This window comes from Effusibacillus sp. SKA8 (genome assembly GCF_058273125.1).
In genome coordinates this window covers 1-115343 of record NZ_JBZCSF010000009.1, presented here as the reverse complement: position 1 = coordinate 115343, position 115343 = coordinate 1, and the positions used below count along the sequence as shown (strand labels likewise).

Here is a 115343-nt window from a genome sequence, read left to right as displayed (position 1 = left end):
GCGCCGAGCGCGGTTTTTGGGCGTGATTTTCACCGCGCATGCCTTAAATTCGGCGGTGCCGGAAATCGGATCGTATTCGTTGATCGTGAGCACATTGGTCGGCACATCCGCCCAGTGGAAACTCATGAAAACAAGTCCCGGCGCCATTTTATCGGTAATTTTCGCTTTCACTTCAACCGTTCCCCGGCGGGAGCCGATTTCGACGGGATCGCCGTCCCGTATCCCCAGTGAGGTGGCGTCATCCGGATGAATATCGACCGTCTCCTCCGTTTGCTTAAGCTTCACGCCAGCGGCGTAATAGCGGGTCTGCGTATGGGTATTGTACTGTTCGTAACGCCTTCCGGTGGTTAACGTAAAAGGGTATTCCGCATCGGGAATCTCGACGGGAGGCGTGTAATCGACAGGTATAAACGGAGCCGGCGGCCCCTCGAAAACCGGCGCGTGAAATCTTTCGTGCAAACAGAATGTTCCGGGATGATCCGCCGACGGACACGGGTAATGCAGTCCGCCTTCCCGGTCGAGCCGCGAATAAGGCATGCCCCCGAACATATCCGGAGCCACCTGCCGAATCTCGTCCCAGATTTCCTCGCTTTTTCGATACTGCATCGGATAACCCAAACGGGTGGAAAGGTCGCAGAGAATGTCCCAGTCGTCCCTTGTGCCCGGGTCTGCTTCCACCGCTTTCCGGACGCGTTGAATGCGTCTCTCCGTATTGGTGTACGTTCCTTCCACCTCTCCCCAGGAGCGGGCGGGCAAAACGACATCCGCCATTTGGGCCGTTTCGGTCAGGAAGATGTCCTGAACGACCAACAAATCGAGTTTTTCCAAAAGCGTTTTGGTGTGGGTCATGTGAACGTCGGCCATCAGGGGATTCTCCCCGATGATGTAGAGAGCTTTGATCTCCCTGTTTTCCATTTTTTCAAAGGTGCGCGTTTGCGTGGCCCCAACCCGCGGATTGAGTTTTACATTCCAAGCCGTTTCAAACCGGGATCGCTGGTGTTCGTCAAGCAAACTGTAAGCGCCCGGCAGTTGATTGGGCAGACATCCCATATCCCCGGCGCCCTGCACATTGTTTTGGCCGTGCAGGGGCATGATGCCGTTGCCTTTTCTTCCTATGTGTCCCGTTAACAGCGCGAGGTTGGCGATGGCAAAGACGTTGTTGACGCCGCAATGATGTTCCGTAATTCCCAGTGTATACGCGATCATCGCGTTTTGCGCGGTTGCGTATGTCCGGGCGGCGGATACGATCTGCTCCGGCGTCAGCCCCGTTATGGAAGCCGCGTATTCCGGGGTATAGGGTTCGACCTTTTTTTGCAGGTCCTCAAATCCGGTGGCGGTCCGTGCAACGAATGCCGGATGTACAGTTTTTCCTTTATGATTACATGCAGCATCCCATTCATCAGCGCGATGTCCGTTCCCACCCGCAACTGCAGGTGGGAAGCCGCAAACTTCACCATCTCAATTTTTCTCGGGTCGACGACGATCAGTTTCAGGCCGTTTTTCACGGCGTTTTTAATCCGGTTGGCGATAATGGGATGCGCTTCCGTCGTATTCGAACCCATCAAGTGCAACACATCGGCCGCGTCAAAATCGTCCAACGTGCTGGTGGGAAACCCGCTGCCAAAAACGGTCGCCAGACCGGCGACGCTGGGAGCGTGTCAAGTGCGGTTGCAGCCGTCGATATTGTTGCTTCCGATGGCGGCCCAAACTTTTGCGTTACGTAGTTGGTTTCGTTTGTCGCGCGGGCGCAGGCAAACACGGCGATCGAATCCGGTCCCCATTTCGACTTGATGGCGCCGAGTTTGTTTGCGATGTAGTTCAGGGCTTCCTCGCACGACACGGGGAGCAATTGCCCCGCTTTGCGCAGCAGGGGATGTTTCAGGCGATCGTCTGCGTGGACATAATTGTAAGCAAAAGCCCCTTTCACACAGGTTTGCCCCTTATTTACAGGCGCATCCTTGTCCCCTCTCGCTTTCACGATCCGGTTGCCGCGGACTTCCAGGATCAGCCCGCATCCGGTGCCGCAATAACCGCAGATGGTTCTGATTTCTTTTGTTTCTTCCACGTTTTCTCACCCGGCTTTCTTATGCAAGCTTTGAAGAATCGACTCTGACTTGATTGTATCAAAAATCGGGCAAGTCAAGACACATGGATTTTGGAATTTTTAAAAATTTTCTCCCGAGTATACACATGAGCCGATCCCAAATTTATACTTGAGGGGGAAGATATGCGCCAAACGAATGGGAGGGCCATGCGTGATCAATCATATATCCGACTGCGCGGTATTGAACAACGGCGTAAAATTGCCGTGGCTGGGTCTTGGGGTCTACAAGGCAAAAGCGGGAGGGGGAGTGGAGCAAGCAGTCAAAACGGCCGTTCAGGCAGGTTACCGGAGCATTGACACGGCTGCGTTTTATGACAGCGAGATCGGGGTCGGCAAAGCCGTCCGGGAATGCGGCGTGCCGCGGGAGGAGATTTTTGTCACGACAAAGACTTGACGGATTGAACCTGAACAAAAGGATCGGCCCGGACCCAGACAATTTCAGTTTTTAGCGGGGCGGGCATGGCATAAGGAGAAAAGGGAGGTCGGCAGAAGTGTCGCAGGCGCTTGAATCGGACATTTTACGAGCGAGTTTGTCTCAGGTGTCAAATTTGCTCAAAACCAAACAAATCTCTCCCGTTGAGCTGACGAGTTTGCAGTTGGAACGAATCGAAACGGCGGATCAAAAAATAAACTCCTACATCGCTGTACTCCATGAAGCGGCGATGGAAAGCGCCTCGCGGGCGGAAAAGGAGATTTTGGCGGGAAATTGGAAAGGGCCGCTGCACGGGGTTCCCATCGGTTTGAAAGATATTATTTACACGCGGGGTGTCAGGACTACGATGGGCTCCGAAATTTTTCGCGATTACGTTCCCGATTATGACGCGGCGGTCGTTGCAAAATTAAAACGAGCCGGCGCCGTTGTCATCGGCAAGCTGAACACTCACCAGTTCGCCTACGGTCCGACCGGGGACAGGTCTTTTTTCGGTCCCGTCAAAAATCCGCACAACGAGGCGAAAATATCCGGCGGTTCCAGCAGCGGATCGGGAGCGGCGGTTGCCGCGGCTTTATGCTTTGCCGCGCTGGGGACCGATACGGGCGGTTCAATCCGAATCCCGTCTGCATGTTGCGGAATTGTCGGCATGAAACCGACTTTCGGACGGGTGAGCAAATACGGGGTGTTCCCCCTTGCCTGGACGCTGGATCATGTCGGTCCGATGACGAGAACCGTTCAAGACAACGCCATTTTGTTAAACGTTTTGTCCGGACATGACGCCAGGGACCCTTATTCCGTCAAGACGAATGCGGAAGATTTCACCCGGCTGCTGCATAAAGGGATCAAGGGCAGTGTGATCGGCGTTCCGTCGTCTTTTTATTTCGAAAATCTGGACGGTGAAGTGGAAAAACAAGTCCGGCAGGCAATCGAAGTTTTCCGCGGCCTCGGGGCGGATGTCCGCGAGGTGGAAATCCCGAATATCCGCCATTTTTCCTTGGCTCAGCAGATCACGATCAAAAGCGAAGCGTATGCGGTGCATGAAGAAACGCTGCGAAACCATAAGGAACAATATGAGGAAGAGGTGAGAGAACGCCTCTTAACGGGGCTTGAGCCAAAAGCGCATGAATATGTCCAGGCGCAGCAAGTGCGGCATGCGGCGGTCCGGGAATTTCTGGAAGCGCTCAAAGAGGCGGATGTGCTGCTGACTCCGGCGATTCCGATTTTGCCTACCGATATCGGGCAGAGGGAAGTCACTGTCAACGGGGTTACGCAACATGTCCGACAGTGGCTGACACGTTTGACGGGACCGACCAATCTCAACGGTTTTCCAAGTCTTGCGATCCCGTGCGGCGTTTCGGATTCCGGACTGCCGACCGGTCTCCAATTGATCGGCAGACCGTTTGACGAAGCCAACCTGTACCGGGTTGCGCACGCTTTTGAACAGGAAGCGTCAATTGCTTTGCGGTTGTCCCTGATACCCTAACCGGGTGGAGATCTTATACCCGATTTCGCGAACCAGTTTCGCCAGTTGCTCAATCCGCTCCGGCTGCATCCTGATCGTCGGCGCCGATACGGAAATCGATGCGACGACCGCGCCTGTGTGATCCCAGATCGGCGCTGCCACACAGGTGATCCCCAACTCGTTTTCCTCCAGGTCAAGGGCATAGCCGCGCTCCCGAATCCGCTTCAAATCGGCCAGCAGATCGGGCAGCGTCCTTAACGTATGCGGGGTGTGAGGTTCCAAGCCGTATTGCCGGATAATCTCGCGCACTTGCGCTTCCGGCAGATAGGCGAGAATCGCTTTTCCCACGCCTGTGCAGTGAACCGGCGCGCGGTTGCCGACGCGGCTGTGCATCCTGATCGTTTCGCTTCCTTCCACCTTTTCGATATATACGACTTCACCTTTGTTCAACACAACCAGGTGCACGACTTCGTTGGTCAGATCGGCCAACTCTTGCAAGAAAGGCATCGCTTCCCGCCGGATGTCGAGATTGCCGAGTAGCCGGGAAGAGATTTCAAGCAGTTTATACCCGAGTTTGTAGCGCTCCGTTTCCGGATCCTGCTCGATGTATCCCAGATTGCTCAAGGTCGAGAGAACCCGGTGAATGGTGCTTTTATACATTTTTAACTCGTTGGCCAGTTCGGTGACTCCGATCCCGTTTTTTGCCAAACTGACCCGTTCGAGGATTTGAAACGCGCGTTCAACTGACTTGACGCCTTCTTCCATCTTACATAACCCTCCTTGCCGAGGAGCATATCAAATCTGTCATCCGCTTGCAATGCAAGAAAAATTTCTGTTTACGAACAATAGGGGCAAATGATATGATGGTTATAGATTGGGAACTTCGTTCTGTAATGCGGAACAGAGAAACCGAAAAGGAGGATTCACCGATGAGTGGAAACACGTATCCGGCAGGGGTGCAGGTGTTGGGGAAAGTAACCCCCGAATTTGCGGAGATTCTGACACCGGAAGCGCTTGAGTTTCTGGCGAAACTGGAGCGGAAATTCGGCAAAACCCGGGAAGAACTGCTGCAAAAGCGCGTGGAGCGCCAGAAGGAACTGGATGCCGGAAAATTGCCCGACTTTCTGCCTGAGACCGAGCACATCCGGAAAGGGGACTGGACGGTAGCGCCGATCCCGAAAGACCTGCAGGACCGCCGCGTGGAAATCACCGGCCCGTCTGCCGACCGCAAGATGGTCATCAATGCGCTGAATTCCGGCGCAAAAGTGTTCATGGCCGATTTTGAAGACGCCAACTCCCCGACCTGGGACAACCAGATTCAGGGCCAGATCAACCTGCGCGACGCGATTCGCCGGACCATCCAATACGTCAGCCCGGAGGGCAAAGAATACAAGCTCAAAGACGAAGTGGCCGTTTTGATCGCCCGTCCGCGCGGCTGGCATATGGTGGAAAAGCACCTGCTCGTCGACGGCAAGCCGATGTCTGGCAGCCTGTTCGATTTCGGATTGTACTTCTTCCACAACGCGAAGAAATTGATTGAAATCGGCAGCGGTCCCTACTTCTACCTGCCGAAAATGGAAAGCCACCTGGAAGCGCGTCTCTGGAACGACGTGTTTGTATTCGCGCAGCAGGAGCTTGGAATTCCGCAAGGAACCATCAAGGCGACCGTTCTGGTGGAAACGATCATGGCGACGTTCGAAATGGACGAGATCCTCTACGAACTTCGCGAACACATGGCCGGCATGAACTGCGGGCGCTGGGACTACATCTTCAGCTACATCAAAAAACTGCGGAACCAACCGCATGTGATCCTTCCGGACCGTTCGCAAGTGACCATGACGGTGCCGTTTATGCGTGCCTACACATTGTTGACGATTAAAACCTGCCATAAGCGCAACGCCTTCGCGATCGGCGGAATGGCGGCCCAGATTCCGGTAAAGAACGATCCGGTGGCAAACGAGGAAGCTTTTGCGAAAGTTCGCGCCGATAAAGAACGGGAAGCAAATGACGGACATGATGGCACATGGGTGGCGCATCCGGGTCTCGTCCCTGTAGCGATGGAAGTGTTCAACAGAATCATGCCGCAACCGAATCAGGTTGACAAAAAACTGGAAGACTTCAATACAACGGCGGCTGAACTGCTTGCGGTGCCGGAAGGTACGATTACGGAGGCGGGTCTGCGCAACAATATCAGCGTCGGCGTGCAGTACACCGAAGCTTGGTTGCGCGGTTCCGGCGCGGTTCCGATCTTTAACCTGATGGAAGACGCGGCGACCGCCGAGATCTCCCGCACCCAAGTCTGGCAGTGGATCCGCCATCCGAAGGGAATACTCAGCGACGGGCGGAAAGTGACCGTTGAACTTGTCGAACAACTTCTGCAGGAAGAACTGCAAAAAATCAAGGATACCATCGGGGAAGAGCGTTATAACGCGGGCAAGTTCCAACTGGCGAGCGAACTGTTCCGCAAGATGACCACCAGTGAAGAGTTCTACGACTTCCTGACGCTCCCCGGCTACGAATTCCTTGATTAAAGAGGCTTTTCATAAGCTCCGGTATAGGGGGAAAAAGCACCCGAAAGCGGGTGCTTTTTCCGTACGGAGATCTTTTTAAATCGAACACTATTTAAAATATGAAAAGAAAAGGTTAATAATAAAAAAGATATTAATGTTAGAGGAGGTGAGTATTACAGTTTAAATAGCGGATAGCGGAACGTTTTATCCGGGGGTTATGTGGGCATTCACAAGGGGGCGCTATACACAATTGAATTTTTTTGAAATCAAGTTGTATAGTGGACACACTTGCGAATGGAGGATCTCATCAATGAACTTGCTCAAGGCGATCATGCGCAAGCTGCTGAACGACGGCGTCAAAAAGAAATTAACCGGCTGGAAGATTGCCGGTACCATGTATACCGCCGAAATCGCCAAAGAAGCTGCCCCGATTTTCAACAAAACACTGGTCGTGGTCGGTATCGCTTTGGCGCTGGGCGGAATACTCGTGTACGTAATGATCCGGTCGATCAGCCTTCCATTGGAACGGCTGCTGGATGCATCCGAAAAAATCGGGCAGGGAGATCTCGGAGAACGCATGGAAATCAAATCGAATGACGAGATCGGACAATTGGGTGCCAGTTTCAACGCCCAACAAATCGCGCAGTTGATCGGCAACATCCAGCAAGAGACCGGAAAAGCGGTTCATTCGATGCAAGCCGCCACGAAAGAGGTGGCGGGCGGAATCGGCGCGGTCAACACAGCCGGCAAGTCGTTCGAGCAGATTCGCGAGTCGGTTAGCGCCGTTGTCGAGCAAATTAAAGAAGTTTCGGAAGCCTCCCGGCAGATGTCGGAACGCAGCAAACAGGTCGTAGGTGCAATGGAAGAAATATCGGAGGTAACGGAAACGACGGCTGCGGGAACCCAGACCGTTTCGGCGGCTGCCGAAGAACAATTGGCTTCCATGCAGGAAATCACAGCCTCCGCCGCTTCCCTGTCGAAGATGGCGGAAGAAATGCAAGCGCTGATAGCCAGATTCAAGTTCTAAACGAACGGAACCAAACTGGCAACACAACTGAAGGAAGGGAAAAGGATGAATTGGGATCCGTTGCACTACCCTTTTGCGTCCCGCAGAATGTGCGTATACGCGAAAAACGGGATGGTAGCCGCCTCGCAGCCGCTTGCCGCTCAGGCAGGACTTGCGATGCTAAAAAAAGGCGGGAACGCGATCGATGCGGCGATTGCGGCTGCTGCCGCCCTGACGGTGGTGGAACCCGTGTCAAACGGCATCGGCGGCGACGCGTTTGCGCTGGCATGGGCGCAAGGAAAGCTGCACGGTTTGAATGCAAGCGGACCGGCACCGCAGGCGATCTCAATCGGAAAATTAAACAAGGCCGGGCTTAGCGAGATCCCCAAATACGGTTTCATTCCCGTGACTGTTCCGGGTGCTCCCGCCGCATGGGCGGAACTCGCGGCCCGGTTTGGCAGATTCCCGCTCACCGAAACGTTGCGGCCGGCCATCGAGTATGCGGAAAATGGCTATCCGGTCAGTCCGATTGTGGGACTGAATTGGGAAAGGGCTTTCAACACATACAAAGAACAACTCAGGGGCGAAGAGTTTAAAGGTTGGTTTGAGACGTTTGCACCGGCGGGCAGGGCGCCGAAGATCGGCGAGATCTGGCGCTCAGCCGATCATGCGAGAACGCTGCAATCCATCGCCGAAACCGATGCGGAATCGTTTTACCGTGGGGATTTGGCCGAGACGATCGACCATTTTTCCCAAAAATACGGGGGCTTCCTCAGAATCGGGGACTTGGCGGCGTTCCGGCCCGAATGGGTCGATCCGATTCATATCCGGTACCGCGGGTATGACGTGTGGGAGATTCCGCCAAACGGGCACGGGCTGGTGGCTTTGATGGCGCTGAATATTTTGAAAGGCTTTGAATTCTCCGAACGCAATGCGGCGGATACGTACCACAAGCAGATCGAAGCGCTGAAGCTCGCTTATGCGGATGGGAAAAAATACATTGCGGATCCGCGCAGGATGTCGGTGCGGGTGGAAGACCTGCTGTCGGACGGATATGCGGAAGACCGCAGGCGATTAATTGGAAAAAAAGCACTTCAGCCGGAGCCGGGCCGCCCCTGTTGCGGCGGAACCGTGTATCTGTGCACGGCGGACGGCGAAGGCAACATGGTGTCGTTCATTCAGAGCAACTACATGGGATTTGGATCGGGATTGGTGGTGCCGGGCACCGGAATCGCGCTGCACAACCGGGGACATAACTTCATGCTGGACCCGGCACACGATAATGCTTTGGAACCCGGGAAAAAACCGTATCACACGATCATCCCCGGTTTCCTGACAAAGGACGGCCAGCCGCTGGGACCCTTTGGCGTGATGGGCGCTTTTATGCAGCCGCAGGGGCACGTGCAAGTGGTGATGAATACGGTTGACTTCCGGCTGAACCCGCAAGCGGCTCTGGATGCACCACGGTGGCAGTGGATCGAGGGAAAAACGGTGGAACTTGAGCATGCAACACCGGCTCATATCGCGGAATCGCTCGCTCGGATGGGACACGATGTAAAATGGGCAATTGATTCTGGCGGATTTGGCCGCGGGCAAATCATTCAAAGACTTGAAAGCGGCGTCCTTGTCGGCGGAACCGAGTCCCGGACGGACGGACAAGTGGCGGCCTGGTAGGCAAAAATAACAAAGGATACCGTGGATGACCCACTGGAAACTGGGCAAACTATGCATGGCAATCCAGACCATTTTATTTGAAAGGAGACGTTCCGATGCAGCAGCAAATGGGATCATTCCAGCAAGCCGGACAACAGCCGAAGATGATGACGCCGCCGGCAGTAATTACCACTAAGGACCTGCTGTATTTAAAAGATGCGATGTCATGGACGCTGCTCGCCATGAAAAAATGCGCCCACTTCGCGCAAGAGTGCCAGGATCCTGACGTCCGGCAGGCGCTCGATCAAGCGGGACAAATCCATCAGCGGCACTACAACATGCTTCTGCAACACTGCCAAACCAACAACGCGCAAGCCATGGCCAACATGCCGCAAGCCGCTCAGCAGCCATCCGTCACGGGGCAGCAAATGAACCAACAGCTGCCACAACAGTACATGCAGCCGCAATCAGACCGCATTCAAAATCCGAAACCTGCCAATGCGCCCGCGGTCAAAGGACCGGAAATGGACGATCGCGACCGGATCAACGATGTGTTGGCGACGGAAAAATATCTGACCGACAGCTTCAATGTGGCGGTGCGCGAAGCCAGCCACGACTCGCTGTATCAGACGATGCTGAGTTGCCTTGTCGAGACACACCGTTGCCAGCGGGACATTTTCAATAAAATGTTCCAGAAAGGCTGGTATGCGCTTGAGGCGGAAGAACAGCAAAAAATCAGCAAGGTGTATCAACAATTCAGCAATTACTCAAGCCAATTCCCTTATCAAGTGCATTGATTCCATACCATTGATTCCATACAAGATTTACCGGTCATAACCTGCTTTTGTCCGGCACATTTTATAGATACACCCCTGAAAGGAGAGATGAAACATGCCGGAAAGAAGCAGAAACAATAATAACTATGTGGCGCAAGGAGCCGCCAAAGCGCTGGAGCAAATGAAGTACGAAATCGCTCAGGAGTTTGGCGTTCAGCTTGGCGCCGACCAGACTTCCCGTGCAAATGGTTCAGTAGGTGGGGAAATTACGAAACGCCTCGTGAAATTTGCAGAACAAGCGTTGTCCGGTCGCGCACAATAACTTCACCGATAAAACGGCCCCCTCTCCGGGGGCCCAAATTTTTTTGGCAGAATACAGCTTGGCACATCTTTGGCAAAGCTTGTCGTCTCTTGCGATCTTGTTAGATAATAAGAGTAACACCTTTGAACGAGGGGAAACAATGAAAACTTGGAACACGTTGTACCATGAAGGCCTTGATCTGCGGGAGGCCCTCGAACGGAGCGGAATGAAAGCCGACGATTGTGTCCTCATCCAAATTTTTACCGAACAAGGGGATCCGGAGTGGATTGCCGGACTTTGCGAAAATCTGCTGCGGTTGCTGCCGAAAGCCGCGATTATCGGGGCCACGACGGACGGTAAGATCGTAAACGGAACCGTTTTGACAAACGGTACGGTATTGTCATTTACCCAGTTTGCAAAAACGGAGTTGTTTTCCGCGGCTGTTCCGCACGGCGGGGAACAAGGCAGCTTTGCAGTCGGACAAACCGTTGCAAGGCGACTGATCGGAGAAAAAACGAAAGCCCTGATTTTATTTGCGGACAGTCAAGCTGTTAACGGAGAGAATCTGCTAAAAGGCGTGGAATCGGTCAATCCGCGTGTCGTCGTAGCGGGAGGGGTGGTTGCCTCCCGGACTGACCGGCAACACAGCTTTATTTTTACGGAAAAGGAGATTATTGGAAGCGGAGTTGTCGGGGTTGCGTTAAACAGCGACGATCTGATTGTGAACACGCATTGCCATTTTGATTGGACCGGCATCGGGAAAACGATGACGGTGACAAAAGCCGAACAAAACCGGGTGTACGAGATCGACCGGCAACCGGCCGTCGAAGTGTACAAAAAGTATCTGGGCGAAGACATCATCGAAAAACTGCCGGGGTCGGGCTTGTTTCTCCTTGTCGCTTATAAAAACGGCCATCCCGTCGCACGCACCTGCCTGGCGATCCATTCGGACGGATCTCTTACGTTCACCGGAAACTTCTATGAGGGTGACAACGTGCGGTTTGCGTATGGAAACGCCGGGTTGATGTTCAGTCCCTCGTTCCATACCTCGACGGTTATCAGCAACAAGCCGGCCGAATCGATTTTTATTTTTTCCTGTGCTTCCCGCAGCCGATTTATGACGGACAGAATTGGGGCCGAACTCGCTCCGCTGCAAACGATGGCCCCCACGGTCGGTTTTTTCACTAGCGGGGAATTTTTCCATTTTGAACACGGGAATGCATTGTTGAATCAGACGATGTCCGTATTGATGCTGGCGGAAAGTCCGTCCGCGAAACAGTATTGCATGCAAATTCCGGCTGTTTTTTGCCAGCGGGAAGCGGAACTGCTGGATGATCTAAAGGCATTGGTCAATCTGGTCAACGTTACGACGGAAGAACTGCAAATGACCAACGAAGCGCTGAAAGAAAACGAGGAACGCTATCGCCGCCTGGTCGAATCCTGCCCTGAAACGATCGCCATATATTGTGAGGAAACCATCGTTCTGATAAACGAAGCGGGTGCCAAAATGTTCGGTGCGGAAAAGCCGGAAGACCTGATCGGACGGTTTGTGTACGATTTTGTCCTGCCGGAAGACAGGGAAAAAGCGGAACAGCGCGTGAGGAAAAACCGGAGTGACAGCAGCAGCAGCGGTTTGGTGGTCGAAAAACTGGTCCGGCTTGACGGACAAGTGATCGACGTTGAAATGATCACGATCCCTTTCTCGTTTGGCGGAAAGCCGGCGGCGCAAGTGTTTATCCGCGATATCACCGAACGCAAAAGATACGAGGAACAAATCCGGTATCAGGCATATTATGACTTCCTGACCGGTCTGCCGAACCGGCTGGCTTTTAACAGGCACCTTTCTGCCGCATTGTCGGAAGCGATCCAAAACGGAGAGTTGTTGGCGGTATTGTTTTTGGATTTGGACCGCTTCAAAAATATCAACGACACGCTGGGCCACTCCCTTGGCGATCAGTTGCTGTGCGGGGTGGCGGAACGGCTCAAGGGATGTTTGCGGGAACGGGACGTTGTCGCCCGTTTGGCGGGAGATGAATTTATTATCATGTTGCCCGGAATTGCAAATGTGGAAGAAGCGGCTGATGTCGCCCGAAAGATTATCAACGATTTTGAACGGCCTTTTGTGATTCAGGGACATGAGCTTTTTATCACAACAAGTATCGGCATCAGTATGTACCCCACGGACGGGGACAATATCGAAAGCCTGGTCAAAAACGCGGATACCGCCATGTATCGCGCGAAGGAACAGGGAAAAAACAACTATCAAATCTTCACTCCAAAAATGAAAGTGATGGCTTTTCGGCGTCTCACCCTTGAAAATTCGATGCGCAAGGCGCTGGAACGGAACGAATTCACACTTGTCTATCAACCGTTGGTTGACGCAAACAGCATGGCGATCGTGGGGGTGGAAGCGCTGCTGCGCTGGAACCATCCGGCGATGGGGAACATTTCTCCTGCGGAGTTCATTCCTGTTGCGGAGGAGACCGGGTTGATCATCCCGATTGGAGAATGGGTGCTGCGCACCGCCTGCGCCCAGAACAAAGCCTGGCAAGAAGCGGGATATCCGCCGATCCTGATGTCGGTCAATTTTTCCGCCCGGCAGTTTTTGCAGCAGGATCTGGTTGAGCGGGTTGCCCGCATACTGGACGAGACAGGTCTTGACCCGTGTTGGTTAAAGCTGGAGATGACCGAGAGCATTATGCAAAATTCGGAGGACACGGTGGTGAGGCTGCAGCAGTTGAGAACGATGGGGATTCAAATTTCGATCGACGATTTCGGCACCGGGTATTCCTCGTTGAGCTATCTGAAGCGGTTGCCGATCGACGCGTTAAAAATTGACCAGACGTTTGTGCGGGATATCATGTCCGATCCGGACAACGAAACGATTGCACGAGCGATTATCGCGTTGGCCCAGAGTTTGAAGCTGAAAGTCACGGCGGAAGGCGTGGAAACCGTTGATCAGGCCCGGTATTTGCGGGGTGTGCAGTGCGACATGATGCAAGGGTATCTGTTCAGCCGGCCGTTGCCCCCGCAGGAGATAGAAAAACTGTTAGTGGATGGAAGGGAATTTACGCTCCCGATCGATGCTGCCCCCGGTTTATAAGACGACCGGGTTTTGATCCGGACGTTTTTGCAAAGCGGAGGATTCGCGGGGCGGGCAGAGAAGTATTTTAGTGGCAGAAAGTTTTTTTAAAAAACGGAGCGTGAAACGACAATGGCCAAGTATCTCGTCAGCATGGAATGGGTAAAAGAACAAATCCGGGACGGACAGGTGAACCCGCAAGTGCGCATCATCGATTGCCGGTTTGTGTTGGGGGAGCCCGCAGCCGGCAGGGAAGCGTATAGGACCGGGCACATTCCGGGCGCTTTTTATCTCGATCTGGAACAGGATATGTCCGGTCCGAAACAAACGCACGGCGGCAGGCATCCCCTGCCGGATGTCGGCGAATTTGCCCGCAAATTGGGCGGGATCGGGATCGGTGAAAACGTCAAGGCGGTGGCTTATGACGACCAGGGCGGAGCGATGGCGTCCCGTTTGTGGTGGCTGCTGCAATATTTGGGACACCGGGAAGCGTATGTGATGGACGGCGGTTTCTCGCAGTGGAAAGCGAAGGGATACCCGGTGACGGCGGAGGTGCCGTCGGCACAGCCGAGGACGTTCAAATCGCAAGTGCAGGATGGCATGCTGGTCGGGATGGAAGCGGTGAAAGCGAAGCTGGGAAAAGAGGAAACGGTTCTTATCGATTCCCGCGAGGAGAAGCGCTACCGCGGGCTGGAAGAGCCGATCGACAAGGTGGCGGGCCACATACCGGGCGCTTTGAATTATTTTTGGAAAGACGGTGTGGATGAGCAGGGGGTGTGGAAGTCTCCCGCAGAACAGAAGCAGCGCTTTAAGGGGATTGATCCGGGGAAGGAAGTGATTGTATATTGCGGTTCCGGTGTCACCGCTTGCCCCAATATTCTGGCTTTGAAGGAAGCCGGCTACAGCAACGTCAAATTGTACGCGGGCAGTTGGAGCGACTGGATCACCTATCCCGGCAACCCGATTGAGACGGAGAGGGATCGCAAGTAAGCATGGCCAAGTGAGCTGCGTTTGGAGGGGCGAATGGTTAGAGTGAAGGAGGGACTCAAATGGACTACATAACGCTCGGAACATCTTCCCTCAAAGCCTCCCGCATCGGGCTGGGGACGTGGGCGATGGGCGGATGGATGTGGGGGGGAACCGATGAGGCGCAGGCGGTTCGCACGATCCATCAGGCCCTTGATTTGGGGATTACTCTGATTGATACGGCACCGGTGTACGGCTTTGGTTTGTCGGAAGAGATTGTCGGGCGTGCCGTTGCGGAGTACGGCAAGCGGGACCGGGTGATCCTTGCCACAAAATTGGGTCTGGAATGGGACGACAAGCAGCGGGTATTCCGAAACTCGTCGCGGGAGCGAATTCGTAAAGAAATCGATGACAGCCTGAAACGCCTGCGGACGGATTACATCGATCTCTACCAGGTACACTGGCCGGACCCGGAAACTCCCATCGAAGACACGGCGGAAACTTTGCTTCGCCTGTACGAGCAAGGCAAAATCCGGGCGATCGGGGTCAGCAACTACAGCCCCGAGCAGATGGACCTGTGGCGGAAAGTCGCGCCGCTGCACAGCAACCAGCCGCAGTTGAACCTGTTCCAACAGTACTGGCTGGATACTTTTGACTACTGTGACAAAAATAACATCGGAACCCTGGTGTGGGGCCCGCTGGCTCACGGGTTATTGACCGGGAAGTTTACGGCGGAATCGACATTCCCGGAAAATGATCTTCGTCATCATAACCCGATGTTTAAGGGAGATCGCTTCCGGCAATACCTTGCGGCTGTCGAGAAGCTAAAAGCACTGGCGGCCGAAAAAGAAAAAAGCGTCATGCAGCTCGCCATCCGCTGGGTTCTTCAGCAGCCGGGGGTCAGCGTAGCGCTGTGGGGCGCCCGTCGGCCGGGTCAGCTTGCGGAGGTGCCGGGCGTGATCGGTTGGGAATTGTCTGCTGACGATTTAAAGCGGGTTGAACAGATTATTCGGGAAACCGTCACCGACCCTGTACCGAAACCCGAAAAATTCGGTCCGCCTTCCCGCACGCAAGTAAGTAAGTGAGAGGGTAAGCAAATTTGCCCCCGATTCGAATAAAGAGCGGAAAATGGATCTGCTCTTTATTTTTTTGCGGGAAGCGGCTATGTCCGGCAGGTGTAAAACGATGGCAGACCGAACTACTTATGATGAAATGGTTGATTATCAGGTCACCTGACCTTTAGGGAGGACGACGAGCGATGGAAGAGGTAAGATCTTTGCTTACACAAGAGTTTGCGCAGCGAATTTGCGACATGCTACGGGAAGAATCGGGCCATCCGGTGAGCATAATGGATCGTGACGGGATTATTTTTGCCTCGACAAACAAAAATCGGATCGGCACCTTCCACGCTGTTGCGAAGAAGGTGATGGACGGGGAATTGAAGGAGGGGATCGTCACCGTCGAAGAGGCGGAACGGCTGGAAGGGGTTCTTGCAGGCGTCAATCTTCCAATTCCTTATAAGGGAGTTCGCATCGCCAATCTGGGAATTGCGGGAGATCCGACAATCGTCCGCCCCTTGGCGGGGATTGCGGTCCGCACCGTCCAATTGTGGCTGCACAATCAGGAAGTGTTGCGGGAACTTGGCGAAACGATCGGGAGGATCGGCAACGACCTGCAGGACATTGTCGCCACTGTGGAGGAAGTGACGGCCGGTGCCCAACAAATTGCAAACGCCAGTCAGATGACGTATGAAACAACCGCCGGATCGATTGAGAAAGTCAAAAACATTGAACAGGTGCTGCAGGCGATCAAAAATATCGCGTCTCAAAGCAATATAATCGGCTTAAACGCGGCAATCGAGGCGGCGCGTGTCGGGGAGGCCGGCCGCGGGTTTGCCGTCGTGGCCAATGAGGTCCGGAAGCTCGCCGTATCAAGTGAAGAATCGGTTAGAAATATCGGCGAAATTTTGCAGGAAATTCAAAACATCTTTTCGACGATTGCCGAAAAGGTGAAAGAGAATAAGGAAGTGACGCGGGAACAATCGGCCGCGCTGCAGTCCGCAACGGGCCGTATCGTTTCGATTGAAAACGCAATGGCTGAACTGCTGGAAAAGATGAAACACGAGTAAAAGAGTTTCAATCATTGGGTATTTAAAAAAAGGCCGCGGGAGATTATTCTATAAATAGATAGAAGATCTTGTGGTTAAGGGGTTTTTTCGATGGCAAAATCTGTGACATCCGGTTTGAAACGGCTCGGACGAGCCATGAAGTTGCAGTACCTAAAACTTCTGCGGTCTCCCGGCGGTGCCAGAAAAGTGGCAACAGGCTTTGCCATTGGTTTTGGTATCGAGTTTCTTGTCATTTCAACCGCGATGCTGGTCTATGTGGTTTTTTACCCGTTGGTCCGAATCGCGCGTGGGTCATTTCCGGCTGCTGTCATCGGGCATGTTGTCGCAAAGCTGACTTTTCTCCCGATTCCGCTCTTGGTGACGGGAAAGTGGCTCGGCGACCTGTTGCTCCCGTTTCCGGTGAGTATGCCAGCGTGGTTCCCGGAGTGGCTCGCGGGGTTTTTAAACCTTCAGCTCAAAACGATTATCGGAATGACGCTGATTTCGATTGCATTGGGTGCATTGACATATCCCCTCGCTTACTACCTGTATGAAGCGAACCGCAAACGCCGGGCGGCAAGGGTGACAAGCCGCAAGTTTCTGCAAGTGCAAAACGGCGATTCTCCTTCGTGAACGGATTCTGCCACTGATGTTCGGCTGACAAATCAAACGGATGCCGAGACGGGCGAATCCCGGGGCGAGCCGTTTTCGGGGAACGGCTGAAGACCGTTTGGCAGCGCTGAGTCAAGCGCTGCTTTTTTTATTTGGCAGGAAAACGGCACCTTTCGGGCCCAGAGGGGGAAGGAACCCAAAAGATGCCGTTTCCGTGCCTAAAAGATCTATACAGTTTGGAACTGCTCCTCTTCGGTGGAACCGGTGAGGGCAGTGGTGGAGGACGTACCGCCTGCGATAACCTGAGCTACATCGTCGAAGTAGCCGGTACCCACTTCACGCTGATGTCTGGTAGCGGTGTAACCGTGAACTTCGGCGGCGAATTCCGCTTGTTGCAACTCGGAGTAGGCAGCCATGCCGCGATCCCTGTACCCGCGTGCCAGTTCGAACATGCTGTAGTTGAGGGCATGGAACCCTGCCAGGGTAACGAATTGGAACTTGTATCCCATTTCGCCGAGCTCGTACTGGAACTTCTCAATTGTTGCGTCATCGAGCTTTTTCTTCCAGTTGAAGGACGGCGAGCAGTTGTAAGCGAGCAGTTTGCCCGGGAATTTCGCATGGATCGCTTCCGCGAAGCGTCTCGCCTCATCGAGGTTCGGTTCGGAAGTTTCGCACCAGATCAGATCGGCGTAAGGCGCATATGCGAGTCCGCGTGCGATTGCCTGATCAAGTCCGGCTCTGACACGGAAGAAGCCTTCGGTTGTACGTTCGCCGGTGAGGAATTCCTGGTCACGCGGATCGATATCACTCGTTAACAGGTTTGCTGCGTTGGCGTCGGTCCGTGCGATCAAAATCGTCGGAACCCCCATGACGTCGGCCGCGAGACGAGCGGCTACCAGATTGCGGATTGCGGATTGCGTCGGAATTAACACTTTGCCGCCCATGTGACCGCATTTTTTCTCGGCCGCGAGCTGGTCTTCGAAGTGTACGCCGGCAGCGCCCGCTTCAATCATCGCTTTCATCAGTTCGAACACGTTCAACGGGCCGCCAAATCCGGCTTCCGCATCAGCCACGATCGGCGCGAACCAGTAGATGTCCCCTTTTCCTTCCGAATGTTGGATCTGGTCAGCACGCTGCAACGCTTGATTGATCCGCTTTACAACATGCGGCACGCTGTTTGCGGGATACAAACTTTGATCCGGATACATTTGGCCTGCCAGGTTTGCGTCTGCTGCCACCTGCCAACCGCTCAGGTAAATCGCTTTCAATCCGGCCTTGACTTGTTGAACCGCCTGGTTACCGGTCAACGCGCCAAGCGCATGCACGTGGTGTTCCGTATGCAGCAGGTTCCACAAACGCTCTGCCCCGAGACGGGCGAGAGTGTGTTCGATCTGAACAGAACCGCGGAGCCGAACCACATCTTCAGCCGTATAAGGGCGTTCGATGCCTTTCCAGCGGTCCGCTTTCCAACTCTCTTCGAGTTGACGAATTTGCTCTTCCCGTGTCATAAGTTTCTCTCCTCCTCGATATATCTCTCGGTGTATTATATAACAGCGAGATGTTTATGTGTGTACTATAACACAGATGTTTTTTCGTTACAAGACTTTTTTTAAAATTCTCTATCGGGATTTTTTGGTGAAATTCGGCAATCGGCAGAAAACAATAAAAAAGGCCAAGACTTCAGGCCCAGTCTTGACCGATTTTCCGGTATTTTAATTGCCGCGCGTCATTCCCGGCCCTCGGCGGTTCCCGTTGTGAGTTCCTGTTGCAGAACGGGTGGAATGTACGGCGGGATGTAAGCGAGGGGTTCGTCGAATTCCGCGTAATCGAAGTTTACCATCTGCATCAGGTAGCGTTTGCCGGTTCGCGGATCGCTGAGAATGATATGGTCGCGCCCCGCGGTTTCGATTCTTCCACGGATTTCCACCGCGTTCCACTGGGGGTTGTTTTCAAATGTAAAGCGGAAAGTGCCGATTTTGCCCCGGTTGAAGCGGAGAATGTTTTCGACATAGGATTCTTCGGCGGTCGGCAAGGGCGGTGCAGCGGGTGCCATCGGCAGTTGGACAACCGAACCGCTCGGGATCGGGACGGTTGGCTGTGCGGCTCCCGGCTGCCCCATTTTGGTCGGCGTCAAACCGGGTTGCGTCATGCCCGCCTGGGGCATCATCATGCCATACTGATAATAAGGGGAATAGGGATATACCTGCCTGACATCGGGACTCCAGTAATACAATACCATTCACTCCTTACTCTTCAAGATCGGTTAAAAATCGGTTTTCTGTCCGTCCGCATCCTCTGGGCTACCGATAGACCCTGGGACAATCTCTTTCATTGGGGGCATAAAAGCAGTGGACTTTGTACCGCCCTGTATGCCGCTGCCCGAACCAGCGGGCGGGACATATGCGGGGCCTGGGGTCAAAAAACCACAACGCATAGGTTGCCGGATGGAATCTCTCGCCCCGGATCACACGGCGGGCAAGGTGCATGTCCTGCTCCCGCGCCTTTTGATAAAAATAGCCTTTGGTTACCGCTTCAAAGCCGCCGGGGCGTTGAAACACCATGTCCCGGAGGTTGCGAATCCGTTTGAAATCCAGACAGTCCGCAATCACCCGGTTCACTCCGACATTGCCGACCATCAGCATCCCCAGTTTTCCTTCACCTTCCGCTTCCGCCCGCATCAGCCGCGCCAGCAGTCTGACATGTTCAATGGGTGCCCGAACAACGGCCATATCTTCACCTTCCCTGTTGCAGGCTACAATATCAATGTATTTTCGGACCGGAAAATGGGAACTTGCCCAATCCGAACCGGCGCGTGTGAGAAGAGCCCATTTTTTAGGCGGGATGTTTTCACGGAAAAATCTTCGCCGGCCAGCACCGGCCCGAAAACCATGCCGAACTTGCGATTTCTGCAAAAACGACCAGTGTCTTGACGGTTGCGTGTCTGCCTGTTGCGGCAAGGCGTTTTTTGCCGGCCTGGGCGGATGCAAGGGTCGAATCCGCGGCAGCAAGTGTACTATGTATTGATACCCTAAGAACCTAAAGGACAGGAGGGCGAATCGTGGCAAAAAAGTCGCGCAAAGACACCGGCAAGACGTCGCGGCAGAAAGCGCCGCAACAGCAAAAAACCGCCGAAACCGCGAAGGAACAAACGACTCCGCCAGCCAACGCGATGGAGGTTTTGAAAGAGAGGATGAAACAAGCGAACAAGGGCGGGCTGCTTGACGTTCTGAATCAGGTGAAAAATACAAAGCCAGAGGAATGGAAAGATGCGGAGAAAGTGAAAGATCTTGCCCGGAAACTGGCTGCCCAATTCAAATTGCCCGTCAGTGAAGAGCGGCTCGATCAGTTTATGAAAGCTTACAAGGACGCCACCAAAGGCGGCGAACCCCAGGCCCCCGAACAGATTTTGAAAAAATACGGGCAGGGTAAGATCGATCCGAACTCGCTGAACGAGTTCAACAAATTTATCAAGTAACAAAAAAGGCTGCGACCAATTCGCAGTCTTTTTTTCCTTACCCGTTATGCCAAGGATTGTGTCCGACCGCCGGCGGGTAAGCGTAACCGGGAAACGGCGGGTAAGCGTTCGGATATTGCGGCGGGGGGCCGTATCCGGGCATTGGAGCGGGCCATGGCTGTGGCTGGGGGGGAGCAAGGCCGGGAGCGCCGGGGCCCACCGGAGATCCGGAATTCTGTCTCTGCGGAACGGGCAAAGACGGCGAAGGCAACTGCGTTTCTGTCGGCGCTTGCGCGGACGGAGCGGATTTGGCCGTTTCCTGGCTTTGGGCGTTGTCGGAAGCGCCTCCCTTGAAAAATTGGTCCGCCAGTGGAGTGTTCATAAACGCCAGCAGCAACCCCGCCAGATCTCCCGTCGATAAACCCTTTCCTTTTGTCTGCATGATCTTTTTCAACAGCCCGGTTTCGTTTAACGTGTTGGAAGCCCGGTATAAAGTGTCAAGCCAGATATCCGCCTGCTGCAAATATTTAATGCATTGTTTGCACAAGGCGCTCAATTGGCTGAGACTGGAAATCGACAACAGATTGGAAGGTAACCGCGTGGCGGGCGGAGCGGCGTTTTTGGGTGCGGGGATCGCTTTCCGCCCCGCCGTTTTTTTGCGCGTTGCGTTTGTACTTTTCTTGTCTGCGGCAAGCACCGCGTTCACAGTTCGTTTCGGTCTGGCCGTTGGTGGCTGTTGGTTCACGATGGCACCTCCTGTCGCAAAGGGAACCGGTAGAGGGTCGCCCTCTTATCATCGTATGGAGCGGAAGGCGCCAAAGTGTGTAGAATTCTCCGGATTGGGCATATTAAAATGAAAGATTCCTGGTTGGGGTGATGTTGATGGTGCAATCCTTCTACAGCAAACACGGAGGCGTTCATTTTCTGAAAAAAGCAAGCGCGGAAGAGATCAACCGTTTCGTGTCAAGCCTGCCTGACTCAAAACGGGAAAATCTGTTTGAGGTGCTGGACGAGCTGGACAGAGCGGGACTGATCGCAATCGTCAACGACGGGAAATTTTCCGATGGTGAAGGCAATTTGGAAGGTAGTGAAGAATGCTGAACGATAATTTTTTATAGATCAGGTCTCCCTACCTCTTCCGAATCGAGTATAATAGAATGCAGGTGACAGATAGACTCTCGAAGGGTTGGTGCAGATATGAAGGCATCTCTGTTTATTACGTGCCTGGCGGATTCGTTCTATCCGCATGTCGGTGAGAGCACCGTGCGCCTGCTGGACCGGTTGGGTGTGGAGATCGATTTTCCGGAGGGACAAACTTGCTGCGGACAGCCGGCTTTCAACTCGGGATATTGGGATGAAGCGCGGAATGTCGCGAAGACGATGATCGAGGCGTTTGCGGACAGCGAATATGTCATAGGGCCGTCCGGCTCCTGCGTCGGCATGATTCATCACTACTATCCGCTGTTGTTTGAAGGGGATCCGAAGTGGGAGGACCGGGCACGCAAGTTTGTGCGAAAGACGCACGAATTGACGCAATTTATTGTCAACGTGCTGGGCAAAACGGATCTCGGGGCGAGCTTGAAAGCGAAAGTGACGTATCATCCGTCTTGCCATGCGATGCGCATAATGGGCGTCAAGCACGAGCCTTTACAGTTGTTGCGCAATGTACGGGGACTGGAACTGGTCGATCTGCCTTTTGCGGAGGATTGCTGCGGGTTCGGGGGTACGTTTGCGGTGAAAATGCATGAGGTGTCGGGCGCGATGGTTGCGGAGAAAGCGCAACACGTGCAGGAAACGGAAGCGGAAATCCTGGTCGGAACGGATCTGGGATGCCTTATGAATATCGGCGGGCGTTTGCGGTTTGAAGGTGCGCCGGTTCGTGTGATGCACGTGGCGGAACTCCTGTGGGAAGGCATGCGGGAAGGGGTGCGGACATGAGCGTAAAACCGGCAATGTCGTTAAGAGAGCGGATGCGGCATGCCATCGCGAATGAGACGCTGATCGAGGCGGTCAAGAAGACGACCGACCGTCTGGAAAGCGGCAAGCTGACCGCAAGCGAGACGCTCGGCAACTGGGAAGAGTGGCGGAAACAGGGCAGCCGTATTCGCAATCATGTCATCCAGCATCTCGATTATTACCTCGGTCAGTTGATCGAAAACGTCAAAAAGCGGGGCGGCCATGTCCATATCGCCGACACGGCGGAGGAAGCGGTTGCGATTTTCATGGGGATCGTAAAGGAGAAAAACGCAAAGAGCGTGCTCAAGTCAAAATCGATGGTGTCGGAAGAGGTGCACCTGAACAAAGCCCTTGAAGACATTGGCGTCAAAGTGGTAGAGAGCGACCTTGGCGAATATATCATTCAGCTGTTCGGCGAGGCACCGTCGCATATCATTGTGCCGGCAATTCACAAAAACCGCCATCAAATCGCGGAGAAATTTTCCGAAATCGGCGGCGAAAAATTGACGGAGGACACCCCGACCTTGACCGCGTTTGCACGCCGCCAACTGCGCAAAGAGTTTCTCGAAGCGGACATCGGCGTGTCGGGCTGCAACTTTGCGATTGCCGAATCGGGTTCGATCGTGATGTTTACCAACGAAGGAAACGGGCGGATGGTGACGACGCTGCCGCCCGTGCATGTGGCGTTCATGGGGATGGAGCGGTTGCTGCCGTCGTTTGAAGACCTGGAAACCTTTGTGAATCTGCTGCCCCGCAGCGCGACCGGACAGAAGATCACCACCTATGTGTCGGTGATCAACGGAGCGCGGCAGGAAGGCGATCTGGACGGTGCGCAGGAGTTCCATTTGATCATCGTCGATAACGGGCGGCACAAGATCCTCGGCGATGAAGAGTTCCAGGAAGTGCTGAAATGCATCCGCTGCGGCGCTTGTTTGAACGTTTGTCCCGTGTACCGTCAGATCGGCGGCCACGCATACGGGGATGTCTATCCGGGGCCGATCGGTGCCGTCCTTACACCGCTGCTGAGGGATGATATGCAAACATGGGGCGATCTGCCGTACGCGTCCAGTCTGTGCGCAGCGTGCACCGACGCTTGTCCGGTGAAAATTCCGCTGCACGACATGCTCGTGCATCTGCGGGCGCGCAAAGTCAAAATGGGCTTGACTCCCGGCTGGGAACGGATGGCGTTTAAAGCGTGGAGCGGCGCGTTCGCGAAAGCGGGCCGCTACCGGTTGTCGATGAAAGCGGCGCAGTTGATGGTTCCCTTTATGGCGAAGGACGGCTTTATCGAAAAAGGGCCGCTCAACATGATGGGGTGGACGCTTGCCCGCCATTTCCCGTCACCGGCGAAACAAACGTTCCGCGAACAGTGGAGCCGCATTTCCGACGAACTGGGCGGCGCTGCACATTCCGGCGAAGAACGGCAACCGGCGCGGGGGCTCCCCCGGGAGAAAGGGAGGCAAGGCGGATGAATAAGGAACAAGCGTTTTTGCAGAGAATCGCGACCCGGCTGGGACGGGCAAAACCGCTCACGGAAAAGCCGAAGCGGGATGTGGTGGGGCCGCCCGATTTTTGGCGGCAGTTCAAATTGTCGCGGGAGGAGAAGATCGAGCGTTTCTGCGAAAGCTGGCGAGCGCTGACCGGCGTAGCGGAAGTCGTCCATTCCGATCAGGACGCTGTCGCGGCGCTGATGCGGTGGATTCGGGAGGAAAACCTCAACCGCCTGATCCGGTGGGATCATCCCGAATTGGAGGGTCTCGGGATCGATGAGGCGCTGCGGCAGGACGGTCGGACGATCGAAGTGTGGGGACGCGGTGAACACCGCTCCATGAAGGAAATTGCCAACGATGCGGAAGCGGGGATCACTTGGGTCGATTACGCGGTTGCCGACACCGGAACGTTGTGCCTGTTCTCTTCCCGCGGAAAAGCCCGTTCCGTAAGCCTTTTGCCGCCGGTTCACATCTCGGTGTTCCGCGCTGAACAGCTGGTGACGCGGATAGGAGAAGTGATGGTCAGAATCGATGAAATGAACCGGCAAAACGCGCTGCCGGCAGGGATTAACTTTATCACCGGTCCGTCCCGGAGCGCCGATATCGAGAACGATCTGTCGATCGGGGTACACGGCCCGAAAAAAGTGTATGCGTTGATTATCAATTAAGGAGTTTATGGCAAAGCCCCGGAAAAAACGATTTCCGGGACTTTATTTAGACCATTGTTTTACTTGAGAATCGTGTTATTTTGCTTGAGAATCGTCGCTGAAGCCGGCCGCTTTGTGGGCACCGTCGCAGAAAGGTTTGTTTTTCGAAGCGCCGCAACGGCAGAGATAGATGGGATCTTTCACCTCATAGGCGTTTCCTTTGCCATCTTCAAGACGTACCGGGCCATTCACCACCAGCGGACCATGATCCAATTTTTTAATTACGACCTCTGACATACTTACTTCCTCCCTCAAAAAAATTGAAATTCTGGATGCGTCTATAGATTCATCTATATATACGAAATATACTATATTTTTTAAAGTATGTCAATGCAATTCATCAACGCCTCAAGCACTTCGCCTGCTTTGCCGTGGAGGACGAGGTCGAAAATAGGGTCCATGTCAGTCTCTTCATGGTTGATGAGGGCGATTTTGCCGCCTGCCATAGCCGGCAGCTGGTTGACCGGGTATACTTGCAAACTGGTGCCAATCACCAAAACCAGTTCCGCTTTGACCATGTTGTCGATCGCTTCGCTCCAAACCCGTTCGGGAAGCGCTTCGCCAAACAGGACGACGCCGGGCCGCAAACGGCCGCCGCAATTCGCACAGGGGCGTTTCTCCAGGAAGTTTTCGATATTAGAGGGTGTTTGGCAGGTATTGCAACGGATCGCATAAATCGAACCGTGCAATTCAAGGACCCCTGTATTACCGGCCAATTGGTGCAATCCGTCCACGTTCTGGGTAGCGATGCAGTCAATCAGCCCCTGACGTTGCCACTCCGCCAGGAGGTAATGCCCCCGATGGGGGCGGATCGTATGTAACGCTTTGATGCGCATGCTGTAAAATTCGTGAAAAAGAGAGTAATTATCGTTTAAAGCCTCAACGGTCGCCACGGTGCGGGGATCGATGCTTCGCCACCAGCCGGTCTTTGACCGAAAATCGGGAACGCCGCTCTCTGTCGACATCCCTGCTCCTGTGAGAACCGCCGTGTAATCCGATTCTCGTAACCATTTGGCAAGTCGGGAAACATTCGAATGTTTTGACATCGTCATTCACTCCCGAAAAGAAAAACCACATAGAATAAAATTCCACGCGATTGAAAAGATACCTGTCCAAAAGTAAATGGCTTTTTTAATAAGGAGATGTGGGAAATGCCGCGTACGACCCGCACGCCGGATGTTGCGGTCCTGAACTTCAGGAGAAACCGCGTAGCCAAAAAACTGGAGATTCTCGATTTCTGCATATTGGGAAGCGCTTCACCCTGCATCCCTTTTCTGGCAGCGGGGGCATCGCTGAGACGGGCTATTGTTTGCCTGTTGCAAAATGGGTTTCGTGTGGTTGCCATCCGCTCAAATATCGCAGTCTTCAGAAGACCCCGGTAATCGGGTGATAAAAAACACGCCCCGAAATCAAGGCGTGCTTTGCGTGTGGAAAAGTTATCATTTGCAGATTTGCCGGTTGAATGCGGTCACCGGATTTCTTTCAGAAAGCCTGCCAGGCGGTCCATTGCTTTCGCAAGGTTATCGTCGGACACCGCGTATGAAATTCGGATATTGTTGGGAGCGCCGAATCCTTCGCCGGGAACGAGAGCGATATTGGCACGTTCCAGCAGCAGGGTGGCGAAGGTGTTGGCCGAATCGATCCTGGTGCCCTCATGCGACCTGCCGAAAATATCCGCCACATTGGGGAAGACGTAAAATGCGCCCTGCGGCCGGATGCACCTGATCAGCGGCATTTCGTCAAGCCGTTTCATCACGTAGTCAAGGCGACGGCGGAACGTTTCGATTGTCTGCGGGTCAAAACATTCCAAAGCTTTAACAGCCGCTTTTTGCGAAATCGAGACCGGATTTGACGTGGTTTGGCTTTGAAAACTTGTCATCGCTTTCACCAGCGCCCGATCCGCCGCAATGTACCCGACGCGCCAGCCGGTCATGGCGAACGCCTTCGAGAAACCGTTGACGACCAGTGTCCGCTGCTTCATTCCTGCCGAAACGGAAGCGATGGAGATCTGCTCGACGCCGTAGACCATTTTCTCGTAGATCTCGTCGGAGATCACGTAGAATTCATGCTGTTCGATCACTTCCGCCAACGCTTTCAGTTCTTCGGGAGTATAGACGGCCCCGGTCGGATTGCTGGGCGAGTTGAGCAGCAACGCCTTCGTTTTGGGAGTGATCGCTTGTTTGAGCATTTCGGGCGTAACTTTGAAACCGGTCGATTCGTCCGTGGGGATGACGACCGGTTCGGCGCCGGTCAAGCGGATCATCTCCGGATAACTGACCCAGTAAGGAGCCGGCAAAATCACTTCGTCTCCCGGATTGCACAGCGCCATGAACGCGTTAAACAGGGAATGTTTGGCGCCGTTGGAGACGATGATGTCGTCCATGTCGTAATCGAGGCCGTTCTCCTCTTTCAGCTTTTTGGCGATCGCTTTGCGCAGTTCGTTGATTCCCGGAACGGCCGTATATTTCGTAAACCCTTCTTTGATGGCGGAAATCCCCGCGTCGCAAGCGGGCTGGGGTGTGCCGAAATCCGGTTCGCCCACGCTGAGATTGATGATATCGCGACCTTCCGCCACCAGTTGTTTTGTCTTCGCGTCAATGGAAAGGGTCGGTGAAGGTGCAATCCCTTTGACCCGGTCGGATAATCCAAACGCCATGTTGATTCCTCCATCTCCCTCTTGTACCGTCGCAAGCCTATAAGGACTTTATTTTCTTACGATACGCCAAGGACATGCGGGCGTCAACAGTCAGTTTTGGCCGGTCTCAGCCGGAACCGCCGCGAAACCACTTCCAGAATTTTTTGATGTTTGACTCGCCCGGTGCGGATGCATTTTTTTCCTTATCGCCGCCGACTGCCGAATGCAGGGTACATTCCTGGACGGGTTCGGTGCCGATTTTGAAAAATTCGCGCTGCACCCGCGGGCAATTCTTTGTTGCCAATTGGCCCGTGGCGGGATCGATGTTCAGTTCCAGCAGTCCTTCCGGGCGGGCAAAATCGCTGGCTGGCGCGTCCGCGAGCCCCGTCTTCATGAATTCTCCCCAGATCTGGGCTGCCGCGTAGGATTCGCGGGTGTTCAAAAATTGGTTTTTGTCGTATCCGACCCAGACAACGGCCACCAGATTGGGCGAAAAGCCGACCATCCAGGCATCCGTGTCGGTCGAGCCCGTTTTTCCCGCGACGACCCGGTCTGCAACCGAGGATGCGGCGCGGTAGGCGGTTCCGCCAGGCTCAAACACGCTTTTCATCATGTCGGTGAGGATGAACACGCTTTGCGGGTCGGCTACCTGTCGCGCTTCGGTTGAACGCGGATAAATCTCGCGGCCGTAAGCGTTGGTTACCTGTCGAATCGCCACCGGTTCCACTAGAATTCCCCCATTGGCGAACGCCGAGTAGGCCCGGGCCATTTCCAAGGGGGAAACGGGAAACACCCCCAGGGCCAGCGACGGATACGGTTTCAGCTCGCTTTCAATGCCCAGGCGGCGGGCCGTGTCGATCACTTTCTGGGGTGTCACTTCCATAATCGTGGATACCGCGTACACATTGTCCGATTTTTTGATCGCTTCGCGCATGCCGATATAATCGTACGAATATTGATCGTTGAAGTTTTTGACCGCATAGGTTTTGTCCCGGTCGTAGGTGAAGGTGGTCGGTTCGCTTTTCACCATTTTGACCGGTGTTGCTCCGTTTTCAAGGGCCGTCAGATAGACGAACGGCTTAAAGGAGGAACCGGGTTGCCGCTTCGCCAGTACGCGGTTGAAAGACGATTGGCTGAAATCTTTGCCGCCGACCATCGCTTTGATCTGACCCGTTTGCGGGTCCATCGCGATCAGCGCCGCCTGCAGTCCGGGGCTTGCCGGCAGGTATTTTTCGATGGCCGCTTCGGCCGCTTTTTGCAGATTCAGATCAAGGGTCGTTTGCAGGGTTAGCCCGCCGCGGTACAGCTCGTCCTCCGGTACGCCGTGCTGATGAATCGCCGACCACGCAGCGTATCGCGTGAAGTAGGGGGCGGTGCCGTTCTGGATGTCTTTTTTCTCCGCAAAGATCAGTTTCTGCCGGTAAGCCGCCTCCGCCTGTTCCTGCGTGATGTAGCCGTTGCGCACCATCGCCTGCAGCACTTGCCACTGCCGTTCCTTCGCTTTGTTCATGTCGCTAAACGGCGAATAATAGGCCGGTCCCTTCGGGATTCCCGCCAGCATCGCGGATTCGGCCAGATTCAGCTCGGATGCGTTTTTGTTGAAGTAGATTTTGGCCGCGCTGCCGACGCCGTTTGCCCCATAGCCGTAATAGATCACATTCAGGTAATTTTCCAGAATCTCCTGTTTTGAAAAACGGGTTTCCAGCTTCAGGGTCAGCAAAAGCTCCTGAAGCTTTCGGGAAAACGTCCGGTCATGGGATAAAAACAGGACCTTCGCCAACTGCTGGGTGATGGAGGAACCGCCTTCCACGAGTTCCCCACTTTTCAGGTCCACATAGATCGCCCGTGCGATTCCGCGCAGATTGAAACCGCCGTGTTCGTAAAATTGGGCATCCTCGATGGCAATGGTCGCATTTTGCAGATCCTGCGGGATGTCCCGGATGCTTACCCGGATCCGGTTTTGGCCATTGTTGAGAAGACCCGCGACCGGTGTGCCGTCCACCGCGACGATTCGCGACTGGGTGTTCAGATCGCTGTCCGGCAACGGCGCGAACCGCACGTACAGGTAAAAAAGGAAGCCGGAAAGAAAGGCTACGGTGAAAAAGAACAGGCTCAGTTTCAGCAGAAGCACCTTTTTGCGGCGGGAGCGGTCGTAAGGGACGACAGGTTGGGCCGTTTTGCTCCCCGTCCAGGCGTCTTCCGCCAGATTCGGTTTGTCGGACATCGTACCACGCTCCTTGGCGGACAGATTGTCTAGCAACCAGTATGGACAAGAATGCTAGCCAGAATACCCGTGGGATTCCCAGTCAAAATGACGGAGGGGGAAAGGACGGGTCAACAGGGAAAGGACGGGTCAAATTGCTAGATTGCCCGGCTTGATGTATAATGATGAATTGTCTGGATGAAACCTTTTAGGAGCGACGATGTTAGGGGGATGCGGAACATGGAACTTTGGTACACCGAGAAGCAAACGGAGAATTTCGGCATTACCGCGAAGGTCAAGCAAACGCTGCATACGGAGAAGTCCGAATTTCAGGATATCGATATGATCGAGACCCTGCAGTGGGGCAAGATGCTGGTGCTCGACGGCATGGTCATGACGACCGACAAGGACGAGTTTGTCTATCATGAGATGATTTCCCACGTGGCGCTCAACACGCACCCCAATCCGAAAAAGGTGCTTGTGGTCGGCGGCGGCGATGGCGGCGCAATCCGCGAAATTGTGAAACACCCGAGTGTGGAAAAAGCGGTGCTGGCGGAAATCGACGGCCGCGTGATCGAGGTGTCGAAGCAGTATCTGCCGCAGATTGCGAGCGAGTTGACCGGTAATCCGAAAGTCGATGTGCAGGTGATGGACGGGATCAAACACGTGATGGAACACAAAAACGAGTACGACATTATCCTCGTCGATTCCACCGAGCCGGTCGGGCCTGCCGTGGGGCTGTTCGCGAAGGACTTCTATCAGGGTATTTACGAAGCGCTGAAAGAAGACGGGATTATGGTGGCGCAATCCGAATCCCCCTGGTTCAACCGGGACTTGATCACCCGCGTGTTTAAGGACATTTCGTCGATCTTCCCGATCACGCGCTACTATACGGCTTCCATTCCCACCTATCCGTCCGGTCTGTGGGGGTTTACCCTGGGCTCCAAAAAATACGACCCGCTGGAAGCGGACGAATCGAAGCTGTTTGACCCGCCGGGCACGAAGTACTATTCGCCGAAGATCCACAAATCGATTTTTGATCTGCCAAAGTTTGTGGAAGAGTTGTTGAAGTAGGAGGCGAGGGAAGTGGCGTTGCATCCCATGAAATTTGATCCCGCTTATGCCGGCAACGAGTTTATCGGCGCGACACAGGATTACGATGCGGCGCAGGCGGTGATCTACGGAATGCCGATGGACTGGACGGTATCGTTCAGGGGCGGCACGCGCCTGGGACCGGCCCGCGTCCGCGAAGTGTCAATCGGGCTAGAGGAATACAGTCCTTACCTCGACAAACATCTGGAAGACGTCAAATATTTCGACGCGGGGGACATTCCGCTCGCCTTCGGAAATCCGGCAAGATCGCTGGAACAAATTCGGGAATTTGTCGAGAAAATCGTCGCCGACGGCAAATTTCCGCTGGGGATCGGCGGGGAACACCTGGTCACCTGGGGCCCGCTCAAAGCGCTTGCGCAAAAATATCCGGATCTTGTCGTGGTGCAAATGGACGCCCATGCGGATCTGCGCGAACAATACGAAGGGGAAAAACTGTCCCACTCCGCGATTATCCGGATGGCGTCGGAGTTCATCCGTCCGAAAAACATCTACCAGTTCGGAATCCGTTCGGGCACGCGGGAAGAGTTCAAGTGGGGGCGGGCGAACACCCATTTTTATCCGTTTGCGGTATTGGAGCCGTTGCAAAAAGTGCTGCCGGAACTGAAAGGGCGGCCGGTCTATGTCACGGTGGACATCGATGTGCTCGATCCCGCATTCGCGCCGGGAACCGGCACCGCCGAACCGGGAGGCATCACCTCGCAGGAACTGCTGCAGTCGATCCACGCGATCGCGGAAGCGGGGCTGAATGTCGTCGGCTTCGATATTGTGGAAGTCGCGCCCGGCATCGATCCGTCCGAATTGTCGCAGATCGTGGCATCGAAGGTGATCCGGGAAGTGCTGTTGGGGTTTGTGAAGTAAGTTTGCCGGTGTGGCGGAAGTTGGTTAAAACCGGGTGAAGTGATATGACGAACCAACGGATCAATCTGGTTGAGCATTTGACTGAATTGCGCAGGCGTCTGATCTTCGTCTTGCTGGTGTTTGCCGGGTTTCTCTGCCTGTCCTTCCTGTTTATCAATCCTATTTTTGCTTTTTTGGAGAGGCCGGCAGGGCCCGGAATCAAATTAACGGTTTTAGGACCGAGTGAGGTTCTGCACGTGTATTTTATGGTTGCGGGAGTCAGTGCGCTGGTCCTGACGATTCCTTTTATTCTCTGGCAGATCTGGCGCTTTGTCGCCCCGGCTTTAAGTAAAGAGTTGCGAAAAATCACGTTGCGGTACATTCCGGGCGTGTACGCCATGTTTCTCCTGGGAGCGGCCTTCGGCTGGTTCGTCGTGTTTCCCATGCTGTTTTCCTTTTTAATCCGGCTGGGCAGCCAGCAATTCAATATGCTCTTTACGGCGTCCGGTTACTATGGCCTGATGGCGAGCGTCATTTTGCCGCTCGGGCTGTTTTTTGAAATGCCGATTGTCGTGATGTTCCTGTCGCGGCTTGGCTTTGTCAGCCCTCGGCGGTTAATTCAACTGCGCAGGTACGCGTATTTCGTTCTGGTGGTTGTGGCGTGCATGATTTCCCCGCCCGAATTCATTTCCCATATTTCGGTGTCGATCCCGCTGCTCCTGTTGTATGAGATTTCGGTTTTGATCTGCAGATGGTCCTATCGGGAACAAGCCGTAACCGAAGGCGTATAATGGCTGTTTGTATCCATATACTATCCCTATCCCAATAAATACAGGGGGGATCGGTATCATGCCACGTTCATTGGAAAAGTCAGCCATTCTTCTTCTGGCCGGTATGCTTGTTGCGGGTTGTATGCAGCGAGCGGTTCCGCCGGTTCCTCAGCCGGGTTCTCCCCCATCCTCTCTTTCACCGGGTCTGTCAACTCCTGACCGGGACAATATCCACACGCCGGATCTGGCCGGCGGCCCCGAATTGCAAAATCGGGAAAGCGCCCCGGTCAGGGCGGGGGGCGAGGCTTCGAGAGTTCTGTATTATGCGGGGCCGCGTTCCGTGAAACAAGCCGCATTGACTTTTGATGACGGGCCCGATGTCCATTATACGACGCAGATCCTCAACATTTTAAAACAAAATGGCGTAAGGGCCACCTTTTTCATCGTCGGGACGCGGGCGCAAGCCCATCCCGAGATGGTCAAACGGATTGTCAACGAAGGGCATGCGATCGGCAATCATACCTGGGACCATCCAAAACTCACAAAACTGCCCCCGGATCGGATTCGTTCGGAAGTGGAGCGGACGGACCGGCTGCTGGATTCGATCGTGGGGTATCATCCGGCCATTTTCCGGCCGCCATACGGCGCCACGACCCCCGACATCATCCGGGAAGTCGGGGCCATGGGGTACAGAGTGATCGACTGGTCAGTGGATACCCGCGACTGGGCCGGTACGCCGGTTCCTCAGATCCTGGACTATGTACGGAAAGAATTTCGTCCGGGAGGGATTATCTTACAGCACAGCGCCGGTGGAAAGAGAGAAGATTTAAGCAATACGGTCAGGGCCTTGCCCGAAATCATCGCGACACTTAAATCGCAAGGATACACGTTTGTAACTGTACCGCAATTGTTAAACATTCCGGCCACAAAATCTTTCTGAATGACAATCTGACCTAAACCGTTTTTGTGACCATAACTCTTTCGCGTTGTGGTCTTCTTTTTGGGCTTTTCCACAATTTTTCCGTATTTTTTCGCTATACTGTAGTTCGCGGATTGGAGAAGGGTGACCGATATGGTGAGTTTGGATTGGCTGAAGAGACATGTCCGGGACTTTGATTTCTTGCTGGTACTGATCTTGCTTGCGATCTCCGTTTTGAGCACGGAAGCCGTTTATGCCGCAACCGTCAACCGCGCCGGGATGGAAAGCTGGTATGTCAAAGAGATTGTCTGGCAGATCGTTTCTTACGCCTGCATGTTCCTGTTTGTTGCGCTCGATTACCGGATGTTTCGCAAACGGGTGGCCCGGATCGGGTATGGGATCAGCCTTTTTTTGTTAGTTGTCGTATTTGCGTTTCCGGCGGTCAAAGGAGCGCACAGTTGGATCACACTGCCAGGTTTTCAGTTTCAGCCGTCCGAATTCGCGAAAATATTCGTAATTCTGATGATCGCGGACTACATGGAAAAGGTGCAGCAAAAGGAAGAACCGTTTGGCTGGAAACATTTTGGCGTTCTTTTGCTGATCGTAGGGGTGCCGCTGTTATTGATCCTCAAACAGCCCGCGCTTGGGCAGGCGCTTGTGTTGCTAGGAATTCTGTTCAGCATGATCATCCTGTCTTTGAGCAAACGGCAACTGCTGGTTTTTTCGATTGTCGGGGGGCTTTTTCTGGTGGGGATCATTCTTGCTGCGGACGTGTATCCCGATCAGACCATTAACCTGATTCACAAACTGCCGCTGGCGGAACATCAGCAAAAAAGAATCGTCACGTTGTTGGATCCGGAAGCCGATCCGACGGGGGACGGGTTCCAGGTTCGCCAGGCGGAGATTGCCGTGGGAGCGGGCCAGTTGACCGGGCAAGGTTTGCTGAACGGACCGCAAACGCAGGGCGGCTGGGTTCCGGAGCAGTGGACCGACTTTATTTTCTCCGCGATTGCCGAACAGTTCGGATTTATCGGCTCCAGTCTGCTGATTTTGCTCTTTTTCCTATTTTTCTACCGGATGATCCGGATCGCAGCCACAGTGGCCGACAGTTTTTCCGCTTACTTTATTGCCGGGGCGGTGGGGATGTTCGGCTTTCAGGTCTTTGAGAATATCGGCATGAATCTGGCCATCATGCCGGTCGCGGGGATTACGCTGCCGTTTGTCTCCTACGGCGGAAGTTCTCTCCTGACCAATTTTATGGTGGTGGGAATCGTGCTTTCGATTGCCCTGCGGCGAAGAAAGCTTGCGTTTTAAAACAAACCCGGAGGTCAGTTGATCATCTCATAACAGCCGATTCCGATCAGCAGCAGGCCCGCAATCAGGTTCGAATAGCGGCCCAGCCAGGTTTGGGCGATTTTGTGTCCGGCGCGCACGCCAAGATCGACTGTGACAAGCGAGAAAACACCCACCGAAATTGTCGCCCCAAGCGGCGAAACCCCGCTGACGCCCGCACCGAAGCCGCTTGCCAGACAGTTCAGGGCAAGTGCCAGGCCCAACGGAAATGTCTCTTTCCCTGAAATCACGCTGTTATGGTCAAGATCGGCATTTGCCGGATTGCGGAGAACATCCGTTAGAGTATCGGTGTCATTCGTTTTTGAGGATTCGGATAAAGGCCGATTGAAGTTCGTCCAAATCGTCCAGACGCCGATTGCGGTAATGATCATGCCGCCGCCGAGGTTTGCCGCGTCTTCCGAAATGTAGTGAGAAACCCACTCTCCGACGGAGAGGGACAGGTAAGTGGCGATCATGGAAATGAGCGCAATCATCAGGTTTGACGTGAAGGGGATTCGTGTCGACCGCATTCCAAACGAGACGCCAATCCCCAAATTGTCCAGGTTGGAAGCGATGCCGATCAGGACAATGGTCAGCCAGTGCATGGTCAGGCCCCCTGCCGAAGCTTTTTTAACAGCCTTTTGGGCTGCCGTCCAGTTATTCTATGGTGAATTGCTTGGCCGAGTTTCCTGTTTGCGGGCCAATGGGAGGAACTTTATGAAACTTACCCGCCACCGTCCGGATTTTATTTTGCTTATCGTCATTCTCTTGCTTGTCTGCATCGGTTTGCTGAACATTTACAGCGCCAGCATCATTTGGGCTTACCAGGAGATGGGAAAGTCCCCGCAGTACTTTTTTGTCCGGCAGTGCGTATGGACCGTGCTGGGACTGGCTGCCATGGCCATCGCCATGAACGTGCCTTACTGGAAATGGCGGAATGTCCTGAAACTGCTGGTTCCCTTTTCACTGATCAGCTTGCTGCTGGTCTTCTTTTTCCCCGGTGTCAAAGGTGCGCATCGCTGGATTTATCTGGGGCCGATATCCTTCCAACCGTCCGAACTGGCAACGTTTACCGTTCTCTTGTACATATCCCACTTTCTTACAAAAAAACAGAATGTTCTTCACGATTTTAAAAAAGGGGTTGTGCCGCCGGTTGTGATCACCGCTCTGTTTGCGGGGCTTGTGATGATCGAACCGGGCATGGACGCGGCCTCCCTGTTGGCGGGCAGCGCGTTGGCGATCCTGTTTGTCGCAGGCACTCCGCTGCGGCACTTGGGCAAACTTCTCGTACCGGCCGGTCTATTGGCCTTTGCTTTCATCTTCTTGTCGGATTACCGGAGGGAGCGGATTTTCGCTTTTCTGGATCCGTTCTCGCCGGAGCACATGCAGGATTTCGGCTTTCAACAGGCAAACTCCCTGTACGCCCTCTCCTCCGGCGGCTGGACGGGCTTGGGGCTGGGGCGGAGCATCGAAAAATTTCTTTATCTCCCCGAGCCGCACACCGATTTTATTTTTGCCATTCTGTCGGAAGAATGGGGCACCATTGGCGGGATCCTGTTGATTGGATTGTTTGCGGTTTTAATCTGGCGGGCAACCCGGATCGTCTCCCTTTTGCCCGACCGTTTCGGTGCGCTGGTCGCGGCTGGTGTTACGGCGATGATCGGATTTGCCGTGCTGGCCAATATCGGGATGGTGAGCGATCTGCTGCCGGTGATTGGCATCCCGCTGCCGCTTATTTCCTATGGCGGCAGTGCGCTGATAATCAAACTGACCGCACTGGGAGTACTTTTGAATCTTTCACGGTATACGATTGAGGAGCGGACTCCGTACCCGGGAAAAAGAGTGGAATCCGGCTGGATTTCCAGATTTTGACGGATGGAGAATTCCCGCAAATCCCAGGATATGCGCCTGTTATTGATAATTTCTTGTTATTGTGCTTGACGGATGGGAAGTATATCTGTGTATTAAATGTCGTCGAGAGATCTGGCAGAGGGGTGAAGTCGGATGCCCTTTCTTCCGTGGCATATGGAACGGAGCAAATCCTGCTTGAATTGGCCACCGTTGGAGCGGTTGCATTCTCGTTTTCCTTGCCGGTCGCGGTTGCAATCATGATTCTGATTGGAATCCTGATCGTCAGTTACCGACAGGTAATTGACACATACCCCCAGGGCGGGGGCGCTTACATGGTAGCCAAGGAGAATTTGGGAATGATGTGGGGACGGCTTGCGGGTGTTTCGCTGCTAATAGACTATACTTTAACAGTAGCCGTTTCCGTATCTGCGGGAGTACAGGCAATTACGTCCGCATTTCCGCTAACGATACCCTACATTATACCGATTTCGCTCGCTCTTGTATGGATCATGGTGTTAATGAATTTAAGGGGGACATCAGAATCGGGTACGGTGTTTGCCTTTCCCACTTATTTGTTCATTGGCTGTATGTTGCTGTTAATCGGCAAAGGCGCCTTTGATTTACTAACCGGTTCCGGACATGTCAGACAATCGGTCGCCTTTCCCACGACGATTCCTGCGGGGTTCACAATGTTCGTTTTATTAAAAGCTTTTTCCTCCGGCTGTTCGGCAGTCACCGGAATTGAAGCGATTTCAAACGCGGTGCCGCATTTCCGGGCTCCCGCCCAGCGCAATGCAAAATTGACGCAAGTTTTATTAGGTCTTTTGTTGGCGGTGATTTTTGGCGGGGTAACCATTTTGGCGTTAGCTTACGGTGTGACCCCCGATCCCACCGGAAACACCTCCGTATTGTCAATGGTGACCGAAAACTCGTTTGGTCGGGGCGGGATTTATTATGTTACACAAATTGCCACTATGCTGATCTTGACATTAGCTGCCAACACGAGTTTCAACGGGTTTCCGATTCTTGCGTCGATTATGGCGCAGGACAAAAACTTTCCCCGCATGTTTGCCAATCGGGGGGATCGTTTGGCATACAATTATGGGATTGTCACTTTGGGTATCTTAGCGAGCCTTTTGCTTGTCGTATTTGAAGGGAAGACGGACGCTCTGATTCCGCTTTATGCAATCGGGGTCTTTTTGTCATTCACGTTGGCGCAGAGTGGTCTTGTCCGGAAGTGGCTGCGGGAACGGAAAAAGGGTTGGCGGCGGCGCGCGGTGATCAATGGCATCGGGGCTGCGGTGACGTTTGTCGTCCTGGTCATTTTTTGCGTCACCAAGTTTGCGGAAGGCGCTTGGATTGTCATTGTGGTGACGCCGATCTTCGTCTGGACGATTGCGAACATTCACCGGCATTATGACGCGGTTGCGGATCAACTGCGCCTCGATTTGTCCGAACCCCTGCCGCAAAAGGGAGCGATCATCATCGTGCCGGTTGCGGGAATCCACCGGGTGGTCGCTTCCACCATCGCGTACGCCAAAGTCCTTACGCCAAATGTGGTGGCTTTTTACGTGGCATTTTCTGAGGAAGATGCAGATCGAATGGAGCAAAAATGGAAAAAATGGAATCCGGGTGTCCGGCTTGTGACCTTCGTATCCCGTTATCGTTCCATCGTGGGACCGCTTGAGGAATTTATCGACAGAATCGACAAACGGGTCCGCGAAAAGGAGACGGTCATGGTGCTGCTGCCGCAGTTTGTGCCCAGGAAGTTCTGGCAGCGCATCCTGCACAACCAATCGGCTTTTCGCATCCGTTCAAGACTGTTGGCCCGTAAGGATGTGGTGATTGCGACAATGCCTTATCACTTGCATGAGTAAAGTAAAGCATAAAAATGCCTTCTGTAGCATCAGAAGGCATTTTCAATGGGAGGGGTCAATGCGTCTCTTGCTTACCCTTATCTGCTTCTTCTTTTTCCAAGAACAACAACTTGGAGTGCTCGTCGTATGCGAACAATTCCGCCTGGCGCGCCCATCCAATGCAGGTGTCAAGCTGTTTTTCCCCTTCTTCGTCGCCAAAATGTTTGCGGAAGATTTCACTGAAGAAATCACGCGGCATTCGGTTGTTCTTTTTTGATTGCAAGATCCAGATGATTCGTTCCATAATGGGAACATTTTTTAAGACCTGTTGTTTAAAAATATCTTTTCGTTCTAAAACCGTCGCTTCTGCGTACGTTTTTCCCAGAGGGGTCAATTCAATGTCTCCTTCTTGAACGCGCACAAATTCAAGCAATGACGCGGATTCAACAATGGGGAGAAAATCTTCGAGATTGAGGCTGAGTTGGTCTGCCAGTTTATACAGGTCGGATTTTTCACCAAGGTCGTCAAGCAGTTCAATGAACCCGGTCATTGCACCCGCCGGAACATCGGGAATTGCTTTGATATTTTTACCTGTTGTTTCCTGATCCTTCGAAAACATTTTCGGATTCTCTTTATACCCTGTCAGCAAGGAATAGATATCGTCGACCAGGTTTTCAAACACTGGATCTTTTTTTTCTCTCCAGTGGGGGAGAGGAATTGGAACATCCGCAATGATCCTTGCAGGATCACGGGACAAGACAACAGCCCTATCCGCCATATAAACCGCTTCTTCAATCCCATGTGTAACCATCACGATCGATTTTGTGGGGATCTTTTTTTCAAGCCACAGTTCGAGAATATCACGGCGCAAATTTTCGGCGGTCAACACATCAAGCGCGGAAAACGGTTCATCCATCAGGAGTACGTCCGGTTCGGACACAAGAGCCCTTCCAATTCCCACTCTTTGCCGCATCCCTCCGGACAGTTCCTTCGGGTAAGCACTTTCAAACCCGTCCAATCCCAGCATATCGATCATCCGGATGGCCTTTTCCCGTTTTTCCTGATCCGTCAAATCGGTTTTTTGCAGACCGAGCTTCACGTTTTCAAGAACCGTCAGCCACGGGAATAGGGCAAACGATTGAAAAACCATGCTGACACCCGGATTGACGCCGATGATGCCCTTTCCAAGATAATGAACTTTTCCTTCTGACGGGGAAACCAAACCGGCTATGATGCGGAGCAATGTGGATTTTCCAGAACCGGAAGGGCCCAAGATTGCCACAAATTCCCCTTCGCCTATCTGTAAGTTTATATGATCCAATACGGTAACAACTGTTTCGCCGAATTCGTATTTTTTGGTGATGCCGACTAATTCGATGATCTGCTCTTTTTTCACGGCTTACACCCCTCCTATTCAATGTGGTACTTGACTTCAGCGAGTTTGTAGAGCCTTTTCCACAAAAGCCGGTTAATCAGGACAACAAACGAAGACATTACGAAAATTCCCCAGATAATCGCCGCCCAATTTCCATCGTTGGTGGCTTGCGCAATGTAAGCGCCAAGCCCGGTGGCAGCCAGCGTGTTTTGTTTCCATGTGACAATTTCCGATACGATGCTTGCATTCCACGCGCCCCCCATCGCCGTTAAGCCGCCGGTAACAAGATAAGGAAAAATGCCGGGCAGAATGAGTTTTTTCCACTTTTCCCAAGTGGTCAGCCCAAATATGTCGCTGGTTTCCCGCAGGTCCGTCGGAATTGCCATAGCACCTGCGATCACATTAAATAAGAGATACCATTGGGTTCCCAACATCATCAGGGGAACGGCGCCAATTTCGAAATTCACGTTGAACTTTAAGTAAATCATTGTAACCAGCGGAAACAGCATGTTGGCCGGAAAGGAAGATGCGATTTGGACCAGGGGCTGGGCAATCTGCGCTAAACGCGAATTGAATCCGATTTTTACCCCCAGCGGAATTGTCCAAAGCCCGCCCAGGACAATGGCCACCACAACCCGCAACAGTGTCAAAAACCCGAGCCAAATCACATGCAACATCTCGGCATAACCGAGCTGCCGCACCTCCAAAAATCCCTGATAGACATACCGGGCCAGAAATAATAGAACCGCCAATAAAATCACAAGCTGAATTGCCAAACGTACGTTCCTTGCGCTTGCAGTCCTTTTTTCCTTTGCAGCCGAAACCCGATTCAGAAAATGATCGATCATCCTCCAAACGGGAGTGAAAGTGTACCTGACAAACAGGTGAACGACCGCCGAGCGCTGTAAGATCTTCAATACGGCAGATGTCGGCCTTTCGTTTGCTTCCGTAAGTTCCACCTTGAATTTATCGGACCAAGCGATAAGCGGTCTCCAGAATAATTGATCCACCAATACAATCGTAAGGATCATCGCCAGAATCGAGTATATGAGAGCTTGCACGTTTCCCTGATCCACTGCTGTCGCCATATAAGAGCCAAGACCGGGAAGTCTGACATTGGTTCCCAGAACGGTAATGGCTTCGCTGACGGAAAGAAAGAACCAACCGCCGCCGAAGGACATCATGCTGTTCCAGACCAATCCGATCATCGAAAAAGGAATTTCCAGCTTTTTAAAACGGGACCACCCATTTAACCGAAAAACCTGTGATGTTTCTTGTAAGTCGCGGGGAATGGTTGTCAGGGAATTATAAAAACTAAAGGTCATGTTCCAAACCTGTCCCGTAAAGATTGCAAAAACGGAAGCCAATTCGACTCCCATAAGACTGCCGGGAAACAGCGAGATAAAAAATGTGATGGTGGCGGAAAGGAACCCGAGCACCGGCACCGACTGGAGAATATCAATGACAGGGATCATAATTTTTTCAGCCATCCGGTTTGTGGCGGCAATTCGCCCGTAAATAAAGGTGAAAAGTAAGGAAGCAAGAAAAGCAAGAAACATTCGGATCAGCGAACGCCCCGCGTAATAGGGGAGATAAACCGGATTTAAATCAATTTGCGGCTGGTTTGCCTGTGAAAAAGGAACCCGCATCCCCGCGCCTATATCCATAATCCCGTATAAAAGCGCAAACACAAAAAGAGTGACGAACAAATCAATCCATCCGAATTTTCTTCCTTTCAAAAAACCAAATCGATTCATCATCATGCGGATCTTTCCCTTCATTCCTGCTAAATTCTATCTTGTACCTAGTTTTACGCATTATCCGCAGCGTTCTACTTCGCGCATCATCCATGTCAAGTCCTCCCCTGCCACAATATAAAACCCCCTGTTTTAAACAGGGGGTATGCATCTGCAATTTTTTCAATTGCAAATAACCAAAATCCCCCTGGTTGAGCTTTAGCACTGTACAACGTAGAGAATTTTTCTCAGCCACATTAGATAAAGCCTTAATCCGGCAATACCTGTTCAACCCATTGGCGTCTTTCGACGTTTCCGGGCAGTGGCATGTGTTTGTACAGTAGCCTCGCCTAACGAGGATTTTTCTGATTCTAAGGCAATTCTCTATTCCTAATCTTTGCAAATCTCGGCGGATAAGTCAAGATGGTTGACACGGCGCAATTATGCAGGTCTTCCCATTTCTGCTACAGTAAAAGGCGGGGGTGGTCGCATGGAGAAGATCCCGGTACGCATCCGGATTCATACCAGGCAGGTCGTGGACGGTGCGGCACAGTCGTTTACATCTCGGGAAAAAGGGTATCTGTACCGGAAAGAGAGCGCCCTGTATCTGACTTATCGGGAGACCGGCGAAGACGGCGGAACAGGGACGCAAACCGTATGGAAAATCGAGCCGCTGCAGGCTTTGTTGATTCGTCAGGGAGCAACGGGAATGCGGGTGCTGTTCAAAACGGGTACGGCAGACAGCGCCACACTGGTGACCGCGCACGGGACTCTTCCCGTTGAAATTGACACATACCGCCTGGAACATGATCTTTCCATAAAGGGCGGTCGTTTGCGGCTTGCGTACAAGATGGATATGGCCGGTGCGGTCAGCCGCATGGAAGTGGAACTGCAAATCCACCCTGCCGGTCAAGTACCGATGGAGTAGATGATATTGATGGAAAGGGGGTTTCTTTTTGGATATGCGCGTCTGGGTCTTGTCGTTCTTAACCGGATTGATTGTGGGCTTTCTTTTTTCCGCGATGAAACTCCCGCTTCCGGCGCCGCCCGTTTTTTCCGGAGTTCTCGGCATTATCGGGATTTGGCTCGGAGGGATCGTATTTTCCTGGCTCAGCCGACTGTGGCAATAGCAGCCGACTGAGTTGTACTCCTTTCATCCGCCTTGCCTCCCGGCAAAATTTTTTTGAAAAACTGTAACTTTTCCCGATGTTTTATCGTCTATAGCATTGGAAAAAGATAGAATACTACTTTTTGGAAAATTTAGGATAATCAGAAAAGGTTTCGGGGAGGATCGGTATGAGACAGTTGAAACGCACCACCGCGGTTGCGCTTGCAGTGGGGATGCTTTTCACGTCGGTGCCCTATGCGGTTCTCGCGGACGCGCCGTCCGCCGCAACATCGTCGATCACACAAGACCAGGCAATCGAAATTGCCAGGAAGTACATTGCGATTCCGGAAGGCTACAAGCTGCGCAGCGCATCCTTTCATGACGCGAAAGACGGCCAGAGTCCCTTTGGACGGGGCAGTGTCTGGATGATCAATTTCGCCAAGGAAGACCGTTACGATTACGGCAATATCAATCTGGTAGTGGATGCGGACAACGGGACGCTGCTCAACTACGATTTTAACCAACGCGAAGATTCCACCTTGGAAAACGCGATTTCCCGCGAAGAAGCGAGAGTGAAAGCCCTCGAATACCTGAGGCGGTTTGCGCCGGACAAGGTAAATCAAGTGAAGGAGGCGGCCGTTCAGGACCCGGTTCTGTATGGTCCCTACGGTCCGCAGAACACGATGCAAATGTTCCGCTTTGAACGGATAGCCAACGGCGTCCCGTATCCGAGCGATGGAATTTCGATCCGTGTGAACGGAAAAGGGGAACTTCGCGGCTATTCCTTTAACTGGTCCGACAATGTAACGTTTCCGGATATAAAAGCGTCCGTAACGGAAGCTCAAGCGAAGGAAATTTATCGGAACGCGTTGAATCTGCAGCTTCAATATCAAAGGGTTTACAAGCCGTATGCCTATGAGAATCATCAGCTTCAACTGCTGTACGGGCCCTGGGAACCCTCCTTCGGTCCGGGAGCGTTGCCGGCGATTGACGCCACAAAGGGTGTTGCGATCGGATTCGACGGCAATCCCGTACCGGCCAGCGCTCCGGTTGAATTCAAGCCGATCGCCGACAAGCAGGGCGAACCGAAAAGCACAAAGGATCTCAGCAAAGAAGAGGCTCTTGAACTCGTGGCCTCTTACAAATTGGAGCTTGATGGCTTTATCCTGGAAAACTCGAGTTACGAATCGGTTAACGGCAGCCAGCATTTCTGGCGCTTCGGGTACCGCAAGGGTGATCCGAAAGATTACAAAACCATGCAGAATGCGTCCGTCTCCATCGATGCAAAAACCGGCGAACTGCGCGAATATATGCGTTGGGAATATCGGGAAGGACCGTACGAATTCCCGCAAAACCCGGCGATTTCAACGGATCAGGCACGCCAGAAAGCGATCGATTTCGTGAAATCGGCCATGCCGACAAAAGCGAACCAATTGGCGCTAAATCCCGCAATGGACGCCAAAATGGCCTTAAAAATCGGGCCTGGCTATTCCTTTGAATTTGTCCGGTTGGTTGACGGCATCCCGACTCGCGAGGGCAGCATGAGGGTCGGAATCGATCCGAACACCGGACAGGTACGGGAATTCATGGGCATGGGCGGCTGGGACGAAAAATTGCAGTTCCAACCCAGGACCGGCCTAATCAGCATGGACAGCGCCTTGAACAAATATGTTGAAAAATATCCGCTCCGGCTGCAGTATGTTCCGATTTACGAAAAAGGAAAAACGCCGTACGATTCGGCCAAACCGAAGTCGGTTGCGCTCGTCTATGCCCCGGCGGTCAACGGTCCGGTGCAGATGTTGAACGCGGTGAGCGGCGAATGGGTCTCTCCATGGGGGGAAGGGCAGCCTGTCGAACCGGTGGATATTCAGGACATCAAGGGGCACTGGGCGGAAAAGCAGCTTCGCTATTTCGTGGAACGCGGCATTTTTAAAGTGCAGGACGGAAAACTCAATCCGGACGCGGGTGTGACGCGCGGCGACATGGTGAAATACATGCTGCTGGCCGTGGATGGGCCGCGCCGGACGGCTGAGAAAGCTTCCTTTGCCGATGTGCCGAAGACAGATCCGAATTTTGGCTTTATCGAAGAGGCGGCCGCTCGCAAATGGATCGACCGGGACGTGAAAAATTTCCGGCCGGACGATGTCATGACACGGGAAGAATTGGCCGATCTGGTTACCGCCGTGCTCGGATACGGGAAATTGTCGGAGGCGAAGGATACGTTTAAAAACCACTATTCCGATGTTGATTCCGACGGGCAATATATGGGCGATGTCGCCATCGTGGCAGGGCTTGGCATTATGACGGGATGGGAAGGCAGGTTTATGCCCAAAGATCCCGTGACCAAAGCGCAAGCGGCAGTCGTCCTGACCAAAGTGTTGGACCAATTGAAAGAAAAACAAGGGTATCCGTACTATATCAGCAAATAACCGTGGAAAGATTGCGAAAAACTTCGTAAGAGGGACTATAAAGAGGCCTTGGGAATCTACACGGGCCATAATCCTGAATGACCATTCATTTTTTCCGTCGCAAATCTTCTGGTAATAGGGTATATGTATTACTAGGGGATTTTATTTTTATGGGAGAATCGACCGAACGTTTGATATGTGCCGGGCTGGTGGACAATACAAGCTCGGATTCGGGATCGTATTCGAAAAAAGGGGTTGAAAGGTGTGACTTGGATTCGCATTCTTCTTTTCCTTGCGGTTGCGGCGGGATCGATTTATCTGTTTTGGACCGCGTTGCACCGAAAGTACCAGTATCTGATGCTCGGCCGTCCGGAGTCGCGGCCTGAGGGGCGGGATGAGCGCATCCGCTCCATTTTCCGGGACGTGCTGGGACAGGCGAAGGTGCTGGCCGAACCGGCCGGTATCGGGCATTTCTTTATTTTCTGGGGATTCATTGTGCTTTCCTTTGGCACGTTGGAATTTATCGCCCGTCACATTTTTGGCGTGCATCTTCCGCTGGTCGGGACGGCAGGCTGGTTTGTGTTCGTTCATGAACTGTTCTCGCTGCTTGTCTTGGCTGCTATCCTGATTGCGGCAATACGCCGGTTTTTCTTCCGCCCCATGCGGCTGGATCAAACGGCGGAGGCGTACATCATCCTCGGATTGATCGGCGGGCTGGTCGTTACCGACTTAATCGTGATGGGACTGGAAGTGGCGGTAAAGGGTGAAGATCCCGGCTGGGTTTCACCGGTTGCGTCCTGGCTTGGCAGCGTTTTTGCCGGCGGCAACGGGACGGTTCTCGAAGTGAGCAAAGAATTATTCGTGTGGGTGCATCTGGCGATTTTGTTCGGATTCCTGGTCTTTATCCCGCGATCCAAGCATTTGCACATGATCGCGGCCGGCATCAACACCTACTTCCGGCGCCTTACGCCGCACGGGCGGTTGCGTACGCTGGATCTGTCGGACGAGACGGTGGAAGAATTCGGGGTGGGACGGATTGACCAGTTTACTTGGAAGCAGTTGCTTGACGGGTACGCCTGCACCGAATGCGGCCGCTGCCATGTGAACTGCCCCGCGACTTTGTCGGGCAAGCCGTTGTCCCCGAAGTACCTGATTTTGAAAATGCGCGATCACCTGACGGAAGTCGGTGACCGCTTCCTTGCCGGGAAACTGGCGGCGGCGACCGGCGTTTCGGGCGTCAACGCCGAAGTGGCGGCAGCTTCCGCCGCGGCGGAGGACCTTCCGATGTTGATCGGCAATGTTTACAGCGAAGACGAAATCTGGTCTTGCACGACGTGCCGCGCATGTGAGGAAGCGTGCCCGGTGTACAACGAACATGTCGACAAGATTATCGATCTCCGGCGTTACTTGGTTTTGACGGAAGGAAAAGCAAACGCGGAAATCAACCGCGCTTTCCAGAACCTCGAGCGACAGTCGAACGAGTGGGGGCAGAACCGCAGTACCCGCGCCGACTGGGCAAAAGACCTCAATGTCCGCACAATGGCGGAAGTGGACGGCCAAGCCGAGTATCTGTACTACGTCGGATCCGCTTGTTCGTTTGACCCGCGCAACCAAAAGATTGCCCGGGCGTTTGTCAATCTGCTGAACAAAGCGGGCGTCGACTTTGCGATTCTCGGCAAAGAGGAGGAAAGTGACGGAGATTCCGCCCGCCGCCTCGGCAACGAGTTCTTGTTCCAATCGTTGGCGGAAGCGAATGTCGAGATTTTTAAAGCCTACAATGTGAAGAGAATCGTCACCACCGACCCGCACGCCTACAACACCTTCAAAAACGAATACCCGGAATTCGGTCTGGAGGGCGTGGAAGTCATCCATGCGACCGAACTGCTCGCGAAGCTGATCGATGAAGGCAAGCTCGTGCCGAGCAAGGAAGTGAACGAAATTATCACGTACCACGATTCTTGCTACCTGGGACGTTACAACGGCATCTATTCCGCGCCGCGTTACATCCTGGAACGGATTCCGGGCGTGAAAATCGTCGAGATGGAGCGCAACAAGGAACGCGGCATGTGCTGCGGCGCCGGCGGCGGCTCTTTCTGGAAAGAAGAATTGAAAGGAACGGACCGCATTAACGTGATGCGAACCGAACAAGCGATGGAGACCGGCTGCACGGTGATCGGGACGGCATGCCCGTTCTGCATGACAATGATGATCGACGGCACGAAAGCAAAAAGTGTCGAAGACACCATCAGCACTTATGACGTCGTCGAACTGCTGGATATGTCCGTGGCATGAATCAACCGGCGAAAGCGGCGAACAGGGGAAAGGGTTGTCCCATGAATAATGCCAAGTGAGGGAGGGGATTCAAGTGCGCAAGACGGTGATTGTCAGCACGGCGAGGACGCCGTTCGCCCGGTTTGGCGGAGCGCTGGCGCCGTTGCCGGCGGTGGAGCTGGGGGCGGTTGCAATTCGCGGGGCGTTGCGGCGGGCAGGTGTGACGGCCGAACAGGTGGATGAAGTCATCATGGGGATGGTGTTGCAAGGCGGGGCGGGGCAGATTCCGTCCCGTCAAGCTGCGGTCAAGGCCGGGCTCCCGTGGACGACGCCGACCGAGACCGTCAACAAAGTATGCGCTTCCGGGATGCGGGCGATGACGCTTGGCGACCAGATCATTCGCGCGGGAGATGCGGATGTGGTCGTTGCCGGGGGAATGGAGTCGATGTCGAACGCTCCCTACGCGCTTCCCGCCGGGCGCTGGGGAATGCGGATGGGAGATGGACCGGTGATCGATCTGATGACGTATGACGGACTGCGCTGCGCCTTCCATGATGTGCATATGGCAGTGCACGGTTCGGTTGTGGCGGCGGAATACGGCATCTCGAGAGAAGCGCAGGACGCATGGGCGCTGCGTTCCCATCAACGGGCGATTGCCGCCATCGAAGCGGGCCGCATGGCGGAAGAGATCGTGCCGGTGGAAGTGCCGGGGAGAAAAGGGGAGGTGACCGTAGTCGATACCGACGAGGCCCCGCGCCGGGACACATCCCTTGAGAAGCTCGCGGCCCTACCCCCAGTTTTCAAAAAGGACGGCACCATCACGGCTGGGAACGCTCCCGGAGTGAATGACGGGGCTGCCGTTTTGGTGCTCATGTCGGAACAGCGCGCGAGAGAGGAGGGCAAAGAGCCTCTTGCGACGATCCTGGGGCACGCGGAGGTCGCCGCCGAGGCGCCTTATATCGCCACCACTCCGGCGCTAGCCATCCGGAAGTTATTGCAAAAAACGGGCTATCAATTGTCCGACATCGATTTGTTCGAAGTGAACGAGGCGTTTGCCGCCGTTACCCTGACCTCGGGCAAAATCGTCGGATGGGATGAAGAGAAAGTCAACGTGAACGGAGGCGCGATCGCGCTCGGGCACCCGATTGGAGCAAGCGGGGCCCGCATTGTCGGGGCACTCGTCCATGAGTTGCGGCGCCGCGGCGGCGGTCTCGGCATCGCCGCGATCTGCTCCGGCGCCGCCCAGGGCGACGCGATACTCGTTCGCGTGGAGTAAGACCCATCATCCCGGGGTTAAACAAAGTATTCGGATAAGCGGCAGAGTCGCGTCGCTTTAAAGATTCGAGCCGCTTTGGAGGGCCGGTAAAAGGAGGAGAGTACCTTGAACATCGAAAAGCTGATTGTGATCGGCGCGGGCCAGATGGGAAGCGGCATCGCGCAAGTGGCGGCACAGGCGGGATTGGAAGTTGTTCTGAACGATCTGAAAGACGAATTCGTACAACGGGGTCTCCACACAATCAAGAAAAACCTGTCGCGGGATGTGGAAAAAGGCCGCAAGACAGAAGAGGAGAAACAGGCGATTCTCGCCCGGATCCACCCCTCCACCGATTTGGCGGATGCCGGGGACGTGCAGCTGGCCATCGAAGCGGCGGTTGAAAACATGGACGTAAAATGCGACATCTTCCGCAAGCTTGATACGATTGCGCCGGCAGGGGCGATTCTTGCGACCAACACTTCGTCGCTACCGATTACCGAGATTGCGGCTGTTACGAAGCGCCCGGAGCTGGTAATCGGCATGCACTTCATGAATCCGGTGCCCGTCATGAAACTTGTGGAAGTGATTCGCGGTTTGGCGACGAGCGACGAAACGTACAAGACCATTGAGGAACTGGCCGGGAAAATGGGCAAAGTGCCGGTGGAAGTCAACGATTTTCCCGGGTTTGTGTCCAACCGGATTTTGCTGCCGATGATCAACGAAGCGATCTACTGCGTTTATGAAGGCGTGGCGACACCGGAAGCGATCGACGAAGTGATGAAACTCGGCATGAACCACCCGATGGGGCCGTTGACGCTGGCCGATTTTATCGGGTTGGACACCTGTCTGGCGATCATGGAAGTCCTGCATGAAGGATTGGGAGACTCCAAGTATCGTCCGTGTCCGTTGCTCCGGAAATATGTGAAAGCAGGTTGGCTCGGGCGCAAGACCGGTCGCGGATTCTACGTTTACGAAGGGTAGGGATGCGGGATGAATTACGAACATCTGCTTTATTCGGCGGAAGGCGGAATCGCAACCGTCACCCTCAACCGGCCAAAGGCGCTTAACGCTTTGAGTTCCGCATTATTGGGCGAGTTGTCGGAGTTGCTGGACTTGATCGCAAAGGACTCCTCTGTCCAGGCGGTGATCGTTACGGGAGCGGGCGAAAAAGCGTTTGTCGCAGGTGCCGACATTGCGGAAATGCACGGGAAGACGCCGCTTGAGGCGAGGGCGTTTTCACAGTTTGGCAACGCCGTGTTTTCCAAAATCGAACGTTTGCCGCAACCGGTCATCGCCGCAGTGAACGGGTTCGCGCTCGGTGGCGGTTGTGAGTTGGCAATGGCTTGCGACATCCGGGTGGCAAGCACGAATGCGAAGTTCGGACAGCCGGAAGTCAACTTGGGAATCGTCGCCGGATTTGGCGGCACGCAGCGTCTGCCGCGGCTTGTCGGGCCGGGGATTGCGAAGGAACTGCTGATGACGGGCGATATGATCACGGCGGAACGCGCCGCTCAGATCGGGCTTGTCAATCATGTGGTGGAGCCTGCCGAACTGCTGGCGAAAGCAAAGGAAATCGCGCTGAAAATGATCGCCAAAGCGCCGTTTGCCGTGCAATTCAGCAAGAAGCTGGTGAATGAGGGGCTGAATATGGATTTGGACCGCGCACTGGCGTTGGAATCGGAAACGTTCGGCACCTTGTTCGGCACGGCAGACCGGTGCGAAGGCATGACGGCGTTCCTTGAGAAACGGCCGGCGAAGTTTCAAAGGAAGTAAGAAGCAAACAGAAACAGAGAAAAACAGGGAGATAGGAGCAGGACCGAAACGGACGGGTGGCTGTTCGAACAATTTGGCTGATCGAGCGTTCGGTCGGAGCGTTTGGCTCGGTCAAGCGGAATTTTGGGGGGGGGAGACGTAAATTGGATTTCACTCTGACACAGGATCAGCAGGACATTCGGGACATGGTCCGGCAATTTGCGCTGAAAGAGATTGCTCCCCGGGCAGCACAGATTGACGAAGAGGACCGGTTTCCCCGGGAGATTGTCCACAAGATGGGAGAACTTGGCCTGATGGGCATACCGATCCCGGAGGAATGGGGAGGCGTAGGAGCGGATTTTCTTTCCTACGTGTTGGCGATCGAAGAAATCTCTTACGCAAGCGCCACGACCGGCGTGATTCTTGCGGTTCACACATCGGTTGGCACGATGCCGGTCCTGAAATGCGGATCGGATGAACAGAAAGAGCGATATGTCAAACAACTGGCATCTGGTCAACTGTTGGGGGCGTTCGCTCTGACCGAGCCCAATGCCGGGTCCGATGCTTCCCGTATCTCGACAAGGGCGGTCAGGCAGGGCGACTTCTATATCTTGAACGGTTCCAAAATCTTCGTTACCAACGGAGGGGAAGCCGACCTTTACATCACGTTTGCGGTAACCGACCCGGGCAAAGGTCCGGCCGGCATTTCTGCCTTCATCGTCGAGAAAGACACTCCCGGTTTGTCAATCGGCAGGAAAGAGAAGAAAATGGGGCTGAACGGTTCGGCGACCACAGCTCTGATTTTTGAAGACGCAAAAGTTCCCGTCGCCCAACTTCTGGGCCGCGAAGGGGAAGGATTCAAGATCGCGCTGAGCAATCTGGACGGCGGAAGAATCGGCATAGCCGCGCAGGCGCTGGGAATCGCCCGCGCCGCTTTTGACGCGGCGCTGTCCTATACAAAACAAAGAGAGCAATTTGGCAAGCCCATCTCTCAATTCCAGGGCGTACAGTTCATGCTGGCCGATATGGCGACGAGGATTGAGGCGGCGAGGCTTTTGGTGTACCGGGCCGCGATGTTGCGGGAGCAGGGGCTTCCCTGCTCGAAAGAAGCCGCGATGGCCAAAATGTTTGCCGCCGACACGGCGATGTCCGTGACAACCGATGCGGTGCAATTGCATGGCGGTTACGGCTATACGAAGGAGTATCCGGTTGAGCGGTATATGCGCGACGCGAAAATAACGCAAATCTATGAAGGCACCAACCAGATTCAACGAATCGTGGTCGCGAAAAATTTACTTTAGATGAACTTTAAACGAAGAAAACCATTTTTCTGATACGGCCTGATACGGCAAAAAAGGAGTGGAGAGATCATGGATTTTCAATTGACCGCCGAACAACAAGAGATTCGCAAGCTGGTTCGCGATTTTGCGCTGAAAGAAGTCGCTCCGACGGCGGCGCAGCGCGACGAAGAAGAGGTGTTTGACCGCAAGATTTTTGACAAGATGGCTGGCATCGGCTTGACGGGGATTCCGTGGCCGGAAGAGCATGGAGGTGCGGGTCTCGATTTTGTTTCCTATGTGATTGCGGTGGAGGAATTGTCGCGAATCGACGCTTCCGTCGGAGTCACTTTGTCGGCCCATATTTCGCTGGCGAGTTGGCCGATTTTCAAGTTTGGGACGGAGGAACAGAAGCGGAAGTATCTGCGTCCGCTGGCGGAAGGCACCAAAATGGGGGCTTACTGCCTGACGGAACCCGGTTCCGGCTCGGATGCCGGCAGCATGCGGACGACCGCGGTCCTGTCCGAAGACGGCAGCCATTACCTTCTCAACGGTTCCAAGATCTTCATCACGAACGGCGGGGAAGCGGACGTCTACATCGTGTTTGCGTCCACCGACCGCTCACAGAAAACCCGTGGCATTACCGCTTTTATCGTGGAAAAGGAGTTTGAGGGGTTTTCCGTCGGCAAAAAAGAAAAGAAAATGGGGATCAAATCGTCGCCGACCACCGAAGTGATTTTTGACAATTGCAAGGTGCCCGTCGAAAACCGGCTCGGGGACGAAGGGTTCGGGTTCAAAATCGCGATGATGACGCTTGACGGGGGACGCAACGGCATTGCGGCACAAGCGGTGGGGATTGCGCAGGGCGCTTTTGACCTGGCGCTCGACTACGCGAAGCAACGCGAGCAGTTCGGACAGCCGATCGCGTCGTTTCAGGGAATGCAGTTCAAATTGGCCGACATGGCGACAAAGATCGAAGCGGCAAGGCTTCTCACCTATCAGGCGGCATGGCTTGAAAGCGCGGGACTGCCTTACGGGAAAGCGTCCGCGATGGCAAAACTGTTTGCCGGCGACACGGCGATGGAAGTGACAACGGAAGCGGTTCAGGTTTTCGGCGGATACGGGTATACGCGCGAATATCCGGTGGAAAGGTTCATGCGCGACGCCAAAATTACCCAGATCTACGAGGGTACCAACGAGATTCAGCGCGTCGTAATCGGCAACTATTTATTGAAAGAGTAAGACAATCCTGTGAACTTACGTTATAATTAGGGGACCCGAAAAGTTTGGGTCCCTGCTCGCGTGACTGGTCCTGCCGTCTTTTTGCGGGATCTTCGTCAGATGTGCCGGGATCTACAGCAGTTTTTGGCGGTGACAAAAAATGGAACTTGTAAATCGAATCGTAAACGGGGACCGGCGTGCGGTGGCTCGCGCAATCACGCTGATTGAGAATGACAGTCCGGAAAAACACGAACTTTTGAAAGCTTTGCACACAAAGACGGGTAAAGCCTATCTGGTCGGGATCACGGGCTCGCCGGGAGCGGGCAAAAGCACGCTGACCGATCAGCTTATTTTTCTGTTGCGAAAACAGGGTTTGAAGGTCGGGGTCATTGCGGTTGATCCGACTTCTCCTTTTACGGGAGGAGCCATTCTTGGAGACCGTGTCAGGATGGGCAATCACGCATTGGACCCGGGGGTTTTCATCCGCTCGATGGGAACCCGCGGCAGTCTCGGCGGCCTCGCGAAAGCGACCAAAGAAGCGACCCGGGTGCTGGACGCGTATGGAACGGACGTGATTTTAATCGAAACTGTCGGTGTCGGACAATCGGAGCTCGATATTATGAATGTGGCGGACACGACGGTTGTCGTCTTGAATCCGACGGCCGGCGATCACATCCAGACGATGAAAGCCGGCATCATGGAGATTGCGGACGTGTTTGTGATCAACAAATCGGATCTGCCCGGGGCGGATAAGACGGAGCGGGAAGTCAACAATATGCTGGATTTGATTCACGACTTTGATTGGCGACCGCCGGTTGTCCGGACGAGTTCGCGGGAACCCGGGTCGTTTGCCGCATTGTGGGAGGCCTGCCAGAACCACAAAACGTATTTGCTGGAAAGCGGCCAATGGGAGAAAAAGCGGCAGCAACGCCGACAGGACGAGATTGTCGGCATTATTGAGGACAGGCTGCACAGACGAATCCGCGAGTGGATGGAAAAAAGCCCGTCCTGGCGACAAATTCTGGCGGAAGTCGAGGCCGGCCGGAAAGACCCTTACCAAGTTGCGGATCTGATTTTGGAATGGTATAATACGTCTGCTTTGGATAGACAGTTTCGGCCCGATTGTTGAGATTTGGCGGTAAGGAGTGTAAACCGGATGGCGGAAGAGGGAAGCACACTTGCGAAATTAAGCGCCGAGCAAGCGCGGGACATGGCGCTGGTCGACCTTGCCTACGAAATTTTGAAAGCGGGCGGCAACCCGCTGCATTATCGGGAACTGGTGCGGGAGGTGGCGCAGCTTCGCGGCATGACGGAAGAAGAAATTCAGGCGGTAATCGCCGTGCTCTATACGGAGATTAACATTGACGGACGGTTCCTCTGTATTGGCAATAACACATGGGGTCTCAAACGCTGGTACCCTGTTGACAAGACGGCGGAGAGAACAGTCGGCGGCAAGAGGTTTATCCGTAAAGACGACGATGACGAAGATTTGTACGATGATGAAGACGAAGATCTTTATGAAGAGGAATTGGAGGAAGATGAGGTCGACTTCGATGGGATCAGCGAAGACGATGACGCTTTGGGCTATGACGATATCGACGACATCGATGAAGAAGCCGACGACTTTGCCGAAGAAGTGATCGATGACGAGGAACCCGTTTTGGAAGATGAGGAAGAAGATTTTTAAGAGCCTGTACATTAAGAGCCTGTACCCCTTGACAGGCTCTTTTTGCCACGTTAAGATACATGAGGACACAAAAGGAACGGAAAAACTAAAAAAGCCGATTTTTCCAGGCGAGAATTTGAGGCCTGGCGGCTTTTTAGTTTTTTTTTGTTCAATTGGGCAAGTGCAGACATCAGACGTTTGGGGGCAAATTGTATGGCGAAATATCTGTTTGTTACGGGCGGTGTCGTTTCTTCGTTGGGCAAAGGGATCGCCGCTGCCTCGCTTGGGCGGCTTTTGAAGAACCGCGGATTGCGCATCACCATTCAAAAATTTGATCCTTACATCAATGTCGACCCCGGTACGATGAGCCCTTACCAGCACGGCGAAGTCTTCGTCACGGACGACGGTGCGGAAACGGATCTGGATCTGGGACACTACGAGCGTTTTATCGATATCAATCTTTCCAAAAACAACAACGTTACAACCGGGAAAATTTATTGGTCGGTCATCCAAAAGGAACGTCGCGGCGATTATTTGGGGGGCACGGTTCAAGTCATTCCCCATATTACCAACGAAATCAAAGAACACGTCTTTCTGGCCGGTGAAGCGGCGGATGTCGTGATCACCGAAATCGGCGGAACCGTCGGCGACATTGAAAGTCTTCCGTTTTTGGAAGCGATTCGTCAGATCAAGAGCGATGTGGGCCGCAACAACGTCATGTATCTTCACGTCACGCTGATCCCCTATCTCGGCAAAGCGGGAGAAATCAAAACCAAACCGACCCAACATTCCGTTAAAGAGCTGCGGAGCATCGGGATTACGCCGCATGTCATCATTTGCCGGACGGAACGTCCGCTGTCGATGGAAGTAAAGAGGAAAATCGCTTTGTTCTGCGACACCGACCCCGAGGCGGTGATCGAATCCCGGGATGCGGAGTCTTTGTATGACGTACCATTGATGTTCCAGGAGCAGGGCTTGGACGATATCGTCGTTCGCCATCTGGGACTCGATTGCCCGCCCGCCGACATGACGGAATGGAAGGAGCTGGCTCACCGCGTCAAGAACCTGCGGAACAAAGTCAAAATTGGGCTTGTCGGCAAATATGTCGCTTTGCGCGACGCGTATATATCCGTGGCGGAAGCGCTCTATCACGCGGGATTCGCCAACGACGCCCAAGTTGAAATCGAATGGATTCACTCGGAAGACGTCACGGAAGAAAATGTGAACGAAGCTCTCTCCGGTTGCGACGGCATCCTGGTCCCCGGCGGCTTTGGCGACCGCGGCATCGAAGGGAAGATCGCGGCCGCGAAATATGCCCGTGAAAATAAGATTCCCTATTTGGGAATTTGTCTGGGTATGCAAATCGCCGTAATTGAATTTGCCCGCAACGTGGTCGGTCTGGCAGCGGCCCACTCGTCGGAAATCAACGGATTCACGCCGTATCCGGTTATCGATCTGCTTCCCGAGCAAAAAGGGATTGAAGACAAGGGCGGCACCATGCGTCTTGGCTCCTACCCCTGCACGCTGCAGCCGGATACGAAGGCGTTTGCCGCTTACGGAACCGCCTTCATTCGGGAACGTCACCGGCATCGTTACGAGTTCAATAACGACTTCCGCGAACAACTGACCCGAGCGGGATTGGTGATTTCTGGCACATCGCCGGACGGCAGGCTGGTGGAAATTGTGGAACTTGCGGATCATCCGTGGTTTGTCGCTTCGCAGTTTCACCCGGAGTTTACATCCCGCCCGAACCGTCCACAGCCGCTGTTCCGCGATTTTATTCGCGCGTCCCTACAAAATCGAAAAAACCTCAAGTAAAAATCTTAAGCTCGCCGTTGGCGGGTTTTTTTAATGGCCTGACAACATATCTATCGGTTCGACAGAACTAGACAGGGGGAGAAAAAAGGATTTTTTCGCACACAATCGAATAAATTTCGTAACAAAAAAGTTTGGGGAACGCAACACAGGGAGGGAACGAGAAATGGGCAAGAAAGTACTGATCGTCGATGATCAATACGGCATTCGGGTATTGCTTAACGAAGTTCTCGAAAAAGAAGGGCATGAAGTCTTTCAGGCTCCCAACGGGACTGCCGCCTTGGAAATCGTAAAACAGCATAAACTGGATCTCGTGTTGCTCGATATGAAAATTCCGGGCATGGACGGGCTGGAAATCCTCCGACATATCCGTGGGATCGAACCGTATCTGAAAGTGATCATGATGACAGCGTACGGCGAACTGGATTTGATTAAAAAAGCGATGGAGCTTGGCGCGTTGGCCCATTTTACCAAACCGTTCGATATTGACGAACTGAGAAGAATTGTAAACGGCAAACCGGTTGTACAAGAGGTGTGAGCCGGTCCAGTCGCGTGCCGGATGAAGCGGGAGAGAGACCGGAGACTTGGTATTCCTGGCAAATAGTGATAAAATAAATCAGGTGTTACCGGATCCTATTCTCAGGAGCAGGAGGGCGTTCAGAATGGCATTCGCATCATTTAAAGAGGTATTGACCGACGCTTTGAAAAACGGGTATGCCGTCGGACAATACAACGTAAACAATCTTGAGTTTTTGCAAGCGATCATCGAAACGGCGGAAGAAGAGCGTTCCCCGGTCATTTTGGGCGTTTCGGAAGGCGCAATGAAATATATGAACATCGAATACACGGCCGCGATGTGTAAGGCGGCGGCCGAGAAAGCGACCGTTCCCGTGATTTTGCACCTCGACCACGGTTCTTCTTACGAAGTGGTGCTGAAGTGCATCCGCGCCGGTTTTTCCTCGATCATGATCGACGCTTCCCACTATCCGCTTGAGGAAAATATCGCGAAAACGAAGCAAGTCGTTGACGCGTGCCATACGCTCGGCATCGACGTCGAAGGAGAACTGGGGCGCATCGGCGGAACGGAAGACGATCTTTCCGTCGACGACAAAGACGCAACCTTGGCCCGCCCGGAAGAGGCGGTGCGTTTGGTACGGGAAACGGGGATCGACGCGCTGGCCCCTGCGATTGGATCGGCACACGGTTTGTACAAGGGAGATCCGGAACTCGATTTTGACCGCTTGGCCAAGATCCGTGACCTGACCGGCATTCCCCTCGTGTTGCACGGGGGATCGGGCATTCCCGATGACGACATCCGTAAAGCGATTTCCCTCGGTGTGTCGAAGATCAACGTCAATACGGAAAATCAGGTTGCCTTTACGAAAAAAGTCCGCGAGATCCTCGGACAAAAACCAGACTTGTACGATCCGCGGAAATATCTCGGACCGGCGCGGGAAGCGATTAAAGAAGTCGTGCGGGAGAAAATCCGCCTGTTCGGCTCCAACAACCGTGCTTAATCGAGGAACTTCAGCAAGGAAAATGAAGATCATCGGCATAAAGGAGCTATCCGAAGCATGAAGTTTTTTATCGACACGGCAAACGTGGAAGAAATACGTCTTGCAAACGAAATGGGCATTCTGGCGGGAGTGACGACAAATCCGAGCCTGGTCGCGAAGGAAGGCCGCGATTTCGTGCAGGTGCTGAAGGAAATCATTGAAATTGTGGACGGTCCGATTTCCGCCGAGGTGATTTCCCTCGACGCCAAAGGAATGGTCGAGGAAGGCCTGAAATTTGCCGAGCTCCACAAAAATATCACGATCAAGGTCCCGATGACGGCGGAAGGACTGAAAGCGGTCAAAACGTTTACCGCAAAAGGAATCAGGACGAACGTGACCTTGATTTTCTCGGCGAACCAGGCTTTGTTGGCCGCACGGGCGGGGGCGACCTTTGTCTCCCCGTTTGTGGGGCGGTTGGATGACATTTCGCAGAACGGAATGCAGTTGATTCGCAATATCGCGGATATCTTCAATATCCATGGGATTGGAACCGAAATTATAGCCGCTTCCATACGCCATCCGATGCACGTGACCGAAGCGGCGCTGGCCGGCGCGCATATTGCGACCTGTCCCTATGCGGTACTGGAGCGCATGATCAAACATCCGCTGACCGACCAAGGCATTGAACGGTTTCTTGCCGACTGGGGCAAAATGAAGGCGTAGGCGGCAACCCAAAAGCACCCTCCCCCGGCGGGTGCTTCGGTATTTCTTTGGCATTTCTGTAAGAAGTGAAGCCGTTAACGTGTCGTCTTGTAATGAAAATGCCGCGAGAAATTGGCGGCAGAAGGTCGGTGATTCTAATGTTTCGCATCGTATCCCTGGTGCCTTTGGCGGCCTGCCTGGTCGCTCTTGTGTTCGTCTGGAGGTTGACGGTACAATATCGAAAGCGTAACAAGAGCAGTTTTCTGTTGTGGGCGTTGGCGATGGGCTTGTACGCGCTGGCGGCATTTGGCGAATTTTACGGACTGGCGTTTGGGATGACCTCTTTGCTGTACAAAGCGTACTATTTCGGGGCGGTGTCGCTGGTTGCCGTGATGGCAGCCGGACAAATTTATTTTGTTTCGGAAAAATGGGGGCCTGTTTTTCTGGGAACGGCGGCTGTCGGCCTGATTGCGTTTCTGGTGCATCTGGTGTTGGTTTCCGTGGACGCGGCAGCGCTGCCCGGAGCGGGGGCGGTGGTTGGGGGAGAGGCAATGCCGCCTGTCATCCGCAAGGTGTATCCCCCGATTTTGTCGGGAATCGGCGGGACCGTGCTGATTGTCGGCGCATTCCGGTCATGGCGGCAGACGCGCAGACGGTCGGCTCTGATGATCGTGGCTGGGGCACTGGTGTTGATGGTCGCGGGCCGGCTTGCCAAGATGGGGTATCCGCAGTGGCTGCCGCTAAGCGAACTGATCGGAATCGCCATTATGTACTACGGAGTGGTCAAGACGCAACAAAATGCCGCGCAAACCTCGACGACTGCGGTATAATGGGGACATGCAAACGGGAAGGGAGAATGGACTCGCATATGATGGATGCCAATCAAATTATTGAATTCATTCGGACAAGCGAAAAGAAAACCCCTGTGAAGGTTTACCTGAAAGGAGACCTTGCGGGCATCGATTTCGGTCCGACCGCCAAGGCGTTTATCGCGGGGAACGCCGGAGTGGTTTTTGGCGAATGGAAAGACATCCAGCCGGTATTGGAAGCCAACAAGGGGCGAATCGAAGATTGTGTGGTGGAAAATGACCGCCGCAATTCCGCGATTCCGCTGCTGGACACGAAAAACATCCATGCCCGGATCGAACCCGGCGCGATTATTCGCGATCAGGTCAGCATCGGCGACAACGCGGTGATCATGATGGGCGCGATCATTAACATCGGCGCGGTGATCGGCGAAGGTACGATGATCGATATGGGCGTGGTCGTCGGCGGTCGCGGCACGATCGGGAAAAACTGCCATATCGGCGCCGGAGCGGTGATTGCCGGCGTGATTGAACCCCCTTCGGCAAAACCGGTCGTCATTGAGGATGACGTGGTGGTGGGCGCGAATGCGGTGATTTTGGAAGGAGTCCGCGTTGGCAAGGGCTCGGTTGTCGCAGCCGGGGCCGTTGTGGTCGACGATGTTCCGGAAAACGTCGTCGTGGCCGGCGTGCCTGCCCGCGTGATTAAGCAAATCGACGAAAAAACGAAATCAAAAACGGAAATCAAGCAAGAACTGCGTCAGCTTTAAGAAATTGCAATTTCCAAACCGTAATTCCAGCGAAAAGGAGGCGCGGGATGACGACGGCACAGCCTTTTGTTGAAATCCGCAGGCGGTTGCACCAGATTCCGGAACCGGGGTTTGCGGAATTCAAAACCCAACGCTTGCTTCTGGAATATATCGCCGGTCTGCCGCAAGACCGGATCGAGGTCAAAACATGGCGGACCGGGATGCTGGTGAAAGTCAGGGGCAACCGTCCCTCCAGGCGAATCGGGTACAGGGCCGACATGGACGGGCTGCCGATTGAGGAAGAAACCTCGTACGAATTTCGCTCCGTTCACCCCGGATTCATGCACGCGTGCGGCCATGACATGCACATGGCGATCGGGCTTGGGGTATTGACCCATTTTGTGCATCATGCGATCGACGAGGACCTGATTGTGATTTTTCAACCGGCGGAAGAGGGGCCGGGCGGGGCGCGGCCGATGCTTGAAAGCGACGAGTTTGCAAAGTGGCGGCCGGATTGCATATTGGCGCTTCATATCGCGCCCGAATACCCGGTGGGGACGATTGCGACCCGGCCGGGGATTCTGTTTGCCAATACGTCCGAGCTGTTTATCGAACTGGCCGGAATGGGCGGCCACGCGGCGTTCCCCCACCGGGCAAACGATATGGTGGTGGCGGCGGCTCATCTGGTGACGCAGTTGCAGAGTATCGTGTCCCGCAATGTTGACCCGCTTGACGCTGCCGTGATCACAATCGGCAAAATCGAAGGCGGAACGAGGCAGAACATCATTGCCGGGAAAGCGCGGCTGGAAGGAACGATCCGCACTTTGTCGGTCGAGTCGATGCAAAAGGTGAAAGCGCGGATCGAAGCGGTGGTACGCGGGATTGAGACGGGCTTTGACTGCAAAGCGGAAATCGATTACGGCGCCAATTACCGGCAGGTGTACAACGAGGAGCGGCTTACCCGCGAATTCATGGACTGGGTGCGGAAAACGGGTGCGGCGGATCTGGTGGAATGCCGGGCGGCGATGACCGGCGAAGATTTTGGGTATTTTCTGGAGGAAATACCGGGCTTTATGTTCTGGCTGGGAGTGAACGCCCCATACGGGCTGCACCATGCCAAGATCGAGCCGGACGAGCGGGCGATCGGCGTCGCAATCGAAGTGGTAACCGATTATATCAGGTGGAAGTCAAGTCAACGCGATTAGAAATATTATTATACTAAATCACTGGATCCAAATAAATGTGTAGGCCAACTACTTTGTAAATAGGTTGGCCTATTATTTTTTACACAACTTTCGTACCCTGAAAATCTGTTATGCAACGACTGCTTGGCCGGGCTGATTAAATTCGGAAGACCAGCATCAACAGGGCGGCCGCTATCGCCAGCGAACCGCTGACGGCAAATGCGGCCAGCGGCCCGAACGCCTGCCACAGATAGCCCGTGATCACGCTTGCAGGCAGAGCCGCCAAACCGGTCAACGCGTTAAACGTTCCCATGGCGGTTCCGCGTTGGCTTTCCGGCACCATATCCGCGATGTAAGCCTTTTGCACTCCTTCGGTTGCCGCGTAGTACAACCCATAAGCGATGAACAATCCCCAAATCCATGCGGCGCTGTCGGCAACTCCGAATCCGAAATAGATCACGGCAAAAATCAGGTACCCAGCGATAATGACGGGACGCCGTCCGATACGGTCCGACAGCATGCCGGCAGGCATGGCCAGCAGGCTGTAAGTCAGGTTGAAGGCAAAATAGACGAGCGGAATCAGGGCGGGCGCGACTCCCGCATCCTGGGCGCGTAAAATCAGGAACGCGTCGGAAGAGTTGCCGATCATAAAAAGCGTCGCCACCAGGCTGAACCGCAGAAAACGCCGGTCCAGATTTTTAAAGCCGATTTTCGGCAAAGCTGCCCGCTCATCGGCGGATGCGCGTGTCCGTTTTTCTTTCAAGAAGAAGAGGAGAACCACAACAGCCAGAATCCCCGGAATCGCTGAAACCCAGAAAATCGTGCGGTAGTCACCCTCAAATCGGGTCAAGATCCAAAACGCGAGGAAAGGGCCTATCGCGGCTCCCGCAGTGTCCATCGCCCGGTGGAAACCGAAGGATTTGCCTCTTTCTTCCTTCGGTGTCGTATCAGCGATCAACGCGTCGCGGGGAGCAACCCGAATCCCTTTTCCGAACCGGTCGGCAAACCGGATGCCCAGGACTTGCCCCCAGGAGGTGCTGACGGCGTAAAACGGTTTGATCAGATTGGAAAGCCCGTACCCGAATACGACAAGAGGCTTGCGTCTGCCCGTGCGGTCGGACAGCCAGCCGGAGAATACTTTCAGAATGCTGGCGGTACTCTCGGCGATGCCTTCAATGATTCCGACGGTGCCGACCTGTATATGAAGCACGTTGGTAAGAAACAACGGAAGCACCGGAATGATCATTTCGCTGGAGAGATCGGTGAAGAGACTTACCAATCCCAGAACAAAAATGGCCGGGTGCAATCCGAAAATCCGTCTGCCGCTGGTTTGTCGTTCCAACTGGACCTCCCCTTTTTTACTCAGCTTCAGCCTAGCGATTCAGCGCCACTTCAACCGGGATTGCAATGACAGCGCCTTCTTGCACCCGTTCCTGCAGTTTGGGAACGATCGTTCGTATGACTTCCGACTTTCCGATCGATTCGATCACGACAGGGACCTGCGAAGAAAGCGAAAACAGACTTTGCTTGTGAATCACATGGTCGCTGCCGAACCCTTCAATCCCGCGGGTGATGGTTGACCACACAAGGCCGTGCCGGCGCAGAAGTTCAAGCAGTTCTTCATACAGCGGGCGCCCCAGCCACCGCGATTTTTCTTTGACGTAAATTTTCAGCATGAGAAATTCGGTTGCCTCCACGGGCAAAACCTCCTCCAAAATTTCAAAAACCCTCGTTGCGGAAATGATCCCGTGCGGGATTTTGGTTTTCAGTTCGGGAAGGACGGCCCGAATCTTTTGTGCCGTTTCGATCGTCTCGATCTGGATCGGAAGGTTGTTGAATGGAACGTCTTCCAAAACCGGGGCATGGAATCGGCCTTGTTCGTCAGTTCCTTCGTCCGCGCGGATGACGGTGACTCCCGCAAACCCTTTCCGCCAAAGAAACTTTACGATCTCCGCATAAAGCGGTTTACCGCCGTCTCCGGCTCTTTCGAATTCCCCCGTTACAATCTTTAGCAGCCGCTTTTCCGACATGGGATCACCCCTTGAGCAGGGTTCCGGCTGCATAGCCGAGAAACCCCAGGAGAATGCCGAGTGTATAGCTGACGCCCAAATACGGAACAAGAACGGTCCATTGTTTTTGCACCGCCAACTGGACGCTTTCCGATTTAAAAGTGGAAAATGTGGTAAATGCCCCCATGAACCCGGTTCCCAACAACAAAGTGGCGGAAGTGGACAGCCCGCTGCCAATGATCAGTCCCAATAAAAACGACCCGATCAGGTTGACGGACAGGGTGCCGTAGGGAAAAACGGATTGAACCCGTTTCCCAACCCATTGACTCATACCGTAGCGGGCAATGGCGCCGAAAAATCCGCCCATGGCAACCAGAAAACTGTCAAGAATCACTCTGTCTCCACACTCCCGACCCTTTTTTCGATTTGAATCCGGGCGAATTGGAATCCGCTCCACGCCATCAAAAACCCTCCCCAAAAACTGAGCAGAACGTATGTCAGGGCAAGTCCCCACGATCCGCGCTGCAGCAACTGCACCGTCTCGATACTGAAGGTGGAAAACGTGGTAAACGAACCGATCAGGCCCGTTCCGACACCGAGCCGAACCCATGCGGGAAACGAAGTGGAACTTGAAACCCTGACGGTAAACCAGCCGAGAACCAGACAACCGGTAAAATTGGTCAACAGCGTGGCCAGCGGAAACGCGGACGTCCACCAGGATTGAACGGCCAAGCCCAGCCAATAGCGGAGCAAAGCGCCGGCAATCCCGGCCAAACCTATGACGATAGGATACACCATATCTTTCGCCACCTTTTGGATCTGGGATATCGCAAAAACACAAACTCCTACCAGAAAAATAACCGGTAGGAGTCATTAGCCCAAGCGGGCGGTTATGGCGAACTCCATCGCCGTATATCCTTTTTAACATTATATCCCAACGGATTTGTTCAGTCAATTTAACGTTTTTACAAATCTTTCAATCCGGTTCAAGCCTTCTTCCAATATCTCCATCGAATAAGCGTAGGAGATCCGGATGTATCCCTCCCCGAGGGAGGAGAACGCATCCCCGGGAACCACCGCCACCCGCTGTTCCTCCAACAACTTTGCCGCAAATTCAAACGACTTCAGGTTGAAGCGTTTGATCGAGGGGAAGATGTAGAACGCCCCGTCCGGTTTTTCCGCGTCGAATCCCATTGCCGTAAGCCTGTCGTACACATAATCCCTGCGGGTTTCGTATTCCCGCTTCATTTCTTCCGCGTCGTCAATTCCGTTCGTCAGCGCTTCGATGGCCGCATACTGGCTGATGGTGCTGGCGCAGGTGGTGTTGTACTGGTGCACTTTTACCATTTGGCTCGTGATATACGCGGGTGCAAACGTAAAGCCGATCCGCCAGCCGGTCATCGAATGGGACTTGGAAAGGCCGTTGATCACGATCGTTTTGTTCCGCATCGGCGGAAACGCGGCAATGGAACGGTGTCTGCCGTTATAAACCAGTTCGCTGTAGATTTCGTCCGAAATGACAAAGATCTCCTTGTCCCGAAGCAGGCTGGCAATGCCGGCCAGATCCGCTTCGCCGAGGACACACCCGGTCGGATTGGACGGGTAGGGAAGAATGACGCAGCGCGTTTTGTCGGTAATCTGATCCTTCAGCAATTCGGCGGTCAGCTTGAAACCGTTGGCGGTCGTGTCGACGTATACGGGAATGGCGCCGCACATTTTAATAATCGGTTCGTATCCCGGATACACCGGCCCCGGCAAAATGGCTTCGCAGCCGTCCTCCAGGATGGTTCGCAGCGCAATATCAATCGCTTCGCTGGCTCCGATCGTCACCAGGATCTCGTCTTCCGGGCGGTAAGACAGCCGGTATTTGGTTTCCAAAAAATCGGCCGCCGCCCGCCGGAGTTCCGGCAGCCCCGGATTGGGGGTATAAGCGGTTTTGTTGGCGTCAATTGCCGCTTTTGCCGCAGCTTTGATATGTTCCGGCGTCGGAAAATCCGGTTGTCCGATTGTAAGGGAAACCGCGTCTTTGTAAGCGGCCACCAGATTCGAAAATTTCCGGATGCCGGAAATCTGGATGTCTTTCACCTTTTTGTTGATCAGATGTTCCACGGTTGATGCCCGCCTTTAAAAAATGATTTCAAATGCATTATCCCCCGAATCTCTCCTTCACCTGCTGCACGAGCTGGCCGTTTGGCATGTCCAGCCACATTTGCAGCCGGGGCAGCTCGTTCGGTTCCACGGTCCGCAGCGCTTCTTCCAGACGTTCCCGTGTTGCGGTGCTTTGCCGGTTCTTCAGATAAAACTGCTGAAGGAAATCGAAAAACCGGTCATCCCCCAGCGCAACCCGCAAATCGTGGTACATCAGCAGCGGGCGCAAGTACATCAAATAGTAATAATCCGCTTCCCTGGTAAAGTTGGCATAGGGTTGATCGGTACCTTGGCCATCGACGTTTACCGGGGTTCCGAAACTGTGCGGGGCATAGCTCTTGCCGTCGCGGAAAAGCGTCCAGTCCCGAGCGATCGTTTGCTTGTACACATCCGCTCCGTATTTGGCTTCTGCGTAAAGCAATGCGGCATAATCGGCCAACCCTTCGTCCAGCCAAGGGAGCAAAGCTTTGTGCGTGCCAACCGACGAGAACCACCAGGCGTGTGCAATCTCGTGGGCAATCCAATGTTCCCCCGAGCTCCAACTCCAAATCTCCTCCGAAAAAAGGGCCAAGTTCGGGTATTCATGGGCGAATACCGTCCCGGCCGGCATTTCAAGCACCGAAAGAGACGGATAGGCGAGATTTCCAAACCGTTTCGTATAAGTTTTCACAGCTGTTTGCACAATCGACTGCAGTCGTTCCAAAAGGCTGGGATTGCGCACGGCAACCGTCACATCGACTCCTTCCGGCGTTTTCCACGAACTGTCATGCCAACCCGTACCGCCGATCAAGGCAAAACTGCGTACCCGTTTCGCTTCCCACTCGGTGATCCCGATACCGTTTTCTTTCTTGGAAGAGAGCGGAACACCGCTTGTATACCAGCGAAAATCGGCCGGGTGCCGCAGCCGCACTTTGTAGGAAGCCAAGTCCATCAGGTACGGATCGCCGAAGGGACGGGGTTGCGGCCGGGGAATCCAAGCCCCGTTTTGCCGTACCGCCAGGATGGGATACCAGTATGTCAGTGACCACACGCCGTCTTTTTGCCCCAGCCTTGTTCCTGCCGCCGGAATAGGCGTGGAGAAACGGATTTGCACGCTGGCCGTTGCGTCCTTGTTTTTGAGAGGGACGGTGAGATGCGAGGAATTGGCGGCAAAGGCCGCAGGCTGCCCGTTGACCCGCACCTCTTCGATTTGGATCGGTTTGTATGTGGACGGATAGAGATAGAACAGCAACCGGTTGTCAGGAACGTTCGGAATCGATACGTTTGCTGTTCCGTGAATCAGGGAATTCGCCGTATCCAGTTCCGCGTCCAACTCGTATTGGACAGTTTGCTCCGCCAAGTCCGTTTCCGGAAAGACGCCAACGGCTGTACCGCGCCACGACTCCCATTTGCCGGCCGCCCACGCAAGCCACCCTTCCTCCGGTTTCAGGATCAGGCTTAACGACACGGCTGAGGCAAAGAGAGACAGGAGCAACGGATACAGAATCAGCCCTTTTTTGCTGCGGATAAAAGCCATCAAAGTCCCTCCCCGCCTGCTGCGTTTTAAGAAATTCCACATATGAAGCGGAAATTCCTGCAGAACTTTGGCGAAAACGCGAATCTGGTAGCACACTCGGATAAATATGATATACTGTTCATAAACAGGACGATTCGGACCCCACCCAAGCGTTTGCCGGGAAATTTTTCGGGTCCCCGCGAAAGCCAGCGGTACCGGCACTTTCGCGGGAGCCATCCCGGCTTCTTGTTGGCGGGTGTTTTACGGGAGGCGGGATCTTGGAACGTGAACTTGCTTTGGAACTCGTGCGTGTGACGGAAGCGGCCGCTCTCGCTTCAGCCAGATGGATGGGAACCGGGCAGAAAAACGAGGCGGACAATGCGGCGACAACCGCGATGCGGGCCGTTTTTGAGTCGGTGAACATGGATGGCGTGGTCGTCATCGGGGAAGGCGAGATGGACGAAGCGCCGATGCTTTACATTGGCGAAAAATTGGGCCAAGGCAACGGCGACAGCCTGAAGGTCGATGTGGCGGTGGATCCGCTTGAGGGGACCAACATCGTGGCGAAGGGCCTTTGGAATGCCATCACGGTGGTTGCGGTGTCGCCGCGGGGAACGATGCTGCACGCGCCCGACATGTATATGGAGAAAATCGCAGTAGGCCCGAAAGCGGCGGGACGGGTTCATCTCGACGCCCCCGTCAAAGAGAACCTGAAGGAAGTGGCGAAAGCCGCGAACAAAAATATATCGGACGTGGTGGCGATTCTCTTGGACCGGGAGCGTCACCAGCCGATTATCGAAGAGATCCGGTCGGCCGGCGCGCGAATCAAGCTGATATCCGATGGCGACGTGGCGGCGGCGATCAACACCGCATTTGAAGACACCGGTGTCGACATCATGTTTGGCACGGGAGGCGCGCCGGAAGGCGTGCTGGCGGCAGCCGCCCTTAAATGCCTGGGCGGCGAACTACAGGGAAGACTCAAGCCGTCCAACCCGGAAGAAAGGGAACGGTGCAAAAAAATGGGGCTTGCCAACCCCGAACAAATTTTGTTGATGGATGATCTGATCAGCGGGGAAGACGCGATTTTTGCGGCAACCGGCGTGACGGACGGGGAACTTTTGCGCGGCGTCCGGTTTTTGGGACATGACCGGGCGATGACCCATTCCCTGGTGATGCGGGCCAAAACAGGTACCGTCCGGTTTGTGGAAGCGCGGCATCAACTGAAGAAAAAGCCGCATCTCGTGCTCGTCTGATCTTTTCCAATCATTTTCCCCGGCAAGAATGTTCACCGGAACTGATGAATAATATGGGAACGTCCCGGCAAACATGGTATAATAATGGTATAATAGAAGACGTGGTGCCGGGGCGGTTCCATGCTTTCCGCAAAAGTTTCGTACGGGATTCCGACCCGCTCTGCTTGGTTCAGCGCCGTGCTTCGTTCTGGTGTGCATATTTTTACGGAATTGAAGGTGATCGTTGTTTGTTGATAGAAGAATTGGAAGCGAAAAAATTGACTGAATTGTATAAGCTCGCAAAAGAATATGAGATTCCATCTTACGGAAATCTGAAGAAAAAAGAACTGATTTTCGCGATTTTACGAAAGCAAGCCGAAAAAGAAGGCCTCATGTTTATGGAAGGAATCCTGGAGATCATGAACGAGGGATACGGATTTCTGAGGCCGATCGGGTATCTGCCCAGCAATGAGGACATTTATGTGGCTGCCTCCCAGATTCGCAGGTTTGATTTGCGGACGGGGGACAAGGTTTCCGGAAAGGTTCGGCCACCCAAGGAAAACGAACGATATTTCGGACTCCTGCAAGTGGAAGCGGTCAATGGAACGACTCCGCAGGCGGCAGCGGAACGCGTGCATTTCCCCGCGCTCACTCCTCTTTTTCCTCAGAAGAAATTAGTGATGGAAACGACTCCCGAGAAACTCTCGACTCGTATCATCGATTTACTGGCTCCTGTCGGACTTGGCCAACGGGGATTGATTGTTGCTCCCCCGAAAGCCGGCAAGACGCTTCTTCTGAAAGAGATTGCCAATTCCATTTCGACCAACTATCCGGATATCGACTTGTTCGTGCTGCTGATCGACGAACGTCCGGAAGAAGTGACGGACATGCAGCGTTCGGTAAAAGGGGAAGTGGTGGCTTCGACCTTTGACGAGGTGCCGGAACACCACATTAAAGTGGCGGAATTGGTACTTGAGCGAGCGATGCGGTTGGTGGAGCACGGTCGTAACGTTGTGATTCTGCTTGATTCGATCACCAGGCTGGCACGGGCGTATAACCTTGTGATTCCCCCGTCCGGCAGAACGCTGTCCGGCGGGATCGATCCGGCTGCCTTCCATCGTCCGAAACGGTTTTTCGGCGCTGCCCGGAATATTGAAGAAGGCGGGTCCTTGACCATTTTGGCGACTGCCCTGGTGGAGACGGGGTCACGCATGGACGACGTGATTTACGAAGAGTTTAAAGGGACCGGCAACATGGAATTGATGTTGGACCGCCGCTTGGCGGAAAAGCGGATTTTTCCGGCGCTTGATATCCGCCGTTCCGGCACCCGGCGGGAAGAGCTGTTGTTGACCCCGGAAGAACTGGACAAAGTGTGGGCGCTTCGCAAATCGATGAACGAGAACCCGGACTTCACCGAAATCTTCCTCCGCAAACTGCGGGGGACAAAAAACAACCGGGAGTTTCTGGCGACGCTGGAAGGGCTTAAAGAAGCAAAAGAATTGTCCCGGGCAAAGTAAACGGCATGCCTCCGTCCCTTTTCGCAGGAACGGAGGTTTCATTTTAAGCGGTTTGCAGAAAGGGGGGCACTCCATGCATCTTGTATATGCTGACGAAAACGGCCGGATTTTTGATGACCCGGATTTGTTCCCGGTGGGGAGGACGGGTGAACTGGTTACCGAGATTCTGGAAGAAGAGTTGATTCCGCTGCCGGAAGGGGCGACGCTTGTTTCTCTGCCGGGCACGCGGGCGCTTGGGATCGACAAGAATACGGGCCGAACGGTGGCGGTTCCGGGCGGGGCAACCGCTGTGGGGGCGTTACTGCCGCAAGGTTTCACGCGGCTTTTGTTGCCCGGTTACGCAAAAAGGGAGGGTGCCGATCCGTTGCCTTTGTTCGGTTACACGGCGGTGGTGTGGAAGGACGGACAATTCCATGCGGCTGCCGACGCGACCGACGGGCTGCGCGAGCGGTGGAACCCGCTTCATTTCGAAAACGTCGAACAAGCGGTGCAGAGCGTTCTCGCCCGCTATCCGGAGAACCGGATTTACAAGCATCTGAGCAAATGTTCCCTGGAATACGGGTGCCTCACCTCGCAAAACACGTTTTTGATGCGGTGGGAAGGGGCGCTGCCCGTATCTTCCGCTTGCAACGCGGGGTGTGTGGGCTGCATTTCCGAACAGCCGGAAGATTCTCCATTCCCGTCCCCGCAGGTTCGCATGGATTTTAAGCCGTCTGTGGAAGAAATGGTGGAAGTGATGATCAACCATCTGCAAGCGTCGGAAGATGCAATCATTTCGTTCGGACAAGGTTGCGAGGGAGAGCCCTTGACGCGCGGTTTGGACATTGCGGAAGCCATCCGCCGCACGCGTGCGTTGACCGATAAAGGGTTCATCAACATCAACACGAATGCCGGCCTGACTCCGATGATCCGGGAGATCGTCGATGCGGGCCTGGATTTGCTGCGGATTTCAACGATTTCCGCCATCCCTGCGCATTACGACGCGTATTACCGTCCCCGCGGATACGGCGTTCAGGATGTGGCCGCTTCCGCAAGATACGCGGCTGACAAAGGCGTTTACACGTCGGTTAATTACCTGGTTTTTCCCGGTGTGACGGACCGCGAGGAAGAAATGGAAGCGATGATCGATTTCGTCAACACAAACGGAATCCGATTGATCCAGATGCGCAACCTCAACATCGATCCGGAATACTACCTGTCCCGCATTCCAAAGCCGCGCGGCGAGATCTACGGCATGAAACGGATGATGGAGATTTTTCGCGCGGAATGCCCGAACACGGTCATCGGTTCGTTTACCCATGTCCCGCCCAAACGATTCCGGCGACCTCGGTGAACGGACAGGAAAAGGTCCTGCTGGTTGACGTGAATCCCCGCGGCAAAAGACAAATTTGCGTGACACGCATTTCAGGAAAATCGTATCACAGGAAAATCGTATCATTGCAACTGACAGATTCCTATGATATAATTGCTTTCGTCTGTCATGCACGGACGATTGTTGGCCATGGCAACAACTATGGCACAGAAAATTTGGGTCTCCGTCAGATTGCCGGGAAAAGCTTCGGAGGTGTCCGGCTGCTTTGACGGAGGTGCGGTGAGGTGAAACGAAATGAAGCAAGGGATTCATCCCGACTACAAAATCACGACCGTAACCTGCGCTTGCGGCAACAAATTTGAAACCGGTTCCGTCAAGGAAAACCTGCGTGTAGAAATTTGCTCCGCTTGCCACCCGTTTTTCACCGGGAAGCAGAAGTTTGTCGACTCTGGCGGTCGTGTTGACAAGTTCAAGAAAAAATACAACATGTAAGATTGAACCGTCATCCGGTTGGATGGCGGTTTGTTTTTTGAATCAGTGGCAAAATCTCCTTCTGAAAACCACCTCTTTACGGATTGCAAAAGCCGGTGTATACTAGTAAACGAAAATGATAATTATTATCGTTTATAAGACGATCCCATAGACCTCCAGGGAAGAAAAGAGTCTATGGATGATTCATTACGAAAGGGGGGATTCTGTGAGGAATCGCTGGAAACCGGTTTTGATTTTGCTGCTTGTGTTGATTTGGCCGGGAAATGCTTTTGCGGCCGGTTCCTGGCAGAAAGTCGTTTCCGATATCGATGCTTTGTTGGGCCAGGCGGTGCAAGCCTATCAAATGGGGGACCGCCAAAAAGCGAAAGAGCTGGTGAATGAAGCGTATTTCGGTCCCTTTGAGAGCGAAAGAATGGAGCAGGCGATCCGGATCAACATTTCTTCCAAAAGGGCTGGCGAACTGGAGTTTCAGTTTAATTCCATCAAAAAGCTGATCGGTGCCGGAGAAGATCCGGAGCAAATAAAGCAGGAAATCAGTCTGCTTTTGAAGATGCTTCGGGCTGACGCAAAAACATTGCAGACAGACCGGGAAGGGGAAGCCGGACAATGGCTCTACTCCTATCTGATCATCGTCCGGGAGGGCATTGAAGCGATCTTGGTTATCGCTGCGATTGCAGCCTACCTTCTGAAGTCGGGAAACGGCGAAAAGGTGAAAGGAGTTTACATAAGTTCTTTTGTGGCCGTTTTGGCCAGTTTGCTGACGGCCTACTTGTTTAAAACTTTGCTTGACGTAAGTGGAACCGCCCAGGAAGTGTTGGAAGGGGGAATCCTTCTTCTGGCGACCCTGGTCTTGTTCTCGATGAGCTGCTGGATGATCGGCAAGGCGGATGCAAAGCGCTGGAAAAATTACATTGAGGGCAAGCTCCAGGATTCTCTTGGCAGCGGAAAGAGATTCACCCTCTGGTTTGCGGCGTTTTTGGCGGTCTACCGGGAAGGTGCGGAGACCGTACTGTTCTACCAGGCTTTGTTTGCGGAAGCTCCGCAGGAAACCGGATGGATCTGGGGAGGTATCGCGGCGGGAACGCTTTCGCTGATCGTGGTGTTTTATCTTATTCGGTTTACCAGTGCGAGGCTTCCTTTGAAACCTTTCTTTCTTGCGTCGGGCATTTTGCTCTATGTGTTGGCTTTTGCCTTTGCCGGCGAGGGAGTCAAGGAGTTGCAGGCGGGCGGATTTTTGAGCGCTTCGGAAATATCCGGCTTTCCCGTAACAGGTTTTCTCGGAATTTATCCGACATGGGAAGGGATTGGGCTGCAGGCTGTGTTGATCCTGCTGGCTGTGGCGGCCATCCTCGGACGATTTTTCAAAAAGAGGCATGCTCCGTCCGGCTCAAAGTTGAACACGGTTGAAAAAAGTTGATACCACGAAGGGAGAAGTCAGCGATGAAAAAACAGATTTTTTTTGCATTGGCCGCGTCGGCGGCACTGGTGTTGGCCGGTTGCGGAACCCAGAAGACGGCGGCTCCCAAAGCCGAAAATCAAGCGGACAAGAAAGAAACGGCCCAGGAACATGGCGGCCACGGGAATGATCAGAAGGCCGTCAGGGAAATTCCGATCGGCGATCCGAAGGAAGCGGAAGGGCTGGAGATTGCCGCCGTTTATTTTGAAGCGTCCGAACTGTTCCCGCAGGAGAAAGCGGGATTGCAGCCGCCTGAAGCCGATATTCATCTGGAAGCGGACATCAAGGCGACAAAAGACAACAAGACGGGATTTGGCGCCGGAGAATGGGTGCCTTATCTGACCGTCAATTATAAACTCAAGAATCTGGACAACGGCAAGGAAATTTCCGGAACCTTCATGCCCATGAACGCGGCGGACGGTCCCCATTACGGTTCCAACATAAAAATGGCGGGAGCGGGCAAATACAAACTGACCTTCACCATTGAATCCCCGGAAAAACAAAATTACCTGCTGCATGTGGATAAAGGAAGCGGAGTGGAAGGGAGGTTCTGGACAAAGCCGATCGAAGTGGAGTGGGAATTCCCGTATCTTCCCAAAAAATAAGATATGCGACATCGGGCAGTGATTTTATGCCCGGTTTTTCTTTATCACGAATGCCAAATTTTCTTTATGTTTGGTAAAAGGGGGACAAGGAATGCTGGAAGGATTGGCGGCGATCCTCAAACAGGGGCTGGAAACGGTTTTTTGCGTCATGCTGCTCGTTGTTTATACGGAGCAGAAAAACGGGAAACGTGATGCGACCGCCCTTTTTTCCGGCATTCTCTGCGGAGGGGCCGGGGCGGTCATGCTTTATTCCGCAAAAAAGTTTCTGGCCAGAATGGAGTTTATGGACGCGCTCGAAAAAGGATCGCTTGTTTTGGCGATAACATGCTTTTTGGGCTGGCTCTTGTATCAGTTCAAACGTAACGGGGAAAGGGGGGCAAAGCCTGTTCTGTTTGCCCTCGGGCTACTCTTGATGCTGGACAAAACGCAAAAGGTCCTGTTGTCGACGCTTCCCTTTCTATCCCTGGGAAACGGGTTTAACTCCGAATGGCTGTTAAAATTGGGGGGCGCTGTCACAGGATTCTCGGTATTGTTGGCATTTGCGGTCGCGCTAAAAAGAATCGGTTCGAAAATGAATCCGCGGCATGTGACCGGTTTTTTGCTGGCAAGTTATGCACAGCTTTTCTTCAGTCAACTGATCGATCTGGCCCAATTGTTGTTCGGGTTGAGAATTCTGCCTTTAACCGCGTGGGCGTTTGACTTGCTCGTTCCCTTCGTCAATCGCAAAGCTCTCTTTTTCAACGGGATTCTACTGATTTTGGCCCTGTTTTTTGGGTTCCTGTCGATTCAACTGTCGCGGTTCTTTCAGAGTGAGGATCATGCGCTGCGAAACCCCGCCGAAAAAAGGAAGCTGCTTGCCGAAAAACGCGGAGTCCGCCGCTGGTTTTACGGTCTGAGCGCCCTGTTGGTCATGATGCTGTCTGCCGTTGTGGCGGATCAGGTTAACGCCTCCCGGGATTTGGGGAGCAAGCCGCCGGTTCCGGTTACCGCTCAAGACGGACAGATTCATCTTTCAAAAACGGATCTGAAGGAGAAACAAATGAACCTGTACGGCTACAAATTTGACGACGGGATAACGGTCCGTTTTCTGGCCGTTCGAAAAACGGGTGAGAATTTTGGCGTTGCGCTGGACGCATGCGAAATCTGCGGCGTGGCGGGCTATTACCAAAAGGGAAATCAGATCGTCTGCAAGAAATGCGAATCGGTTGTGAATGTCACGACGGTCGGTTTCAAGGGAGGGTGCAACCCCATCCCGATTCGGTATCAGATTGCAGACGGAACCTTGGACATCCCGGTTTCGGAACTTGAAAAAGCCAAAGAAAGGTTCAAGTAAGGAGGTGGCGGGAGTGTTTTTTCGGATGCTTTGCAAAACGTATGCGAGGGCGCTGAAGGAAAAAGTCCTGCTGATCCTGATCGTGGCTTTTGGCGCTTCGCTGGCATCGGTGATGGTGAATCTGGCCCTGGATGTCGGGGACAAAATGAACCGGGAATTAAAATCCTTCGGAGCCAATTTGAACATTGTTCCCGGGTTGAGTACGATTCGGGCCGACGTTGACGGTGGGGATTCGGCATCTTTGGAGAACCGGACGTTCCTGCGCGAAGAGGATCTTTTAAAGTTAAAAACCATTTTTTGGGCCAACAACATTCTGGGGTTTGTCCCTTACCTGGAAGCAACGGGACAGGGTGAATTCCGGCAGGGAAAAATGCGGCTGGTGGGCACCTGGTTTAAAAAGGAACTGCAGTTGACCGACGGCAACTCCTTTACCACGGGGATCACGGAATTAAAGACCTGGTGGAAACTGAACGGCAGATGGCCTGATGAAAGCGCCGATTCGACAGAAGCGGTCATCGGGAAACAGGTGGCGGACGATCTCGGGATCAAGCCGGGAGGCGTTTTGCACGTGTCTGTAGATACGCCGCGCGGACAGCAACCTTGCCAATTGCGTGTGGCGGGCGTGGTCGACACGGGGGGCACGGAAGACGGACTGATTTTTGTCCCGCTAAAATTTGTGCAAACTCTGTTAAATGTGCCCGGAAAAATCGACAGGGCAGAGGTGAGCGCGTTGACGGTGCCCGATGACGAACTGGCGAAAAAAGCGGGGACGGACCCTTCCTCCTTGCGGGAGAAAGATTTTGACCAATGGTATTGCACCGCTTTTACCGGGGCGATCGCGTATCAGATTGAAGAAGCCATCCCTGATGCCCGTACGACGCCTGTTCGTCAAATCGCGGAATCGGAAGGAATCATTCTCACCAAAATCCAGTTTATGATGGTCATTATTTCACTTGCGGCCATCGCCAGTTCCGCTTTGGGCATCTCCAGCCTGATGAACAGCAAGGTGCAGGAACGCGGGAAAGAAATCGCCTTGCTGAAAGCGATAGGGGCTACGGATTCCGCGGTTGCGGCGCTTTTTGTCTGCGAGGCGTTGATCAGCGGCTTCATCGGCGGGGGACTCGGTTACGGGATCGGCGTTTTGCTTGCGCAATTTGTGGGAAAATCCGTGTTTGGCACCCTGTTGTCCGTCAAGCTTCTCGGATTGCCGATCATTCTGTTGCTCTCTGCAGGGATTGTGATTTTGGGAAGCCATTCGGCTGTACGCTCGATCGTCAAACTGGAACCCATCGAGGCATTGCAAGGAAGATAGGGGATGCTGATGCGCAAATCAAAGTTGTTTGCAAAATTGATTGTACGGGTTCTCTGGTTCCGCAAATGGCGTACGGTTGTGGCCATACTGGCGATTGCCCTCGGAGTGGGGGTAATTGGGGGAATGGTCAGCGTTTATTTCGACATGACCGAAAAAATGAGTAGGGAGTTTCGCGTATACGGTACAAACCTGCTCATTCTTCCGGCCGACAAAAAAACGGGCATTTCCCTGGAGGCCGTGCGGGAAATTGTCGGCCGGCTGCCGCAAGACAAGATCATCGGGGCCGCCCCTGTCCAATATTCCATAGTCAGGTTGGAAAAAACACAATTGGTTCTCGTCGGGACATGGTTCGATCAAATGCGGCAAGTCAGCCCTTATTGGAAAGTGAACGGCGCGTGGGTGGAAGGCAGAGGAAATCACAAAGAAGCGATGGCCGGCGAAGGAATTGCCAAAAAGTTTGACCTCAAGCCGGGTTCTTCGGTGAAAATTCGAACCGATTCCGCGTCGTCTCCAATTGAGATGAAGATCAAGGGGATCGTGTCAACCGGTGCTGAAGAAGACAACCAGTTGTTTGTCGATATGGAAGTATCGAAAGCGCTTTCCCAAAGCCACCGGGCGGATTTGGTTATGATCAGCTTGCAGGAGCAAAAAGAAGCGGTTGAGGACAGCGCGAAACGGCTGCAAGACGCCGTATCCGGAATTACCGCCAAACCCTTGCGGCAGGTGGTTCAACTGGAAGCGGCGCTGCTTGGGAAAATGCAGCGGCTGATCTATTTTGTCGCGTTAATCGTTTTTGTCCTCACTGTCCTTACGGTGGTTGCCATAATGGGCAGCATGATTATGGAAAGACGGAAAGAAATCGGGTTAAAAAAAGCTTTGGGAGCTTCGGACGGGAATTTGTTCGGGGAGTTTCTGGCCGAAGCCGCAGTGGTTGGCCTGCTGGGAAGCGGTTTGGGGATCGTCTTCGCTTATGGTATGGCCCAGTTTATCGGACAGAGCGTGTTTCATTCCGGCATCAACTTTCGGATGATGTTGGTTCCCTGGGCCTGCGCCGGTTCCTTGCTGGTCGTTGGAATTGCGTTTGCTGTTTCCATGCGAAGGATTATCGACGTGGAGCCGGCGGTCGTATTAAAAGACGAATGAAGGGAGAGGGGAAGTATGGCGATTTTGGAAATCCGGAATATGTCAAAGAAATACGGAAATCTGTACTCCCTGCAGGGAATCAACCTGACGGTGGAAGAAGGCGAATGGGTTGCGATTATGGGGCCGTCCGGTTCCGGGAAAAGCACGTTGATCAACAATATCGGGTGTCTGGACAAACCGTCGGAAGGCACGATCACGATCAAGGGAAGAGAAACGAGCCGTTTGAACAAGAAGCAGTTGACGGAATTGCGCAGGGAAACCATCGGGCTGGTGTTTCAGCAATTCCATTTGATCCCCCATCTCACCGCATTGGAAAATGTCATGATCGCTCAATATTACCACAGCATCCATGACGAACAGGAAGCGATTGCCGCTTTGCAGCGCGTCGGCCTGGAGGAGCGCCTCCATCATTTTCCGTCACAGCTTTCAGGCGGAGAACAACAGAGGGTTTGTATTGCGAGGGCGTTGATCAACTATCCGGCTTTGATTCTTGCCGACGAGCCGACCGGCAACCTTGACGATGCCAACGAAAAAACGGTCATGCGGTTATTTCGGGAACTTCACCGGGAAGGCCATACCATCATCATGGTGACGCATGACCGGGAAGTGGCGATGCACGCGGAGCGATGCGTAATCCTTGAAAGCGGAAAAATTGCGAGAATTGAAACCCCGCAAATGATCGGCTCTGATTTTTGCCAAACCTGATGGCGAATTTCCTTTTTTTGTTTTGTTGGCTGTGCCTTGCTTCGGGAAAGCTATCAATACCCGAAGGAGGTGGTGTTGTGCGAACAAAAAAAGTTGTGCAAACAAAAAAATGGGTCGCATGGACCGTTCTCGGCTCCTTTGCGGCAGGGCTGTTGGCCGGTTGCGGCGCGGGCGCTCCGGGAATCAACGGTCGCATGCAGAAGCAAAACACGGAACCGCTTTACGACAACCGGGGGATTGACATTGACGGGGACGGGGATCGCGCTTGGTTGTCCGGCCGCAACGACATCAACAATCCGTCGGTGAACTTGCGCAACTTCGCTCCGATGGGTCCCGGCTTCCGAGATACCACACAAGACCTGTATGCCGGAGGAGTTACGGCGGATCGTGTTAAAAATCTGGTGCAGTCCGTGCAAGGGGTTGACACTGCAAGCGTGGTTGTCTCCGGGCAGACCGCCATCATCGGGCTCACACTTCACCGCAATATCCCTCAGGAACGCGCTGCCGCCATCGTGCAGGAAGTTCGGCAGCTTTTGATGATCCAAGCGCCGGTTTTCCGTTCGGTACGGATTACAACCGACAGGGCGCTGGCCCGTCGCGTGTTTGACGCGGCCCAGAGTGTTCGCAGCGGCCGCCCGCTCTCGACGGTTGACGGGGTATTTCAACAATTGATGCGCGATATTCCGGAAGTCGCCCCTCGCTAGGGTTGCGGGATCATTCCGCTGTGGGCTGTTGACAGGACTCTGTCAGCAGCTTTTTGCTTGTTCGCGGATTGGTTGAGTGTGCCTGTCCGCTCGATTGTATCGGCGTGCGGAAGGCACTTTTTTTGTTTATACGTTTGAAACCGCATGGGTTGTCTCATACTGGTAAACAGGTAAAAAACAGTCGATCAAGCCGTAGCGCAGGCGAAAGGAGGGATTGCAATGACAGGCGCCCGGGGGATTCGAAGTGGGGAAGACAAAAAAGAAGAAGAAAGCCTCATAGGCACGTTTACGGGTGTTTTTTTCATTGGTGCGTTTATAGCGGCCGTTTGGCTGGCGGTGTTTTTGACTTATTACAATCGACTTTAAGAAAAAGGTGAAATGGGATGCTGAACATAAATTTGCCCCGTTATGAGCGAATTTGGCTGTGGATTGGCAGCGGCTCGCTGGTGGTGTTTCTTTCCGTTTTGGGAATTTTGGGCTTTTCCCTGGGATTTCATCCGCCCGGCGACATGAAGACGATTGCGCCGGAAACGGTCCGGAATACCGCTCCGTTTGACAAGCCGGGTCTCACCCAGATCGGCCCCAACGAATACAGGGTGACGATGCTGGCGCAGTTATTTTCGTTTGTGCCGGGAAATATCACCATACCGGCCGGTTCCACCGTCCATTTTCAAATTACCAGCCCGGATGTGGTGCATGGGCTTCTGATTCCGGGTACCAATATCAATATGATGGTCGTCCCCGGACACATTAACGAATTTACTTATAAGTTCAAGGAAAAGGGGGATTACCTGATGCTTTGCAATGAATATTGCGGCAGCGCTCATCAGGTTATGATGGGAAAAATTCTGGTGCAATAAAATTTCATTCTTTGGGTGAAAAGGGGGATATGTTGTGGCCAAAGCAGGTTACGGCAGTGCCGGCATCGAAACGACAACATTTACATTCGACCCGAAAGACCGGAATCTGATTCTGGCGCATTTGGGATTCGCTTTCTTTGCCCTGTTTATCGGAGCGGTGGCCGGTTTGCTCCAGGGATTGCAGCGAACCGGTTTTATCACGCTTCCCACGCCGATCGGTTATTATCAATTGCTGACGGCCCACGGGGTGGCGCTTGCCCTGATTTTTACCACCTTTTTTATAATTGGGTATTTGTATTCGGGCATGGCAAAAACTTTGGGCGGAAAATTGAATCCAACCGCCCGCAGGCTTGGCTGGTGGGGTTATTGGCTGATGGTGATCGGGACAATTTTGGGGTTGTACACGATCATCATGAATGATGCGACGGTGTTGTACACGTTTTACGCCCCTTTGCACGCTTCGCCGTGGTTTTATATCGGACTGGCTCTGGTCGTGGTCGGGAGCTGGCTGGGCGGTTTTTCCGTCTTTACGAGTTACCGTAGGTGGCGGCGGGAGCATCCGGGAGAAACGACCCCGCTGTTTGCCTATATGTCGGTGGCAACCATGATTCTCTGGCTGATTGCAACGATCGGGGTTGCGGTTGAGGTCGTATTTCAATTGATTCCATGGTCTTTTGGCTGGACAGACCGAATCAACGTGGAATTGAGCCGCACATTGTTTTGGTACTTCGGCCATCCGCTGGTGTATTTCTGGCTGCTGCCCGCCTATATTTACTGGTATGTGAATATTCCCCGGATCATAAAGGGGAAAATATTCAGCGACACATTGCCGCGTCTGACGTTTGTTCTGTTCATCTTGTATTCGATTCCGGTCGGGTTTCACCACCAATTGATGGAACCGGGCATAGGTCCGTTCTGGAAATTTTTGCAGGTTGTTCTGACCATGATCGTGGTGATTCCTTCTCTGATGACCGCGTTTTCCATTCTGGCCGTGTTTGAAATGGCAGGTCGTTCGAGGGGCGCAACCGGGCGGTTTGACTGGATTCGCAAACTGCCCTGGAAGGATGTGCGGTTTTTGGCTCCGGTGTTGGGGATGCTCATGTTTATTCCTGCCGGCGCCGGTGGTATTGTGAACGCGAGTTACCAGATGAATCAGGTGGTTCACAACACTCTCTGGGTAACCGGACATTTTCATATGACGTTGGCAACAAGTGTGGTTTTGACCTTTTTCGGGATCTCTTACTGGTTAATCCCGGCTTTGACCAATCGTACCCTTACTCCACGAGCCAATAATCTGGGAATTGTCCAGTCGTTCACGTGGTTTACGGGCATGCTGCTGATGGCGGTGAGCATGCATCTGGTGGGATTGTTGGGGGAGCCTCGCCGGACCGCGTATACGGATTACGGGAATCATCCGGTCGCCCAATCCTGGTTCCCCTACCGGGAGGCCATCGGAGTCGGGAGCATGTTCCTGTTTGCGGGAATTCTCCTCTTTCTGTCAATCGTGATTTACCTCTGGTTTTTCGCGCCGAAAACCGATCAAGCCGTTGAGTATCCGATCGGCGAAGTGAATGAAGAATCGCAGCAACCGCCGAAAATTCTGGAACGCTGGTCGCTTTGGATCGGGATTACCGCGGGGCTTGTCCTGCTCGCGTACGCGTTTCCGGTGATGGAGATGTTGCAACACAGCCCGCCCGGTTCGCCGCCGATCCGCAGTTGGTAACCTTGTACAAGAGAGAAAACTTCCAAATCGGCTGCTAAAGCGGCCGGTTCTTTTTTGGCGGAACGTTTTACACAAAATGTTTCCGCCCCGTTTCGTTTGTTCCGTCGTTTTGACTCGGTAAGCCTTGTATACTATACTTAATATGTTATTTGGCACCTGATGGATTGGGATGGGGAGGGGCCGGATGGAACCGCGGTATATCGGGGGTCAGGCTGTAATCGAAGGTGTCATGATGCGAGTCGGAAACCGCGTGGCGGTCGTTGTCCGCAAATCGAACCGGGAGATCCACGCCGAAACGGAAGAAAGGTTCTCCCTGACCCAGCAATATCCTGTGCTCGGCTTTCCCTTGATCCGCGGCGGCGCGGTATTGTTTGAATCGACCGTATTGGGCATGCGGGCGCTTGCCAAGTCGACCAACGTGTCGGCGGAGGAGGACGAAGAAGAACAGACTTCGTGGCAGCTGACGTTCACCATCCTTTCAGCGGTGATGCTGGGGATTCTTCTGTTTGATTTGGCGCCTGTTTGAATATCACAGTGTGGAACATAAGACGATCAACTGTTATGAAGCCGGAGAGGAACTTACAGTCGAGAATGTGTGCAAGCACACGTTGATTCACAAACGTTGCGGCACGAGCTTTTTGTTGTTTGTCGTTCTGATTTCGATTTTTGTGTTCTCGTTTTTCTCGGGCGATCAATTGTCGCTGTTGACGAACATCATTGTAAGAATCGCTTTGCTTCCGGTGATCGCGAGGCTTTCTTACGAATTGATCCGCTGGTCTGCCGGACAAACGGGACGCTTGGCGGCGGTGTTGGCATCCCCCGGTATGGCGATGCAAAAAATGACGACCCGCGAACCGGACGATTCCCAAATCGAAGTGGCAATCGCGTCGACGCTTGCCGTATTGGCGGATTCCCGCGACATCCGGTGGGCCAGCCGCAAGGTTCAGGAAGAGCAGGCGGATTTTTCGGGTCCTTATGAACAAATCCGGAATACACTATAAAGCTGCAGGCTGTTTTTCGGCATCATACAGTATGATTTTTGGGAAGTGAGGATATATGTTAGACCGTTTGCAAGCGTTGGAAGACCGGTACAACAAGTTGACGGAACTGCTTTGCGATCCGGAAGTGATCGCGGACCCGGCAAAGCTTCGCGAATATTCAAAGGAACAGGCGGATATGGAAGAAACGGTTCAGGTGTACCGCGAATATAAGCGGGCTGTCAAAGGGCTCGCCGATGCGAAGGCGATGCTGGGCGAGAAACTCGATGACGAAATGCGCGAACTGGTCAAGCAGGAGATTGCCGAATTGACGGAACAAGAGGCGGACCTCAAACACCGCCTGACGATTCTGCTGCTCCCGAAAGATCCGAACGACGACAAGAACGTCATTATGGAAATCCGCGGCGCGGCAGGCGGCGATGAAGCCGCGTTGTTCGCGGGCGATCTGTTCCGGATGTACAGCCGCTATGCGGAACGCCAGGGCTGGAAGACGGAGATCATCGAATCTTCGCCTACGGAACTTGGAGGTTATAAGGAAATCATTTTTATGGTGAACGGGAAAGGCGCGTACTCGAAGCTGAAGTTTGAATCGGGTGCGCATCGCGTGCAGCGCGTGCCCGCAACCGAATCGGGCGGCCGGATCCACACGTCCACCGCTACCGTGGCTGTTTTGCCGGAAGCGGAAGAAGTGGAAGTCGAAATCAACGAGAAAGATCTCCGGATCGACACATTCTGTTCGACCGGTCCCGGCGGGCAGTCGGTGAACACCACCCAGTCGGCGATCCGCATCACCCATTTGCCCACCGGACTGGTCGTCTCCTGCCAGGACGAAAAATCGCAGCTCAAAAACAAGGAAAAAGCGATGAAGGTTCTTCGCGCACGCCTGTATGAACTGAAGCGGCAGGAACAGCAAAAAGAGCTTGCCGACGCGAGGAAAAGCCAGGTGGGAACCGGTGACCGTTCGGAGCGGATCCGGACGTACAACTTTCCGCAAAGCCGCGTAACCGACCACCGGATCGGGTTGACGCTGCACAAACTGGAGACGGTGCTCGAAGGCGATCTCGACGAGATCATCAATGCCTTAATCGCGGCCGATCGCATGGAGCATTTGCAAGCGGCCAATGAATAACCGGCAGGTCAAGACCATTCGGGAAGCCCTTCAGCAGGCTTCCCTTGCGTTTAAAGAGCGGGGGATCGCGAATCCCCGTTTGAACGCGGAAGTGCTGCTGCAGCATCTGTTCGGGTGGTCGAAAGCGAAGCTGTTGACGGAAGAAGGCCAACCGTTTCCCCCGGAAAAATCAGCCCTGTTCCGCTCGTGGATCGAGCGGCGTGCCAGCGGCGAACCGTTGCAGTACATTGTCGGCGTGCAGGAATTTTACGGCCGGGACTTTCATGTGAACCCTGCCGTCCTGATCCCGCGTCCGGAGACGGAAATTCTGATCGGAGAAATTTTGAAACGGCGATCTTGGTGGGGGGAAGCGAAAGCGGGGGCGGATACCGAACGTGAAAGGTCTGGAGGTAACGGCGTGTCCGGGGATGGCGGCTTACGCCCGCTGCTCGCCGATATTGGGACGGGTTCCGGCGTGATTGCGGTCACATTGGCCCTGGAATGGCCGGAAGCGGATGTTTGTGCGGTTGACATCTCGCCGGACGCGATCCGGTTGGCACGGGAAAATGCGCAGCGGCTTGGAGCGGACATCCGATTTTTACACGGGGATCTGGCGGAGCCCTTGCTGCGGGAAGGACTCAGGCTGGACGTGCTGGTCTCCAATCCTCCCTATATTCCTTCGCGGGACATCGCGGGGCTGGCGGTTGAAGTGAGGGAGCATGAACCGCGACTCGCGTTGGACGGTGGCGAAGACGGATTGGCCCCGTACCGCCGGATGATGCGGTGTTTGCCGCGTTTAATGCGGGAGGACGGTCCCGCATTGGTCGGTTTTGAAGTGGGAATCCGCCAGGCGCGGGATGTCGCGGACATGATCGAACGCAACTGGCCGGGGGCGGAAACGGAGGTCGTCAAAGATTTGCAGGGCATCGAGCGGGTGGTGCTGGGGTGGAAAGTGCCTTTTGGGGCCAAATCGGCGACAAAGTTGAACTCTCCTTGAAGAGCCAGTATTATGTAGTATTATGTATGAGAAAGGTTTGTTCGTGTGGGGACAAGTTGACGCATGAAAGGCTGGTTGCAATGGAAAACAAATCGGGCTCATCGAATTTTATCCGAAATATTGTCATGGACGATATACAATCGGGCAGGGTCAAACAGATCGTAACGCGTTTTCCGCCCGAGCCGAACGGCTATTTGCATATCGGACACGCCAAGTCGATTTGCCTGAATTTCGAATTGGCTGACGAATTCAATGGCAAGACCCACTTGCGCTTTGACGACACCAATCCGTCAAAAGAAGACGCGGAATACGTGGAAGCGATCAAAGAGGACGTGAAATGGCTGGGGTTTGAATGGGACGGCCTGTTTTTTGCGTCCGACTACTTTGAAGAAATGTACAACCGGGCGGTTTTGTTGATCAAAAAGGGAAAGGCTTATGTCGATGATTTGTCGGCGGAAGAAATCCGGGAGATGCGCGGCACATTGACGGAACCCGGCAAGGAAAGCCCGTATCGCAACCGGACGGTCGAAGAGAACCTGGATCTGTTCGAGCGCATGCGCAAAGGCGAGTTCAAGGACGGCGAAAAGGTGCTCCGGGCAAAGATCGACATGTCCTCGCCGAACATCAACATGCGCGACCCCGTGCTGTACCGGATTGCCCACGTCCCCCATCACAATACGGGGGACAGATGGTGCATCTATCCGATGTACGATTTTGCCCATCCGTTGGAAGACGCGATTGAAGGCGTCACCCACTCGATTTGCACATTGGAATTCGAGGATCATCGCCCTCTGTACGATTGGGTGATCCGGGAATGCGAAATGGAACACCAGCCCCGCCAGTACGAATTTGCGAGATTAAACCTGACGCATACCGTCATGAGCAAGCGAAAATTAAAACAGCTGGTTGACGAAAATTACGTGGACGGTTGGGACGATCCCCGGATGCCCACCCTCTCCGGGCTGCGAAGAAGGGGTTACACCCCGGAGTCGATTCGGAACTTCGCGCGGGAAATCGGCGTTGCCAAGAGCAACAGCTTGGTGGATGTCAAAATGTTGGAACACTTCATCCGGGAAGATTTGAAATTGAAAGCACCGAGAACGATGGCCGTTCTAAGGCCGTTAAAAGTGGTGATCACCAACTACCCGGAAGATCAGGTGGAGATGCTTGAGGCAGAGATCAATCCGGAAAATCCGGAAATGGGCACACGGTTGATTCCGTTCTCCCGCGAGATTTATATCGAACGGGACGATTTCATGGAAAATCCGCCGAGCAAATACTTCAGGCTGTTCCCCGGAAACGAGGTTCGCCTCAAACACGCCTATTTCATCAAATGCAACGAAGCGATCAAGGACGAATTCGGCAATATCGTCGAGCTGCACTGCACGTACGATCCCGAAACGAAAAGCGGCACGGGGTTCACCGGCAGAAAGGTGAAAGGCACGATCCACTGGGTGGACGCCCGGCATGCAGTACCTGCGGAGTTCAGGTTGTACGATGTGTTGATTTTGGACGAGCCGGAAACCGGAAAATCATTTCTCGACCTTGTGAATCCGAACTCGTTGGAGATTGTGCACGGATTTGTCGAGCCGAATATGAAAAACGTGAAACCGCATGACAAGTTCCAGTTTTTCCGGCACGGCTATTTTAACGTGGATCCGAAATTCACCACCAAGGAACGGCTGGTGTTCAACCGTATCGTTTCCCTCAAAAGCTCCTTTGAAGTTCAAAAATAATGCCTGCACCGCTGTCGAGGTTGCTGATTTGGCGAAAATCAGTAACCTTTTCGTCTGTGGATAATAATTATACAACAGGTATTGAAATTATATAACTGTTATAGTACAATAAACAAAAAACGAAGGAGAGGATTCAGATGACCACCGGCTTGAAATTGGTAAACAAGTGGATCGAAACAAACAGGGGATTGGGCATGTCGGATGAGGCGATGGACGGGATGAGATTCGTTTTTGGCGATACCCTTTACACGATCAGAAAGAGCGGCAACGGTCAGTTTGAAATCGACTCTTCCTCCGGAAAAATCGTCGTCTTCCGCGATGCCCGCGAATTTTCCGACGAGTTGACCTGCCGGATTTGCGGTACCCGACATGACAACAAGATCGAAACGATCCGCTGCTGCACCAACGGAGACGAGTAAATGACCGCCGGATCGGAAGCGTGACACCCCGTTTGTTCCTTGCGGAGAGGAATGAACGGGGTGTGGATCTTTTTTAATATCGGTTCCTGTTCTAGAATAAGAAAAAGGACAATCCAGTTTGGCTTGAGGAGGGAACCGGGATGAGAAGAAAAGAGTTTTCAATCACGGAACGGGCGGAGATCGAAGCGTTTTTGGCGGAGATGAGCTTCGGTTTTCTGGCCACGGTGGGGGAAGACGGGTGGCCGCATGTCAAACCGCTCAATTTTGTCTATCATGACGGAGCGATTTATTTTCACGGCAGCAAAATCGGGGAGAAGATGGAGGACCTAAAAACGGACAACCGGGTTACGTTCTCGGTTGCAAAAGAGTACGCCCGAGTTCCTTCTTACCTGTTGGACCCAAAATTGGCATGTCCCGCAACCACCTTTTTCAAATCCGTAACAATCAAGGGCCGCGCGTTTGCGGTCGAGGAGCTGAACGAAAAAGCACCGGTACTTACCGCGTTCATGGGGAAACTCCAACCGGAGGGCGGCTTCGAACCGATTGATCCGGCGGACGGGGCATATGCCGCAAACCTGCAAGCGGTCGCGATCGTCAGACTCGATATTGAGGATCTGACGGCCAAGTTCAAATTCGGGCAGAATCTCAACCCGGAACGGAGGGGAAAAGTAATGGTCGGCCTGGAAGAACGCGGGACGCCCCTTGACCGGGAAACGGTAGAGCTGATGCGGAAGTATGGTCTGCACCGCAACTGACTTGCCTATAACGGGGGATTATCGAAATGGCAGGAGATTGTTGAAAAAACCATAATTCTGTCTATTTCAACAATGACTCGAATACCTGATTGTCTAAAACCTTGGCTTTTTGCGGAATTCACTTCGATTTTGGCAAGCGGCATCGCGACGCCATCCATTTTTTCCGCAAGAATACGGCAGGTGCCGACTATGGAATACACGGTTCCAAGCCCGATCACACAAAGTGTTACGCGCGGGTTTGCTTGAATATTGGCAACGATCCGCGAGTTGTTCATCACGGCAAAGCGTATTCGATCCGCTGCAAGCGCCTTGACCCAGGAAATGGCGGAAATGCTTGGCGTTTGCGTTTCCCTTTCCACGGTGCTTAAGAGAACGAGTGTTTCTCCGTTGATCAATTCGATCTGTTCCGGAGTCAGTCTTGTAGGGATATCGTGATTTTTAACCATTGGGATGCTCCCCTCCTTGGAATTTTAATAGCCTCTCAGCATTCGCCGAGGCAGATGGGGCAAGGACTTTCCTATACCCCCAGATACATGCTTCCTTCTACAGTAGTAAGGGGATTTTTTTATTTCGTTTCCAGTTCAACTGGAAATGAATATTCACCAACTGTGTAAAAATGACTGGTCCATCATCCTCAAATGCTTCATCGCCGACTTGTCGGGCGTCACTTCCATGCTGTCGGTTCGCGGCCCGAGCTCCGTGACCCGACTTCCTGGAAACTTGGCAGCCTGACGAAGTGTTGGAGATAGGGGACGTAACCTGCCGATGGTTTCCCGATCGGCTCAGGCCCAGATATTCCTGCAATGCGCCGAAGGCAATAAGAAATCTGTTGTTTGGTTGGTCGGTACAAGAAGAACACCTCATGTGCACGGTTTTTACAGGATCTCATACAAAATTCATGCACCTCAATTCGATACAAAGATCTCAAGATCCTTGTGGTGAAAGGATTTCCCAGAATCGTTCAACAGACCCTAAATATGATTGCCAAAGGAGAGTTCAACCGATCCCAGAGGAGTGAATTCGACCTTGAAACGGTCTCCTGCCTGGGCGTTAACTGCAGCGGACAAAGCCCCTGATAAGACGACTTCATTTGCTTTTAGCGTCACACCGTATTCATACAGTTTGTTGGCCAACACGGATATGACGGCGGTGATGCCTTTCTGCACATCTTCCCGGCGGGAAATCATCGGCCTGGAAAAAGGCGGTCAATCGTTGATCCTATGACGGGCAGAATCTGTCGTCGACCTCCAGTAGCGTAAAAACCCCCGGGGGTCGACGACAATCTGTTTTTTCGAAGAACCCTTGATGCAACTAGACCCATCGTATTATGATGGAGGTGGGCGATTTCGCAGAGATTGTACGTACGATGTTTTGAAATGCCTGTTTTATGGGCTTCTAATGGATTGAATCGTACCTATGAGGGATTGAAACCTTTCATCTTGTTGCTGATGATAACGAAAACGATGGGGATTGAATCGTACCTATGAGGGATTGAAACTCGAGTAGGCTGGCGATCAGATCCGGATCGTGGACCTCGATTGAATCGTACCTATGAGGGATTGAAACACTTCGTTCTGGATGATCTGTTCCAGCGTCATGACGATTGAATCGTACCTATGAGGGATTGAAACATAAGCATCATGATCAATTCCCTCCTAAAGTTCCAAAGATTGAATCGTACCTATGAGGGATTGAAACACCTCCGGCGGCAAAGACAGCAAAAGATTCTGGATTGATTGAATCGTACCTATGAGGGATTGAAACTCGGACGTATTCGGCATCTTCCAACCCGTTTCCCGTGATTGAATCGTACCTATGAGGGATTGAAACTTCTCACCTCCCTTCGGCGGCTGATCAATTGGCCTCGATTGAATCGTACCTATGAGGGATTGAAACCTGTTTTAGTTGATTTACTGTTTCGTCGGCTTGGTAGGGATTGAATCGTACCTATGAGGGATTGAAACATGTTCGTGCATCTCTGACCTGAGAAAATAACTTCCGATTGAATCGTACCTATGAGGGATTGAAACAATGTTATGTCTTGCATATTTATCACTCCTTGAATTTGGATTGAATCGTACCTATGAGGGATTGAAACGATCCCGTTTGATGTCCTGGATGATGTTCGGTGATAAGATTGAATCGTACCTATGAGGGATTGAAACCTTTGAACATGGTAAAACCTCCGTTAATTGTGATAGTGATTGAATCGTACCTATGAGGGATTGAAACTATGGTGACTGGGATGTATTCGTAGGACAATACTTGATTGAATCGTACCTATGAGGGATTGAAACTTCACGAGACATAACAATCTGCACAGCAAATGGAGTGATTGAATCGTACCTATGAGGGATTGAAACTTTTGAGGACACTGGGTGAGTACAGACCTGACTATGGATTGAATCGTACCTATGAGGGATTGAAACTCGTTGAGTACTATACACTGACCGGCACCATCCATGATTGAATCGTACCTATGAGGGATTGAAACTTTGCTTCATTTCGGTCTTTCTATCTACTGTCACCGGATTGAATCGTACCTATGAGGGATTGAAACTCAAGAGTCTTTCTTCTAAACAGGGGGTGGTCTGATGGATTGAATCGTACCTATGAGGGATTGAAACCTGTATCTTCGCAAATTGGATAAGGACAGGGATTTGGTGGATTGAATCGTACCTATGAGGGATTGAAACTTCGCATGAAATTTTTTGGTTCGATTGGAATGGAAAGATTGAATCGTACCTATGAGGGATTGAAACAAAGAACTAACGTTCATTTCAATATTTGGTTTCAAAGATTGAATCGTACCTATGAGGGATTGAAACTCGGTCTTGCTATTATGGCAAGCTCTTTCTATTTCGATTGAATCGTACCTATGAGGGATTGAAACAGGTGAGGGATCTGAATCTCGAGATTCAGGTCCTGAAAGGATTGAATCGTACCTATGAGGGATTGAAACATCTGGTCCTCATCTACAACATGAAGCGCCTCGGAAGAGATTGAATCGTACCTATGAGGGATTGAAACAATTCACATTATGTTCGTATGTAGCCGAGGCGGCTGCGATTGAATCGTACCTATGAGGGATTGAAACGCGCAAGAAGTAATGCGCGAACACAGCCACCCTCCGGGATTGAATCGTACCTATGAGGGATTGAAACTGAGTTCGAGCACTGTTTCAGCATAATCATCGCGCTCGATTGAATCGTACCTATGAGGGATTGAAACAGAAATCACAAAAGGTTCTACGTGACCTCTAAGCCGGATTGAATCGTACCTATGAGGGATTGAAACAATTCAACACCGAAATGATTTCCCGCACGTTTTGCGATTGAATCGTACCTATGAGGGATTGAAACGGCCACCTTTAAGATCGGAAACGGCGTCTACAGCATGATTGAATCGTACCTATGAGGGATTGAAACGGCTTTTCTGTTGGTGGTAGGGGGTATACTTCCAGTGATTGAATCGTACCTATGAGGGATTGAAACTGCGTTTCCATACCGATATTTTCTAATGTGATTGTTGCTGGATTGAATCGTACCTATGAGGGATTGAAACACCGGAATCCCGACCGCTACGTCCTGTTCATGCCCGCGATTGAATCGTACCTATGAGGGATTGAAACCCAGTCCCCGGGGCCGGAGTCGGCGGCATGGGCGTGGGATTGAATCGTACCTATGAGGGATTGAAACTGGATCGACCCTCGATAGATCGAGGACAGCCCAACGATTGAATCGTACCTATGAGGGATTGAAACCGATTTGTCCCTGATAGTCGATCGCAACGATGTTCGATTGAATCGTACCTATGAGGGATTGAAACTCGGGGTTGCGGGGTACGGGGCGATGGCCTGGGCGGCGATTGAATCGTACCTATGAGGGATTGAAACACTGCTCAGGCCGACAAGCGAAGGGGGTTGCGCCAACGATTGAATCGTACCTATGAGGGATTGAAACAACGCTCTGATTGAGAAGGTCAGAGTTATTGAAGAAGGATTGAATCGTACCTATGAGGGATTGAAACACTATAGCGATAAAATGTAATCACAATGGAGGTGAGGGATTGAATCGTACCTATGAGGGATTGAAACCAAAATAAATAGACCGCCTGCACGTGGCGGGCGATCGATTGAATCGTACCTATGAGGGATTGAAACCAGGAGTACGATGAAGGCGATCCGGATTTCCGGGTCTCGATTGAATCGTACCTATGAGGGATTGAAACTATCATGATATACTATTAGGGACTTTCACATACAGTGATTGAATCGTACCTATGAGGGATTGAAACCCGTCTGATAGCGGCGATTGCCTTCAGCTGATCGGCGATTGAATCGTACCTATGAGGGATTGAAACTTTGCGGTGTCTCAGGTGGTATTTTGACGTTTTCTTGATTGAATCGTACCTATGAGGGATTGAAACATAGAATTCCTCCGGCCTCACCTGCAGCAGGACCTATGGATTGAATCGTACCTATGAGGGATTGAAACTGTGAAGTCATAACAAAAAACCTGGGATAATTTTTAAACGATTGAATCGTACCTATGAGGGATTGAAACATGACACTTTGAAGAATCGCCATCACACCGCCCCCCCGATTGAATCGTACCTATGAGGGATTGAAACCGGCACATGGCGGAGACGAGCCCGGATCCGATGTTCCGATTGAATCGTACCTATGAGGGATTGAAACTGTGATCACGTTGGTTATAGGCGAGAAGTCGAGCGGATTGAATCGTACCTATGAGGGATTGAAACTGAGTCAGGTGGTGCGTCATGTACGGACTTCCATTCATGATTGAATCGTACCTATGAGGGATTGAAACTCACAGGGTTAAGTTCGTAGATGACAAAGGAAATTTCGAGATTGAATCGTACCTATGAGGGATTGAAACTTGAAACGATCTCAGTAAACGCTTTTGCCACGGTACCGGATTGAATCGTACCTATGAGGGATTGAAACAAGAAAGGGTGGTGTGAGAGAAAGACATGCCAAAACCGATTGAATCGTACCTATGAGGGATTGAAACTTCCTCAACGGGAACAAAATCTTGCAAAGGAGCTTCAAGATTGAATCGTACCTATGAGGGATTGAAACTCTGCGACCCGTAAAGATTACAACGCTGCCCTCCAGAAGATTGAATCGTACCTATGAGGGATTGAAACACGTCTTCCCCGCTTTAAACGCCGGCGCCTTGCTGGCCGGGATTGAATCGTACCTATGAGGGATTGAAACCATGTAGATTACAAGATTGGAAACAACAAAATCCATCACGATTGAATCGTACCTATGAGGGATTGAAACTATCCATGCTACCACGTATATAGTCGCTCCACCTATGATTGAATCGTACCTATGAGGGATTGAAACATTTTGGCAACTGTCCTGATCAGCATGGGGCTGAAGGGGATTGAATCGTACCTATGAGGGATTGAAACAAGTCTTCGACTCGTTCCTGCAACGCGCTGTAACTGGATTGAATCGTACCTATGAGGGATTGAAACTCTTAGAAAATCCCGCGCTGACCTAGAGGCCGAATCGATTGAATCGTACCTATGAGGGATTGAAACCAAGTTTGTGTCAGAGTTGACCAGGTTGATGATCGAACTCGATTGAATCGTACCTATGAGGGATTGAAACTTTTATACTATAGTCAATAACTATTTCTCACGCCCTTCGATTGAATCGTACCTATGAGGGATTGAAACAGCGGCAAGGGAACATCGTCCATACCATCCGGGATGGATTGAATCGTACCTATGAGGGATTGAAACAGAAGAACGAAAAACTGCAGGCTGAACTTAATCAAAGATTGAATCGTACCTATGAGGGATTGAAACCCCGAAGTCTCCCGGTGTCTACCGGCGCATCGTTGGCAAGATTGAATCGTACCTATGAGGGATTGAAACTCTTTCTGATCAGGCTCAATAAACACCTCCAGCCGTGATTGAATCGTACCTATGAGGGATTGAAACCTCGATGACGGTTCCTATCGCGGCAGAACAATATGATTGAATCGTACCTATGAGGGATTGAAACCCATCACACAGCACCCCCATACAGTTTTCGCACCGAGATTGAATCGTACCTATGAGGGATTGAAACACGCGATTCGGCGGAAGCTCGATGACTTCACGAACGATTGAATCGTACCTATGAGGGATTGAAACTTTTACTTACCCGAAAGTTACTAGGAGGGGGTCAATAGGATTGAATCGTACCTATGAGGGATTGAAACCGAGTTTCAAGAAACTGTGCATCCTCCGGGGGGATCCCGATTGAATCGTACCTATGAGGGATTGAAACCCTTCTGGGCAAACGTATCCGGTGGCTTATGTGAGGATTGAATCGTACCTATGAGGGATTGAAACACAAAAGTAAGCGGCGATAAGGCGAACGCTTGCCGAGGATTGAATCGTACCTATGAGGGATTGAAACATAGTATATCATGTTAGCAGGGTTTTTTATACCCTGCGATTGAATCGTACCTATGAGGGATTGAAACTGGTGCTTTGCAAGATTATGTTACTTTAGGATCTTCTTGATTGAATCGTACCTATGAGGGATTGAAACTGAGAAGCATTGGGAGAGAAAAAATGCTGGTTATGATTGAATCGTACCTATGAGGGATTGAAACGGGATTGGTGCTATCATTCTTGGAGTCCGGAAAGGGATTGAATCGTACCTATGAGGGATTGAAACCAATGGCTGAGTTTTCTACCAGAGGCGGGTAGCACATCCGGATTGAATCGTACCTATGAGGGATTGAAACCCGGAAAGAGACCTTACAGACCTGGCATAATGTCTTGTTTGCGCACTGGCCGGTATCGCCCGCCGCGATCCGGGCTTTGGTTCCGGACGCTCTGCAGTTGGACACCTATGACGGAGGAGCGTGGGTGAGCGTAGTGGCGTTACGGATGAGCGGAATCCGGTTGCGGTGGCTGCCTCCGGTTCCGTTTGCGTCGGCATTTGCACAAACTAACGTTCGCACCTATGTGACAATTGACGGCAAACCGTGTGTTTTTTTCTTCAGTTTGGACGCCGCCAATCCGCTGGCCGTATGGATGGCCAGACGGTGGTTGCGATTGCCGTACTTTCACGCCAAAATCGATGTTCGCGCCGCCAGGAGACATACGGCTTACACGTTGCGAAGAATTCATCCGAATGCGCCTGCGGCGGAATTTGCGGCACAATACCGGCCTGTTTCGGACGTATCGGCCGCGCAGCCGGGAACGCTGGCACACTGGTTGACGGAACGGTATTGTCTGTATGCGATCGGCAAAAAAGGACAGATTTGCCGCGGGGATATTCACCATCTGCCGTTGCCGCTGCAGCGGGCGGAAGCGGGGATATCGACAAACACGATGGCGCTGGCGCATGACATCCGCTTGCCGGATGCCGAGCCGGTTTTGCATTACGCGCATCGGGTCGAGACGGTGATCTGGCCGCTGCGAAGCGTAGGGGGGTAATTTTTTATGGGGGAGAGGGAACCTCAGAACTATTGCAAACTGCTGGAGACGGTTTTGGAGAATGCGTATGAATCGGTTGTGTTGACCGACCCTGACGGAAAAATCCTGTTGATGAACCGGAGCTACCGGGATTTCCTGGGGGTGCAGGACGTGATCGGGCGGCATGTGACCGAGGTGATCGAAAATACGCGGATGCACATTGTCGCCAAAACGGGAGAGGCGGAAATCGCGGACATTCAACGGATCAAAGGACAAGATATGATCGCCAACCGGATTCCGATTTTTGAAGAAGGGAAACTGGTTGCCGTATTGGGGACGGTCACCTTCCAAGACGTCCGGCAGCTGCATGCGCTGGCCGCCACCGTCGACCAATTGAAACAGGAGTTGGCGTACTATAAAGGCGAGCTTCGCCGCCGGCTCGGAGCGTACTACCGTTTCGAACAAATCGCCGGCTCCAGCCCCAAGCTGCAGGCGGTGAAAAATCTGGCGCAAAAAGTGGCGAAAACGGATACAACCGTGTTGATCACGGGTGAAAGTGGCACGGGAAAAGAACTGTTCGCCCATGCCATCCATGCCGCCAGCCGGCGTGCGATGGGGCCTTTTATCCGGGTCAACTGCGCGGCGATTCCCGACTCTTTGTTGGAGTCGGAGTTGTTCGGTTACGACGAAGGCGCTTTTACCGGAGCGTTGCGGAAAGGCAAGAAAGGAAGGTTTGAGTTGGCCCATCACGGGACGATTTTATTGGATGAGATCGGGGACATGCCTCTCGCTTTGCAGGCTAAGCTGCTGCGTGTCCTGCAGGAAAAAGAGGTGGAGCGCGTCGGCGGAACCAGACCGGTTCCGGTCGATGTCCGGGTGATCGCTTCCACCAACCGGGACCTGGCGGTTCAGATCAAGGAGGGAAAGTTTCGCGAGGATTTGTTCTACCGGCTGAATGTCGTAACCCTGAAGCTGCCCTCTTTGCGGGAACGTCTTGAAGATCTGCCGGCGCTGGTCCGGGATTTGCTGGAACAATTGATGGATGCGACGGGGCTGATCGTAAGAGAGATCGATGACGACGTCTGGGATGCGCTTCGGGGGTATTCTTGGCCGGGCAACGTGCGGGAACTGCGGAATGTGCTGGAACGGGCGTTGCATATGATGGACGGGGACCGTCTGAAAGCGGAGCATTTGTTGATCCCGATCCCGGAAAATCAGGGGCTGGCTCCCGGCGTCCGAACGTTGAAAGAGAGCCTTGAGTCCGCCGAGCGCGAGGCGATTGCTAGGGCGCTTGCCGCAACCGGCAGGAATAAACTGGAGGCGGCGAGGATTCTTGGAATCAGCAAGTCGAGCCTTTATCAAAAACTTGAAAAATACGGTTTTCTGACAGGTAAACAGAAATGAGTCCATAATTTTGGAATTGCGTCCAAAATTCTGGACTCATTGTTTTTGGGGCTTTCCGGTGGGAGCGAATGAGAACCATTCCAGAATTCTGGACTCGAAACAGGCGAATAATGAACAGTTTGCTTAAAAACAATATTGGCATGAATCTTGCTTATTTTCTAACTACAGACAAATATTTGTCACAAAAAATAAAAAGGAGAAAGGAAGGGGTCAAATGTTTATTGAGGTAATCGCGATTCTCGTTTCACTGGGGCTCCTGATGTTTTTTGCCTACCGGGGCTTTCCGGTGATCGTGTTCGCGCCGATCTTCACGCTTTTGGCGGTCGTTTTGTCGGGACTTCCGCTGATGCCGAGTTATTCGGAAACGTTTATGGTCAACGCGGCGAACTACGTGAAGTCGTTTTTCCCGATTTTCCTGCTTGGGGCCATCTTCGGAAAAGTGATGGAAATGAGCGGGGCCGCCGCGTCGATTGCGCAGGGAATCGTAAAAGCGGTCGGTTCGAAGCGGGCGATTCTGGCGGTCGTGTTGGCTTGCGCGATTTTGACCTACGGCGGCGTATCGCTGTTCGTGGTGGCGTTTGCCGTGTATCCGTTCGCGGCGGCGATTTTCCGCGAGGCAAATATTCCGAAGCGCTTGATTCCGGGGACGATCGCACTGGGCGCCTTCACCTTCACGATGGACGCGCTTCCGGGCACTCCGCAAATTCAGAACATTATCCCGACGAATTATTTCGGGACCGATGCTTATGCGGCTCCCGCGGTGGGAATTATCGGCGGCCTGATGGTCTTTGCCGGCGGCATGTTCTGGTTGGAGCGCCGGCGCAAACAAGCGGAAGCGGTCGGGGAAGGGTATGGCGAAGGGCATATCAACGAACCGGAAGTCAAACCGGATGAGAAGTATCCGAATATTTGGCTGTCGCTGCTGCCGCTGGTGCTGGTGTTGCTGTTCAATTACCTGTTAAGCAGGGGATTTCTGACAGTCACCGCTTGGTACGATCCCGAAATTTTAAAGAAGAACTTCAATATTGCCAACGTCAAAACGGTAGCTTCCTCCTGGGCGTTGATCATCGCGTTGACCATCGGAATCCTGGCGGCGATGGCGATCAATCTCAAGGGCGTGCAAAACAAACTGGCAGCCGGCCTCACGACTGCCGCGGCGGGAGCGCTGCTGGCGATTTTTAATACGGCGTCCGAGGTCGGTTTCGGAAATGTGGTCAAGACACTGCCCGGTTTTAAATTGATTCAGGGATGGATTTTGGGAGCAAGCAACCATCCGCTTGTATCGGAAGCCGTAGCGGTGAACGTCCTGGCCGGCATTACCGGTTCCGCGTCCGGCGGGATGTCGATCGCGCTCGAAGTGATGGGCAAGCAATATCTGCAATTGGCGCAATCGGCCGGCATCAGCCCCGAGCTGTTGCATCGGATCGCGTCGATGGCGTCCGGCGGAATGGATACGCTGCCGCATAACGGTGCGGTCATCACGCTTCTGGCGATCACGGGACTGACCCATCGTCAGTCGTATAAGGATATTTTTGCCATTACGGTTGTGAAAACGCTTACGGTCTTCATCCTTGCCTTTGCGGTGTCTATTTTCTAGGTGTCTATTTTCAAACAGCCTATTGGCGATGGGGGGGGGAATTTATGAATCTTTCTTCGCTGATTGAATATGCCCCCATTTTTAAACGGTTGCTGGACCTGAACGCGGAATCGCTGCTGTGCGTTTCGGATCTGACGACGTATTTGTATGCGGAAGCAAGTCCAAATTTTGATTTGGGAGTGCGGGCAGGTGATCGCGTAAAAAAAGGGACTGTACTGGCCGAGGCGATGTCGACGGGAAAGCCTGTCAAAAAAACGATGGACAAATCGCTATTTGGTATCCCTTATATTGCCATGGCTGTCCCCGTTTTTGCAGAAGAACACCGGGTGTCCGGGGGAATCGTCTGCTGCTTATCGACGGAGCGGCAAGAGAAGCTGTACGAATCGGCGCAAGAGCTGTCGGCCATGACGGAAGAACTCTCCGCAACGGCGGAAGATTTTGCCCGGCACGCGGAATCCCTTGCGAGCGCCAATCTCGGGATTGTGACCTTGTCGAAAACGTTGGCCGAACAGATGGCGGAGATCAACAAGGTGAATCAAGTCATCGCCCAAATCGCAAGCCAAACCAATCTGCTGGGGTTAAACGCCGCAATCGAGGCAGCTCACGCGGGCCAATTCGGTCGGAGTTTCTCCGTCGTCGCCAACGAAGTTCGGCGGTTGGCAAACGAAGCGCAAGCTTCCGCCAAGGAAGTCAATGCCAATGTCGGCAAAGTGCAGGAGAGCGTGAAGGACATTCTTGCACAAGCGGAATCGGTGGCCGCTTCCGGCCAGGAACAAGCGGCGGGAGCCCAGGGATTGTCTGCGATCGTGCAACACATCAACCGTTTGGCAGCCATGTTGAATGAAATGGCCAGGTAATCAGGATGTCGGAGGGATCCAGAATGGAAAAAGCTTTGACGGAAAAAGTCGCTCTTGTAACCGGCGCCGCCAGCGGCATCGGCCTTGCAATCGCCCGTGCGTTCGCCAAAGAAGGAGCGAAAGTGGTACTGTCGGATCTCAATGGGGAGGCCGTCCAGGCGGCGGCCAAAGAGCTGCAAGATGAGGGATCGCAAACGGCAGGAGTCGCGTGCGACGTGACGAACGAAGCCCAGTTCCGGCAAACCATCGAAATGGCGGTTCAATCTTACGGAAGGCTCGACATTCTCGTCAACAACGCAGGCCTGCAGTATGTAGCGCCGATTGAGGACTTCCCGACCGAAAAGTTTGAACTGCTGATCAAAGTGATGTTGACTGCTCCCTTTATTGGGATCAGGCATGCGTTTCCGATCATGAAGCGGCAACGTTTTGGCCGTGTGATCAACATCGCATCGATCAACGGGCTGATCGGATTTGCCGGAAAAGCGGCCTACAACAGCGCGAAACACGGTGTGATCGGGCTGACAAAAGTGGCGGCCCTGGAGGGCGCGGCTCATGGAATCACGGTGAACGCCCTGTGTCCCGGGTATGTGGATACGCCGCTGGTTCGCGGCCAGTTGGAAGATTTGGCAAAGACGAGAAACGTTCCGCTGGAAAGAGTGCTGGAAGAAGTGATCTATCCGCTCGTTCCGCAAAAACGCCTGTTGTCGGTGCAGGAAATCGCCGAGTATGCGGTGTTCCTCGCAAGCGACAAAGCAGCCGGCATTACGGGAGTGCCTGTTGTGATCGACGGGGGCTATACGGCGCAATAGCCCCCGTTCAAGCTGGACTACAATGGGGGCAGGAGCGGCACGTTTTTGTAGGCCGCAGAATGTATTCACCGTCAGGAGGGAAGCCGATGTTTGCAAAATTAACGAATTTTTTTGTACGTTATATACAGAGGTATATGCCTGACCCGTATCTGTTTGCGATATTGCTGACGCTGCTGGTCGTAGCGCTCGATTTCTGGCTGGTTCCGCAAACTACCCTAAGCGGTGTCGTCAACGCCTGGTATCAAGGGGTTTGGGGATCGCAGAACATCTTTACGTTCGCTTTGCAGATGACGTTGATCCTGGTGTGCGGCACCACTTTGGCGCAAGCGCCGCTGATCAAAAGAGGGTTGGAGCGGCTGGCGGCGATCCCGCAGAATCAGGTGCAGGCGGCTGTCATGTGTTTTTTGGCGGGGGCTGTCGGGTCGCTTCTCAACTGGGGTCTGGGGCTGGTGATCGGCACGATTTTGGCGAAAGAGATCGCGAAGCGGCTGGAGCAGATGGATTTCGGGTATGTGGTGGCGGCCGCATATATGGGCTTTATCACATGGACATCCGGTTTTTCCAGTTCGATCGTGCTGGCCAATGCCGATCCGACGAGTTCGCTGAACATCATTTACAAACTGACCAAACAAACCGTCAGTATTGAAAATGACATTCTGACGGCGTACAACATCGTACCGGTGGTTGTGACGCTGGTCCTTTTCCCGTTCATGCTGAAATGGATCGCACCGCGCGATATCAAACCGATTGACCGCAGCGCTTTGTTCAACGCGGAGATTGCAGTCGCCGCCGAACCGGCGGCGCAACCGGCGCAGCCGAAGACGTTTGCGAGCGTTCTGGAAAATGCGTGGATTTTAAACTTGATCCTGGTCGTTGCCGGGTTCTACGAGTTTTTCGGCCCGCTGCACGGAACTGTTACGATCAACACGATGATCCTGTTGTTTACTTTGCTGGGGCTTCTTTTGCACTGGACGCCGATCCGCTACGTGCGGGCGTTCTGTGAATCGGCAAAGGCGTCCGGTTCGCTGCTGCTGCAATACCCCTTGTACGGGGGCATCATGGCGCTGATGGCGTATCAGCCGGCCAAAGGGATCGATCCTTTGCAAACAGTGCTGGCCAGCGAGCTGGTGAAAGCTGCCACCGTTCATACCCTGCCGTTTTTAAACTATATCGGGTCCTGCATAATCACGATGTTCGTTCCGTCAGGGGGTGGCCACTGGGCGGTACAAGGGCCTGTCTCGATTCAGGCGGCGTTGGCGCTCGGCCAAACGTCACCGGCGTATCTCGGCAAGATTTCGATGTCTGTCGCGTTTGGTGAAGGCGTTTTTAACATGATCCAGCCGTTCTGGGCACTGCCGATCCTGGCGCTGGCTGGGCTGACGATTCGCGATATTATGGGCTATTGCGTGATGGCGTTGCTGTTTGGATTCACGATCTTTGGGGCGGCGCTGCTGATTTTCTAAGCTGCCGCAGCAGACCGCCCGCGCCAAGTTTGAAACTGAAACAGGGAGAGGAAAAACATGAGCAGCAAAGCGGTATGGTTTCCCACACAATCACTGATCGAATCGACCCGTCTCTATCAATGGATGAAACAGCTGGGATTTAACGAGTATGACTCTTTTTTGCAAGCTTCTGTAAATGACGTGGCCTGGTTCTGGAAAGAAGCGGAGAAAGCGCTTGGAATCGAGTGGTTCCGCCCGTACGAACAAACCCTCGATTTGTCGAGAGGAATCAAATGGCCGAACTGGTATGTGGGCGGTCAATTGAATGTGGTTCACAACGCCGTTGACAAATGGGCGAACGATCCCGCTACGGCCGGCCGAACGGCGCTTGTCTGGGAAGGTGACGACGGAACCGTCAAGCGGTATACGTTCACCGAATTGAGCGCTTGGGTCGCCCGCGTTGCCCAAGGACTTCGCCGGCAAGGAATTGAAAGAGGGGATCGCATCTCGATCTATATGCCGATGATTCCGGAAACGGTTGTCGCCATGCTGGCGATCGCAAAAATCGGCGCGATGTTCTCCCCCGCTTTTTCCGGGTACGGAGCGGACGCGGTGGCGAAACGGTCGGATGCGGCGACGGCGAAGATGCTCGTCACGGCCGACGGGTTCCTGCGCCGCGGCAAGGCGGTGGCGATGAAAGAAGAAGCGGATCGCGCGGTTGCCATGTCTCCTTCGGTCGAGAAAGTGGTGGTTGTCCGCCGCTTGGGCCGCGAGATTCCGTGGACAGACGGACGGGATATCGATTGGACGGATTTGGAAGCGGCAGGCGGTGGGACAGACAGTCTTTCGTCTGAGGTGATGGGAAGTTCGGAGCCGTTAATGCTGCTCTACACGTCGGGCACCACCGGCCGGCCGAAAGGGGCGGTGCACACGCATGCGGGATTTCCGCTGAAAGCGGCGTTTGACGCCGGGTTTGGGATGGATCTGAAACAGGGCGAAACCCTGCTTTGGGTAACCGACATGGGCTGGATGATGGGGCCGTTTTTGGTATTCGGGGCGTTCTTGAACGGCGCGACAGCCGTTCTGTACGAAGGATCGCCCGATTATCCGGAACCGGATCGTCTGTGGAAGCTGGTGGCGGATCATCAAGTAACGCATCTCGGAATCTCGCCGACCCTGATTCGCTCGCTGATGAAGCACGGCGAATCCTGGGTCAAGAAACATGATATCGGCAGCCTGCGCGTGATCGGTTCGACCGGGGAGCCTTGGAATCCGGAACCGTGGATGTGGTTGTTCGAAAAAGTGGGCAACGGCAGAATCCCGATTTTCAACTACTCCGGCGGTACGGAGATCTCCGGCGGCATTCTCGGGAATGTCCTCTTGAAGCCGATTGCTCCGATTACGTTCAACTCGCCGCTGCCGGGGATGGATGTTCACGTCTATGACGAAAACGGACAACCGGTTCGCAACACGGTTGGCGAATTGGTCATCAAACAGCCGTGGGTCGGCATGACAAACGGCTTTTGGCAGGAGCCGGAGCGGTATGAGGACACCTATTGGAACCGCTGGCCTGACACCTGGGTGCACGGGGACTGGGTCATTCTTGATGACGAAGGGTTCTGGACGATTACCGGCCGTTCGGACGATACGTTGAACGTGGCGGGCAAGCGGGTCGGCCCGGCGGAGGTGGAGTCGGTCCTGGTCGGACACGAAGCTGTCGTCGAGGCGGGCACCATAGGGGTTCCGGACGAAATCAAGGGCGAGGTCATCGTCTGCTTTGTCGTGCCGAAACCGGGAGTCGAGGCAAGTTCCGCCTTGGAACAGGAACTGTTGGATCTGGTGGCGGAAAAAATGGGGAAAGCGCTGCGGCCGAAAGCGATCCATTTCGTGGCGGATTTGCCGAAAACCCGTAACGGCAAGGTCCTGCGCCGCGCGATGCGCGCCGCGTACCTGAACAAGGAAGCGGGCGATCTCTCCTCGCTGGAAAATCCGGAAGCGGTGGAGACGGTGCGAAAGCTGGCTCAACCATCCGGGCACTGATGACATTAGTTTCGATACCACTTCGATTCTACGAAATTTTTTGCGAGACAAGTATAACCCCTTTTTCCCCGGACGATACTGAGGCTAACAGGAATTGAACGTCTGCGGGAAAAAGGGGAGGACGCAAAATGCGGGTGCGAATTGCGGCGGGAATTGCGGGTTTGCTTTTGTTGGGCGGTCTGTCAGGCGGATGGCAAACCGTTTTGGCGCAAGGAACGGCACAAAGTGCGCAACTGACCGGAATTGAACTGCAAAAACCCAATGCGGGAGCCTCTGCCGCCATCCCGGTGGCGGACGGCGAAGAGGCGGCCGGAATACCGGATGAGGCTGTGCGCCTGCGGATTATCGCCAACTCCGATTCACCGGAAGATCAAGCCCTCAAACGGAAGGTTCGCGACCGCATCATCGACGAAGTCGGCAAGCGCCTGCGCGGGGTTGGCAGCCGGGAAGAAGCCCGTCAGGCCATTCAGGCGGCCGTGCCCGAATTAAACGAGGCGGCGGCGGGTGTCATTCGGGAAGCGGGCGCGTCCTATCAACTGCGGACCGATTACGGCATGGTGCCGTTTCCGACGAAACTTTACGGCGACAAGGTGTATCCGGCGGGTGACTACGAGGCGCTGCGGATCGTGATCGGGGCAGGCCAGGGCCAAAACTGGTGGTGCGTTTTGTTTCCACCCCTTTGTTTCGTGGACTTGGCCAATGGTGACGCGGTTCAGGCGAAAGATATGGATGCCAAATCAAAGCCGGTGACAACCGTACAGGTGCCGACCGGTGACGGCAATACCGCCCAGACCGTGCAAGTGCGTCTGGGGATTCTTGATTTGTTGAATTCATTCATGACCAAGATCGGAGAGTTTATGAAAGCAATCTTCAAATAAAAAATGCCCGGCCCGGCTTGGAAGGATCATGCAGAGCCGGGCCGGTCCGCGTCCGGGGCCGTTTGAAAAGACTCGGATTCCGGTCGGATGCATCCGTTTCAGTTCAGGGCGGCAACCAGTTCCGAGAAAGCTGCGGACAGCCCTCCGGTTCCGTAGGTTTCCCGGTAATACGCCAACGTTCCCGAACTGTTGATGCGCCCGTCTTGCAGAAAAACGACTTGATCGGCGGTTTCTTCCGCCGCTTGCAGATTATGGGTCGAAAAAATCACCGATTTGCCCGATTCTTTCACGTTGTTTACCAACGACACAAACGATTGCATCCAATAGGGATCGAGTCCGTTTGTCGGTTCGTCGAGAATCAGGAGGGCCGGATCCGCCAGCAGCGCTTGGGCGAACAGCAAGCGCTGCCGCATCCCTTTGGAAAAACTCGAAACGCGCTTGTCTCTGGCGGAGGCAAGCCCGACCAACTCCAGCGTTTCATCGGCTTTCGCATGGCTGACGCCGCGAAGCCCGGCGTAGAAATAAATCGTTTCGCCGGCCGTTAACGCATGGCCGAATTGGAAATCGTCAGGCATGTAGCCGATCTGTTCGGCGAACGCTTTGCGCTGCCGTTTCCATTCGATCCCGCACACCCGGACGGTTCCCGATGTCGGCTGGGCGATTCCGGCGATCATCCTGAGAATCGTGCTCTTGCCCGCGCCGTTTCCCCCGCAGAGGGCGAGCACCCGGCCCGCTTCCAATTCAAGATCGAAGGGATGGACGATCGTCTTTCCGTTGATCGATTTGCTCAACTGCAGAATCTCCAATACTTTCTCAGCCACGATATCTTCCTCTTTCCCACGAGAGAATCGTAAGACCTACCGTCATCCAGATCCACGCCAGGCATCCCAGCGCAAACACGATGCTGCCGCCCGGCCGCTGCGCCCACTGCACCCATCGGTAATACTCGGGACCGAAGACAGAGCCGCCGCCGATTTTCATAACCGTAAAAATCCGCATAAATTCGGCGGGATTCAGCAGGGTTACGACTTCCAGAGTTGGTCGGATCCACGCATACGGGAGCGTCCCCAGCACGGAGATCAGCAGTGTGGGCCAGGCCAATACGGTGAGGAACCAGACGCCGACGCCAAAGATCAACGCCTGCCAGCGGTTTTTGGACAGCGAGCCGATCCAGACGGCGATCCCAAGATACAGCAGTACGATTCCGGCCGAAAACAGCAGCAGTGTCAAAAAGGTTTGCAAAGAAAACGATTGGCCGGCAAGGGACCCGGCAATCCCGGACAGGCCGTAGCCCACTCCCACAATGGACAGCAACACGACCGTCAGGCCCGCATATTTGCCGGCGACAAATTCGGCTGCAGACAACGAATAGGTGGACAGCAACTGCCATCCACCATCTTCCTTTTCGGCGGTGAGTGAAAACGAACCAAGCAACAGTGTCATCAAAGGCAACAGATACAAAATCAGGTTGATCATGGTGCCGGTGGCGTGGGTATAACCGGCCATGCCGTAACTTTTCTGCGATTGAAGCAGCAACAGTGCCAAACTGAAGAGCGTGAACAGGAGCAAAAACGAATAGGACCAAGGATTGCGAAATCCGAGCTTCATCTCCCGTCTGGCGACAATCCAAAAGCGCATCCGGCTCACTTCCCGTGCTGCATCTGTTCTTGTCCATGCTGCATTTGCTGCTGTCCGTGCTGCATCTGTTGTCCGTTCGGGTTGTCACCGCCCTGCTTTTGCATCTTCATTTCCTTCATCATGTCCATATTGCGCTCCCACGAATGGGCAGCAAGGTCGTTTGCGGACAGCACTTTGCCGCGCTTTTGTTCGTCGACGAATTGCTGTGCTTCCTTGCTGTCTTTGAAGGAATAGATCCCGTAGGCCATCGGTGTTTTAAACTCTTTGTCATAGGCGAAGGAAGCGTTTTCCAGTTTCAGCCATTCTTTGGAATGGTAATCGCGCACATATTGGACGGCGACCTGCTCTTTTCCGTTTTTCTTCACCCAAGCGTTCATGCAGCCGATGTCGTCGAATTTCAACGCTTTTCCGTCCTTGAGGATGATTTCAGTCGCGTTGTGGTCGTCCGGAACCATCATGCTGCACACGTCGCATTTATCGACACCTGCAGCGATTGCCACCGGTTGGGCGGTTTCCTTGCCGCAGCCTGCCACGGATGCCACCAGAAAGACGCTCAAGAAAGCCATGATCAGTTTTTTCATTTTTCAACCTCTCCTTCTTTTTTTCAATAATGGCGTCACAAACGGAACCGCGCCGGCCAAAAACAGGGCGGTGCTTGCCAACAGAACCGTTTTGTCCCTGCCAGGATTTGCGTTTGCAGGCGGGAAAACGGGGGTCAACAGCGGCGATTCGTCCGTCATCCAATTGCTTGTGTCGCTCTTAAACAATTCTTGCAAGACGAGCATGCCGGGGGAACCAAAGAACAATTGGAACGGAGAAACCGCTGTCACGAGCGTCAAAAAGAACGGGTCCGCCTTGTACGGCAAACTGCTGCGGCCGGTTCCCGCCAAATCGATTCCCTGATGGTCGTCCCAGTAGTTCTCATGCACCCGGTTGTCGGAGCTTTCTTCCGCCTGCGCCTGAATCACATTCGTGATGAGATTGTTCAGATAAAAATGGTTGTTGTGCGAATTTAACATCTGGATTCCCATAAAGTTTTGCGCGATGTTGTTTTCGACGATCTCATTGTCGGCGGACTGTTCCACATAAAGTCCCAAACGGTTCCCTTCAATCCGGTTTTTCGCGACAAGAGAGTTCTTGGCGTCAAACAGCAAAATGCCCTGCGAGTGGACATGAGCGTCCGATTTGTAAAAACGGTTCTCCGTGACTTCCGTCCGGTCCGTTCCCATAATCATGGCGCCGACCACATTCCGGACGGATTCGTTTGCCCGGATGACGGTGTTATGCGTAAACATCATGTGGAACGCGTAACGGGAATCGGTCACCTGATTTTGAAGGATCTGGGTTGCATCGCTGTTTTCGACATAGATTCCGTCCTGTACTCCCGAGATGCGCGAACCGGCAATGACATTTTCGTGGGATTCCCGCAAATCGATGCCGTTTCCTTGCTGCATGAAGGAAGACGGGTCAGAGTCCGGATGGCGCTCCCCTTCGATCCGGAGGTTTTCGATCCGGTTGCGGTGCGCTTCCTGCAACTGCAGGCCTATGCCGCTGGCGATGATATGCAGATTGCGAAGTTGGTTGCCGCTTCCGTTCAGCAGCACGGCGACCAATTCCGGCTGCCGTCGTGTATCCACAACGGTGAGATCCGCCATCCGGACATTATCGGATTCAATCCGCACGGCCGGTTCATCTCCGACACCTACGATCCGCACATCGCCGCTTGGCTGTATATTCAGCGGTTTTGAAATGACGACCGGTCCTTCATACGTCCCGGACGGAATGGTGAGGGTGTCGCCCGGTTTTGCCCGGTCGATCATCGCCTGCAGGCCCGACGCCGCAGCCGCTCCCGCGTCTCCCGGATAAAGGTTCAGACAGGCGAAGGTTCCTAACAAAATCGAACAAAAAAGCGCCGTATGCCTGCCGAGTTTCCGCAAATCTGCCGCGCACCCCCTTCGCCAAAATCCGAGCTTAGTATAGCATGTAACGCTCCACCTGCTGATGACCCGATCGGGCTATAGAATCGTAACAACTTGTGAATTTTATGTTCCCTTCCGGAAAAATATCCACAGGAAATTGTGGATAATGTGAACAACCAGAACGGTCGTTCCGTGTAATTCGTCCCGGATTGGCTTTCCAAACAGGAATGGTATAATAAGCCTGTAGCACCAGACTTTCGATACAAGGCGGGACTTCTCATGCTTACGGCACGACTGGGAACAACCGAACAGGATATCGAACGGGCCGCAAGTTTGCTGCGGCAGGGCGAAACGGTGGCGTTTCCCACGGAAACCGTGTACGGACTCGGAGCCAATGCGACGGACGCGCAGGCTGTGGATAAAATTTTTGCGGCAAAAGGCCGCCCGTCCGACAATCCCTTGATTGTCCACATCGCGCATGCGAAACAACTGACCGGTCTCGTGTCTCATATTCCAGAGGCGGCGCAAAAGCTGATGGACAAGTTTTGGCCGGGGCCCTTGACCTTGATTTTGCCGCGCAGGGAAGGCGTGCCCGACCGGGTCACGGCAGGGTTATCCACAGTTGCGGTTCGCATGCCGAATCATCCGGTCGCTTTGGCGCTTTTGGAAAAAACGGGTCTGCCGATCGCCGCTCCCAGCGCCAACCGGTCGGGGCGCCCGAGTCCGACGACCGCTTCCCACGTGTTGGAAGACCTGGACAGCCGCATCGCCGCCGTTGTCGACGGAGGCGCTACAGGCGTCGGAGTCGAATCAACGGTGCTGGATGTCACGGTTCAGCCGCCGATGATCTTGCGTCCCGGCGGGATCACGAAGGAAATGCTGGAACAAGTGATCGGAGAAGTGCGGGTGGCCCCTTCATTGGAACGGGAGGCCGGATGCACGGCCGGTTCCGGTGCGGCAGCCAGCTTCGGGAGAGTTGACCGGAATGCCGAAACGCCACGTTCGCCGGGCATGAAATACACACACTACGCACCTCGGGCGGAAATGTGGATCGTCGAAGGGGATGTGGATAAACAGGCGGAAACGATTCAAGCGCTTGTGGATAAATCGAGGGCGGAAGGAACCAAAACGGGCGTGCTGACTACGGACGAGCATAAAAGCCTGTACCGTGCGGACGAAGTCGTTTCGTGCGGCAGGCGGTCGGAACCCGAAACGATCGCGGCGGGATTGTACGGGGCGCTCCGGGAGTTTGACCGTTTGGGTGTCGAGCGGATTTATGCGGAAAGTTTTCCGCCGCAGGGAATCGGGTTTGCCATCATGAACCGGCTGCGAAAAGCGGCCGGCTACCGGATCATTGATCAGAGTTCAAAATATAAACGGTAATTATATGATTTTGATGCCGTCACCGGTTGCAATGCAGGGATCCGAATCCAGCGGGTCGATCGGGCGCATGCTGAAATTGTGTTGCTGTATCGATTCGCGAATCTCCGCAATGTCTCCCCGAAGCCCCTCTATCTCCCTTAACACGATGGGGTTCCGCCTGACGATGGGACTTTCCCCAGCCAGACGGGAAAGAAATTCCGAGAATTGCCCCATCCCCCGGAACGTCAGATAGGTGAGGCGTTCCACTTCAAACTTCAGTTGAAAGAGCAGAACATATCCCGATCGCCGGATCGCATCCGCAATTTTTTGCGCCGCCGCCACGAAGCTGTTAAACACTCTGGCCCGCCCCCGCAAATACTCGGCGACCGCCGGTTCCAACCCGCCAACCTCCCGCCGGGTTTGGTTGATGCGGGTTACAATGCTTGCGTTGAAATCCCGGATTCGCTCGATTTGCCGGAACAGCCGGACCGATTCGATCGGATCGAACATGGCCGCTTCCTCCTCAGAGGCTCGTTGCGGCATCTTATGCATTGCACCGGTCCGGTGTTAAACGCTCAAACGCACCGCCACAAGGCGGTGTTTTCATTTTTGAACCTGTTGCAGGAGAGCGGATATGTCCGGAACCCGGGGATTACCGGAGTTGTCGGGAACGGATGTTATCGGATGGGGGGCTGGACGGGGCGATGCTGGAGGCGGGCAGGCAGATGGGCCGCCAAGCTGTCTTTGTCCGTATTTTTCTTGGACGAGTCGCATACATATGGCAAGAAAGGTTCAAGTTCGGGAGGCGAGCCCATGACAAACGTAGCATCGGGGGAATTGCTGACAATCCTTACGACGGCGGTCGCGCTTGGAAGCGATGCGATGTCTTTGGGGGTCGGCCTTGGAATGAGGAGCCTGTCGAAAAGAGACATCACACGGATAAGCGTCACAATCGGATTGTTTCATATCCTGATGCCGCTTGCCGGGATGGCGGTGGGTCATTATCTCCACAACCTGATGGGGGACGTTGCCCGGATGATCGGAGCGGCCTTATTGATCGGTCTGGGGGCACATATGATCTGGGACGCCTGGAGGGGAGACCGGGAACCGGTGTGGGCGCTCGACCGGACTGTCGGATGGGGATTGTTTTTGTTTGCGATGAGTGTCAGCATCGACGCCTTGTCGGCAGGTTTCAGTTTCGGGCTTACCGATGCTCATTTCGGGCTTGCGATTCTGATCTTCGGGGTTGTCGGCGGGCTGATGGCGGCGGTTGGCCTTTCAATCGGAAGTTTGATGGGGCGGATGCTTGGAGAGTCGATGGAGATCATCGGCGGGGCGATACTGATTATGTTCGGATTGCAGTTCTTTTTCTAGGGGTTGGGGGCTGTGGGGGAGATCGTCTGGATCAGTTTTTTGTCCGGGATGGCTACGCCACTGGGCGGTTGGATCGTCCTTGGGTTTCACCGGTTGTCGGAGCGGATGCTGGCGCTTTTTCTCGGGCTTGCGACGGGGATTATGGCCATCGTGGTCCTGACGGAACTGATGCCGGCTTCGATTCAAACCGGAAGCCGCGAAGGGTTTGTCCTGGGGGCTGTCTGCGGCTGGATTTTTATGGCGGTTCTGCGCAGGGTGTTTCATTCCGCAATGGCAAATACGGGACTGAATGGGGAAAAAGCGGCTTTTTTGCAAATGGGGGGGTTTATCGCGCTTGCGATTGCGTTGCATGACTTGCCGGAGGGACTTGCCATCGGGGCGGGCGACGAAGTGAATCCCGGCATCGGGGTGGCGATTGCGCTCGCGATTGCCTTGCACAATATACCGGAAGGGATGAGTATCGCCGTGCCGCTGCGGCTGGCGGGAGTCCGCGGCTGGCAGGTGATTTGGGTGACGTTTCTTGCCGGCTTGACCACGCCGCTTGGGACGGTCATTTCCCTCTGGCTGTTCAGCGTGTCGGACGCGTTTGTTTCACTGTCGCTGGCATTTGCGGGAGGCGCGATGGCATATGTGGTGTCGCGGGATATTTTGCCGGAAGCGCTTTTGGCCGACAAATTCTTTGCCTGCCTCGGGGCGTTCGCCGGAACGGCAGTCATGATTGGTTTGTCGGCGCTGCAGCGGTGAGATTTTGTATCGTTTGAGAGGAGCGGTTCTCGGGGAGCGAGGCTTCGAGTTTTTTGAAAACGTCGTTTTCAGGTACAGTCCATAAAGGATTACTTGATTGAGTGCTTAAACCAGAAACAAACATCCAAAATCTAAAATTCTGTAGGTATGCCCTTTTTACTGTGCCCCTTTAAAGAGTAAAAGCGATACTTTCCATTATTCTGCAAAACGTTCGATTGCTTAAAAGGGAGTTTATGAATAAATTTTTAAAAAATGATTTTCGACAAAATCAATCAAATTTTGCTATAGACACTGGATATAAAAAAAGCTCATGATAATTATAACAATGGAGTTCAAGGATGCTCCAATTTCTATTTCTGCAATCACACCTATTATCGTCATTTACAGATCCGACGCTCTTAAAGAATATGAGGTTGAAGTCCTTCGAAAGTACGGGGAAATACGGAAAAACATTAATTTATAGCGGGAGGTGATCCAATGTACTTAGATACAAACGTTAAGATTGAGCAAGGAAAAAGCATTCGATTCGAAAATGTCGTTTCGTTGCGGAAAAAAATGCCTGACTCCGAAATAAACCGTGAGATTACCAAATTGACGCAATTTCTTGAAGAGAAGGGAGCATATAAAAAGGGTCCCATGATCACAGCGATACATAGTGAAACCATAGAGAACGGCCAGCATATCCTGGACACGGAAATTCTTATACCTGTCGATAGGATCATTCCTCTTCCGGCAATCTATAATTTTAAAAAGGTTTTTCATCTTGTTTCCGCTGTATCGGCAAGAAATAAGGGAAATCTCGAAAATTTGGAGTCTACTTACTTAACACTGCAAAAATATATTGAAGACAACGGTTTGCAGCAAATTACCGCAGCTTATTTAGTGCACAGAAACGATGAAGAAACAATGGTCGGTGGGGGCCCAATTATTGACATATACATTGGAGTAAACCCTTCCGTTTTATAAGATTATTCAGTTTTTTGAAAAGAGGTGGAAAAATGAGATCCATGCAGCTTAGCGAGAAGGAACGTGAGGTTGCCATACTCGTAGGGTACGGCTACAAAGATGTGGAAATTGCTCAAATTTTGTTCATAAGCAGGAGAAGGGTTGGAGAGGTTATTGCATCAATCAAAAGAAAGTGGGGAAAACGGTCTAGGGTAGAAATTGGCATAACCGCCTACAGGCTCGGCTGGCTAAAGATGGATGACGATTCTAAACTTGCTCACATCCCGATGGAGGAGCTATCGGAAATCCAGGGAGGAGGGAACCAGTATTCGAATCCGCGGATGAATTTGTGCATGTTCCGCCCAGGTGGAAAAATATTGGGTTCCATACACTGTTCACAGTTACTCTGATATCCACGAAAGGAGTAATCTGCTTGAATTTTAATCCTTTTACACGCTATGTCTGTATTCGACAGCATGATATAAAGGATTGTGGAGCAGCTTGTTTGGCCACAATTTCCAAACATTACGGGTTGAACATACCGATTTCAAAAATTCGGGAAGCCGCCGGTACGGACAAGAACGGAACTAGTGTGTTGGGGCTTGTAAAAGCGGCGGAAACATTAGGCTTTGCAGTAAAGGCGGTGAAAGCGGATCCGTTTTCTTTGCATGAGGATCTCCCGTTTCCTGCCATAGCGCATGTCATTATTGACCAAAAACTGTTGCATTACGTGGTGATCCATAAAGCAAACAAACGACAAATCATCGTCGCGGATCCGGCAAATGGAATAACGGAGTATACACCCGAGGAATTTGCAAGGATTTGGAGCGGCGTCTTGATCCTTATGGTTCCAACCACATCCTTCAAAAAAGGAGATGAAACAAAAAGCTTATTCGGTCGGTTTCTAGGTTTGCTGATCCCGCAGAAAAAACTAATTTTAAGCTTGTTTTTGGCCTCTGTCTTCTATACCCTGCTGGGAGTGTTGGGCGCTTTCTACTTTCAATTTCTAATAGATGATATCCTACCCCATAACCTGAACAAAACTCTGCATATCGTTTCTTTTGGTGTAATTGTTTTATATCTCTTTAAGACCATCTTAAACTTTTTTCGTACACATTTGCTAATCTACTTAAGCCAAAAGTTAGACATTTCCCTTCTATTAGGTTGTTATCAACATGTCATTAACCTCCCGATAAATTTTTTTGCAACAAGACAAGTCGGTGAAATTATTTCACGACTAATTGACGCGTCGAAAGTGAGAGAAGCGATCTCCAGTGCAACGTTAACGATCATGATAGATACTTTAATGGCAATCGTGGGCGGAATTATATTATACTCGCAAAATTCTTTGCTGTTTGGAGTTACAATTTTACTTGTTCCAATCTACGTCCTTTTGGTCTGGAGCTTTCATAGACCGTTTGAACGCATTAATCGGAAACTTATGGAAGAAAACGCTTCATTGACCTCTTTTATAGTGGAATCGGTCAGCGGAATTGAGACTGTTAAGGCATATAACGCCGAACGGAAAGTTCATTTTGTGACAGAGAAAAGGTTTGTTAAGTATCTGCGCAGCGTGTTAAAAGACGGATTTCTTAAAAATCTGCAGACTTCTTTGAAAACATTTGTCCAACTGGTTGGCGGAGTGGTGATTATTTGGGTGGGGGCTAACCAGGTGTTGGAAGGTAACATGTCGGTAGGACAGTTGCTTGCCTATAATGCTCTTCTTGCATATTTTTTGGAACCAATTCAAAACTTAATCAATCTGCAGGATGAAATCCAAACTGCTGTTGTAGCTGCAGACCGTCTGGGCGAAATTCTTGATCTTGAAATAGAAAAAACAGGTGATGAAGAAAGGAAAATCCGACCCGCTTCATTAAGGGGAAACATCGAATACAAAAATGTCTCTTTCAGATACGGTTCACAACCATTAGTGCTGCGTGATATTAACTTAACCATACGACCTGGCCAGAAGATAGCTTTGGTTGGTGAAAGCGGATCAGGCAAAACGACTCTCGTCAAGTTACTAATGAATTTCTATCCTTGTGAAAAAGGGAGCATTTTAATTGACGGTAACAATCTAAAAGATTTAAGCATTCAAGTTCTTAGAGATCGTATCGCTTACGTTTCGCAGAACACCTTTTTCTTTAGTGGAACGATTCGTGAAAATCTTACATTAGGACTGAGTGAAACAGTAAATTTGGAGAAAATTATAGAAGCGGCTAAAATCACCAGGTCTCATGATTTTATTAATCAATTCCACCTTCGGTACGATACCCTTTTGGAGGAAAATGGGGCCAATCTGTCCGGGGGACAAAGACAGCGTCTGGCGATAACCAGGGCCATTTTGAAAAAACCTGACATCCTGATTTTGGATGAGGCGACCAGCAATCTGGATTCTACTACTGAAAAAGCAATCTCCGAAACCATTCATGAATTTTGTTCAGGCATTACGACAATTATTATAGCCCACCGTCTCAGTACAATTATGAGATGCGACACGATCTGCGTAATGGATAAAGGGGAAATCGTTGAGACAGGGTCTCACGAGCAGCTTATGAAGAAAAAAGGAAAATATTACGAGTTATGGAAAGACCAACTTCCCAGTCCGGTAGGAGAGAACTCATGCAAGGAAGTAATGGCGTAAGATCGGTTGAGAAAGTGAGAGATTCCAGCAATGAGGGAAGCTATATACGATATTCAAGAGTTAACAGACAGTCGGGAAATGTTGGAGGCGAAGCCTCATCCTTTTATCGCTGTTTTCATGTATATATTAATGACTTTCCTGGCAGGAATTCTAATCTGGGCCTATTATGGTGAAAAAGAAATTGTAGTTAAGGGAAATGCGGTGATTCGGCCAAACGAGAACGTCAGTACGATTCGAAATAAGGTCCTGGGAAAGGTGAAAGATATCAATTTTGTCGAAGGACAATCGGTCAGGACGGGGGACGTACTGTTTACTATTGAAACGGAAGATCTGGAAGTGCAAGAAAAGGCTTTGAGGAAAGAATTAGAAACAAATCAAAAAGAGCTTCAATTTCTTAACAGATTCAGAGAAGCGGTTGAAACAGACAACAATTTGTTCACACCCCTTGGGGAACAACTTGAAAAGGAATATTATTACAAATTTATAAAATATAAAACCGAATACAACAAACTGGATGTTAAATTGTCACAGACAAAGCGGAAATTGGATCAGTTGTTGATCTTGGAAGAATCCATACTCCAAGGGATAAATTTATTTAACCAAGAGGATAGAGATTTTTATTTTAAAGTTTCCGAATATCTGAGTGAAGCAAGTAGACTTCAAACATTATCGGAACAAAAACGAAAAGAATATGAACTCTCCCAAGCATTAGGAGAACAAATCATTCCCAGATCCCAGATTGAAAATCAATACAGACAAGCAAAAGTTGCCGAATTGGAATTGCGCAACTATCAAGACAAATATCTTGTAGGAATAAGAGCGGAAATCGAAAGCACAAAAAAAGAACTTAACGAATTGGAATTTTCTTTGAAAAGAACCTTTCAAAGTAATGAATCTGCCACGAACAGCAATGTTCCCAGTTCCGAAAGATACAAGCTTGATACTCTACTTGCCTTAAATGACGCAATAAGAGAAAAACAATCCAAAATAAAAGACTTGGAGGAACAGTTAAACAATAACTATATTGCTTACCAAGACCGTATAGTCAGGGCCACGATCAATGGGAAAGTTAAGGTAATAACGGAGATCAACAGAGGGGATTTGCTGCAAACCGGCAGTGAAATACTAACAATTGTACCTGAAGAAAATTCCCAATATAAAGTACAAATCTCCGTCCCCAACAAAGGTATTGCGGATATAAAAGAAGGGGATACAGTAAGATA

103 protein-coding genes, 3 pseudogenes, 1 CRISPR repeat array and 2 riboswitches (1 of these 109 running past the window's edge) are annotated in these 115343 nt (G+C 52.9%); of the genes and pseudogenes, 78 read left to right on the top strand and 28 right to left on the bottom strand.

Annotated elements, in window-relative coordinates; all coding sequences use genetic code 11:
* From AC4ED1_RS09335 to AC4ED1_RS09325, 3 genes are all read right to left on the bottom strand, one after another.
* Positions 1-1206 carry the 5' portion of a molybdopterin oxidoreductase family protein gene (locus tag AC4ED1_RS09335; RefSeq protein WP_490937899.1) on the bottom strand. It extends 6 nt beyond the left edge of the window, so only the first 1206 of its 1212 coding nucleotides appear in the window; it begins with the start codon at positions 1204-1206; its stop codon lies beyond the left edge, outside the window.
* Positions 1207-1268: 62 nt separating this feature from the next.
* Positions 1269-1562 carry a molybdopterin-dependent oxidoreductase gene (locus AC4ED1_RS09330; protein WP_490937897.1) on the bottom strand — a complete coding sequence of 98 codons (294 nt, stop codon included), beginning with the start codon at positions 1560-1562 and terminating at the stop codon, positions 1269-1271.
* A complete protein-coding gene (locus AC4ED1_RS09325) occupies positions 1562-2065 on the bottom strand; it encodes a molybdopterin oxidoreductase family protein (RefSeq protein WP_490937895.1) in 504 nt (167 codons plus the stop codon). Before AC4ED1_RS09325 ends, AC4ED1_RS09330 begins: the two co-directional genes overlap by 1 nt.
* 175 nt (positions 2066-2240) lie before the next feature.
* Between AC4ED1_RS09325 and AC4ED1_RS09320 the strand changes: the two are divergent.
* Together AC4ED1_RS09320 and AC4ED1_RS09315 are read left to right on the top strand one after the other, a co-directional pair.
* Positions 2241-2492 (top strand): annotated as a pseudogene (locus AC4ED1_RS09320) (aldo/keto reductase); the annotation flags it as partial.
* A 103-nt stretch (positions 2493-2595) separates the two neighbouring features.
* Complete coding sequence (locus tag AC4ED1_RS09315) at positions 2596-4020, top strand: amidase (protein ID WP_490937893.1); 1425 nt, start codon at positions 2596-2598, stop codon at positions 4018-4020.
* On the opposite strand, the gene AC4ED1_RS09310 is transcribed toward AC4ED1_RS09315, so the two are convergent.
* A complete protein-coding gene (locus tag AC4ED1_RS09310; RefSeq protein ID WP_490937892.1) occupies positions 3988-4764 on the bottom strand; it encodes an IclR family transcriptional regulator in 777 nt (258 codons plus the stop codon). The genes AC4ED1_RS09315 and AC4ED1_RS09310 overlap by 33 nt on opposite strands.
* Before the next feature lie 164 nt (positions 4765-4928).
* Here AC4ED1_RS09310 and aceB point away from each other — a divergent pair, with 164 nt between their 5' ends.
* The 10 genes from aceB to AC4ED1_RS09260 all read left to right on the top strand — a co-directional run bounded on the left by aceB (position 4929) and on the right by AC4ED1_RS09260 (position 17033).
* Positions 4929-6530 carry a malate synthase A gene (aceB, locus tag AC4ED1_RS09305; protein WP_490937890.1) on the top strand — a complete coding sequence of 534 codons (1602 nt, stop codon included), beginning with the start codon at positions 4929-4931 and terminating at the stop codon, positions 6528-6530.
* A gap of 289 nt (positions 6531-6819) precedes the next feature.
* Positions 6820-7536: a sensor histidine kinase gene (locus tag AC4ED1_RS09300; protein ID WP_490937888.1), complete on the top strand. Its 717-nt coding sequence runs from the start codon at positions 6820-6822 to the stop codon at positions 7534-7536.
* A 45-nt stretch (positions 7537-7581) separates the two neighbouring features.
* Positions 7582-9189, top strand: a complete 1608-nt coding sequence (locus AC4ED1_RS09295; RefSeq protein ID WP_490937886.1) for a gamma-glutamyltransferase family protein — start codon at positions 7582-7584, stop codon at positions 9187-9189.
* Between the two features lie 434 nt (positions 9190-9623).
* Positions 9624-9965, top strand: a complete 342-nt coding sequence (locus AC4ED1_RS09290) for a spore coat protein (RefSeq protein WP_490937924.1) — start codon at positions 9624-9626, stop codon at positions 9963-9965.
* Between the two features lie 94 nt (positions 9966-10059).
* Positions 10060-10266, top strand: coding sequence for an alpha/beta-type small acid-soluble spore protein (locus AC4ED1_RS09285; protein ID WP_490937885.1), 207 nt, complete (start codon positions 10060-10062; stop codon positions 10264-10266).
* A gap of 139 nt (positions 10267-10405) precedes the next feature.
* Positions 10406-13348, top strand: a complete 2943-nt coding sequence (locus tag AC4ED1_RS09280) for a bifunctional diguanylate cyclase/phosphodiesterase (RefSeq protein ID WP_490937884.1) — start codon at positions 10406-10408, stop codon at positions 13346-13348.
* Positions 13349-13459: 111 nt separating this feature from the next.
* The gene (locus AC4ED1_RS09275) at positions 13460-14317 is read left to right on the top strand and encodes a sulfurtransferase (RefSeq protein WP_490937882.1); all 858 of its coding nucleotides are present in this window, start codon (positions 13460-13462) and stop codon (positions 14315-14317) included.
* Between the two features lie 59 nt (positions 14318-14376).
* Positions 14377-15378, top strand: a complete 1002-nt coding sequence (locus tag AC4ED1_RS09270) for an aldo/keto reductase (protein WP_490937880.1) — start codon at positions 14377-14379, stop codon at positions 15376-15378.
* 173 nt (positions 15379-15551) lie between these two features.
* Positions 15552-16421 (top strand): methyl-accepting chemotaxis protein, encoded by an 870-nt coding sequence (locus AC4ED1_RS09265; protein WP_490937878.1) that lies wholly within the window; start codon positions 15552-15554, stop codon positions 16419-16421.
* Between the two features lie 90 nt (positions 16422-16511).
* Entirely contained in the window at positions 16512-17033 is a 522-nt protein-coding gene (locus AC4ED1_RS09260; RefSeq protein WP_490937876.1) for a DUF2062 domain-containing protein, read from the top strand.
* Positions 17034-17239: 206 nt separating this feature from the next.
* Here the strand turns inward: AC4ED1_RS09260 and aceA are convergent, their stop codons facing one another.
* The 3 genes from aceA to AC4ED1_RS09245 all read right to left on the bottom strand — a co-directional run bounded on the left by aceA (position 17240) and on the right by AC4ED1_RS09245 (position 19741).
* On the bottom strand, positions 17240-18520 hold the full coding sequence (gene aceA, locus AC4ED1_RS09255; protein ID WP_490937874.1) for an isocitrate lyase: 1281 nt from the start codon (positions 18518-18520) through the stop codon (positions 17240-17242).
* A 218-nt stretch (positions 18521-18738) separates the two neighbouring features.
* Entirely contained in the window at positions 18739-19182 is a 444-nt protein-coding gene (gene gerQ, locus AC4ED1_RS09250) for a spore coat protein GerQ (protein WP_490937922.1), read from the bottom strand.
* Positions 19183-19312: 130 nt separating this feature from the next.
* Positions 19313-19741, bottom strand: a complete 429-nt coding sequence (locus tag AC4ED1_RS09245) for a cell wall hydrolase (protein ID WP_490937872.1) — start codon at positions 19739-19741, stop codon at positions 19313-19315.
* A 329-nt stretch (positions 19742-20070) separates the two neighbouring features.
* On the opposite strand from AC4ED1_RS09245, the gene AC4ED1_RS09240 reads away from it, so the two are divergent.
* Complete coding sequence (locus tag AC4ED1_RS09240) at positions 20071-20487, top strand: hypothetical protein (RefSeq protein WP_490937870.1); 417 nt, start codon at positions 20071-20073, stop codon at positions 20485-20487.
* Positions 20488-20524: 37 nt separating this feature from the next.
* On the opposite strand, the gene AC4ED1_RS09235 is transcribed toward AC4ED1_RS09240, so the two are convergent.
* The gene (locus tag AC4ED1_RS09235) at positions 20525-21211 is read right to left on the bottom strand and encodes a hypothetical protein (RefSeq protein WP_490937868.1); all 687 of its coding nucleotides are present in this window, start codon (positions 21209-21211) and stop codon (positions 20525-20527) included.
* Between the two features lie 137 nt (positions 21212-21348).
* Between AC4ED1_RS09235 and AC4ED1_RS09230 the strand changes: the two genes are divergently transcribed.
* The 4 genes from AC4ED1_RS09230 (at position 21349) to AC4ED1_RS09215 (ending at position 24580) form a co-directional block, all read left to right on the top strand.
* On the top strand, positions 21349-21567 hold the full coding sequence (locus AC4ED1_RS09230) for a hypothetical protein (RefSeq protein WP_490937866.1): 219 nt from the start codon (positions 21349-21351) through the stop codon (positions 21565-21567).
* A gap of 96 nt (positions 21568-21663) precedes the next feature.
* Entirely contained in the window at positions 21664-22404 is a 741-nt protein-coding gene (locus tag AC4ED1_RS09225) for a (Fe-S)-binding protein (RefSeq protein WP_490937864.1), read from the top strand.
* The gene (locus AC4ED1_RS09220) at positions 22401-23894 is read left to right on the top strand and encodes a LutB/LldF family L-lactate oxidation iron-sulfur protein (protein WP_490937862.1); all 1494 of its coding nucleotides are present in this window, start codon (positions 22401-22403) and stop codon (positions 23892-23894) included. The genes AC4ED1_RS09225 and AC4ED1_RS09220 overlap by 4 nt, the downstream gene beginning before the upstream one ends.
* Positions 23891-24580, top strand: a complete 690-nt coding sequence (locus AC4ED1_RS09215; protein ID WP_490937860.1) for a LutC/YkgG family protein — start codon at positions 23891-23893, stop codon at positions 24578-24580. The genes AC4ED1_RS09220 and AC4ED1_RS09215 overlap by 4 nt, the downstream gene beginning before the upstream one ends.
* Before the next feature lie 75 nt (positions 24581-24655).
* On the opposite strand, the gene AC4ED1_RS09210 is transcribed toward AC4ED1_RS09215, so the two are convergent.
* Both AC4ED1_RS09210 and AC4ED1_RS09205 read right to left on the bottom strand, forming a co-directional pair.
* Positions 24656-24856 carry a CDGSH iron-sulfur domain-containing protein gene (locus AC4ED1_RS09210; protein ID WP_490937858.1) on the bottom strand — a complete coding sequence of 67 codons (201 nt, stop codon included), beginning with the start codon at positions 24854-24856 and terminating at the stop codon, positions 24656-24658.
* 80 nt (positions 24857-24936) lie between these two features.
* Positions 24937-25665: an SIR2 family NAD-dependent protein deacylase gene (locus AC4ED1_RS09205; protein WP_490937856.1), complete on the bottom strand. Its 729-nt coding sequence runs from the start codon at positions 25663-25665 to the stop codon at positions 24937-24939.
* 105 nt (positions 25666-25770) lie between these two features.
* Here AC4ED1_RS09205 and AC4ED1_RS09200 point away from each other — a divergent pair, with 105 nt between their 5' ends.
* Complete coding sequence (locus AC4ED1_RS09200) at positions 25771-26001, top strand: hypothetical protein (RefSeq protein ID WP_490937854.1); 231 nt, start codon at positions 25771-25773, stop codon at positions 25999-26001.
* Between the two features lie 86 nt (positions 26002-26087).
* Here the strand turns inward: AC4ED1_RS09200 and AC4ED1_RS09195 are convergent, their stop codons facing one another.
* Positions 26088-27275: a pyridoxal phosphate-dependent aminotransferase gene (locus AC4ED1_RS09195; RefSeq protein ID WP_490937852.1), complete on the bottom strand. Its 1188-nt coding sequence runs from the start codon at positions 27273-27275 to the stop codon at positions 26088-26090.
* A 106-nt stretch (positions 27276-27381) separates the two neighbouring features.
* A complete protein-coding gene (locus AC4ED1_RS09190) occupies positions 27382-29478 on the bottom strand; it encodes a transglycosylase domain-containing protein (protein WP_490937851.1) in 2097 nt (698 codons plus the stop codon).
* A 219-nt stretch (positions 29479-29697) separates the two neighbouring features.
* Here AC4ED1_RS09190 and speE point away from each other — a divergent pair, with 219 nt between their 5' ends.
* The 5 genes from speE to rodA all read left to right on the top strand — a co-directional run bounded on the left by speE (position 29698) and on the right by rodA (position 34410).
* Entirely contained in the window at positions 29698-30531 is an 834-nt protein-coding gene (gene speE, locus AC4ED1_RS09185) for a polyamine aminopropyltransferase (protein ID WP_490937849.1), read from the top strand.
* Positions 30532-30558: 27 nt separating this feature from the next.
* Positions 30559-31428: an agmatinase gene (gene speB / locus AC4ED1_RS09180; protein ID WP_490937920.1), complete on the top strand. Its 870-nt coding sequence runs from the start codon at positions 30559-30561 to the stop codon at positions 31426-31428.
* A gap of 44 nt (positions 31429-31472) precedes the next feature.
* Entirely contained in the window at positions 31473-32198 is a 726-nt protein-coding gene (gene tatC / locus AC4ED1_RS09175; protein ID WP_490937848.1) for a twin-arginine translocase subunit TatC, read from the top strand.
* Between the two features lie 58 nt (positions 32199-32256).
* Complete coding sequence (locus tag AC4ED1_RS09170) at positions 32257-33117, top strand: polysaccharide deacetylase family protein (protein ID WP_490937847.1); 861 nt, start codon at positions 32257-32259, stop codon at positions 33115-33117.
* A 132-nt stretch (positions 33118-33249) separates the two neighbouring features.
* The gene (gene rodA / locus AC4ED1_RS09165) at positions 33250-34410 is read left to right on the top strand and encodes a rod shape-determining protein RodA (protein WP_490937846.1); all 1161 of its coding nucleotides are present in this window, start codon (positions 33250-33252) and stop codon (positions 34408-34410) included.
* Positions 34411-34424: 14 nt separating this feature from the next.
* Here rodA and ytaF read toward each other — a convergent pair whose 3' ends face one another.
* A complete protein-coding gene (gene ytaF / locus AC4ED1_RS09160) occupies positions 34425-35033 on the bottom strand; it encodes a sporulation membrane protein YtaF (protein ID WP_490937844.1) in 609 nt (202 codons plus the stop codon).
* Positions 35034-35145: 112 nt separating this feature from the next.
* Between ytaF and ftsW the strand changes: the two genes are divergently transcribed.
* Positions 35146-36300, top strand: coding sequence for a putative lipid II flippase FtsW (gene ftsW, locus AC4ED1_RS09155; RefSeq protein ID WP_490937842.1), 1155 nt, complete (start codon positions 35146-35148; stop codon positions 36298-36300).
* A 146-nt stretch (positions 36301-36446) separates the two neighbouring features.
* Positions 36447-38156 carry an APC family permease gene (locus AC4ED1_RS09150; RefSeq protein ID WP_490937840.1) on the top strand — a complete coding sequence of 570 codons (1710 nt, stop codon included), beginning with the start codon at positions 36447-36449 and terminating at the stop codon, positions 38154-38156.
* A 55-nt stretch (positions 38157-38211) separates the two neighbouring features.
* On the opposite strand, the gene AC4ED1_RS09145 is transcribed toward AC4ED1_RS09150, so the two are convergent.
* Together AC4ED1_RS09145 and AC4ED1_RS09140 are read right to left on the bottom strand one after the other, a co-directional pair.
* Positions 38212-39531, bottom strand: coding sequence for an ABC transporter ATP-binding protein (locus tag AC4ED1_RS09145; protein WP_490937838.1), 1320 nt, complete (start codon positions 39529-39531; stop codon positions 38212-38214).
* Positions 39532-39545: 14 nt separating this feature from the next.
* A complete protein-coding gene (locus AC4ED1_RS09140) occupies positions 39546-41273 on the bottom strand; it encodes an ABC transporter permease (RefSeq protein WP_490937836.1) in 1728 nt (575 codons plus the stop codon).
* A 171-nt stretch (positions 41274-41444) separates the two neighbouring features.
* A riboswitch (M-box (ykoK) riboswitch) is annotated at positions 41445-41611 on the bottom strand.
* 125 nt (positions 41612-41736) lie between these two features.
* On the opposite strand from AC4ED1_RS09140, the gene AC4ED1_RS09135 reads away from it, so the two are divergent.
* From AC4ED1_RS09135 to AC4ED1_RS09050, 18 genes are all read left to right on the top strand, one after another.
* Entirely contained in the window at positions 41737-42174 is a 438-nt protein-coding gene (locus AC4ED1_RS09135) for a YwiB family protein (protein ID WP_490937833.1), read from the top strand.
* A gap of 34 nt (positions 42175-42208) precedes the next feature.
* On the top strand, positions 42209-42376 hold the full coding sequence (locus AC4ED1_RS09130) for a DUF1427 family protein (protein ID WP_490937918.1): 168 nt from the start codon (positions 42209-42211) through the stop codon (positions 42374-42376).
* Between the two features lie 166 nt (positions 42377-42542).
* Positions 42543-44783, top strand: a complete 2241-nt coding sequence (locus AC4ED1_RS09125) for an S-layer homology domain-containing protein (protein ID WP_490937831.1) — start codon at positions 42543-42545, stop codon at positions 44781-44783.
* Positions 44784-45017: 234 nt separating this feature from the next.
* Complete coding sequence (locus AC4ED1_RS09120) at positions 45018-47054, top strand: heterodisulfide reductase-related iron-sulfur binding cluster (RefSeq protein WP_490937829.1); 2037 nt, start codon at positions 45018-45020, stop codon at positions 47052-47054.
* Between the two features lie 73 nt (positions 47055-47127).
* Positions 47128-48309 carry an acetyl-CoA C-acetyltransferase gene (locus AC4ED1_RS09115; protein ID WP_490937827.1) on the top strand — a complete coding sequence of 394 codons (1182 nt, stop codon included), beginning with the start codon at positions 47128-47130 and terminating at the stop codon, positions 48307-48309.
* 105 nt (positions 48310-48414) lie between these two features.
* Complete coding sequence (locus AC4ED1_RS09110) at positions 48415-49269, top strand: 3-hydroxybutyryl-CoA dehydrogenase (RefSeq protein WP_490937825.1); 855 nt, start codon at positions 48415-48417, stop codon at positions 49267-49269.
* A 9-nt stretch (positions 49270-49278) separates the two neighbouring features.
* Positions 49279-50061, top strand: coding sequence for an enoyl-CoA hydratase-related protein (locus AC4ED1_RS09105; protein ID WP_490937823.1), 783 nt, complete (start codon positions 49279-49281; stop codon positions 50059-50061).
* Between the two features lie 143 nt (positions 50062-50204).
* Entirely contained in the window at positions 50205-51341 is a 1137-nt protein-coding gene (locus AC4ED1_RS09100; RefSeq protein WP_490937821.1) for an acyl-CoA dehydrogenase, read from the top strand.
* 69 nt (positions 51342-51410) lie between these two features.
* Positions 51411-52559 carry an acyl-CoA dehydrogenase gene (locus AC4ED1_RS09095; RefSeq protein WP_490937819.1) on the top strand — a complete coding sequence of 383 codons (1149 nt, stop codon included), beginning with the start codon at positions 51411-51413 and terminating at the stop codon, positions 52557-52559.
* 139 nt (positions 52560-52698) lie between these two features.
* Positions 52699-53667, top strand: a complete 969-nt coding sequence (gene meaB, locus AC4ED1_RS09090; RefSeq protein ID WP_490937817.1) for a methylmalonyl Co-A mutase-associated GTPase MeaB — start codon at positions 52699-52701, stop codon at positions 53665-53667.
* Positions 53668-53694: 27 nt separating this feature from the next.
* Complete coding sequence (gene rpoE / locus AC4ED1_RS09085; RefSeq protein WP_490937815.1) at positions 53695-54225, top strand: DNA-directed RNA polymerase subunit delta; 531 nt, start codon at positions 53695-53697, stop codon at positions 54223-54225.
* Positions 54226-54417: 192 nt separating this feature from the next.
* Positions 54418-56022 carry a CTP synthase gene (gene pyrG, locus AC4ED1_RS09080; RefSeq protein WP_490937813.1) on the top strand — a complete coding sequence of 535 codons (1605 nt, stop codon included), beginning with the start codon at positions 54418-54420 and terminating at the stop codon, positions 56020-56022.
* Positions 56023-56185: 163 nt separating this feature from the next.
* Positions 56186-56557, top strand: a complete 372-nt coding sequence (locus AC4ED1_RS09075; RefSeq protein WP_490937811.1) for a response regulator — start codon at positions 56186-56188, stop codon at positions 56555-56557.
* 124 nt (positions 56558-56681) lie between these two features.
* The gene (gene fba, locus AC4ED1_RS09070) at positions 56682-57536 is read left to right on the top strand and encodes a class II fructose-1,6-bisphosphate aldolase (protein WP_490937809.1); all 855 of its coding nucleotides are present in this window, start codon (positions 56682-56684) and stop codon (positions 57534-57536) included.
* Between the two features lie 57 nt (positions 57537-57593).
* The gene (gene fsa / locus AC4ED1_RS09065; RefSeq protein WP_490937807.1) at positions 57594-58238 is read left to right on the top strand and encodes a fructose-6-phosphate aldolase; all 645 of its coding nucleotides are present in this window, start codon (positions 57594-57596) and stop codon (positions 58236-58238) included.
* Positions 58239-58375: 137 nt separating this feature from the next.
* The gene (locus tag AC4ED1_RS09060) at positions 58376-59047 is read left to right on the top strand and encodes a hypothetical protein (protein ID WP_490937805.1); all 672 of its coding nucleotides are present in this window, start codon (positions 58376-58378) and stop codon (positions 59045-59047) included.
* A gap of 26 nt (positions 59048-59073) precedes the next feature.
* On the top strand, positions 59074-59790 hold the full coding sequence (dapD, locus tag AC4ED1_RS09055; RefSeq protein WP_490937803.1) for a 2,3,4,5-tetrahydropyridine-2,6-dicarboxylate N-acetyltransferase: 717 nt from the start codon (positions 59074-59076) through the stop codon (positions 59788-59790).
* A 47-nt stretch (positions 59791-59837) separates the two neighbouring features.
* Positions 59838-60974 carry an N-acetyldiaminopimelate deacetylase gene (locus AC4ED1_RS09050; protein WP_490937801.1) on the top strand — a complete coding sequence of 379 codons (1137 nt, stop codon included), beginning with the start codon at positions 59838-59840 and terminating at the stop codon, positions 60972-60974.
* A 136-nt stretch (positions 60975-61110) separates the two neighbouring features.
* On the opposite strand, the gene AC4ED1_RS09045 is transcribed toward AC4ED1_RS09050, so the two are convergent.
* From AC4ED1_RS09045 to AC4ED1_RS09020, 6 genes are all read right to left on the bottom strand, one after another.
* Positions 61111-62295 (bottom strand): MFS transporter, encoded by a 1185-nt coding sequence (locus AC4ED1_RS09045; protein ID WP_490937799.1) that lies wholly within the window; start codon positions 62293-62295, stop codon positions 61111-61113.
* A gap of 31 nt (positions 62296-62326) precedes the next feature.
* A complete protein-coding gene (locus tag AC4ED1_RS09040) occupies positions 62327-62983 on the bottom strand; it encodes a DUF190 domain-containing protein (protein WP_490937797.1) in 657 nt (218 codons plus the stop codon).
* 4 nt (positions 62984-62987) lie between these two features.
* Entirely contained in the window at positions 62988-63356 is a 369-nt protein-coding gene (crcB, locus tag AC4ED1_RS09035; RefSeq protein WP_490937795.1) for a fluoride efflux transporter CrcB, read from the bottom strand.
* On the bottom strand, positions 63353-63760 hold the full coding sequence (gene crcB / locus AC4ED1_RS09030; RefSeq protein ID WP_490937793.1) for a fluoride efflux transporter CrcB: 408 nt from the start codon (positions 63758-63760) through the stop codon (positions 63353-63355). The genes crcB (AC4ED1_RS09035) and crcB (AC4ED1_RS09030) overlap by 4 nt, the downstream gene beginning before the upstream one ends.
* A gap of 59 nt (positions 63761-63819) precedes the next feature.
* Positions 63820-63881: riboswitch (Fluoride riboswitch) on the bottom strand.
* A gap of 32 nt (positions 63882-63913) precedes the next feature.
* Positions 63914-65071 (bottom strand): aminotransferase A, encoded by a 1158-nt coding sequence (locus AC4ED1_RS09025; protein WP_490937791.1) that lies wholly within the window; start codon positions 65069-65071, stop codon positions 63914-63916.
* A 37-nt stretch (positions 65072-65108) separates the two neighbouring features.
* The gene (locus AC4ED1_RS09020) at positions 65109-66626 is read right to left on the bottom strand and encodes a M1 family aminopeptidase (protein ID WP_490937789.1); all 1518 of its coding nucleotides are present in this window, start codon (positions 66624-66626) and stop codon (positions 65109-65111) included.
* Positions 66627-66883: 257 nt separating this feature from the next.
* Between AC4ED1_RS09020 and glpX the strand changes: the two genes are divergently transcribed.
* From glpX to AC4ED1_RS08920, 20 genes and pseudogenes are all read left to right on the top strand, one after another.
* A complete protein-coding gene (gene glpX / locus AC4ED1_RS09015) occupies positions 66884-67858 on the top strand; it encodes a class II fructose-bisphosphatase (protein ID WP_490937787.1) in 975 nt (324 codons plus the stop codon).
* Between the two features lie 227 nt (positions 67859-68085).
* A complete protein-coding gene (gene rho / locus AC4ED1_RS09010) occupies positions 68086-69354 on the top strand; it encodes a transcription termination factor Rho (RefSeq protein ID WP_490937785.1) in 1269 nt (422 codons plus the stop codon).
* A gap of 73 nt (positions 69355-69427) precedes the next feature.
* Positions 69428-70687, top strand: coding sequence for a radical SAM family protein (locus AC4ED1_RS09005; RefSeq protein ID WP_490937783.1), 1260 nt, complete (start codon positions 69428-69430; stop codon positions 70685-70687).
* 273 nt (positions 70688-70960) lie between these two features.
* Positions 70961-71158, top strand: a complete 198-nt coding sequence (gene rpmE, locus AC4ED1_RS09000) for a 50S ribosomal protein L31 (protein ID WP_490937781.1) — start codon at positions 70961-70963, stop codon at positions 71156-71158.
* A 205-nt stretch (positions 71159-71363) separates the two neighbouring features.
* A complete protein-coding gene (locus AC4ED1_RS08995) occupies positions 71364-72575 on the top strand; it encodes an FTR1 family protein (protein ID WP_490937779.1) in 1212 nt (403 codons plus the stop codon).
* 23 nt (positions 72576-72598) lie between these two features.
* On the top strand, positions 72599-73219 hold the full coding sequence (locus AC4ED1_RS08990) for an iron transporter (protein ID WP_490937777.1): 621 nt from the start codon (positions 72599-72601) through the stop codon (positions 73217-73219).
* A gap of 91 nt (positions 73220-73310) precedes the next feature.
* Positions 73311-74552, top strand: a complete 1242-nt coding sequence (locus AC4ED1_RS08985; RefSeq protein ID WP_490937775.1) for a Fe-S-containing protein — start codon at positions 73311-73313, stop codon at positions 74550-74552.
* A gap of 13 nt (positions 74553-74565) precedes the next feature.
* Complete coding sequence (locus tag AC4ED1_RS08980) at positions 74566-75864, top strand: ABC transporter permease (protein ID WP_490937773.1); 1299 nt, start codon at positions 74566-74568, stop codon at positions 75862-75864.
* A gap of 3 nt (positions 75865-75867) precedes the next feature.
* Entirely contained in the window at positions 75868-77007 is a 1140-nt protein-coding gene (locus AC4ED1_RS08975; RefSeq protein WP_490937771.1) for an ABC transporter permease, read from the top strand.
* Positions 77008-77022: 15 nt separating this feature from the next.
* The gene (locus AC4ED1_RS08970) at positions 77023-77712 is read left to right on the top strand and encodes an ABC transporter ATP-binding protein (RefSeq protein WP_490937769.1); all 690 of its coding nucleotides are present in this window, start codon (positions 77023-77025) and stop codon (positions 77710-77712) included.
* A gap of 77 nt (positions 77713-77789) precedes the next feature.
* A complete protein-coding gene (locus tag AC4ED1_RS08965; RefSeq protein ID WP_490937767.1) occupies positions 77790-78416 on the top strand; it encodes a YhcN/YlaJ family sporulation lipoprotein in 627 nt (208 codons plus the stop codon).
* A gap of 219 nt (positions 78417-78635) precedes the next feature.
* Positions 78636-78782 (top strand): cytochrome c oxidase subunit 2A, encoded by a 147-nt coding sequence (locus tag AC4ED1_RS08960; RefSeq protein ID WP_490937765.1) that lies wholly within the window; start codon positions 78636-78638, stop codon positions 78780-78782.
* Positions 78783-78808: 26 nt separating this feature from the next.
* On the top strand, positions 78809-79276 hold the full coding sequence (locus tag AC4ED1_RS08955) for a cytochrome c oxidase subunit II (RefSeq protein ID WP_490937917.1): 468 nt from the start codon (positions 78809-78811) through the stop codon (positions 79274-79276).
* Positions 79277-79310: 34 nt separating this feature from the next.
* Entirely contained in the window at positions 79311-80999 is a 1689-nt protein-coding gene (locus AC4ED1_RS08950; RefSeq protein WP_490937763.1) for a b(o/a)3-type cytochrome-c oxidase subunit 1, read from the top strand.
* Positions 81000-81168: 169 nt separating this feature from the next.
* Positions 81169-82000 (top strand): annotated as a pseudogene (locus AC4ED1_RS08945) (DUF1385 domain-containing protein).
* A 55-nt stretch (positions 82001-82055) separates the two neighbouring features.
* On the top strand, positions 82056-83126 hold the full coding sequence (gene prfA, locus AC4ED1_RS08940; RefSeq protein WP_490937761.1) for a peptide chain release factor 1: 1071 nt from the start codon (positions 82056-82058) through the stop codon (positions 83124-83126).
* The gene (gene prmC, locus AC4ED1_RS08935; RefSeq protein WP_490937759.1) at positions 83119-84102 is read left to right on the top strand and encodes a peptide chain release factor N(5)-glutamine methyltransferase; all 984 of its coding nucleotides are present in this window, start codon (positions 83119-83121) and stop codon (positions 84100-84102) included. The genes prfA and prmC overlap by 8 nt, the downstream gene beginning before the upstream one ends.
* 80 nt (positions 84103-84182) lie before the next feature.
* Positions 84183-85838 (top strand): glutamine--tRNA ligase/YqeY domain fusion protein, encoded by a 1656-nt coding sequence (locus AC4ED1_RS08930; RefSeq protein ID WP_490937757.1) that lies wholly within the window; start codon positions 84183-84185, stop codon positions 85836-85838.
* Between the two features lie 137 nt (positions 85839-85975).
* Positions 85976-86257, top strand: coding sequence for a hypothetical protein (locus tag AC4ED1_RS08925; protein ID WP_490937755.1), 282 nt, complete (start codon positions 85976-85978; stop codon positions 86255-86257).
* 140 nt (positions 86258-86397) lie between these two features.
* Positions 86398-87012 carry a pyridoxamine 5'-phosphate oxidase family protein gene (locus AC4ED1_RS08920; protein WP_490937753.1) on the top strand — a complete coding sequence of 205 codons (615 nt, stop codon included), beginning with the start codon at positions 86398-86400 and terminating at the stop codon, positions 87010-87012.
* 5 nt (positions 87013-87017) lie between these two features.
* Here AC4ED1_RS08920 and AC4ED1_RS08915 read toward each other — a convergent pair whose 3' ends face one another.
* The gene (locus tag AC4ED1_RS08915; protein WP_490937751.1) at positions 87018-87458 is read right to left on the bottom strand and encodes a pyridoxamine 5'-phosphate oxidase family protein; all 441 of its coding nucleotides are present in this window, start codon (positions 87456-87458) and stop codon (positions 87018-87020) included.
* Between the two features lie 525 nt (positions 87459-87983).
* A complete protein-coding gene (locus tag AC4ED1_RS08910; RefSeq protein WP_490937749.1) occupies positions 87984-88178 on the bottom strand; it encodes a hypothetical protein in 195 nt (64 codons plus the stop codon).
* 235 nt (positions 88179-88413) lie between these two features.
* A CRISPR array of direct repeats spans positions 88414-93791; the repeat unit is 30 nt; unit sequence GATTGAATCGTACCTATGAGGGATTGAAAC.
* A 28-nt stretch (positions 93792-93819) separates the two neighbouring features.
* Here AC4ED1_RS08910 and AC4ED1_RS08905 point away from each other — a divergent pair.
* The 8 genes and pseudogenes from AC4ED1_RS08905 to spoIIR form a co-directional block, all read left to right on the top strand.
* A pseudogene (locus tag AC4ED1_RS08905) lies at positions 93820-94488 on the top strand (YqjF family protein); the annotation flags it as partial.
* 6 nt (positions 94489-94494) lie between these two features.
* Positions 94495-95871 (top strand): sigma-54 interaction domain-containing protein, encoded by a 1377-nt coding sequence (locus AC4ED1_RS08900; protein ID WP_490937747.1) that lies wholly within the window; start codon positions 94495-94497, stop codon positions 95869-95871.
* Between the two features lie 214 nt (positions 95872-96085).
* Entirely contained in the window at positions 96086-97468 is a 1383-nt protein-coding gene (locus AC4ED1_RS08895) for a GntP family permease (RefSeq protein ID WP_490937745.1), read from the top strand.
* A 44-nt stretch (positions 97469-97512) separates the two neighbouring features.
* A complete protein-coding gene (locus AC4ED1_RS08890; protein WP_490937743.1) occupies positions 97513-98325 on the top strand; it encodes a methyl-accepting chemotaxis protein in 813 nt (270 codons plus the stop codon).
* Between the two features lie 23 nt (positions 98326-98348).
* Positions 98349-99134, top strand: a complete 786-nt coding sequence (locus AC4ED1_RS08885; RefSeq protein WP_490937742.1) for a 3-hydroxybutyrate dehydrogenase — start codon at positions 98349-98351, stop codon at positions 99132-99134.
* An 86-nt stretch (positions 99135-99220) separates the two neighbouring features.
* Entirely contained in the window at positions 99221-100597 is a 1377-nt protein-coding gene (locus AC4ED1_RS08880) for a TIGR00366 family protein (protein ID WP_490937741.1), read from the top strand.
* 57 nt (positions 100598-100654) lie between these two features.
* Entirely contained in the window at positions 100655-102616 is a 1962-nt protein-coding gene (locus AC4ED1_RS08875) for an AMP-binding protein (protein WP_490937739.1), read from the top strand.
* Between the two features lie 128 nt (positions 102617-102744).
* On the top strand, positions 102745-103494 hold the full coding sequence (spoIIR, locus tag AC4ED1_RS08870; RefSeq protein ID WP_490937737.1) for a stage II sporulation protein R: 750 nt from the start codon (positions 102745-102747) through the stop codon (positions 103492-103494).
* 98 nt (positions 103495-103592) lie between these two features.
* On the opposite strand, the gene AC4ED1_RS08865 is transcribed toward spoIIR, so the two are convergent.
* From AC4ED1_RS08865 to AC4ED1_RS08850, 4 genes are read right to left on the bottom strand one after another with little or no spacing between them, the layout of a single operon-like run.
* Positions 103593-104315 (bottom strand): ABC transporter ATP-binding protein, encoded by a 723-nt coding sequence (locus AC4ED1_RS08865; RefSeq protein WP_490937735.1) that lies wholly within the window; start codon positions 104313-104315, stop codon positions 103593-103595.
* Positions 104308-105132 (bottom strand): ABC transporter permease, encoded by an 825-nt coding sequence (locus AC4ED1_RS08860; protein ID WP_490937733.1) that lies wholly within the window; start codon positions 105130-105132, stop codon positions 104308-104310. Before AC4ED1_RS08860 ends, AC4ED1_RS08865 begins: the two co-directional genes overlap by 8 nt.
* A 5-nt stretch (positions 105133-105137) precedes the next feature.
* Entirely contained in the window at positions 105138-105713 is a 576-nt protein-coding gene (locus AC4ED1_RS08855) for a nitrous oxide reductase accessory protein NosL (protein WP_490937731.1), read from the bottom strand.
* Positions 105714-105716: 3 nt separating this feature from the next.
* Positions 105717-107069: a right-handed parallel beta-helix repeat-containing protein gene (locus AC4ED1_RS08850; protein ID WP_490937729.1), complete on the bottom strand. Its 1353-nt coding sequence runs from the start codon at positions 107067-107069 to the stop codon at positions 105717-105719.
* Between the two features lie 261 nt (positions 107070-107330).
* Between AC4ED1_RS08850 and AC4ED1_RS08845 the strand changes: the two genes are divergently transcribed.
* Positions 107331-108434 (top strand): L-threonylcarbamoyladenylate synthase, encoded by a 1104-nt coding sequence (locus tag AC4ED1_RS08845; protein ID WP_490937727.1) that lies wholly within the window; start codon positions 107331-107333, stop codon positions 108432-108434.
* On the opposite strand, the gene AC4ED1_RS08840 is transcribed toward AC4ED1_RS08845, so the two are convergent.
* Positions 108435-108923 (bottom strand): hypothetical protein, encoded by a 489-nt coding sequence (locus AC4ED1_RS08840; protein ID WP_490937725.1) that lies wholly within the window; start codon positions 108921-108923, stop codon positions 108435-108437.
* Between the two features lie 303 nt (positions 108924-109226).
* On the opposite strand from AC4ED1_RS08840, the gene AC4ED1_RS08835 reads away from it, so the two are divergent.
* From AC4ED1_RS08835 to AC4ED1_RS08810, 6 genes are all read left to right on the top strand, one after another.
* A complete protein-coding gene (locus AC4ED1_RS08835; RefSeq protein WP_490937723.1) occupies positions 109227-109787 on the top strand; it encodes a manganese efflux pump MntP in 561 nt (186 codons plus the stop codon).
* Between the two features lie 12 nt (positions 109788-109799).
* The gene (locus tag AC4ED1_RS08830; protein WP_490937722.1) at positions 109800-110531 is read left to right on the top strand and encodes a ZIP family metal transporter; all 732 of its coding nucleotides are present in this window, start codon (positions 109800-109802) and stop codon (positions 110529-110531) included.
* A 477-nt stretch (positions 110532-111008) separates the two neighbouring features.
* On the top strand, positions 111009-111497 hold the full coding sequence (locus tag AC4ED1_RS08825; RefSeq protein WP_490937720.1) for a GyrI-like domain-containing protein: 489 nt from the start codon (positions 111009-111011) through the stop codon (positions 111495-111497).
* 32 nt (positions 111498-111529) lie between these two features.
* Positions 111530-111886 carry a response regulator transcription factor gene (locus tag AC4ED1_RS08820; protein ID WP_490937719.1) on the top strand — a complete coding sequence of 119 codons (357 nt, stop codon included), beginning with the start codon at positions 111530-111532 and terminating at the stop codon, positions 111884-111886.
* 23 nt (positions 111887-111909) lie between these two features.
* Positions 111910-114120: a peptidase domain-containing ABC transporter gene (locus tag AC4ED1_RS08815; protein WP_490937717.1), complete on the top strand. Its 2211-nt coding sequence runs from the start codon at positions 111910-111912 to the stop codon at positions 114118-114120.
* 30 nt (positions 114121-114150) lie between these two features.
* Positions 114151-115343: hypothetical protein (locus AC4ED1_RS08810; RefSeq protein WP_490937715.1), on the top strand; the 1193-nt coding region annotated here is incomplete at its 3' end.

What these genes read in the sequence shown, in the direction of transcription:
- AC4ED1_RS09330 (WP_490937897.1), bottom strand. Translation starts at nt 1,562, where the DNA reads ATGGGTTCGAATACGACGGAAGCGCATCCCATTATCGCCAACCGGATT.
- AC4ED1_RS09310 (WP_490937892.1), bottom strand. Translation starts at nt 4,764, where the DNA reads ATGGAAGAAGGCGTCAAGTCAGTTGAACGCGCGTTTCAAATCCTCGAA.
- aceB (WP_490937890.1), top strand. Translation starts at nt 4,929, where the DNA reads ATGAGTGGAAACACGTATCCGGCAGGGGTGCAGGTGTTGGGGAAAGTA.
- AC4ED1_RS09300 (WP_490937888.1), top strand. Translation starts at nt 6,820, where the DNA reads ATGAACTTGCTCAAGGCGATCATGCGCAAGCTGCTGAACGACGGCGTC.
- AC4ED1_RS09295 (WP_490937886.1), top strand. Translation starts at nt 7,582, where the DNA reads ATGAATTGGGATCCGTTGCACTACCCTTTTGCGTCCCGCAGAATGTGC.
- AC4ED1_RS09290 (WP_490937924.1), top strand. Translation starts at nt 9,624, where the DNA reads ATGCAGCCGCAATCAGACCGCATTCAAAATCCGAAACCTGCCAATGCG.
- AC4ED1_RS09285 (WP_490937885.1), top strand. Translation starts at nt 10,060, where the DNA reads ATGCCGGAAAGAAGCAGAAACAATAATAACTATGTGGCGCAAGGAGCC.
- AC4ED1_RS09280 (WP_490937884.1), top strand. Translation starts at nt 10,406, where the DNA reads ATGAAAACTTGGAACACGTTGTACCATGAAGGCCTTGATCTGCGGGAG.
- AC4ED1_RS09275 (WP_490937882.1), top strand. Translation starts at nt 13,460, where the DNA reads ATGGCCAAGTATCTCGTCAGCATGGAATGGGTAAAAGAACAAATCCGG.
- AC4ED1_RS09270 (WP_490937880.1), top strand. Translation starts at nt 14,377, where the DNA reads ATGGACTACATAACGCTCGGAACATCTTCCCTCAAAGCCTCCCGCATC.
- AC4ED1_RS09265 (WP_490937878.1), top strand. Translation starts at nt 15,552, where the DNA reads ATGGAAGAGGTAAGATCTTTGCTTACACAAGAGTTTGCGCAGCGAATT.
- AC4ED1_RS09260 (WP_490937876.1), top strand. Translation starts at nt 16,512, where the DNA reads ATGGCAAAATCTGTGACATCCGGTTTGAAACGGCTCGGACGAGCCATG.
- aceA (WP_490937874.1), bottom strand. Translation starts at nt 18,520, where the DNA reads ATGACACGGGAAGAGCAAATTCGTCAACTCGAAGAGAGTTGGAAAGCG.
- gerQ (WP_490937922.1), bottom strand. Translation starts at nt 19,182, where the DNA reads ATGATGATGCCCCAGGCGGGCATGACGCAACCCGGTTTGACGCCGACC.
- AC4ED1_RS09245 (WP_490937872.1), bottom strand. Translation starts at nt 19,741, where the DNA reads ATGGCCGTTGTTCGGGCACCCATTGAACATGTCAGACTGCTGGCGCGG.
- AC4ED1_RS09230 (WP_490937866.1), top strand. Translation starts at nt 21,349, where the DNA reads ATGGTGCAATCCTTCTACAGCAAACACGGAGGCGTTCATTTTCTGAAA.
- AC4ED1_RS09225 (WP_490937864.1), top strand. Translation starts at nt 21,664, where the DNA reads ATGAAGGCATCTCTGTTTATTACGTGCCTGGCGGATTCGTTCTATCCG.
- AC4ED1_RS09220 (WP_490937862.1), top strand. Translation starts at nt 22,401, where the DNA reads ATGAGCGTAAAACCGGCAATGTCGTTAAGAGAGCGGATGCGGCATGCC.
- AC4ED1_RS09215 (WP_490937860.1), top strand. Translation starts at nt 23,891, where the DNA reads ATGAATAAGGAACAAGCGTTTTTGCAGAGAATCGCGACCCGGCTGGGA.
- AC4ED1_RS09210 (WP_490937858.1), bottom strand. Translation starts at nt 24,856, where the DNA reads ATGTCAGAGGTCGTAATTAAAAAATTGGATCATGGTCCGCTGGTGGTG.
- AC4ED1_RS09205 (WP_490937856.1), bottom strand. Translation starts at nt 25,665, where the DNA reads ATGTCAAAACATTCGAATGTTTCCCGACTTGCCAAATGGTTACGAGAA.
- AC4ED1_RS09200 (WP_490937854.1), top strand. Translation starts at nt 25,771, where the DNA reads ATGCCGCGTACGACCCGCACGCCGGATGTTGCGGTCCTGAACTTCAGG.
- AC4ED1_RS09195 (WP_490937852.1), bottom strand. Translation starts at nt 27,275, where the DNA reads ATGGCGTTTGGATTATCCGACCGGGTCAAAGGGATTGCACCTTCACCG.
- AC4ED1_RS09190 (WP_490937851.1), bottom strand. Translation starts at nt 29,478, where the DNA reads ATGTCCGACAAACCGAATCTGGCGGAAGACGCCTGGACGGGGAGCAAA.
- speE (WP_490937849.1), top strand. Translation starts at nt 29,698, where the DNA reads ATGGAACTTTGGTACACCGAGAAGCAAACGGAGAATTTCGGCATTACC.
- speB (WP_490937920.1), top strand. Translation starts at nt 30,559, where the DNA reads ATGAAATTTGATCCCGCTTATGCCGGCAACGAGTTTATCGGCGCGACA.
- tatC (WP_490937848.1), top strand. Translation starts at nt 31,473, where the DNA reads ATGACGAACCAACGGATCAATCTGGTTGAGCATTTGACTGAATTGCGC.
- AC4ED1_RS09170 (WP_490937847.1), top strand. Translation starts at nt 32,257, where the DNA reads ATGCCACGTTCATTGGAAAAGTCAGCCATTCTTCTTCTGGCCGGTATG.
- rodA (WP_490937846.1), top strand. Translation starts at nt 33,250, where the DNA reads ATGGTGAGTTTGGATTGGCTGAAGAGACATGTCCGGGACTTTGATTTC.
- ytaF (WP_490937844.1), bottom strand. Translation starts at nt 35,033, where the DNA reads ATGCACTGGCTGACCATTGTCCTGATCGGCATCGCTTCCAACCTGGAC.
- ftsW (WP_490937842.1), top strand. Translation starts at nt 35,146, where the DNA reads ATGAAACTTACCCGCCACCGTCCGGATTTTATTTTGCTTATCGTCATT.
- AC4ED1_RS09140 (WP_490937836.1), bottom strand. Translation starts at nt 41,273, where the DNA reads ATGATGATGAATCGATTTGGTTTTTTGAAAGGAAGAAAATTCGGATGG.
- AC4ED1_RS09135 (WP_490937833.1), top strand. Translation starts at nt 41,737, where the DNA reads ATGGAGAAGATCCCGGTACGCATCCGGATTCATACCAGGCAGGTCGTG.
- AC4ED1_RS09130 (WP_490937918.1), top strand. Translation starts at nt 42,209, where the DNA reads ATGCGCGTCTGGGTCTTGTCGTTCTTAACCGGATTGATTGTGGGCTTT.
- AC4ED1_RS09125 (WP_490937831.1), top strand. Translation starts at nt 42,543, where the DNA reads ATGAGACAGTTGAAACGCACCACCGCGGTTGCGCTTGCAGTGGGGATG.
- AC4ED1_RS09105 (WP_490937823.1), top strand. Translation starts at nt 49,279, where the DNA reads ATGAATTACGAACATCTGCTTTATTCGGCGGAAGGCGGAATCGCAACC.
- AC4ED1_RS09095 (WP_490937819.1), top strand. Translation starts at nt 51,411, where the DNA reads ATGGATTTTCAATTGACCGCCGAACAACAAGAGATTCGCAAGCTGGTT.
- meaB (WP_490937817.1), top strand. Translation starts at nt 52,699, where the DNA reads ATGGAACTTGTAAATCGAATCGTAAACGGGGACCGGCGTGCGGTGGCT.
- rpoE (WP_490937815.1), top strand. Translation starts at nt 53,695, where the DNA reads ATGGCGGAAGAGGGAAGCACACTTGCGAAATTAAGCGCCGAGCAAGCG.
- pyrG (WP_490937813.1), top strand. Translation starts at nt 54,418, where the DNA reads ATGGCGAAATATCTGTTTGTTACGGGCGGTGTCGTTTCTTCGTTGGGC.
- AC4ED1_RS09075 (WP_490937811.1), top strand. Translation starts at nt 56,186, where the DNA reads ATGGGCAAGAAAGTACTGATCGTCGATGATCAATACGGCATTCGGGTA.
- fba (WP_490937809.1), top strand. Translation starts at nt 56,682, where the DNA reads ATGGCATTCGCATCATTTAAAGAGGTATTGACCGACGCTTTGAAAAAC.
- fsa (WP_490937807.1), top strand. Translation starts at nt 57,594, where the DNA reads ATGAAGTTTTTTATCGACACGGCAAACGTGGAAGAAATACGTCTTGCA.
- AC4ED1_RS09060 (WP_490937805.1), top strand. Translation starts at nt 58,376, where the DNA reads ATGTTTCGCATCGTATCCCTGGTGCCTTTGGCGGCCTGCCTGGTCGCT.
- dapD (WP_490937803.1), top strand. Translation starts at nt 59,074, where the DNA reads ATGGACTCGCATATGATGGATGCCAATCAAATTATTGAATTCATTCGG.
- AC4ED1_RS09050 (WP_490937801.1), top strand. Translation starts at nt 59,838, where the DNA reads ATGACGACGGCACAGCCTTTTGTTGAAATCCGCAGGCGGTTGCACCAG.
- AC4ED1_RS09040 (WP_490937797.1), bottom strand. Translation starts at nt 62,983, where the DNA reads ATGTCGGAAAAGCGGCTGCTAAAGATTGTAACGGGGGAATTCGAAAGA.
- crcB (WP_490937793.1), bottom strand. Translation starts at nt 63,760, where the DNA reads ATGGTGTATCCTATCGTCATAGGTTTGGCCGGGATTGCCGGCGCTTTG.
- AC4ED1_RS09020 (WP_490937789.1), bottom strand. Translation starts at nt 66,626, where the DNA reads ATGGCTTTTATCCGCAGCAAAAAAGGGCTGATTCTGTATCCGTTGCTC.
- AC4ED1_RS09005 (WP_490937783.1), top strand. Translation starts at nt 69,428, where the DNA reads ATGCATCTTGTATATGCTGACGAAAACGGCCGGATTTTTGATGACCCG.
- rpmE (WP_490937781.1), top strand. Translation starts at nt 70,961, where the DNA reads ATGAAGCAAGGGATTCATCCCGACTACAAAATCACGACCGTAACCTGC.
- AC4ED1_RS08990 (WP_490937777.1), top strand. Translation starts at nt 72,599, where the DNA reads ATGAAAAAACAGATTTTTTTTGCATTGGCCGCGTCGGCGGCACTGGTG.
- AC4ED1_RS08985 (WP_490937775.1), top strand. Translation starts at nt 73,311, where the DNA reads ATGCTGGAAGGATTGGCGGCGATCCTCAAACAGGGGCTGGAAACGGTT.
- AC4ED1_RS08975 (WP_490937771.1), top strand. Translation starts at nt 75,868, where the DNA reads ATGCTGATGCGCAAATCAAAGTTGTTTGCAAAATTGATTGTACGGGTT.
- AC4ED1_RS08970 (WP_490937769.1), top strand. Translation starts at nt 77,023, where the DNA reads ATGGCGATTTTGGAAATCCGGAATATGTCAAAGAAATACGGAAATCTG.
- AC4ED1_RS08960 (WP_490937765.1), top strand. Translation starts at nt 78,636, where the DNA reads ATGACAGGCGCCCGGGGGATTCGAAGTGGGGAAGACAAAAAAGAAGAA.
- prfA (WP_490937761.1), top strand. Translation starts at nt 82,056, where the DNA reads ATGTTAGACCGTTTGCAAGCGTTGGAAGACCGGTACAACAAGTTGACG.
- prmC (WP_490937759.1), top strand. Translation starts at nt 83,119, where the DNA reads ATGAATAACCGGCAGGTCAAGACCATTCGGGAAGCCCTTCAGCAGGCT.
- AC4ED1_RS08930 (WP_490937757.1), top strand. Translation starts at nt 84,183, where the DNA reads ATGGAAAACAAATCGGGCTCATCGAATTTTATCCGAAATATTGTCATG.
- AC4ED1_RS08925 (WP_490937755.1), top strand. Translation starts at nt 85,976, where the DNA reads ATGACCACCGGCTTGAAATTGGTAAACAAGTGGATCGAAACAAACAGG.
- AC4ED1_RS08920 (WP_490937753.1), top strand. Translation starts at nt 86,398, where the DNA reads ATGAGAAGAAAAGAGTTTTCAATCACGGAACGGGCGGAGATCGAAGCG.
- AC4ED1_RS08915 (WP_490937751.1), bottom strand. Translation starts at nt 87,458, where the DNA reads ATGGTTAAAAATCACGATATCCCTACAAGACTGACTCCGGAACAGATC.
- AC4ED1_RS08900 (WP_490937747.1), top strand. Translation starts at nt 94,495, where the DNA reads ATGGGGGAGAGGGAACCTCAGAACTATTGCAAACTGCTGGAGACGGTT.
- AC4ED1_RS08895 (WP_490937745.1), top strand. Translation starts at nt 96,086, where the DNA reads ATGTTTATTGAGGTAATCGCGATTCTCGTTTCACTGGGGCTCCTGATG.
- AC4ED1_RS08890 (WP_490937743.1), top strand. Translation starts at nt 97,513, where the DNA reads ATGAATCTTTCTTCGCTGATTGAATATGCCCCCATTTTTAAACGGTTG.
- AC4ED1_RS08885 (WP_490937742.1), top strand. Translation starts at nt 98,349, where the DNA reads ATGGAAAAAGCTTTGACGGAAAAAGTCGCTCTTGTAACCGGCGCCGCC.
- AC4ED1_RS08880 (WP_490937741.1), top strand. Translation starts at nt 99,221, where the DNA reads ATGTTTGCAAAATTAACGAATTTTTTTGTACGTTATATACAGAGGTAT.
- AC4ED1_RS08875 (WP_490937739.1), top strand. Translation starts at nt 100,655, where the DNA reads ATGAGCAGCAAAGCGGTATGGTTTCCCACACAATCACTGATCGAATCG.
- spoIIR (WP_490937737.1), top strand. Translation starts at nt 102,745, where the DNA reads ATGCGGGTGCGAATTGCGGCGGGAATTGCGGGTTTGCTTTTGTTGGGC.
- AC4ED1_RS08860 (WP_490937733.1), bottom strand. Translation starts at nt 105,132, where the DNA reads ATGCGCTTTTGGATTGTCGCCAGACGGGAGATGAAGCTCGGATTTCGC.
- AC4ED1_RS08855 (WP_490937731.1), bottom strand. Translation starts at nt 105,713, where the DNA reads ATGAAAAAACTGATCATGGCTTTCTTGAGCGTCTTTCTGGTGGCATCC.
- AC4ED1_RS08845 (WP_490937727.1), top strand. Translation starts at nt 107,331, where the DNA reads ATGCTTACGGCACGACTGGGAACAACCGAACAGGATATCGAACGGGCC.
- AC4ED1_RS08840 (WP_490937725.1), bottom strand. Translation starts at nt 108,923, where the DNA reads ATGTTCGATCCGATCGAATCGGTCCGGCTGTTCCGGCAAATCGAGCGA.
- AC4ED1_RS08835 (WP_490937723.1), top strand. Translation starts at nt 109,227, where the DNA reads ATGACAAACGTAGCATCGGGGGAATTGCTGACAATCCTTACGACGGCG.
- AC4ED1_RS08825 (WP_490937720.1), top strand. Translation starts at nt 111,009, where the DNA reads ATGTACTTAGATACAAACGTTAAGATTGAGCAAGGAAAAAGCATTCGA.
- AC4ED1_RS08820 (WP_490937719.1), top strand. Translation starts at nt 111,530, where the DNA reads ATGAGATCCATGCAGCTTAGCGAGAAGGAACGTGAGGTTGCCATACTC.